This window comes from Streptomyces sp. NBC_00996 (assembly GCF_045162675.1).
GTDB lineage: Bacteria > Actinomycetota > Actinomycetes > Streptomycetales > Streptomycetaceae > Streptomyces.
Genome location: NZ_CP108723.1, coordinates 7,442,646 through 7,557,988, shown reverse-complemented (window position 1 = coordinate 7,557,988; position 115,343 = coordinate 7,442,646). Strand labels below are relative to the sequence as shown.

Here is a 115,343-nt window from a genome sequence, read left to right as displayed (position 1 = left end):
CTCCGAGGGCAGGCCGCCCATCGACGGCTCCCGGTCGAACTGCAGACTGCCGTCGATGTTGTAGTGGCTCTCGTAGGCCAGCGTGGACGGGGCGCCCGCCTTCACGAACGGGTCGCCGGCCGGGAGTTCGAGCTGGGTGCCGGTCGCACGGCTCAGGCTGTCGTAGGCCGTGACGGTCTGCGTGTACGCCTGCCCGGCCTTGCCGCCCACATAGCGGGTGGAGGAGGTGGGCAGGCCCTTGAGCAGGGTGTCGTAGGTGGCGGCGGTGAGCTGGTTGGCGTCCGTCTTCGAGCCGGTCCAGGTGCCGGTGGCGCGGCCCAGTTCGTCGTACGCGGTCAGGATGGACTTGCCGCGGGAGTCGGTGGACTTGATGACCTGGTCGAGGGTGTTGTACTCGGTGGTCGACTGGCCCTTGTCGGGGTCGGTTGTGCTGGTCTGGCGGCCGAACAGGTCGTAGGTGTAGGTCCACTTGGCGCCGTCGGGACCGGTGATCGACGACTGCTGGCCGTCCTTGGCGTAGGCGAACTTCGTGGACGTGTAGGAGGCGCCGGGTCCGGTGCCGAAGCCGCTGTCCGCCGGACTCACGTCCGCGTACTCGCGACTCTCCGTCGTCCGTCCGCGTACGTCGGTGATGGTGCGCTGTGCCGAGCCGCCCTGCACGGCCGTGGTGGCGACGGAATCGCCGGTGTAGCCGGTGGTCGTGGCCCACTTCTTGACGCCGCCGACGTACAGGGTGCTGGTGGTGGGCCGGCCGGCTCCGTCGAAGACCGTCTCGGTCTGGGCGGGCGCCTCTCCGTACTCGGCGCGGGTGTAGGTGCCGTTGGGGGTGCTGGTGGTGTCGAAGATGTCGGCGTACGTCTCGTAGGCCAGGCCGCGGGTGTCGTAGCGGGTGTCGGTCAGCAGCCGGCCGCCCTGCGGGGTCGGTGACTGGGTCTGCAGCGGTCGCAGCAGGGAGTCGTAGAGGGTGTAGCTGGTGTTGTAGGTGTCGCCGTCCTTCTTCAGGGCCGAGGTGGACACCCAGGAGGGTTTGGCGGAGTCGAGGTGGTAGGCGTACGTGGTGTTGGGGGCCTGGCTGCCGCGGATCCGGTTGGGCAGCCACACCTCGGTCAGACGGCCGAGCGCGTCGTAGTTCAGCTCGGTCTTCTTCAGGTTGATGTCGTAGCTGCGCAGCGCCTGGCCGCGGCGCGGGTCGTAGTACGTGGCCGAACGGTTGCCCTTGGGGTCGGTGCTGATCGTCCTGGTCAGCGGGCCCGCGTCGGCCGGGGTGTAGGCGGTCGAGGTGGTATGCCCTGCCGTGTCGGTGACGCTCAGCGGCCGGCCGAGGCCGTCGTACGTGCTCGTGGCGACGGTCTGCCAGCCCGTGGGCGTGCGCTCGCCGTTCGAGTCGGCGGTGGTGGCGTAACCCGTCGCGCGGCCGGTCCAGGTCGCCTCGCCCTTGGTGGGCTTCTGCGTGGCGAGCCAGCCGGTCGCATTGGGCGTGTCGTAGACGACGGCGGTGTCGGAGAGCACCTCGCCGCGGGTGGCCGAGGTCGCCGGGAGGCTCAGACTCGTGTCCGTGATCGAGCAGACCCGGCCGACCGTGCGGGTGCGCGAGGTCAGAGCGGTGATGCCCACGCTGTCGTTGCGGGCGTACCAGGTGAGGGTGCAGGCCTCGTCACCGCCGAGGCCCAGCTCGCCGGAGTCGCTGACGGAGACGGGCATGCCGTAGTCGTCGTAGGTCGTGGAGATCGAGCGGGTGCGCCATGTCTTCGGGACGGTCAGGTAGGTGTACGTCCTCGCCCTGGCGGTGCGTACGTAGCGGGCCACATGGTCGCCCGCGCCGGGCGCACTCTGGCGCGCGGTCTCCTTCGACCATGGATCGTTCGTCGTCGCCGAGATCGGCGTGGCACCGTCGTGGGTGACCTGCTCGCGCAGTCGCCCTGCGTACGCGTCACTGTCGGTGAGGGTGGCGGCGCCGAGGTCGGGTGTGCTCAGCGGGGCGACGGTCACGGATTTGGTGGTGCCGTCCTTCTTCTTGTCGCCGTCCATGCCCTGCAGATAGAGCGAGACCGTCTTGGAACGCGTGCCGCTGGTCGCGCCGGTCTGGACGGTGACCTGGCGGTAGCCGCGCCAGTCCGACCAGGTCCGCTCGTCCGTGGGCGTGAACGGGTCGTCGGCGTAGTGCCAGGCCGCACCGCTGTAGGAGTAGGCGGACTCGACGGCGTCATTGTTCGCGGCCGGGTCGGAGACGACCACGGCCAGTACCCGGTACTTGTGGAACCAGTCCACCGAGGCGTCCTGGGCGCCGTTGATGTGCCAGAACTGCGGATAGCAGGAACGCGTGTTGGTGTCCTGCGCCGCACCCAGCACCTGACTGCGCACACACTCCGGCGACGACAGCGTCACCGTGGTGATCGCCCCGGTCTCCGACGTGACCGTCGAGATACGGGGACGGGTCAGCGGCAGGATGTCGTCCGTCGCGTCCACCCGGTTGGGCCGCATCTGGTACGTGAACGAGACCGGGTTCACCGCGATGTCAGCGTCGCCCGCCTTGCCGGTCCGCTTGAGCGACTTGAGGGTCAGCACCTGATCGGAGCTGTCGCCGATGTCGCCGCCGTCCAGGTACTGCTGGGTCAGCGCCCAGGAGTCCACCGGATCGTAGGCACTGGTGGTGGCGTTGTAGGAGGAGGTGCTGATGCCGGTCAGCCGCTTGCGGGAGAAGAAGGACGGGCCGGCCGCGTTGCAATCGGTGTCGTCCTTGGAGCAGATCGCGTCGAACGGCACATCCGGCCAGTTGTCGGCCGTGTCCTTGGTCAGGCTGGAGCAGTCCGAGGCCGTACACCGCTCCGCATGGGAGAAGGTGACCTTCGCGTCGGCCTGGTCGGTGAACAGGGCCCCGGCGCGCAGGCCGTACTCGATCCGGGTGAGATAGCCGCCGCGGGTGTAGGAGGCGTTGGCCGTGGTCGCCTTGTTCTTCTTGTAGTAGTTCGACTCCTTCGTGTACCAGTAGGTGGCAGCGTTGCCCCGGGTGCCCTCGACGTAGTCGAGGTTCCAGCGCCAGGCCTGGGTGAGCGACCGGTCGGCGAAGGTGCCGCCGTTTCCGTAGCCGGGCTCGCCGGAGTCGTCGCCGAATACGGGAACGGTCCAGGTGGAGTTGGTGCGCTGGGTGTCCGCACCGTCCAGCTTGTTCAGGCCGAAGACGTACTTGGTGCCGTCGCCGGTGGTGACGGTCCAGTACTCGCCGTTGTCGTCGCCGTTGGCCGCGCCCGTGGAGCGCGTCACCTTCGAGGCGTCGTCGTCGGCCAGCCGCCACTCGCCGCTGTCCTTGTCCTTGACCAGGCGCGTCGACTTGCCGTTCAACACCAGGCGGGCGTTGTCGTACTTCCAGCACTGGTCGAAGACGTCCGTGTGACCGTCGTCGTCACAGGAACCGTAGGTGCGCTCGATATAGGAGTCAGTGAGCGTGAAACCCTCACCGACAGAGGTGCCCTGATTGTTGGTGGTCGCGGTACGGCCGTCGATGCTGCCCGAGTCGTAGGACAGGGACAGCGACGGCGCGGGGCCCGCCGCAGCGGGCGGCATCGTGAAGCCGTACGACCAGGTGAAGGAACCGGAGCTGCCGCCCGCCTGCCAGGCGGAGGACGCCGACAGCGGTGTCGCGGAGTAGTCCCCGGTGCCGGCCGGGGACTGGCCGGAGCCGGTGCTGGTCGCGGTGACCGCGAGGACAGTCGCCCCGGAGGAGGTACTGGTGGCGGCGCTGTTGGCGGCGTGTACGAGCTGCGAGGACATGCCGTCCTGCGCCTCGGGCAGTTGCACCATCGCCGAGACGGACTGGCGGGCGATGTCGTTGTCCGACGTCAGCGGGGTCTGCTTACGGCACTCCGCCTTCTGCGGCGTCGTCAGCGCGCAGGAGGGCAGCTGCACCAGGCGCAGTCGCTGGGACCAGCCGCCGCCCACCGCGGAGGCAAAACCGCCGTAGTCGACGCTCACGTCGGCGGTGCCCGCCGTCTCCGCCTCGGCGGTCAGCAGGACGCCCGTGATGCCCGCCTTCCGGGCCGCCTTCTGGTCCAGCACGGTGATCCGCGCCTCGCCGCCTGCTGCGGCCTGCTTCGCGGACGAAGGGCTCACCGCAACGGGGAGGCCCGCGGGCGAGGCCGTGCCCGCCTTGCCCCGGCTCACCTTCACCACTGCCTCGCCCGCCTTGGGCCAGGCCGCCTTCTGCTGCGCCCGGGCCCGGGTGGCCTGCACGGCGTTGGCCTTCCGGTCCTTGGCGGCCTTCGCCCGGGCCTTCTTCGCACCGGGCCCGCCGAACGCCTTGACCTTGCTCACCCGCTGCTTCGGCAGGTCGGGCCGCCCCAGACCGCCGCCCGGCCGGGCCTCGGCCACCTGCGCAAGCCCCAGCGGCACCACCAACGCCAAAGCCAGCGACTGCACCAGCAGCCGTCCGCGCCGGTGCCGCATGACACCACGGCGTCTTCTTGAGGTGCCTATGCCAAAAGCCATCGTTTCCGCCCCACCCGGTCCAGAAGAGAGAAGTCCAGCAAGTCATGCGCGCGCTCACGTCGAGCCGCACCCAGTGCGTCACGGTGCGGACAGCCGCGTCGCCAGCCGCCCGCACCCACCGCCGGTCAGTCGCCCACGCGTTCCTCGATCTGCTCCCAGCCGGCCATCGCGCCGGTCCACACGCGTATCTCCGCGACCCGGCCCGGCAGACAGTGCTGCCAGGCACCGCCGGTGAAGCCCTTGCCGACCGCGAAGTCGCCCGAGCCCACCTTCGCGGTGAAGGTCTTGACGTCGTCGTTCTGCGTGTGCCCCAGATAGAGGCTGATCGTGCCCGCCTGCGCATCGAAGACGCCCGTCAGCCGCACCATGCCGTCCAGCAGTGCGGACTCGTCGGACGCCACCGCGCTGAACGTGCCATCAGCATTGAGCCGACCGAAGCGCCAGAACCCAACGGGCACGGTCTTCTCCTCGAAGGTGTCCGGGTCCGTGATGGTCTGCTTGCCCGTCAGCTCGTACCAGAGCCCCCACGCGGACCCGTCCGCCGTCCGCTGCCCCAGCACCTGCCCGCTGTACCCGACGTCCTTGGCCGCGAGCTTGTCCCCGTCCAAAGACGCCAGCGCGGTCACCGTGAACGACCCCGTGCCGTCCACCAGCGGCCCGGCCGCCGTGGCCGCGTCGTCCACCCCGTCCAGCACGATCGACTCACCGTCCAGCGACGCCCCGCCCGCAAGCGTCAGCGACCTGCCGTAACCCGACACGGTGTCCGTGATGGTGGTGCCACTGCCCCGCTCGCCCCACCAGTCGCCGACCAGCTCCACCGCCGCATCCTGCTCCGAGACCATCAGACGGGCCTCGTCGGAGACCTCGCGACCGCTCAGTGTCCGCTGCCATACAGACACTTCGTCCGCGGAGCCCTGCAGATAGTCCGTGTAGGCGTCCGCGTACATCCCCCGGCCGATCTGCAGCGGGCCCTTCGCCTCCCAGGCGGTCCCGGCGTCCACCGTGGCCTGCAACTTCCCGTTGAGGTAAAGGCTGATCTTCTTGCTCTCCGCGTCGTGCACCCCGACCACATGGGTCCACACCCCGCGAGGAGTCGCCTGTTTGGCCTTGGCCTCGCGGAAGGCCCCGTCACCGGCCAGCACACGCATGCTCCAAGTGTTGTCCCCTCCGCCCCCGTACGACAGCAGCAACGGGCTGTACTTCTTCGCGAACGGACCGGCGGACGCCGGTGTCTGGCTCAGCACCGTCAGCGTGTGCGCCGCACTGGGATCAACACGCACCCACGCCGACACCGTGTACGAGGCGGAAGTGTCGAGCACCTGATCAGCGGTCGCCGCATACCCGGACGTGCCGTTGAGACCGAGCCCCTCGTCGGTGACCGGTGTAGCCAGCAGCTGACCCTGCGCGTCACGGGTCAGCCAGCCGCGGCGACCTCGCTTGTCCCGGACGGCACCCCCGGCAAGCGTCGCATCATGCCCTGTCGTGCCGACGGCCGCGGAGGAGTCGATCGCGGCGCCGTCGGATTCGGCGAAGTGCCACCGCCCCACCGGGCCGGCACCGTCATGCACCGCGAAATCCACATAAGCCCAGGCACCGGCACGGCCCGAACCGACATTGTCCCGGCCACGGACGGAAAGATGGTAGGTAGCCGCGTGATCAGGAGTGATGACAGCCTGCCAGCCGACGAAGTACGGGCTCCTCTCGTCAAGGTTGACACAGACCCACTCAGCAACCCCCGCTTTGCACACCTTCTTCGCATTCGCCCAGGGCCCCGAATTCAGGCTGTACTCATAGGCCACGTTGTTCGTGTCACCTTCAGCGGCCTTGAACGTGAAGGTCGCGCTCTGACCGGGACCGCCGCCCGCCACACAGTCGTTGGTCGTGCACTCCGAGTACGGGGAGCCGACCGTCACCTGTGGCGCCTTCGGCCGGGTCGGGTCGACCTCGAAGTAACACCAGCCCGTCGTGGACGCGTTCGAGGGCCCGGACAGGTAACTGCTGCCGCCGTTGGACCGACCGAGCCGTCCGCACGCTTCTCCAACGTCGCGTCGGGCGCCTGCCAGCCACCGCCGGACTTGGCGACCCGCACCGGGACCGCCGACTCCTCGAGCGTGAAGGTGTAACCGTCGGGGTTGGCGTACACCGTCGTCCGCTCGGAACGCTCCCCCGTCACCTCCACCCGCTGCCCCGACGACTGGGCCTCCGCCAGGGCCTGTTGTCCCTCCGTCAGTGGCGCGGGATCCGACTCCGCAGCGGCGGCGTGCGCCTCCGGCACCGGGAGTGCCAATGTCGCGACCAGCATGGCGAACGCGGCCGCCGCAACGCTGGACGCCCTGCGCCCTCCCTTATGTCTCCGGCGCCCTAACGCGCCCCGCCCGCCCCACCCCACCGACACAGAACCCCGCCCCCACAGTCACAAGATCTTCATAGGTCGCCAGGATTCAAACTTCCTTTTCACCTTCCGTCAAGGATGCAACTTGAGCCACAGCAGCACCTCTTGGCGCTCCAGCAAGTCAACTTTGCGCTCTTCGCGGCGACTTGACCTGGCCATGATCGATCAGACACGTCATCGTGCGAACAGGGGGCATACGCGGGAGGGAACTTTGCTCCTGGATCGGGGGAATCCAGGCGAACGCAGGCGAACCCACCAGATCACACCATCAGCACCCGAGTCACACCTCAAGCGGACTTTCGGCAGATGCCCCCGTCAGGGCCGGGGACTGGAAGCGGGGGGTCGGCCGACCCCCCGCTTCCAGTCCCCGGCCCTGTTCAGCGCAAGCTCATGACGTCAGAGCAAGCCCCTGACGACCGTCACCGCATCAGAACCCCCGCCCCCTCCCCCATCTCCTCCGACGGCACCGCCACCAGACCCACCTCCGCGCTCGACGCGAGCAAGCGGTGCGTGGGCAGGATCCGCACCGTGTAGCCGAAGGGGCCGGTGCGGTCCAGGGAGAGCGGGCCCTCGTACGCCCAACGCCCCTCCAGGTCCGGGCCGCCCGCCGGTTTCAGCGGCACGCACACCGCGTCCGCGATGCGGTCGTCGGAGTCGACGCGGCCCGCGACGGCCTGCACCTCGACGTCGTCCGGGGCAAGCTCGCCGAGGCCGACGCGGACGCGCAGGGACAGGGTGGTGCCGAGTTCGGCGGTGGTCGTGGCGGAGGAGGCCTCGACGTGGTCGACCGTGACCTGCGGCCAGGCGGAGCGGACGCGGGACTTCCACGCGGCCAGCTCGCGGGCCGTGTCCGCGGTGAGCGAGCGGTGGGCGCGGGCCGCCGGGGTGTACAGGCGCTCCACGTATTCGCGGACCATCCGGCCCGCGAGCACCTTCGGGCCGAGATGGGTCAGCGTCCGGCGAACCATCTCGATCCAGCGGTCGGGCAGGCCACCCTGGCCCCGCTCGTAGAAGCGCGGGGCCACGCGCTGTTCGAGCAGGTCGTACAGCGCCGCCGCCTCCAGGTCGTCGCGGCGGTCGTCGTCGGTCGCCGTGCCGTCCGCCGTCGGGATCGCCCAGCCGAAGTCGGGCTGGAACCACTCGTCCCACCAGCCGTCCAGGACGGACAGGTTCAGGCAGCCGTTGAGCGCCGCCTTCATGCCACTCGTTCCGCAGGCCTCCAGCGGGCGGAGGGGATTGTTCAGCCAGATGTCGCACCCCGGGTACAGCTTCTGTGCCATCGCCATGCCGTAGTCCGGCAGGAACACGATCCGGTGGCGTACCCGTGGGTCGTCCGCGAACCGGACCAGCTCCTGGACCAGCCGCTTCCCGCCGTCGTCCGCGGGATGGGCCTTGCCCGCGACCACGATCTGGATCGGGCGTTCGGCATGCAGCAGAAGGTCCATCAGACGGTCGCGGTCGCGCAGCATCAGGGTCAGTCGTTTGTACGAGGGCACGCGGCGCGCGAAGCCGATGGTCAGGACGTCAGGGTCCAACACCCCGTCGATCCACCCCAGTTCGGCCGTTCCCGCGCCGCGCTGGCGCCAGGACGCGTACAGACGCTCCCTCACCTCCAGCACCAACTGCTCGCGCAGCACCCGCCGCAGATCCCAGATCTCCTGGTCCGCGATGTCGGCCACCGCGTCCCAGCGGTCCGAGCCGCCGACCGTCAAGGCGTCCTCGGTACGCTGCGCGCCGATCTGCCGGGCGCCGAGCCGGAAGACTTCCGGAGCCACCCAGGTGGGCGCGTGCACACCGTTGGTCACCGAGGTGATCGGGATCTCCTCCGGGTCGAATCCCGGCCACAGGCCCGAGAACATCTCCCGGCTGACGTGACCGTGGAGCAGCGAGACCCCGTTCGCCCGCTGGCCGAGGCGCAGCCCCATCACCGCCATGTTGAAGAGGTTCGGCTCGCCTCCGGGGTAGGTCTCCATGCCGAGGCCCAGGATCCGTTCCACGTCGATGCGCGGGAGTTCGGCGTCCGTACCGAAGTGGCGGGCCACCAGCTCTCGGTCGAAGCGGTCGATGCCGGCCGGGACAGGGGTGTGGGTGGTGAAGACCGTGCCGGCCCTGACCGCCTCCAGGGAGGACTCGAAGTCCATCCCCTGGTCGGCGAGTTCGGCGATGCGCTCCAGGCCGAGGAAGCCCGCGTGGCCCTCGTTCGTGTGGAACACCTCGGGCTGCGGGTGGCCGGTGAGCCGGCAGTACGTCCGTACCGCGCGCACTCCTCCGATGCCGAGGAGCATCTCCTGCAGCAGCCGGTGTTCGCTGCCGCCGCCGTAGAGCCGGTCGGTCACCCCGCGCTCGCCGAGGTCGTTCTCCTCGACATCGGAGTCGAGCATGAGGAGCGGGACGCGGCCGACCTGGGCCAGCCAGATCCGGGCACGCAGCGCACGGCCGCCGGGGAGGGCCAGCGAGACCTGGGCGACGGTGCCGTCAGAATCGCGCAAGGGCATCAGGGGCAGCTCGTTCGGGTCCAGGACCGGGTAGTGCTCCTGCTGCCAGCCGTCGCGCGACAGGGTCTGCCGGAAGTAGCCGTGCCGGTAGAGCAGACCCACGCCGATCAGCGGAACACCCAGGTCGCTGGCGGCCTTCAGATGATCGCCCGCGAGGATGCCGAGGCCCCCGGAGTACTGCGGCAGCGCGGCCGTGATGCCGAACTCGGGCGAGAAGTAGGCGATGGCGGCGGGCAGTTCGGAGGACTGGGACTGGTACCAGCGGTCGCCGGTCACATAGTCGCGCAGATCGTCGGCGACCGCGGAAAGGCGGCGCAGGAAGCGGCGGTCCTCGGCGAGCTCCGCGAGCCGCCCGGTCGACACGCTGCCCAGCAGGCGTACGGGGTCGCCGTCCGAGGCGGCCCAGCGCTCCGGGTCGACGGACTGGAAGAGGTCGCGGGTCTCGGCATGCCAGGACCAGCGGAGGTTGCGCGCCAGGTCACTGAGCGGGTGAAGGGCTTCGGGGAGTACGGGTCGAACGGTGAATCTGCGGATTGCCTTCACGAGTTCCACCTTCACGGAGGACGTAACGGAGGACGTAGGCGGCAGGAGGGCGTACGTGGCAGGACGCGCGCCGAAGAGGGACACACGCCCTTGTGCGTCCTTCGTCACCCACGACGGTAGCGGCGAGGGTGCCTTCGCGACACGGCGCATCGAGGCCCGGACAGTCGATCGGGCGGACTGCGCGACTTCGGCGAGAATTCGCCGCAACCTTCACGTGTACGTCACGGGCGATATGGCCGATTCCGCCCTCCTGGGCGACCTTGTGGCGCTTCACACCGCACGAGAGGCTCGCCAGGTGGCGTACGGCCGGACTCGGCCCACACCGGTCTGCTCCGATGGCCGTACGCCGAGTTGAGGAGGGGAACTCAAGTCATGGCACAGACGAGAGAGAGGCGTCTGCGCTGGGCGGGAGGCCTCACCGCGGTCACGACGGCCGCGGTGCTTTCGGCCATCACCCTGCCCGCGCACGCCGCCCCGGAGGGGCAGATACTCGGCGCCGGCGATCCCGGTTCCGTCAGCGGGAGTTACATCGTGACACTCAAGGGGGGAACACAGGCTCCGTCGTCGACGGGAAAGAGCATCGCCGAGAAATACGGGGCGAGAATCAGCCACACCTACGGAACGGCCCTCAACGGCTACGCCGTGAAGGTCAACGAGAAGCAGGCCCGGCGGCTCGCGGCGGACTCCCGCGTGGCCTCGGTCGTGCAGGACACCCGGGTGGCGCTCGACCACTACCAGAAGAACCCGCCCTCCTGTGGCCTTGACCGGATCGACCAGCCGAACCTGCCGCTGGACAAGGGCTACACCTGGCCCGAATCGGCGGGCGCCGGCGTGACCACGTACGTCATCGACACCGGCATCCGCATCACGCACAAGGACTTCGGCGGCCGGGCGAGCTACGGCTGGGACTTCGTCGACAACGACAGGTCGGCCAAGGACGGCAACGGGCACGGCACGCATGTCGCCGGGACCATCGTGGGCACCAAGTACGGCGTGGCCAAGAAGGCCGAGGTCGTCGCCGTCCGCGTCCTGGACAACGCAGGCTCCGGCACCACCGCCCAGGTCATCGCGGGCATCGACTGGGTGACCAAGCACGCGAAGAAACCCGCCGTGGCGAACCTGAGCCTGGGTGGGTACGCCAACGCACAGTTGGACGCCGCCGTACGCAACTCCATCGCATCCGGCGTGACCTACGCGGTGGCGGCGGGCAACGACGGACTTCCGGCCATTCTCTACTCCCCGGCCCGGGTCTCGCAGGCCCTCACGGTCGGTGCGAGCGACAAGTCGGACGCACGGGCGAGCTTCTCGAACACCGGTTCAGCGCTCGACCTGTTCGCGCCGGGTGTGGCGATCACCTCGGCGTCGTACGCGAGTGACACGGGGAAGGCGACCTTCTCCGGTACGTCGATGGCGAGCCCGCACGTGGCGGGCGCGGCCGCGCTCTATCTGGCCGACCATCCCAGGTCCACGCCCGCCCAAGTGGCCAAAGCGCTGGTGAAACAGGCCGTCTCGGGGAAGATTTCGGCCGCCGGGCTCGGCTCACCGAACAAGCTCCTGCAGGTCGACAACCCCTAGCGGGCCCGGGGACACCGACCGGCCTCGACCTCTCAGGACGAGGCCGGTCTTGTGTGTAGACATACGCGTGAGTAGTTAACAAAGTGCCGGATTGCCCACCCGAATAGGGTGGGAAGGCTCCTCCGGTACGCCCCGCAGGCCCCACCTCCCCACACCGTCATCCGCCCACCCAAGTTGACGCGGACAGGAGCGGTCATGCCCGCAACGCACCACACGTCGCCACCCCCGACGACCACCCCCGACGCACCGCCCGTACGCACGACCGAAGCCGATTCCCGCACCACGGAGAAACCCTCCGCCGAGACCGGGGCCGAGACCCGCGCCGGCACCACCGGCACCACCGGCACCACCAGCACCATCAGCATCACCGGCACGACCGTGGGGCGCATCCCCGTCCTCGACGTCCGCCCGATCGTCCTCGGCGGCCGTCGGCCCGCGAAGGCGGTGGTCGGCGAGTCCTTCGAGATCTCGGCCACGGTCTTCCGCGAGGGCCATGACGCGGTCGCCGCGAACGTCGTCCTGCGTGATCCGGACGGCCGCACCGGCCCCTGGAGCCCGATGCGTGAACTGGCTCCGGGCACCGACCGCTGGGGCACCACGGTGTCCGCGGAGAAGGCGGGCCGCTGGACGTACACGGTGGAGGCGTGGGGCGATCCGATCACCACCTGGCGGCACCACGCGGGCATCAAGATCCCTGCCGGGATGGACACGGAGCTCGTCCTGGAGGAGGGCGCCCGGCTGTATGAGCGGGCGGCCACCGCAGTGCCGAAGAGCAAGGGCCGCCGGGACACGATCCTGCGGGCCGTCGACGCGCTGCGCGACCTCGCGCGCCCCGCCTCGGCCCGGCTCGCCGCCGCCCTCACCCCCGAGGTCGACAAGATCCTCGCCCGCCATCCGCTGCGTGAACTCGTCACGTCTTCACAGCCGTTGCCCCTGCTCGTGGAGCGGGAGCGGGCGCTGTACGGCTCCTGGTACGAGTTCTTCCCTCGCTCGGAGGGCACCCCGCAGCGGCCTCACGGCACATTCCGTACGGCCGCCGAACGCCTGCCCGCGATCGCGGAGATGGGCTTCGACGTCGTCTACCTGCCCCCGATCCATCCCATCGGCACGACCTTCCGCAAGGGCCCCGACAACACCCTGTCCGCGGGCCCGGACGACGTCGGTGTGCCCTGGGCGATCGGTTCCCCGGAGGGCGGCCACGACGCGGTCCACCCGGACCTGGGCACGATCGACGACTTCGACGCGTTCGTACGCCGGGCCGCGGATGTCGGCCTGGAGGTCGCCCTCGACTTCGCGCTCCAGTGCTCCCCCGACCACCCGTGGGTGGACAAGCACCCCGAGTGGTTCCACCACCGTTCGGACGGCACGATCGCCTACGCCGAGAACCCGCCGAAGAAGTACCAGGACATCTACCCGATCGCCTTCGACAAGGACATGCCGGGCCTGGTCCAGGAGACGCTGCGCGTGCTGCGGCACTGGATGAGCCATGGCGTACGGATCTTCCGCGTCGACAATCCGCACACGAAGCCGGTGGTGTTCTGGGAGCAGGTGATCGCGGAGGTCAATCGCACCGACCCCGACGTGATCTTCCTGGCGGAGGCCTTCACCCGCCCCGCGATGATGCACACGCTCGCGGCGGTCGGCTTCCAGCAGTCGTACACCTACTTCACCTGGCGCAACACCAAGGAGGAGCTGACCGACTACCTCACCGAGCTGTCGGGCGAGACGGCCGCGTACATGCGGCCCAACTTCCTCGTCAACACCCCCGACATCCTGCACGAGTTCCTGCAGCGCGGCGGTCGGCCGGCCTTCGAGGTGCGGGCGGTTCTCGCCGCGACGCTGTCGCCGACCTGGGGGATCTACAGCGGGTACGAACTCTGTGAGAACACCCCGCTGCGCGACGGCAGCGAGGAGTATCTGAACTCGGAGAAGTACCAACTGCGGCCGCGCGACTGGGAGTCGGCGGAGCGTGACGGACGTGGCATCGCGCCATTGGTGGGCGCGCTCAACGCGATCAGGCGGCGCAGCCCCGCGCTGCGTCAGTTGCGCGACCTCCATTTCCATCACACGGACAAGGAGGCGGTGATCGCCTACTCGAAGTCCGTTGCGGACGCACGCGGTTCGAACACGGTTGTGGTGGTGGCCAACCTCGACCCCCACCACACCCAGGAGGCCACGGTCTCGTTGGACATGCCGCAACTCGGCCTGGACTGGCACGAGTCCGTGCCGGTGCGCGACGAGCTCACCGGCGAGACCTACAACTGGGGCAGGGCCAACTATGTGCGTCTCGAGCCGGGGCATAGGCCCGCGCACATCCTCACCGTCCTGCGACCGTCCTCACCGCAGATCGGAGGGTCACCCACAACATGATCGTCAACGAGCCCGTCCCGGACACGTTCGAGGACACACCGGCCAGGGACCGCGATCCCGATTGGTTCAAACGCGCCGTCTTCTACGAGGTCCTGGTCCGCTCCTTCCAGGACAGCAACGGCGACGGCGTCGGCGACCTCAAGGGCCTGACCGCGAAGCTTGACTACCTCCAGTGGCTGGGCATCGACTGCCTGTGGCTGCCCCCGTTCTTCAAGTCCCCGCTCAGGGACGGCGGGTACGACGTCTCCGACTACACCGCCGTCCTGCCCGAATTCGGTGACCTCGCCGACTTCGTCGAGTTCGTCGACGCCGCCCACCAGCGCGGCATGCGCGTGATCATCGACTTCGTCATGAACCACACCAGCGACCAGCACCCGTGGTTCCAGGAATCGCGCACCAACCCCGACGGCCCCTACGGGGACTACTACGTCTGGGCCGACGACGACAAGCAGTACCAGGACGCCCGCATCATCTTCGTCGACACCGAGGCCTCCAACTGGACCTTCGACCCCGTCCGCAAGCAGTACTTCTGGCACCGCTTCTTCTCCCACCAACCGGACCTCAACTACGAGAACCCGGCCGTGCAGGAGGAGATGATCTCCGCGCTGCGGTTCTGGCTGGACCTCGGGATCGACGGCTTCCGGCTCGACGCGGTGCCGTACCTCTACCAGGTCGAGGGAACCAACTGCGAAAACCTTCCGGCGACCCACGAGTTCCTCAAGCACGTGCGCAAGGAGATCGACACGCACTATCCGGACACGGTGCTGCTGGCGGAGGCGAACCAGTGGCCGGAGGACGTGGTCGACTACTTCGGCGACTTCCCCTCCGGCGGCGACGAGTGCCACATGGCCTTCCACTTCCCCGTCATGCCACGCATCTTCATGGCCGTGCGCCGCGAGTCCCGCTACCCGGTGTCGGAAGTCCTCGCCAAGACCCCCGCCATCCCCTCCGGCTGCCAATGGGGCATCTTCCTGCGCAACCACGACGAGCTGACCCTGGAAATGGTCACCGACGAGGAACGCGACTACATGTACGCGGAGTACGCCAAGGACCCGCGCATGCGCGCCAACATCGGCATCCGCCGCCGGCTCGCCCCCCTGCTGGACAACGACCGCAACCAGATCGAACTCTTCACCGCCCTGCTGCTGTCCCTGCCCGGCTCACCGATCCTCTACTACGGCGACGAGATCGGCATGGGCGACAACATCTGGCTCGGCGACCGCGACGCCGTGCGCACCCCGATGCAGTGGACCCCCGACCGCAACGCCGGCTTCTCCTCCTGCGACCCCGGCCGCCTGTTCCTGCCCACCATCATGGACCCGGTCTACGGCTACCAGGTCACCAACGTCGAGGCGTCCATGTCATCGCCCTCCTCGCTGCTGCACTGGACCCGCCGCATGATCGAGATCCGCAAACAGAACAAGGCGTTCGGCCTCGGCTCCTACACCGAACTCCAGTCGTCGAACCCGGCGGTGATCGCCTTCCTGCGCGAGTACAAGGACGACCTGGTCCTGTGCGTCCACAACTTCTCCCGCTTCGCCCAGCCCACCGAACTGGACCTGCGGGCGTTCAACGGGAGGCACCCGGTCGAGCTGATCGGCGGGGTGCGATTCCCGGCCATCGGTGAGCTGCCCTACCTGCTCACCCTCGCAGGCCACGGCTTCTACTGGTTCCGGCTGCGTCGCGACCACGGTGAGTAGTGATACCGTTACGACGTTCTGTTCATCAGAACCCGAGACCGCCGGGCGGGTGGCTCGGTCATCAACTGCGCGCGCTCGTCGCGCGAAACCTCACCGAGTGATCGGACAGGACACGCCACCGACTCGGGTGGCGTGAACGCCAATGGTTCCGGCTCCGCAACTCGCTCGCCGGTCGTGGCTCGCGGCCACAATTGAGGGCGGGACGGTTTTCCCCGTCCCGCCCTGGGCACCCTTCACGAAACCCGACGCTCCTCCGCCGCACGACGTGGAAGGGACGCACGCCATGTCGGAAGCCGCAACCCACTCCTCCACGGCCGCCGTCGCGCGCCCCGAACTGCTCGCGTCCCTCGATCCACTGCTGCGGGAGTGGCTGCCGCGGCAGCGGTGGTTCGCGGGCAAGGGGCGTCCGGTGACTGGATTCTCACTGGTGGGAGGGGTGGAACTCCTACCGCCCACGGCCAACTTGGGCCTGCTCCACCTGCTCGTCTGCGCACATCAGCCGCTCACCCCCGCCCAGGGTGCCGCCCCGCACCCCGGGGACTGCTACCAGTTGCTGATAGGCGTGCGCGAGGCGCTGCCGCCACGGCTGGCGCCCGCGCTCATCGGGCATCTGGAGGAGGGTCCGCTGGCCGGCCGGACCGTGTACGAGGCGCTGTACGACGCCCGGCCCGCCGACGTGCTCCTCGAAGCGATCCGCACGCGGGCCCGCATCGGCGATCTGCGCTTCGAATGCGCCCTGCGCCAAGAGATCAGGGGCGGTTTGGTGCCGCGGCTGGTCACCTCGGAGCAGTCCAACTCCTCGATCATCTACGGAGATACGTTCATCCTAAAGCTGTTGCGGAGGATCGTGCCGGGCAACAATCCGGACCTGGAACTTCCGCTGGTACTGGCCCGCGAGGGCTGTGCGCGCGTGCCGGCCCCGGCGGGCTGGCTGCTGGCCGACCTGGCCTCCGACCACGACTCCTACGTATTGGGCGTACTCCAGCCCTTCGTGCAGGGCGCCACGGACGGCTGGGAACTGGCGCTGCGCGAGCTGGCCAAGGGTGAGGACATCGGCGACGTCAGTGGCTTCGGTGACGAGGCGCGGGCACTGGGCCGTGCCACCGCCGAGGTGCACACGGCGCTGGCCCGCGCGCTGCCCACGGTCACGCTGGGCCACGCGCAGATGGGGTTGCTGGCCGACGGCATGACCGAGCGCCTGGAGGCGGCCGCACGGGCGGTGCCCGCGCTGCGTTCCTACGCTCCCGGGTTACGGACCGCCTTCGAGGCGCTGGCCGACCTCGCCGCCGAGGGCCGTACCTGGACCGCGCAGCGCATCCACGGCGATCTGCACCTCGGCCAGTGCCTGCGCGCGCCGTCCGGGGAGTGGTCCCTCATCGACTTCGAGGGCGAGCCGTCGAAACCCCTCGCCGAACGCCGCATGCCGCAGCCTCCGGCGCGGGACATCGCGGGAATGCTCCGCTCCTTCGACTACGCGGCCCACTCGCACCGTCCTGTGGCGGCCGGCTGGGCCGACGCCTGTCGGGCCGCGTACTGCACCGGCTACGCCGAGGTCTCCGGCGCCGACCCGCGCACCGACCCCGTACTCCTGCGCGCCTACGAAACGGACAAGGCCGTCTACGAAGTCCTGTACGAGGCCCGGCACCGGCCCGACTGGCTGCCGGTGCCGATGGCGGCGATACGCCGACTCGCCGCATCCCCCTGACCTGCCCCGCTTCCCCACCTCATCCTGCCGAGGAGGCCCTGCCCGTGACGCCCCGCCCTCCGTCCGACGACAGTCCGAAGAAGAACGGTACGAAGAAGTCGGCTGCCGCGAAGAAGACGGCGGTGAAGAAGGCCGCTGAGGGGAAAACGACGGCCGAGAAAGCCACCGCCGACAAGAAGGTCGCCGCCGCGAAGAAGGCTGCCGTGGGTAAGAAGGCTGCCGCCAAGAAGGTCGCCGGGAGCGCGGCTGCCGTCGAGAAGGCCATCGCGAACACGGCCGCGAAGGTTGCGAAGAAGGCGCCGGAGCCTGCCGCCGACAGCGCTCCCGTCTTCGCCGGCCTCAGCCTCGGTGACCGGGAGCGGCTGCTCGACGGCACACATCACGATCCGCACGGGGTGCTGGGAGCCCATCCGGTGCCGGGTGGGGTGGCCTTCCGCGCCTTCCGCCCGTACGCGCTGGCGGTGACCGTGGTGACGGACGACCTGCGCGCCGAGTTGCACGACGACGGGGACGGCTTCTTCTCGGGGCTGCTGCCACTGCGCGCGGTCCCGGCGTCGTACCGGCTGGTCGTGGGCTACGAGGGGACGGTTCTGGAGACCGAGGACGCGTACCGTTTCCTGCCCGCGCTCGGCGAGTTCGATCTGCATCTGCTCGGCGAGGGCCGGCACGAGCAGTTGTGGCGGGCGCTCGGCGCGGAGCCGATGGTGCACCAGGGCGTGACCGGCACCCGCTTCACGGTGTGGGCCCCGAACGCGCGCGGCGTGCGCCTGGCCGGCACCTTCAACTTCTGGGACGGCACGGGATACCCGATGCGGTCGCTGGGCTCCTCCGGGGTGTGGGAGCTGTTCGTGCCCTCGATCGGCGAGGGCGAGCTGTACAAGTTCGAGATCACCCGCCCCGACGGAACGCGCACGCTGCGCGCCGACCCGATGGCCCGCCGCACCGAGGCTCCGCCGAACACCTCGTCGATCGTCCACGCGTCCCATCACGTGTGGCGGGATGCGGAGTGGATGTCCGGGAGGGGGCTGCGGCCGGCGCACGAGGCCCCGTTCTCTGTCTACGAGGTACATCTGCCGTCCTGGCGGCCCGGGTTGACGTACCGGCAACTGGCCGACCAACTCCCCTCCTACGTCTGCGACCTGGGCTTCACCCATGTGGAGCTGATGCCGGTGGCCGAGCATCCCTTCGGCGGGTCCTGGGGTTACCAGGTCACCGGGTTCTACGCGCCCACGGCCCGGCTGGGCACCCCGGACGACTTCAAGTACCTGGTGGACGCGCTGCACCGGGCCGGCATCGGCGTGCTCATGGACTGGGTACCCGCGCACTTCCCGCGCGACGACTGGGCGCTGGCCGAATTCGACGGGCGCCCGCTGTACGAGCACGAGGACCCGCTACGGGCCGCCCACCCCGACTGGGGCACCCTGGAGTTCGACTACGGACGCCGCGAGGTACGCAACTTCCTGGTCGCCAACGCGGTGTACTGGTGCGAGGAGTTCCACATCGACGGGCTCCGCGTCGATGCCGTCGCGTCCATGCTCTACCTCGACTACTCCCGCGAGCCGGGCCAATGGGTCCCCAACGAGCACGGCGGCCGGGAGAACCTCGACGCGGTCGCCTTCCTGCAGGAGATGAACGCCACCGTCTACCGCCGAAATCCCGGGATCGTCACGATCGCCGAGGAGTCCACGGCGTGGGACGGCGTCACCCGGGCCACCCACCACATCGGCCCCGGTGGCTTCGGAGGGCTCGGCTTCGGGCTGAAGTGGAACATGGGCTGGATGCACGACTCGCTGGACTACGTGGCCCATGAGCCCATCCATCGCAAGTACCACCACAACGAGATGACGTTCTCGATGGTGTACGCCTACAGCGAGAACTACGTCCTGCCCATCTCCCACGACGAAGTCGTGCACGGCAAACGCTCACTCGTGTCGAAGATGCCGGGCGACTGGTGGCAGCAACGCGCCACCACACGCGCCTACCTCGGCTTCATGTGGGCCCACCCCGGCAAACAACTCCTCTTCATGGGACAGGAATTCGCCCAGGGCGCCGAATGGTCCCAGACACACGGCCCCGACTGGTGGCTGCTCGACCCCGCCTACGGAGCCGAACCCGACCACCGCGGGGTACGCGACCTGGTCCGCGACCTCAACGACCGCTACCGCCACACCCCCGCCCTGTGGCAACGCGACACCGAACCCGCCGGCTTCGCCTGGATCACCGGCGACGCCGCCGACGACAACGTCTTCGCCTTCCTGCGCCACGCCACCGACGGCACCCCCCTGCTCGCCGTCTCCCACTTCTCCCCCGTCGTCCGCCACGGCTACCGCCTCGGCGTCCCCGAGGACATCCCCGCCTGGCACGAAATCCTCAACACCGACGCCACCCGCTACGGCGGCAGCGACATCCTCAACCCCGACCCCGTCAAACCCGAACCCACCGGCGCCCACGGCCGCCCCGCCAGCATCCAACTCACCCTGCCGCCCCTGGCCACCATCTGGCTGCGACCCGCCTAGGCGCTTTTCGCCCCCTCCGCCCCTGGCCATTCCCGTCCCTGGGGGCTGCGCCCCCAGACCCCCGCCAAAAGATTGCGCAGTTCCCCGCGCCCCTGAAGGGGCGCGGGGACCTGCGCGTACGGGACGGGCAGGGGCGGAGGGGGCGAGAACCCGCCTTTACCTCAGCCCGACCCCACGCAACGACTCCGGCAACTCCCCTGTATGAAGCACCCCCAGCGCCTGCGTGGCCCGAGTCAGCGCGACATACAGGTCGCTCGTCCCGTACAGCGCGGGCTCGACCACCAGCACGGAGTCGAACTCCAACCCCTTGGCCTGCCGAGGATCGAGAAGGACGACGGCGCGAGTCAGATCGGGCTCGGCGCCCGCCGTCACCCCGTCCAGCCGCCCGGCGAGCGAGGCATGCAGGGAACGCGGGGCGATGACAGCGACCCGCCCTTCCACGGGAGTCAGCTCGGCCGCCGCCTTGGCGACGGCGCCGGGAAGATCGTCCCCAGCGGGGCGCACCCACGGCCGCACCCCCGTGGACCGTACGGACCGAGGCGGCTCGAACCCAGGACGCTCCGCCCGTACCACCTCCGCCGCGACATCCATGATCTCGGACGGAGTCCGGTAGTTGACGGCAAGACGCGTGTGCTCCCACCGGTCCTCGACATACGGCGCGAGGATCTCGGACCAGGAGCCGACCCCCGCCGCCTCGGCGGTCTGCGCGGGATCGCCGACGAGCGTCATGGACCGCGTGGGACTCCGCCGCATCAGCAGGCGCCACGCCATCGGCGACAGTTCCTGCGCCTCGTCGACGATGATGTGGCCGAAGGCCCAGGTCCGGTCGGCCGCCGCCCGCTCGGCGGCGCTGCGGTGGTCGTCCTCCTCGTGCCGCTCGGCCATCCGCTCGGCGTCGATGATGTTGTGCGCGGACAGGACCTCGGAGTCCTCCTCGTCCTTGTCCTCGAACTCGTAGGTCCGAGAGGCGTAGGAGACGTCCAGGACGCCCTGCGCGTACGCGACCTGGGTACGACGCTCCTGGTCGGCCATCGCCCGCGTCACCCGGTCGTCCTCACCGAGCAGCTCGGCGGCTTCGTCGAGAAGGGGGACGTCCGCGGTGCTCCACTCGCGCGTGAGCGGCCGCCGAATCGCCACCGCCTCCCCCTGCGAGACGTATCCCTCCGGCTCGGCAAGGAAGTCCGCGACCAACCGCTGCGGGGTCAGCCGCGGCCACAGCTGGTCGATCGCGCCCCACACCTCGGGGTTCTCGGCCAGCTCGTCCCGGATCTGCGTGATGTCGCTCGCATCGAGGAGGTTCGAGCCGTCGAACGGATCCGTGCCGATACGTTCGGCCAGCATGTCGGTGAGGGTGTTGAGGATGTGGCCCTCGAAGTGCTCGCGCGCGACGTTGTGGGGCAGTTCTGTCTCGCGGGTGCGTTCGCGGGCGACCTGCACGAGCCCGGCGTCGAGCATCAGGATGTCCCGGTCGTGCTCGATCGCGATCACCGGGTCGGGAAGGGCCTGGCGGTCGCGGACCACGGCGGCCAGCACCTCGGCCATGTCGGCGCGGCCCTTCACGGCGGCCGCCTCGGGGGTGTCGATCGCCGTGGCCTTCACGCCGGGGAACAGTTCGCCGACCGTCGCGAGCAGGACGCCCGTCTCGCCGAGCGAGGGCAGCACCTCGCCGATGTAGCCGAGGAAGGCCGGGTTGGGGCCGACGATGAGGACGGCACGCTTGGCGAGCAGTTCCCGGTACTCGTAGAGCAGATACGCGGCGCGGTGCAGCGCCACGGCCGTTTTGCCCGTGCCGGGACCGCCTTCCACCACCAGCACGCCCCGGTACGGCGCGCGGATGATCTGGTCCTGCTCGGCCTGGATGGTCTGCACGATGTCGCTCATGCGTCCGGTGCGCGCGGAGTTGAGCGCGGCCAGGAGCACCGCGTCGCCGGTCGGGTCCTCGTGCCCGGTCCGCTCATGGTCCCCGAGATCGAGGATCTCGTCGTGCAGGTCGGTGACGTGCCGGCCGTCGGTGGTGATGTGCCGTCGCCGCCGCAGGCCCATGGGCGTGTGGCCGGTGGCCAGGTAGAAGGGACGGGCGACCGGGGCCCGCCAGTCGATGAGCATCGGGGTGTGCTCGGTGTCGTCGGCGCGGATGCCGATCCGGCCGATGTGGTGGCTGACGCCGCTGGTGAGGTCGATGCGGCCGAAGCAGAGCGAACCGTCCACGGCATTCAGTGCGGCGAGCAGGCCCGAGCGCTCGGCGACCAGGACGTCCCGTTCGAGCCTGGCCTGCATGGGCGTGCTGCCCTGGGCGAGCGCGTCCCCCACGGATGCCTCCGTGACCCCGCGCAGGGCGTCCACGCGCGCGTACAACCCGTCGATGAATTCTTGCTCATGCCGCAATTCATCGTCGGGAAATTCTGTGTGTGAGCCCCTGTTTGACAATTCCACTCCCGCCCGGATATACTCTGCCCAGTGAAATTCTCCGCGACCCGACACCCGTGAAGTCGCGAATCATTGAATATACGCAAAGAAATCCCCCGAGCGCAATCGCTCAGGAGATTTTTCGTATGGCCGGTAAGGTCCGGGGAAGGTCAGAGCACGTCGGACAGCTCCTCCAGCAGCCGTCGCTTGGGCCGTGCGCCCACCATCGACTTCACGGGCTCGCCTCCCTGGAACACCATGAACGTCGGCATCGACAGCACTCCGTAAGCGAGTGTCGTCTGCGGATTGGTGTCCACATCCAGCTGGACGACCTTGAGCCGGTCGCCCTCCTCGAAGGCGAGGGCGCTGAGCACCGGCCCCATCTGCCGGCACGGCGGGCACCAGTCGGCCGTGAACTCCACCAGCACGGGCAGATCCGCCCCGATCACCTCCGCCCCGAAGTCCGCGTCCGTCACCTCGGCCACGCCTGCCGCCTTGATCATCGCGTCCGCCCTCCCAGTTCGCATACGGGTTCCGGGCCGCCCGGAACCTCCGCGTCGGCCGCCAGCTCGTCACGCGCGCGCTCCGCCCGCGCCAACTGCTCACCGACCATCGCGCGCACCGACTGCAACTCGTCGATCAGCGCGTCGAGTTCGCCGAGCTTGCGGCGGTAGACCGCGAGCGACGCGGGGCACGAGTCGCCCTCCGGATGCCCGGCCCGCAGACACTCCACGAAGGGCCGCGTCTCCTCCAGGTCGAACCCGAAGTCCTGCAACGTCCTGATCTGCCGCAGCAGCCGCAGGTCGTGCTCGTCGTACGTCCGGTACCCGTTCTCGCCCCGCCGCGCGGGCAGCAGCCCCCGTGACTCGTAGTACCGCAGGGTCCGCGTGGTCGTCCCGGCCCGCGCCGCCAGCTCGCCGATTCGCATGCGTTGACGGTAATCCTTGACGCCGACGTCAACGCAAACAGTGCGGACCCGATCCTGTGACCGGCCCGATGAGGCGTACGACCCCGCCACGCCCGCTCGACGCGGAGGCACTCTTTCCCGGCCTGGACGCCCACCGACGTACGACCACACGTCTGCACCCGCGACCGGGGAAGCCCTCCGTCACGGACAGCTCGGTCGGCGGGCCGCTGCTGTGGCCCGCCGACGAACCCTGGCCGGTATGCACGGAGCCGCACCGGCGGAGCAGCGGGGAGCGGCCCGCGGACATCAGGCGCCGCCGACGCATCCTGGCGCAGGCGTGGGCGCGTACGCCGCGGCCCGGTGAAAGGCCCGGACCGACCGACGAGGAGCGCGAGATCCTCGACTCGCTCCGTCGCGGACGCCACGCGCCGTGGCTGACGGACACCGACCCGATCCCGATGATCGGTCTGACCCCGCTGTATCGTCACGACATACCCGATCTGACCGCGGGGCCCGCCGACCGCGACCTCCTCCAGGTGTTCTGGTGCCCCTTCGACCGGCACGGCCCGACGGGTTACGGCATGTCGCTGCAGCTGCGCCGGCGTGATGCGGGCACCGTCACACACGTGTTGGACCCACAGCCCGAGCCGGAAGTCGTCGGGTCGGACGTCTATGTACCCGAGCCATGCGTCCTGCATCCGGAACAGGTGGTGGAGCACCAGTACTCCGATCTGCTCCCGGAACCACTGCGGGACGCGATCGACGAGTGGGACACGGAGGACTTCGTCTACCAGACCGATCTGTCGATCGCCCCGGGGTGGAAAGTCGGCGGATACGCCTCGTGGCACGTCACCGATCCGGCTCGGACGGACTGTGGCGAGTGCCGGCAGCCGATGGAGATGCTGCTCGCCATCGCGAGCTACGAGTGGGACGGGGCCGAGTCCAGCTGGACACCACTGGAGGATCTTCCCCTCGTCGGTACGGATGGCATCAAGACGCCGACGGAGATCGCCGTCGGCCGTTGGGGCACCGGCTATCTCTTCGTGTGCCCCGCCGACCCCGCCCATCCCCATCGCATCAGCGTCCAATAGGCGGCAGCAGCGGCTTCCGCACCACCGGCGAGGACAGCACGATCGAGGTCGTCGTACGCCCCAGCGCGGAGGTCTGCTCCAGGACGTCCTCCAGGTGGATCGTGTCCTCGACGGCGACCTTGAGAATCCAGCAGTCCTCGCCGACGACGTGGTGGACCTCGGCGACCTCGGGGCGGGACAGGAGCTCAAGGGTCCTGGGGTGCTTCAGGGTGTAGCCGCCGTGCGGGTTGACGCGGATGAAGGCCTGGATGCCGTAGCCGAGGCGGGCCGGTGAGACATGGGCGCCGTAGCCGGTGATGGCGCCCGCGGACTCCAGGCGCCGGACGCGTTCGGCGACGGCCGCCGGGCTCAACCGGACGCGGCGGCCCAGCTCGCTGAGCTTGATCCGGCCGTCGGTCTGCAACAGCTCCAGGATCTGACGGTCGAGCGCGTCGAAGGTCACCGACGTTTCGTTGGTGGCGGCACGCAGCTGCCGTGGTTCCTTCGGTGCCGCGGCCGAATCTCCCATGACTCCCCCTTCAGACCTCACCCCTATGTCGGGAGAATTATGACCACAGGGCAGGGGAACACGGAATGAGAAGCGGGGAGGGCGTCGTGCGCGAGATATGCGTCATCGGCGGGAATCGGTATTTCGGAAAGCGTCTGATAGCGCGGCTGATGGCCGCCGGTGACCGGGTCACCGTCATCAATCGTGGTTCGTCGGCACCGCCCGCAGGGGCAATACATCTGGTCGCCGACCGCAATGACGAGAATTCCCTGGAGAAGGCGCTGGGTTCGCGGACTTTCGACGTCGTCATCGACCAGGTCTGCTATACGCCCCGGCAGGCGGAGATCGCCCGAAGGGTGTTCGCGGGGCGCACGCGGCGGTACGTCATGACGTCCACCGTCGAGGTGTACGAGTACGAGGACTCGGCGACCCTTGTGCGCGAGGACGCCGTGGACCCTCGCACGGTCGCCGTCGACCTGGAACTCCCCTGGGACGACCCGGAGTTCCTCGACTCGCATTACGGCGAGGGCAAGCGGCAGGCCGAGGCGGTCTTCGCCGGCACCCGAGCGGCCGAGCCCGCGTTCCCGTACGTGGCCGTCCGTGTCGCCCATGTCCTGGGCGGGGACGACGACTTCACCGGCCGCCTCGACCACTACACCGACCGTATCCGCACGGGCGAACCGATCGCCGTGCCCGTCGTGAACCACCCGGCGACCTACATCCATGTCGAGGAGATCGCGGACTTTCTCGCCTGGGCGGCGGGCGCGGACTTCACCGGGCCGGTGAACGCCGCCTCCCACGGGGTGCTCACCACCGAGGAGTTGTGCGAGGCGGTGGCCGCGCACGTCCCGGAGGGCAGGACTGTCTTGCGGAGTGTCGAGGTCGGAGAGGTCTCGCCGTTCTCGTTCGCCCGCTCGTACGGGATGGACAACTCCCGGGCCACGCGGCTCGGTTTCACGTTCGGCCAGTCCAGGCAGTGGCTGCCGGGCGCGGTCGCCGAGACGCTCGGAAAGGGCAACTGACATGCTGGCCAGGCCTCTTGGAGATCTTCGCGTCGGCGCGATCGGCCTCGGCGCGATGCCCCTGTCCCTCGAGGGCCGCCCGGACGAGGCGCGGGCCCTCGCCACGGTGCACGCCGCCCTCGACGCGGGCGTGACCCTCCTCGACACGGCGGACTCGTACCACCTGCCCGGCGCCGAGCCCGGCCACAACGAACGGCTCCTGGCCCGCGCCCTGGCGACGTACGGCACCGACACCAGCGATGTGCTGGTGACCACGAAGGGCGGCCGCGGCAGACCGGCCGACGGCAGCTGGACGGTGACGGGGTCCCCACGGCACCTGAAGTCGGCCGCGGAGGCCTCCCTGAAACGACTCGGCGTCGAGGCGATCGGCCTCTACCAGCTCCACAAACCCGACCCCGCCGTCCCCTTCGAGGACTCGGTCGGCGCCCTGCGCGAACTCCTCGACGAGGGCAAGATCCGCCTGGCCGGCATCTCCAACACGGCCACTGACCAGATCCACCAGGCCCACGCGATCCTCGGCGACCGCCTCGCCTCGGTCCAGAACCAGTACTCCCCCGCGGTACGACACAGCGAGCCGGAGCTCCGCCTGTGCGCCGCACTCGGCATCGCCTTCCTGCCCTGGAGCCCGCTCGGCGGCATCTCGCGCAGTTCCCTGGACGGCCCGTCGAAGGTGGCGTCCGACGACACCTTCGGCGCCTTCCACACGGTGGCCCGCGAGCACGGCGTGAGCCCCCAACAGGTGTGCCTGGCCTGGCTGTTGGCGACCTCTCCCCACGTGATCCCGATCCCGGGCGCCAGCCGCCCGGAGACGATTCGGGACTCGGCGGGGGCGACGGACCTGGTACTGGGCACGGAGGAACTGGCACGCCTTGACGCGGCCGCGGGCCGAGAGTGAGCTACTGGTCCTGATCGTCATCCAGGACGATGCGGGGTGCCTCCTCCTGGAGGAACGGCCCGTCCGTCTGAACTCCCAGCAGCCTGCGCGTCAGACGGTCCCGGTCCGAGAGCAACTCGTCCACCGCCGCCCGCAGATCCTCCGGCTCCGTCCGCTCCGCCTCCCGCTCGGCCGCGATCAGTACGGCTCGTCGTACGAGTTCCTTGGTGAAGGAGGCCGTCGTGCCCTCCGTACGGGTGACGATCTCGTCCGTGAGGTCCTTGCCGAGGTCGAGGGAGGAACCGTACGGGGCGAGCAGGCGGGCGCGGCCCTCGGCGTCGGGCACGGGGATCTCGACGGCGAGGTCGACGCGGCCGGGGCGTTGGACGAGGGCGGGTTCCAGCAGGTCCGCGCGGTTGGTGGTGAGCAGAAAGGCGACGTCGGCGTCATCGCCGAGGCCGTCCATCTCGTTCAGCACCTGGAAGAGCAGGGGCTGTCCGCCACCGCCGTAGTCGCGAGCCTCGGCGATCAGGTCGCAGTCCTCCAGGACGACGAGCGCGGGCTGCAGCATGCGCGCCGGCGCGCATGCGGGGCCGATGGCGTCGATACTCGTTCCGGCCAGCACCACGACCGTGAACTCCGGGAGGTGGGAGAGGAGATAGCGAATCGTGTGGGTCTTGCCGGTGCCGGGCGGGCCGTAGAGAAGGAGGCCGCGGCGCAGGTGCTGGCCTGCGGCGCGGAGGCGCTCGCGGCGGCGCGCCACCCCGACCACCTGCCGCTCCACCCTGTCCAGCAGCCCTTCCGGCAGCACGATCTCCTCGCGGGTGAGCCCGGGGCGGCGGTGGAAGCGGAACGGGCCCAGGCCGTGGCCGAAGTCGGAACCCTCGAAGGAGAGGACCTGCCCGCGGAAGATGTTGTGCTCGCGGACCAGTGCGTCGATCTCGGCGAGCAACCGGTCCGCGAACTCCTTCTCCTGGGCGAGGACTTCGATCTCGACCTTGTTGCGTCCGTACTCGTCCGCCGGACCCCGCAGCAGCACCGCGAACCGCTCGTCACCCTCCTGGCCCAGGTAGAACCCGAAGGAGACACAGGCGAGTTCCCCGTCGGGCGAGATCGGCAGATGCGCGTAGTCGACCGCGCCGATCACGAACCGGTTGTAACGGTCGGCAAATTCGAGGATCTCGCCCAGCGTCAGATCCCCGTGGTGCGAGGACCCCCGCATGCCGATCAGCTCGTACGAACGCCCCTCGGCCGCGAACCAGCGCTCCACCGCCAGATGCACATTGGGCAGGTCGTACGGGGCGTACGCGGCCTTGACCACCGGCTGGTCCCCGGGCGCCGAGCCAAGGTGCGCGCGCATGCGCTCGGCGAGATTGCGGCCGTCCCCGACCGGGGGTTCGGGCCGGGCGACCGCTTCGAGGAACTGGTTGAACAGCTCGCCGACCTGCTCCAACGACAGCGGCGCGATCTCCCCCTGCGCGGCGAGCCGGGCCTTGTACTCCGAACCACTACGCGTAAGCAGGTTCGAGGCCTGCCGCCCCCTGCGCATGAGGCGGCTCCGGGCCCACCGACCCCCTGCGCATGAGGCGGCTCCGGGCCCACCGACCCCCTGCGCATGAGGCGGCTCCGGGCCCACCGACCCGCTACGCATGAGGCGGCTCCGGGCCCACCGACCCGCTACGCATGAGGCGGCTCCGGGCCCGCCGACTTCCTACGCGGGAGACGGCTCCAGGCCCGCCGACTCCTCCACCTCCAGCAGCGACGCGCTGTGCCGCTCCTCCTCGAAGGCCTTGCGGCCGCCGCGCAGCCCGAACAGGCGCTTGGCCAGGGCGATGTAGAGCACGGCGATGATGTTGAGGACGAGCGTGGCGATCTTCAGATAGCTGACGTGCTCGGTGAGTTCGTAGATCTCCAGCGGAAGGAAGGCGGCGGTGGCGACGACCGTGAGGTACTCGGCCCAGCGCTTGGCGTACCAGAGCCCGCCCGCCTCGACGAGTTCGATCAGGGCGTACGCGAGGAGCAGCACGGCCACCAGCACCAGCGTGGAGTGCTTGTAGCCGAAGGTCTTCTGGATGGTGCCGACCACGGGTGAGTGGTCGAGGTCGTAGTGGAAGTGCTTGAAGACCGGGCGGAAGACGTCCAGGTACTCGTCGAAGAGCCGGCGCACCGCGTTCTGGCTGTTGCTGAACTTCCACACGGCGGCCGCGACCAGCACGATGAACACGCCGCGCACGGCCCGTTCGATGGCCAGGAAGCGCAGGATGAACAGATCGCGCAGCACCTTGCCGCGCGGCACGAGCGGGGCTTCGTCCGCGGGACCCGAGCCGTGCGGGTCGCCGAGCGCGAAGTCACCGCAGCGCAGACAGCGCCAGGCCTCGCCGAGGCTCGTCTCGGCACGCAGTCGCGTGCGCAGCGCCGACTCGTCGGGCGCGTACGTCACGTGGCCGCGCCGCGCGCACGTGCGCCGGTCCCAGTCGATCTTCATGCTCCGTGCCCTCCGCAGAACGTGCCGTGCCGTGCCGGTCAGTCCGGCACGGCACGGTAGTGCATGTTCTACGAGACGGCCGCCCGAGGGTCACGGTTCCGGGGGCGAACAGCGCGTCGCGCCGCCTGCCGTGGGTCCGGAGGCGGTCAACGCGTCGCGCTGCTCGCGGGCTCGGAGTCGAGCTCGGGCTCGGGTTCGTCCGACGCCGCCTCGGCCGCGGCATCAGGCGTCGCCGCGAGACCGGAATCCACCTCGGACTCCGCCTCGCCTTCGGCCTCGATCTCCGCCGCACGCCCGTTCCGCGGCAGCAGCACCGCCACCAGCACCGTTCCCAGCCCCAGAATCACCGCGCCGACAAGGCTGGTGTGCGCGACCGCGTCCGCGAAGGACGAACCGACCGCGTCCGCCATCTGCCGTGCGCCGTGGGCGAGTTGGTCGGCCTGGGCCTTGAGCTGCGCGGCCTGCTGGGCGCTGCTCGCGTGGGCGGCCTGCTCGCCGACCTGGCGGGCCTTGTCGCCGATGCCCTGGGCGACGGCGTACCCGGCGCCCACCGAGTCCTGGGCCGTGGCGAGGGCACCCGCGGGAAGCCTGCTGCCCGCCGTCGCGTCCGCGAGGTGCGAGGAGTACGAACTCGCCAGCACCGATCCGAGGATGGCGATGCCGAGCGAGCCGCCGAGCTCCAGGGAGGTGTCGTTCACCGCGCCGCCGACGCCCAGTTCGGACTCGGGGAAGGCGCCCATGATGGCGTCCGTGCAGGGCGAGAGCGCAAGTCCGATCGCGAGGCCCAGGATGACGAGGGGCAGGACGAGATCGCCGTACGAGGATGTCGCGTCCACCTGGGTGAGCAGCGCGAGCGCCGCCGTGCCACCGACCATGCCGGCGGTGACCGTGATCTTCATGCCGATGCGCGGGGTGAGGTAGCCGGTGAGGGCCGAGCCGACGAAGACGGCGCCGGCGAGCGGCAGCATGCGCACCCCGGTGTCCAACGCGTCGTATCCGAGGACGAATTGGAGGTGCTGGGTGAGGTAGTAGAAGGCGCCGAAGACGGCCAGGAAGAAGAGCGCGACGGCGAGGTTCGAGCCGGCGAAGCGGCGGTTCGCGAAGCGGCGTACGTCGATCACCGGGCGGGGGTGGCGCAGTTCCCACACCACGAAGAGCACCAGGCCGACGCCCGCCACGACCGCGGCGGTCACGGCCTTCACGCCCCAGCCGAAGTGCGGACCCTCGATGATCATGTAGACCAGCGAGCCGATCCAGACCACGGACAGCAGGCCGCCCACGTAGTCGATGCGGTTGTGGTGCGCGGCTTTGGAAGGCGGTACGAGGACGAAGGTGCCGACGATCGCGAGCGCGGCGACGGGCACGTTGATCAGGAACGTGGACGACCAGCCGTGCTGCTGCAGCAGCGCACCCGCGACCAGCGGACCGGCGGCGATCGCGAGTCCGGCCGTGGCGGTCCACAGGGTGATCGCCTTCGCCCGCTCCGCACGGGGGAAGGTCGCGGCGAGCAGGGAGAGCGTGGCGGGCATGATCATCGCCGCACCGACCCCCATGACCGCACGGGCCGCGATGACCCCCGTGGAACTGCCGACGAGGGATCCCGCGACGGCGCCCGCCCCGAACACAACGAGCCCCAGCACGAGTGCGCCGCGGCGGCTGTACTTGTCGCCGATCGCGCCGAGCAGCAGCATCAGCGCGGCGTACGGGACGGTGTAGCCGTCGATGACCCACTGCAGGTCGGCGCTGGACAGGCCCAGATCCTGGGTCATGTCGGGGGCCGCGACCGTGAGGGCGGTGTTCGCCATCACGATGATCAGCAGACTCAGGCAGAGCACCAGCAGCGCCCACCAGCGCCGGGCGTAGGGCCGGTCCATCCTCTCGACCGGTTCGTTCATGACGAGACGCATGGGTACGGTCGCCCTTTCCTCGCTCGATTTGCACAGTGGCGTGCAATTGCACGGTCATGTGCAATGTACGACGCTGCACAGCACTGTGCAAATCAATGAGGTGGAGGCCCTGTGGACGCAGGCCAGGACCTCGGCCAAGGGCATGCACAATGGCAGCCATGACCACGGGTAACGTCAGCCGCGCCGATGCGAACCGCCGCCGCATCCTCGACGTGGCGCTCGCCGAGCTGCTTCGCGACCCCGACGCGTCCATGGACCAGATCGCACGGGCCGCGGGCGTCGTACGGCGCACGGTGTACGGGCACTTCCCGAGCCGGGAGGCGTTGATCGGGACGCTCTTCGACGGAGCCGCGGAGGCGGTCGAGACGGCGCATGCCCAGGGCCGGGAGGGCGTCGAGGACCCCGCGGAGTCGCTGGTCCGTTCGACCCTCGCCGTGTGGGAGGTCGCCGACCGGTACCGGCTGCTGGTCGCGCTCGCCCAGCGCAGCGTCACGGTCCAGGGCATCCGCGAGCGGCTCACGCCCGTGCGAGAGGCCTGCGCGGAGGTGCTCCGACGCGGCCTGGATCAGGGCGTGTTCGAGTCACCGCTACCGGCGCCGGCACTGGCGTACGTGCACGAACAGATGCTCTTCGCCCTCATGGAGGCCGTGAACGACGGCCTCCTGGCACCCGAAGAGGCGGGCCGCTCAGCCGCGGTCACCATGCTGACCACGGCGGGGGTACCCGCCTCCCGCGCCGCCGAGCTGGTGGCGAAACTGAGCGACTGAAGCAACGGAGAAGCGACCGAGGCGACGGAAACAAAAGGGCCGAGCGGCCAGGTCCACGGGGGGAGGACCCAGCCACTCGGCGCCTTGGGGGGCGCGCCCCGTTCAGGAGGGCACGCCCGGTTCGGGAGAGGCGCCCCGCGAGGGGAGGGAAAACCGTGCGACCGGCGTGGTCGCCGGACGGCGCCTCTTGGACCGCGGTCCCGGTAGCCGTTTACGCCTTGGCGAGCTCCTTCTCGCCGCCCTGCTCGGGCACGTCCACGTGGGCGCCGGCCGGCTCCTCGTCCAGCAGGGTCTTCTCGTCGAACGGCAGCTCACCGGCGAGAACCTGGTTCACGCGCTCCTTGTCGACCTCACCCGTCCAGGTACCGATCAGCAGAGTCGCGACCGCGTTCCCCGCGAAGTTGGTAACGGCACGCGCCTCGCTCATGAACCGGTCGATGCCGATGATCAGGCCGACCCCGTCGACCAGGGCGGGCTTGTGCGACTGCAGACCGCTGGCGAGGACCGCGATACCGGAACCGGAGACACCGGCGGCACCCTTCGAGGCGACCATCATGAAGAGCAGCAGCGCGATCTGCTGGCCGATGCTCATCGGCTGATCCATCGCGTCGGCGATGAACAGCGAGGCCATCGTCAGGTAGATCATCGTGCCGTCGAGGTTGAACGAGTAGCCGGTCGGCACGGTGATGCCGACGACGGGGCGGCTGACGCCCAGGTGCTCCATCTTGGCGATGAGCCGCGGCAGCGCGGACTCCGACGACGAGGTGGAGACGATCAGCAGGAACTCCCGGCCCAGGTACTTCAGCAGCTGGAAGAGGCTGACCTTGGCCACCAGCTTCGTCAGCGTGCCGAGCACGATCACGATGAACAGGAAGCAGGTGATGTAGAAGCCGAGCATGATCGTGCCCAGCGCCTTCAGGGCGTCCATGCCGGTCTCGCCGATGACGGCGGCCATGGCGCCGAAGGCACCGACGGGCGCGGCCCACATGATCATGCCGAGCACCCGGAAGACCAGCTTCTGGATGTGCTCCACCCCGCGCAGCACCGGCTCACCGGCACGCCCCATGGCCTGCAGCGCGAAGCCCGTGAGCAACGCGACGAGCAGGGTCTGCAGCACCTGGCCCTCGGTGAAGGCCGACACGAAGGTGGTCGGGATGATCCCGAGGACGAAGTCGACGGGCCCCTCAGCTGCGGCCTCGGCCTGCGTGTGTCCGACGCCCTTCACGGCCTCGGTCAGGTGCATCCCGCTGCCCGGGTGGATGATGTTGCCGACGACCAGGCCGATGGCGAGTGCCACGAAGGACATGGCGATGAAGTAGCCGAGCGCGAGCCCGCCGACCTTGCCGACCTTGGCGGCCTTCCGTACGGAGCCGACGCCGAGCACGATCGTGCAGAAGATGATCGGCGAGATCATCATCTTGATCAGGCTCACGAAGCCCGTGCCGATCGGCTTGAGCTCCTTGGCGAAGTCCGGCGCGGCGAATCCCACGGCGATGCCGAGGGCGACCGCGATGATCACCGCGATGTAGAGATAGTGGGTGCGGTCCCGCTTGGCTGCGGGTGCGGCAGGTGCGGTGAGCGGTGTGCTGGCCACGGCTGCCCTCCTTGACGACGTCGTCGGCATCATCCGGCGTGCGGCTCACGACCGGGGGAACCCGGCGTGCGGCTCACGTCCGGGGATCCGGGAGGCGTGGACTCCCGGGGGGATGCGGTGACTATCTCCCGGCCTGTGAGGGCGGTCACCCTTCCGTTCATTGAGTACATCGAAACGATGAGCGGGAACCTGCTTACACACTGGAGTGCTAGAAGAAACACAGCACAGGAGGGTGACGGGTAGGGGCGAGGCACACTGATTCCATGCGTTTCCCCCGCGTCCCGAGACCCCGCAGCCTGGCCGGCCAGCTCTTCGCCATGCAGGCCGTACTGATCGCGGTCCTCGTCGCCGGGTACGCGCTGTTCACCTACGTCAGCGACCGCAGCCAGGCCGAGGAGGCGGCGGGGCGGCAGGCCATGGCCGTCGCGCGTTCGATCGCCGACGCCCCGTCCGTGCGCGAGGCCATCCGCACCAGCAACCCCACCAAGGACCTTCAGCCGTACGCCCTCCAGGTGCAGCGGGACACCGGGGTCGACTTCGTGACGATCATGAACCCGCGGGGCATCCGCTGGACCCACCCCGACGAGAACCTGATCGGCAAGCACTTCCTCGGGCACATCGGCCCCGCCTTGGCGGGCAAATCCTTCACGGAGACGTACACAGGCAGCCTCGGGGCGTCCGTGCGTGCCGTCACCCCGATCTACGACAACGGCCGCATCGTCGGTCTGGTCAGCTCCGGCATCAAGGTCGAGGCGATCACCAAGCGCGTCCAGGACCAGGTCACAGCCCTCGTCGGGGTCGCGGGGGGCGCCCTGATCCTGGGCGGCATCGGCACCTACGTCATCAACGCCCGGCTGCGCCGCTCCACTCACGGCCTGAACGCGGCCGAGCTCAGCCGTATGCACGACTACCACCAGGCCGCGCTGCACGCCGTACGCGAGGGGCTGCTGATGCTGGACGGGCAGTTCCGGGTGGCGCTGATGAACGACGGCGGACGGGAGCTGCTCGGCGTGACGGACGAGGCGGTCGGCCGCTCGGTGGCCGAACTCGGCCTGCCCGCGCCGCTGACGGGCGCGTTGCTGTCGGCCGAGCCGAGGGTGGACGAGGTGCACCTCACCGCCTCACGCGTCCTGGTCGTGAACACCTCCCCGGTCTCGGGGGGCGAGCGCCGGGGCACGGTGGTGACGTTGCGCGATGTGACCGAACTCCAGTCGCTGATGGGTGAGTTGGACTCGGAGCGCGGCTTCTCCCAGGCGCTGCGTTCACAGGCGCACGAGGCCGCGAACCGTCTGCACACGGTGGTGTCCCTCATCGAGCTGGGCCGCGCCGAGGAGGCCGTCGACTTCGCCACGGCCGAGCTGGAGCTGGCGCAGGCACTCACCGACCAGGTGGTCGCGGCGGTCAGCGAACCGGTCCTCGCCGCACTCCTGCTGGGCAAGGCGGCGCAGGCGAACGAGCGGGGCGTGGAGCTGATGGTGTCCGACGACAGCGCCATCGACGACGGGCTGCTCCCGGCCTCCCTGCCCGCCCGCGACCTGGTCACCGTCCTCGGCAACCTGATCGACAACGCGGTGGACGCGGCGCAGGGGACGATCGGCGCGCGGGTCACGGTGACGGCGTTCACGGACGAGTCCGTGCTGGTGCTGCGGGTCGCCGACACCGGCGCCGGGGTGCACCCGGCCCACGCCGAGCAGGTCTTCCAGCGCGGCTGGTCCACGAAACCGGCCGGACCCGGCGGCCGGGGTCTCGGCCTGGCACTCGTACGACAGGCCGTGACCCGTCACAAGGGCACGCTGACAGTGCGGGAGGCGGCCGGGGGCGGGGCGGAGTTCGAGGTGCGGCTGCCGTTGCCTACGGTGTCCTCGGCCTCGGGCGCCACGGGAGCAGCTGCTGCCGAGCCCAAGCCCACCCCGTCCGAGCCTGCCCAGCCCGCCTTGCCTGGAGGCGACGTATGACCGACCCCGAGCCCATCCGCGTACTCGTCGTCGAGGACGACCCGGTCGCCGCCGACGCGCACGTCATGTACGTCGGCCGGGTGCCCGGGTTCACTGCGGTCGGCAAGGCGCACACCGGTGCGGAGGCGCGCCGCGCGCTGGACCGTACGCCCGTGGACCTGCTCCTGTTGGACCTGCACCTGCCCGACGTGCACGGACTGCAGCTCGCCCGCTCCCTGCGGGCCGCCGGCTACCACGCGGACGTGATAGCGGTGACGTCCGCGCGGGACCTCGCGGTCGTACGGGAGGGGGTCTCGCTCGGGGTCGTCCAGTACGTCCTGAAACCCTTCACCTTCGCGACCCTGCGGGACCGGCTGATCCGGTACGCCGAGTTCCACGCGGCGGTGGGCGAGGCGAGTGGCCAGGACGAGGTGGACCGCGCCCTGGCCACTCTGCGCGCCCCGGGCCCGGCCGCCCTGCCGAAGGGCCTGAGCGCACCGACCCTCGAACGCGTCACCGTCGTCCTCCGGGACTGCGCCGACGGCCTGACGGCAGCCGGGGTCGCGGAGGCCGTCGGCATCTCCCGGATCACGGCCCGGCGGTACCTGGAGCATCTGGTGGACGCGGGACGGGCGGCGCGCGCTCCGCAGTACGGGCAGGTGGGACGGCCGGAGTTGCAGTATCGGTGGGTGAAGGGATGACCGGGGTCGGTCAGCCGTCGAGCAGGATGACCGCCCGGCCGTTCACCTTCCCGGCGTGCAGGCGCTCGTACGCGAGGGGCGCCTCATCGAGCGAGTACGTCGCGCTGTGGCGCGCGAGCGCCGACTTCTCCCCCCTCACGTCGAGGGCCACCACGCGGGCCGCGGTCATCGCCGGCAGCAACTGGATCGCGGGACACGTTCAGCGAAGTGCTGCGCCCTGGCGACCCGGCAGGCGGGTGATCGCCGCGAAGGCGACGAGAGCGGCCAGGCTCCCGGTGGCGAGGGCGGGATAGTCGGCCCAGTCGGGATCGGCAGGCGCGGAGGTCACGGCCCGCACGAGCCGGTCGGCGCCCCAGGCGGCCGCCAGACCGACGACGAAAGCCGGCCACCGGTACCGCACCCGATCCGCGTCTTCTGCTCATCCTTCACACTCTGATACTCGGCGAGCAGCAACTGCCCCACGGTGACATCCCGCTCCGTCACTCGCTCCCCCGTCTCCGGCGCCCAACGCACCTTCTGCACCAGCAGCTTGGCGGTACCTTACGAGTGTGCCGGAGACAAAACCCACCGTCGTGGCCCTTACCGCACTTCCTTGCGTGCGGCGGTGACGCGGTGACACGGGCAGAGCACGGTCGCGGAGGCACGCGCGGCCCCGTGCCTATCGCCGCCGCCTCCCTCCTCGCAGCACCCGCCACCGAAGCCGGTGCAACCTCCAGGCCGCCCAAACCCGAGCCGCTGCAAGGTCATTGACCCGACATCCGCACACCTCTTAGGTTCACCAGGCAGACAACTCGGCTCGGTCGACAACGATGTCGGCCAGTAGGAGGTCGTGCCCGTGCGCCCCACCGCCGCCCCACTGCTCCTCGCGACGCTGCTCGCCGCCACCACGCTCACCGCCTGTGGATCAGGGTCCGGGAGTGATCCGGACACCGTGGAGATCTCCTTCAAACAGTCCACGGACAACTCGATCCGCGTCATGGACACCTACTTGGGCCAGATGAAGAGGGAGTTCGAGAAGGCGCACCCGGGGAAGAAGGTCGAGCTCGTCCCGATCAAGGCCCCGGACTCCGAGTACTACACGAAGCTCCAGCAGATGCTGAGGTCGCCCAAGACGGCGCCCGATCTGGTCTACGAGGACACGTTCCTCATCAACTCGGACATCACGAGCGGGTACTTGAAGCCGCTCGACCCGTACCTCGACAAGTGGCAGGACTGGGGCCAGTTCATCGACACGGCCAAGGCGGCGGCCAAGGCCCAGGACGGGAAGACGTACGGCGTCCCGGACGGGACGGACACCCGGGGGCTCTGGTTCGACAAGGACATCTTCAAAAAGGCCGGTCTGCCCGGTGACTGGCAGCCGAAGACGTGGGACGACGTGCTGAGCGCCGCACGCGCCATCAAGGCGAAAGTCCCTGGCGTCACCCCGCTGAACGTCTACACGGGCAAACCTGCCGGCGAGGCCGCCACCATGCAGGGCTTCGAGATGCTGCTGTACGGGACGGGCGACGGGAAGACGGACCCCCTGTACGACACCGCCACGAAGAAGTGGATCGCCGGAAGCCAGGGTTTCAAGGACGCCCTGACGTTCGTGGAGACGGTCTACAAGGAGAAGCTCGGCCTCGACGTCGCCGACGCCCTCGACCCCAACATCCAGACGAGGATCCGCGGTGAGCTGCTCCCCAAGGGCAAGCTCGGCATCAACCTCGATGGCAGCTGGCTCCCGCAGGACTGGCTGAAGGGTGCGGGCCACGAGTGGCCGCAGTGGTCACAGAAACTCGGCCTCGCCTACATGCCGACCCAGCACGGCCAGGCCCCCGGCAAGGTGAGCATGTCCGGCGGCTGGACCTGGTCGATCCCGTCCAAGGCGGCCAACCCCGACCTGGCGTTCAAGTTCATCGAGACGATGCAGACCAAGGCGAACGCCCAGAAGTGGTACATCGCCAACTCCGGTATCTCGGTGCGCAAGGACGTCGCCGCCGACCCCGCGTACGTGCAGGCGCAGCCCGGCATCAAGTTCTTCACGGACCTGGTCGCGAGCACGCACTACCGGCCCGCGTACCCGGCGTACCCGAAGGTCTCGACCGCCGTCCAGGAGGCGATGGAGGGCGTGACGACGGGCGACAACTCGGTCGAGAAGGCGGCGAGCGGCTACGACGAGGAGCTCAAGACGGCCACCGACAACCAAGTGATCAAGAAGTGAGTGTGGGTACGGGGGCGGCGGCGCCCCCGGTCCGCTCCGCGGTGACGAAGGGCGCCCCCCGGCGCCGCGGAGGGGTCCGCCGCACCCTGGCCCGCGCGCTGCCCCTCACCCCGGCCGTGGTCCTGCTGCTCCTCTTCCTCGCGGGCCCGATCGCCTACTGCGCGTACATCGCTTTCACGGACCTGCAGTTGACGGGTCAGGCCCATGCGTCCTTCGTCGGCTTCGACAATTTCCGGGCGGCGTTCAAGGACGACGCCTTCCTCAACGCCGTATGGCTGACGCTGGTGTTCACTCTGCTGTCGTCACTGGTCGGTCAGAACACGTTGGGTCTCGCGCTGGCTTCGCTGATGCAGCGGGCGTCGAAGCCGGTCCGCACGCTGGTCGGCGGGATCGTCATCACGGCGTGGGTCCTGCCGGAAGTGGTGGCGGGCTTCCTGCTGTACGCCTTCTTCCGCCGCGAAGGGACGTTGAACGCCATCCTCGACTGGCTCCGTCTTCCCTCCCAGAACTGGATGTTCACGCTGCCGATCCTGGCCGTGTCGTTCGCGAACGTCTGGCGCGGCACGGCCTTCTCGATGCTGGTCTATTCGGCGGCGCTGAACGAAATCCCGAAAGAGATCACGGAGGCGGCGGAGGTGGATGGGGCGGGGGGCTGGCGACGGATGTGGCACATCACCCTGCCGATGATTCGCAGATCGATCGGTACGAATCTGATGCTCAACACGCTGCAGACGCTGTCGGTGTTCGGACTGATCTGGGTGATGACGCGGGGCGGACCGGGGAACAGAAGTCAGACGCTTCCCTTGTTCATGTACGAGCAGGCCTTCCAGAAGAGCATGATCGGGTACGGGACGGCTGTGGCGCTTTTGCTCCTGGTGGTCGGCTCGCTGTTCTCGGTGGTGTACATGCGGCTGCTGCGGACGGAGGTGTGAGATGGCCGTGTCGACGCGGAGTACGGGCACGACTCTCAAGTCCCGCCGCACGGGGCGGCGCCTGGCGGCGGACGCCGGTCTCCTTGCCGTGGCCGCCGCGTTCGCGCTGCCGCTCGCCTGGGTGGTCCTGTCGTCGCTGGACGCGCACGCCGACCTGACGGTGAAGGTGCCGGACGGGGTCACTCTGTCCAACTTCGACGCTGTACTGAAGCCGGACATCACGTTCACCCCGCTGCTCAACAGCCTGATTCTGTGCGGGGGCGGAACGTTGCTGACGGTAGCGTGCGCGGCGCTGGCGGCGTACCCGCTGTCGCGTTTCCGCTCGCGCCTCAACCGGCCGTTCCTGCTGACGATTCTCTTCGCGACGAGTCTGCCGATCACCGCGATCATGGTTCCGGTGTACGCGTTGTTCGTGCAGGTGAATCTGATCGACACCATGCAGGGGACGATCTTCTTCTTCGCGGCCTCTCAGCTTCCCTTTGCCATTTGGCTGATGAAGAACTTCATGGACGGTGTGCCGAAGGAGCTGGAGGAGGCGGCATGGACGGACGGGGCCTCGTCCTTTCAGTCGCTGGTTCGCATTGTGCTGCCACTGATGGGGCCCGGCGTGGCCGTCGTGACGGTTTTCTCGTTCGTGATGATGTGGGGGAACTTCTTCGTTCCGTTCATGTTGCTGCTCACGCCGGATCAGATGCCGGCGTCGGTGAGCATCAATGAGTTCTTCGGGAATCGGGGGATGGTGGTGTACGGGCAGCTGGCGGCGTTTTCGGTGATTTATTCGACGCCGGTGTTGGTGCTGTATGTGTTGGTTGCCCGGCGGTTGGGCGGGGGGTTTGCTTTGGGCGGGGCGGTCAAAGGGTGAGGTCGGGAGGAGGCTGTGGGGTGGCGTCCACCTGTTCGGCGTCGGCGCGGGCTCGGGCCGCTTCGGCAGGCCGGCTCGGGCACAGGAATCGGCGGCCCGGAGCCAGCAGGTGCGGGCTTCGGCAGGGCGGTGGACGGTGACGTGGGCTGGGGCGAGGTTGTGTTCCGGCTCCGTACCCAGCGCCCGCAACAGCGCCTCCGGAGCCTGTTCGGCGGTGACGGGTTCCTCGTCGTACCCATACAGGTCCACGAAAAGCACCCCCGGGAACCACCCCTTCCCGCACGCCTCGTACCCCGCCTCCGCCGCGAGCGCGGTCCTGCCGATGCCACCGAGCCCCGAGACTGCCGCGACCACGACCGCGGACAAGTCACTTGCGGACGCGGAGGGTTCGCAGCCCCGGGCCGCGGCGAATGCGGCAACGGCCGCGGTCGCCGTACTCCACGAGCTGCAGCCGAAGCAGAGCCAGGCGCACTCCGACCCTCGGGAGGGCCCCTTTCGCGACGACTCCACGTACGGCGGAGACCATCTCGACTTCCGGGGCAGCACGTTCAACGGCCCCTTCACCGCCAAGTCGGTCGGCCAACGCCCGGTCGACGACCTCGTACCGTCGGCTGCCGCCGGACCAGGCCCGCCTGCTGCGGCTGCTCGCCCTGGCACCAGGCGTGGAGACCGGCACGGAGGCCATGGCCGCCCTGACCGGCAGTAGCTTTCGGCCAGCTGGACCCGACGGCCGAAACCGTATGTTCCTACAATCCGTAATTGTGGCCGAACAGACCGTAGTCACCGCTGCCTCGGACCCATACTTTGTGCGCGTGCACCCACCGCAAGCCCATCAGCCCACCCCGCCCTTCAACGCTCCGGCCGCCCGCAGACTGCGGGCGGCACTCGGCATGGGGCCCGAGCATGTCGCGTACGGGATGAGGGCCTCGTACGGGCTGCCGTACGTCACCCCCGACCTCGTCGCCGCCTGGGAGCGCGGGATCACCTCGCCGAGCGCACCCGAGCTCACCGCGCTCGCGGGCGTGTTGTGGTGCTCGCCGGGCGAGCTCATCGGCGCGCCCCGCACCCTGCGCGAACACCGCGTCGCCCGCGGCCTGGCCCAGGAGGACGTCGCACGCGCCGTCGGCTTCGAACTCCTCGCGTACCAGCGGATGGAGGAGTCCGGCGAGTGGCGCGGCAACGAACGGCAGTCGGCCGCGCTCGCCGACGCCCTCGACCTCTCGCTGCCCGACTTCGTCACGGTGACCGGGCGCGACGACAAGCTCGCGGAGCTGCTGCGCAGCGCGATGACGACGCGCTGGCAGGCGTATGTGCGCCCGGTCGGGAAGATGGTGCCCCTGGACCGGCGTCTCCTGGAGAACGTGATGGAGGAGATGCACACCGACTACCAGGGGCAGATGGTCGCCACGCTCAGCTGGGGTGGCGGCTCGGCCGCCGCCGACTCCAGCGACTCGGGCCGGGACTTCCTCGACCGGATCGTCGACCATTTTTGGTCGACGGTCCAAGGGAGCACGTACTGACCGGGCCCTGGAGGGCCGGGGCCTTGGAGGCCCGGGGGCCCTGGAGGGCCGGGGCCTTGGAGGCCCGGGGGCCCTGGAGGGCCGGGGCCTTGGAGGCCCGGGGGCCCTGGAGGGCCGGGGCCTTGGAGGCCCGGGGGCCCTGGAGGGCCGGGGCCTTGGAGGCCCGGGGGCCCTGGAGGCCCCGGAGGCCCTGGAGGGGACCCGTCCCTAGAACACCGACTCCGCCTCGTCCATCCGGTCCTTCGGCACCGTCTTCAACTCGGTGACCGCCTCCGCGAGCGGCACCATCATGACGTCCGTGCCGCGCAGCGCCGTCATCCTGCCGTAGTCGCCCCGGTGGGCGGCCTCCACCGCATGCCAGCCGAAGCGGGTGGCGAGCACCCGGTCGTACGCCGTAGGCGTGCCCCCGCGCTGGATGTGGCCGAGGATGACCGGCTTGGCCTCCTTGCCGAGGCGGCGCTCCAGCTCGTACGCGAGGGCCGCGCCGATGCCCTGGAAGCGCTCGTGGCCGAACTGGTCGATCTCGCCGTGGCCGTAGTCCATGGTGCCCTCGGCGGGGTGGGCGCCCTCGGCGACGCAGACGACGGCGAACTTCTTGCCGCGGGCGAAGCGCTCCTCGACCATCTTGACCAGGTCGGCCGGGTCGAAGGGACGCTCGGGCAGGCAGATGCCGTGGGCGCCGGCGGCCATGCCGGACTCCAGGGCGATCCAGCCGGCGTGGCGGCCCATGACCTCGACGACCATCACACGCTGGTGGGACTCGGCCGTGGTCTTGAGGCGGTCCATGGCCTCCGTGGCCACGCCGACCGCGGTGTCGAAGCCGAAGGTGCGGTCTGTCGAGGAGATGTCGTTGTCGATCGTCTTCGGGACGCCGACCACCGGCAGGCCCGCGTCCGACAGCATCCGCGCCGCCGTCAGCGTGCCCTCGCCACCGATCGGGATCAGCACGTCGATGCCGAACTCGCGCGCCATGTCCTGCGCGTTCTCGCAGGCCTCACGGAGCCGGTCGCGCTGCAGGCGCGAGGAGCCGAGTATGGTGCCGCCGCGGGCGAGGATGCCGCTCACCGCGTCGAGGTCGAGGTTGCGGTAGCGGCCTTCGAGCAGGCCGGCGTAGCCGTCCTCGAAGCCGACGACCTCGTCCCCGAAGTTGGTGACCGCTCGGTGCACGACCGAGCGGATCACTGCGTTCAGGCCCGGGCAGTCGCCGCCTGCGGTGAGAACTCCGATGCGCATCGTGCTGTGTCTCCTGCTCGCTGTTGGTACCGGTGAGCCAGTCCGATTGTTTCACGGCCCACGGGGCACCGCCGCGCCCCTCCGGTCCACCAGGACGTTTGCCCTGGCGGGCGCCTTAGCTACCCGCAGAGGTATTGTCAAGAGGGTTCTGCTCACCCCAGTGGGCCATGTCGTCGCGCCGCCGAGAGCGCGGAAGCGATCCCGCGATGCCCCAGAGCACAGCACCGAAGCCACCCCAGCGACGCAACGGATGGAGAGCACGCGTGACGCGCAGCGTGTACGTGACCGGGATCGACCGCGGCGACGGCCGCCAGGTCGTCGAGCTGGGGGTCATGGAGCTCCTGACCCGCCAGGTCGACCGGGTGGGGGTGTTCCGTCCGCTCGTGCACGACGGCCCGGACCGGCTCTTCGAGCTGCTGCGCTCCCGCTACCGGCTGGCGCAGGACCCGGCGACGGCGTACGGCATGGACTACCACGAGGCGTCCGCGCTCCAGGCCGAGCAGGGCGCGGACGAGCTGGTCTCCTCCCTGGTGAACCGTTTCCACGCGGTGGCGCGGGACTATGACGTCGTCCTCGTCCTCGGCACCGACTACGCCGACACCCAGTTTCCCGACGAGCTGGCGCTCAACGCCCGTCTCGCGAACGAGTTCGGCGCGTCGGTCATCCCGGTCATCGGCGGCCGCGGCCAGACCGCGGAGTCCGTCCGCGCCGAGACGCGCAACGCCTACCGCGCGTACGACGGCCTCGGCTGCGATGTCCTCGCGATGGTCGTGAACCGGGTGGCTCGCGAGGACCGCGCCGAGATCCACGAGCGGCTCGACTCCCGTCTGCCCGTGCCCTGTTACGTCCTGCCCGACGAGCCCGCGCTCTCCGCACCCACCGTCGCCCAGATCACCCACGCCCTCGGCGGCAAGGTGGTCCTCGGCGACGACGCGGGACTGGCCCGGGACGCGCTCGACTTCGTCTTCGGCGGTGCGATGCTGCCGAACTTCCTCAACGCCCTGACCCCGGGGTGTCTCGTGGTCACCCCGGGCGACCGCGCCGACCTCGTCGTCGGGTCGCTCGCCGCGCACAGCGCGGGCACCCCGCCGATAGCCGGCGTACTGCTCACCCTGAACGAGACCCCCAGCGACGAGATCCTCACCCTCGCCGCCCGGCTGGCCCCTGGCACCCCGGTCATCTCGGTGGCGGGCAACTCCTTCCCCACCGCCACCGAACTCTTCGGTCTGGAGGGGAAGTTGAACGCGGCCACGCCGCGCAAGGCGGAGACCGCGCTCGGCCTGTTCGAGCGGTACGTCGACACCAGCGACCTGCTCAAGCGGGTCTCCGCGCCGAGCAGCGACCGGCTCACGCCGATGATGTTCGAGCACAAGCTCCTCGAGCAGGCCCGCTCCGACAAGCGCCGCGTCGTCCTGCCCGAGGGCACCGAGGAGCGCGTCCTGCACGCCGCCGAGGTGCTGCTGCGCCGGGGTGTCTGCGATCTGACGCTGCTCGGGCCCGTCGACCACATCCGCAAGAAGGCCGCCGACCTCGGCATCGACCTGGGCGGTACCCAGCTGATCGACCCGGTGACGTCCGAGCTGCGCGACTCCTTCGCCGAGAAGTACGCCGTGCTGCGCGCCCACAAGGGCGTCACGGTCGAGCTGGCGTACGACGTCGTGGCGGATGTGAACTACTTCGGGACGCTGATGGTGCAGGAGGGTCTCGCCGACGGCATGGTGTCGGGTTCGGTGCACTCCACGGCCGCCACCATCCGGCCGGCCTTCGAGATCATCAAGACCAGGCCGGACGCCAAGATCGTGTCGTCCGCCTTCTTCATGTGCCTCGCCGACAAGGTCCTCGTCTACGGCGACTGCGCCGTGAACCCCGACCCGAACGCCGAGCAGCTCTGCGACATCGCCATCCAGTCGGCCACCACCGCCGAGCAGTTCGGCGTCGAGCCGCGGATCGCGATGCTGTCGTACTCGACGGGTACGTCAGGTTCGGGCGCCGACGTCGACAAGGTGCGCGAGGCGACCGAGCTGGTACGGCTGCGCCGCAGCGATCTGAAGATCGAGGGGCCGATCCAGTACGACGCCGCCGTCGAGCCGACGGTCGCCGCGACCAAGCTGCCGGACTCGGAGGTCGCCGGACAGGCGTCCGTGCTGATCTTCCCGGACCTCAACACCGGCAACAACACCTACAAGGCCGTACAGCGCTCGGCCGGCGCGATCGCCGTCGGCCCTGTCCTGCAGGGCCTGCGCAAGCCCGTCAACGACCTGTCCCGGGGCGCGCTCGTCCAGGACATCGTCAACACCGTCGCCATCACGGCGATCCAGGCCCAGACCCCCGCCCAGAAGGCTTCCCAGCAGTGAGCTCCCACCCGTCGCCCACCACCGCCCTGTCCGACGAGCTGCGCTCGGCCCCCCTTGCCTCTCGCGTCCTCGTCCTCAACTCCGGCTCGTCGTCGGTGAAGTACCAGCTGCTCGACATGCGCGACAACGCGCGGCTCGCGGTCGGTCTGGTGGAGCGGATCGGCGAGGAGACCTCCCGGCTGAAGCACACGCCGCTGGCCGGCGGTCGGTCCCGCGAGCAGACCGGTCCCATCGCCGACCACGAGGCGGCTCTGAAGGCCGTCGCGACGGAACTGGCCGCGGACGGGCTCGGCCTGGACTCCCCCGAGCTGGCCGCGATAGGCCACCGGGTCGTGCACGGCGGGAAGTTCTTCACCGACCCCACCGTCATCGACGATGCCGTCCTCGCGGAGATCGAGCGGCTCATCCCGGTCGCCCCGCTGCACAACCCGGCGAACCTCACCGGCATCCGCACCGCCATGGCGCTGCGCCCGGACCTCCCTCAGGTCGCCGTCTTCGACACCGCCTTCCACACGACGATGCCGGAATCGGCCGCACGCTACGCGATCGACGTGAAGACCGCGGACGATCACCGCATCCGCCGGTACGGTTTCCACGGCACCTCGCACGCCTACGTGTCCCGTGCGACCGCGCGGCTCCTGGGCAGGGCGCCGGAGGACGTGAACGTCATCGTGCTGCACCTGGGCAACGGCGCCTCGGCCTCGGCGGTCAGGAACGGCCGCTGCGTGGACACCTCCATGGGGCTCACGCCGCTGGAGGGGCTGGTGATGGGTACGCGGTCCGGCGACATGGATCCCGCGGTCATCTTCCATTTGATGCGCGTTGGCGGAATGTCCACCGACGAGATCGACACTTTGCTCAACAAGCGAAGCGGCCTGATCGGCCTGTGCGGCGACAACGACATGCGCGAGATCCGCCGTCGTATCGACGAGGGTGACGAGCAGGCTCGGCTCGCCTTCGACATCTACATTCACCGCCTGAAGAAGTACATCGGCGCCTACTACGCGGTCCTCGGCCGGGTGGACGCCATCGCCTTCACCGCCGGAGTCGGTGAGAACGCCGCCCCGGTGCGCGAGGCCGCGATCGCCGGCCTGGAGGAGATGGGCCTCGCGGTCGACGGCGACCTGAACGCCGTACGCAGTGACGAGGCGCGGCTCATCTCGCCGCCGGACGCACGGGTCGCGGTCGCCGTGGTGCCGACGGACGAGGAACTGGAGATCGCCACACAGACGTATGCACTGGTCGGAAAGAACCACGCCTGAGCGCCCGGCCGCCCATTTGTATCTTCCACCAGACGGAATATTCCGTAGCGAAACAAACCGATAGGATCGCCCCATGCGCCGTTCGAAAATCGTCTGTACTCTCGGCCCCGCGGTCGACTCCCACGAGCAGCTCGTCGCGCTGATCGAAGCCGGCATGAATGTGGCCCGCTTCAACTTCAGCCACGGCACGCACGCCGAGCACCAGGGGCGGTACGACCGCGTCCGGGCCGCCTCGGCCGAGACCGGCAAGGCCATCGGTGTGCTCGCCGACCTGCAGGGTCCGAAGATCCGTCTGGAGACCTTCGCCGAGGGTCCCGTCGAGCTCGAGCGTGGTGACGAGTTCATCATCACCGTCGAGGACGTGCCCGGCGACAAGCACATCTGCGGCACGACCTACAAGGGTCTGCCCGGTGACGTCTCCAAGGGCGACCCGATCCTGATCAACGACGGCAACGTCGAGCTGAAGGTCGTCGAGGTCGACGGCACCCGGGTCAAGACGGTCGTCATCGAGGGCGGCGTGATCTCGGACCACAAGGGCATCAACCTGCCCGGCGCCGCCGTGAACGTGCCGGCGCTGTCCGAGAAGGACATCGAGGACCTGCGCTTCGCCCTGAAGATGGGCTGCGACATGGTCGCCCTGTCCTTCGTGCGCGACGCCGACGACGTGGCCGACGTCCACAAGGTGATGGACGAGGAGGGCCGCCGGGTCCCCGTCATCGCCAAGGTGGAGAAGCCGCAGGCGGTCGAGAACATGGAGGACGTCGTCGCGGCGTTCGACGCGGTCATGGTGGCCCGCGGCGACCTGGCCGTCGAGTACCCGCTGGAGAAGGTCCCGATGGTGCAGAAGCGCCTCGTGGAGCTGTGCCGCCGCAACGCCAAGCCGGTGATCGTCGCGACCCAGATGATGGAGTCGATGATCACCAACTCCCGCCCGACCCGCGCCGAGGCCTCCGACGTGGCCAACGCGATCCTGGACGGCGCCGACGCGGTCATGCTGTCCGCCGAGTCGAGCGTGGGCGCGTACCCGATCGAGACCGTGAAGACGATGTCGAAGATCGTCGTCGCGGCCGAGGAGGAGCTGCTCTCCAAGGGCCTGCAGCCGCTGGTGCCCGGCAAGAAGCCGCGTACGCAGGGCGGTTCGGTCGCCCGTGCCGCCTGCGAGATCGCCGACTTCCTCGGCGGCAAGGGCCTGATCGCCTTCACCAAGTCCGGTGACACCGCCCGCCGGCTGTCCCGCTACCGCGCGACCCAGCCGATCCTCGCCTTCACCACCGACGAGGGCACCCGCAACCAGCTGACGCTGAGCTGGGGCGTCGAGTCGCACGTCGTGCCGTTCGTGAACAGCACCGACGAGATGGTCGACCTGGTCGACCATGAGCTCCAGAAGCTCAAGCGCTTCAACGACGGCGACGTCGTCGTGATGACCGCCGGTTCGCCCCCCGGCGTCCCCGGCACCACCAACATGGTCCGGGTGCACCACCTGGGCGAGGGCAACCAGGCCCACGCCTGACCCGCGGTCCCCGTACGCCACTGAGGGCGCCCCCTGCGAACAGGGGGCGCCCTCAGTGTGTTGCGGCTCCCGGACGGGCTCTGGGGGCGCTCAGTCGGTCTGGTACGAGTGCAGCCCGGGCACGGTCAGCGTCCCGCCGAACTGGCCGGCCTGCACGACCTTCACCTTGGTGAAGTAGATCAGCGGGATGTTCAGCGGCGGGGGGTTGTCCGGGCTGAACGTGATCGGGATCAGGCCGAGCAGATTGCCGGAGATGCTCTCCGTGTACATGACCGTCTTGCCGTCACGGATGGTGGACGTCGAGCCTGCGGCCGCCTGTACGTGGTACGTCTTGCCGGACTGCTTGTCCTTCACCGTCTGGTGCAGGTCGCCGATGTCGGTGCCGTCGGAGATGACGTACTTCAGGACCTTCTTCGTCGACCCGTTGGCCGTCTTCACCTTGACGATGCCCTGGTAGTCGGCGCCCTTGAGCAGAAGCGAGCTGGCGTTCAGATACCAGGGGTCGTCGGGCAGCGGCGTGGTGTTGTCGACACCCCCCACCTCGTCCGTGGCGACCGGGCAGTTCGACGGGTCCGTGCTGGAGCTCGCGGACGGGCTCGGGGTCGCGGTGGCGGCGTCGGCCGCCTCCGTGACCTTCTCCGTGGTGTCCGAGGCCGCCTTGGACGCCGTGTCGGTGGCGTCCTTCACGGTGTCGTTGACCGTCTCGGTGACCTTGTCGGTCGTGTCCTTGACGGTGCCGGAGGCGCTGTCGGAGGTGTCCTTGCTCGCGGACGCGCTCGCGCTCGCCGTGGCGGACGGCGTGGGGCTGGAGCTCTCCGTGGAGTCGCCACCACCGGTGAGGACGTCGTTGATCGCGTTGCCGATGGTGTCCAGCACGTTTCCGCTGCTCGCGGACGCGGAGGGGGTCGGCGTGGACGCAGCGCTGTCCGACGACTTGTCCGACGTGCTCGACGAGGGCGAGGAGGCGGACGCGGACGGCGTGGGCTCGGCCTTGTCGTCGGAACCTGAATCCGACGAAGAGGTCTTGCCCGAGGACGCCGAGGCCGAAGGGGTCGGCTTCGCCGTGTCGCCGGACTTGTCGGCACTCGCCGAGGCGGTGGGCGACGGCGTGGCCGACGCACTGGCGCCGTCCTCGGAGCCGGTCACGGCCGCGACACAGTCCTTGTACTCGTCGGCCGTCAGGCTCTTCGACGACCCGTGGTCGTCGGCGAGGGCGAGTGTCGGGGTGAACCCCATCCCCATCAGGACCGCTGTCGGCATCGCCGCGATGGCGACGGCCTTCCCGGCAGGCATGTGGAACCTGGTGAACAGCGGCTTCCTGGGGGCCGCGTGGCGCGGCCCGGTTCTCACACGGGACTCCTCCACATCAGTCCCGTGGGTCACCTCGTCAGCCGGCACTGTGCCTCCCGTTCGCCCCGTTCGCCGGGCTCGTTCCTGACAGATCGTTCGGCTCGCTCAGCCCGCTCACGCTGTCCGCGGTGCCCACGGGCGCCCCCTCGGGGGTCTCGCCCTCACCCTTGGCCACCGTCTTGGCCGGCTCCGTCTCGGATTCGCCCGGAGCCCAGGAGACCGCCATCGCGCCGCCGATCATGGCGAACAGGAAGCCGATGAGGAAGCCGCCCAGGTTGGACACCGGGATGGACACCAGGGCCAGCAGAATCGCCGCGACTCCGGCGAAGGTCCGTACATGCTTCTGGAACCAGAGGCTGACGCCCAGCACGCCGAGCAGCACGCCGATGATCAGGGAGCCCGCACCCGCGGTGGTGGCCATCGCCAGCGTCAGATGGCCGATCTGGAGGTTCGCATACGGGAAGTAGGCGATGGGGAAACCGCCGAGCAGGACGAACAGGCCGGCCCAGAACGGGCGGTCGCCCCTCCAGGTACGGAAGTTCCGCCGGAGGACCCGGAGGTAGTGCTCGTTCTGGCCGGGCGCGGCAGGAGTCTCGGCGCTCATGGAAAACAGCTCCCTGGAACGGCTTTGCTGTGAGAAGTACGGGTGAGTGACCCGCGTACGGCGGTGAGGAGCGGGGCGGGTGAGGCGGCCGAGGCCCCCTCACCCGCCCCTGGAGTGCCTAGTAGCACTCCTTGACGCCCTTGGACAGCGACATCTTCAGGCCGCTGAGCTTGAACGTACCGGCAGTGGTCGCCCACGCCGTCTGCTTGACATCGGTCAGGTCGGCCGAGTCGGCCTGCTGCGCGAACCCGTACGGGTTGGCCGCGTCGCCCTTGCCGATGCCCGGACCCTTGCTGGCGTCCTTGGCCGCAACACCGATGTCGATGTTGTGGAACGTCGCGTTGGCCTCGAGGTCCTCGACGTCGATGTACAGGTTCTCGGCCTGGACCGGCGTGCCACCGCCGCCCGCCTTCAGGATCAGGCTGACCGATCCGAGCAGCGGGATGTCCGGGGTGACCACCGACTGGCACATGTTGGTGATCGACGCGGACTTGAACGCCGAGACCGCGACGGGGTGAGCCGTCTTCTTGCCGTCGAGGGTGTACCCCGAGTCGATGGCTCCGTACTGCTCGAAGCCTTCGCCGTGGAGCTGGTCCGCCGTCACCTTGAACGACTGCCCCGACACACTGAACGACGCGGCGAGAGCGCCCTGCGCGAGGGCGACACCTATCGCTGCCGTGGCGGCCACGCTGGGCACCATCACGACCGCGAACCGCTTCCATCTGGTCCCGCCACGCACCTGGGACTCCATATTTCCTCCTTCTCGGACGTACATCTCCTGGCCCTGACTGCCCCATGTCGGCGGCTCAGCCGGGCAGGGATGGGAGAAGTGCTACGTCCTCGGGAAGGAGAGCGCCCGATCTCGGAGGCGCGAACAGCGCCCGAATCACCGGCGATCACCCCCGAGCGACAACCACTGGTCGCGCCTGACACACATCACGCACAACCTGCTGGACAGGCTCTGCCGAACGGCAAAGACCCCCCTGCCCAAGAGCCGACGCCACTGCCGGCGGCTCTACCCGGTGGGGACCCAGAAAACCCCTTGACCCGATTGGTTGTCGGGGGAGGGGGAATGGACCGAGCGTCGCCGATCGTGGTGCATTCTCGCCGCCCGCACAAGGGGGTTCGTTACTCGCTAGTAACGGCCGGATAACCGAACAACGACCCGTCGGTATCGGTCGGCGACGCAGGGTGGCCTCAGGCCGGGGTGCACAACGGTTGATTGCCGGACGAAATCCGACAGATCAACGCCCCTGACTTACTCCCAGTAACAGCGGCCGCGTTTACCAAGATTTGGTAAAGCGCGGCCGCGTGTCGCTCCCTCGGCCAATCTTTCACCTGGGCATCACAAGCCCCGGCGTTTAGGGACAGGTCAGAACAGGGCCCTGGCCAGCGCCCGGCGCGCCGCGATCACCCGCGGATCGTCGACACCGACCACCTCGAAGAGCTCGAGCAGCCGCAGCCGTACGGCATCACGGTCATCGCCGGCCGTACGGCGCACCGTGTCGATGAGCCGCCCGAACGCGTCTTCGACATGCCCGCCCACCAGGTCCAGGTCGGCGGCGGTGATCTGCGCCTGGGCGTCACCGGGCTTCTCGGCGGCGTCCTTGCGCACCTGCTGCGGGTCGACGCTCTGCACGCGCTGGAGCAACTCGGCCTGGGCGAGGCCCAGTTTGGCCTCCATGTTGCCCGGGTCGTCGCTCAGGACGTTTTTGTACGCCTGGATCGCGCCGCCCAAGTCACCCGCGTCCAGGGCCTGTACGGCGGCCTCGAGGAGCGCGTCGTAGGGGCCGGCCGGCACCTCGGGCGCCGCCGGGGCGCTGCCGGGCTCGGCGTCCGGGTCGACGGTCAGGCCGGTGAGGCCGAAGCGCTGCTCGGCCACCTGGACGAGTTGGTCGAGGGTGCCGCGGATCTGCTCCTCGCCGGCCGCACCCTGGAAGAGCGGCAGCGCCTGCCCGGCGACCACCGCGAAGACGGCCGGGATCCCCTGGATCCCGAACTGCTGCATCAGCATCTGATTGGCGTCGACGTCGACCTTGGCAAGGAGGAAGCGCCCGTTGTACTCGACGGCCAGCCGCTCCAGCACCGGGCTCAGTTGCTTGCAGGGCTCGCACCACTCGGCCCAGAAGTCGATGACGACCGGGACCTCGGTGGAGCGCTGCAGGACGTCGCGCTCGAATCCCGCCTCGTCGACGTCGATGACGAGACTGGCGGGGGACACGGCCCCGCTCCCACCGCCGCCGCCCTGCCTGGCCGCTTCGGCGCGCGCCTGCTCCGCCTTCGCCTTGGCCTCCTGGGCCGCCTTCACCGCGGCGAGGTCGACGACTCCGCTCATGGACATGTTCCGTGGCTGCATGAGTACATCCTCCCCCTTCTGCGCGCGCGCGTGAAAAGCGTTCCGAAAGCCAGGCGTTTTACGACTCGATACGTGATGCTCGGCGCCGGGTCCCCACCTGGCGCCAGTGGTTGTCGCTCGCGCACGATCGCGGTGCACGAGCTTTCGCTACGAGTCGTAGCGTAACTGTCGAGAGATGCGCCCGTGTGCCATACCCCGGTGATCTCCCTCACGACTTCACAGAACGGCCGGATATGGTCACTGGCATGCAAAGTCGCACTTCCGCCTCGCGTACGGGGCGCCCGCGCAGCGCAGCCGCGGACGCCGCGATCCTGGAGGCGACGCGCGCGGCACTGGTCGAACTGGGCTGGTCCAAGCTCACGTTGGGAGACGTGGCGACCCGCGCCGGGGTCGCGAAGACCACGTTGTACCGCCGCTGGGCGGGCAAGAACGAACTCGTGGTGGACGCGGTGGCGGTCCTCTTCGACGAGCTGGAGCTCCCCGACCGGGGGAGCCTGGCGGCGGACATCGAAGGCGTCGTGCTCCAGTTCGCGGCGATCCTGGACCGCCCGGAGGCCAAGACGGCGCTGATGGCCGTCGTGGCGGAATCCACCCGTGACGAGCCCCTGCGCGACCGCATCCGTACGTCGATCGTCGACCGGCAGAAGCGCCTCGTCCTGGAGGGCCGCGCCCGCGCGAGCGCCCGCGGCGAGCTTCCCCCGGAATCCGACCCGGCCGCCGCCGCCCGCACCGCCGACCTGATCTTCGACGTGGTCGCGGGTGCGGTGGTCCATCGCACCCTCGTCAGCGCGGAGCCCGCGGACGAGGAGTGGGTCCGCAGCTTCACTCGCGTACTGCTGCTGGGCCTGAAGGGGGCGACGGGGCAGAACTAGGGGCAGAACCAGCCGACTACGCAGTCCCCGGCCCGTCAGGGGCGCGGGGAACTGCGCGACAAGCCCCCACGCACCCGCACCCAGAAGTCAGCCAAGGGGGGTCTGGGGGCGAAGCCCCCCAGGTACGGGACGGGTAGGGGCGGAGGGGGCGAAGAAACCCCTCAGAAGCCGGCCGGCTCCGTGTACACCCCCCACTCGTCCCGGAGGGCATCGCAGATCTCGCCGAGCGTGGCCTCGGCCCGCACCGCGTCCAGCATGGGCGCGATCATGTTGGACCCATCCCGCGCGGCCGCCAGCATGGCGTCCAGGGCGGCCCGGACAGCCGCGTCGTCCCGCCCGGCCCTGCGGCCACCGAGCACCCGCACCTGCTCCCGCTCCACCTCGTGGCTGACCCGCAGAATCTCCAGGTCACCTGTCACCGAGCCGTGGTGGACATTGACACCCACCACCCGCTTGTCGCCCTTCTCCAGCGCTCGCTGGTACTGGAACGCGGACTCGGCGATCTCGCCGGTGAACCACCCGTCCTCGATCCCCCGCAGGATCCCGGAGGTGATCGGTCCGATCGGGTGCTGCCCGTCGGGGTGCGCCCGCAGCCCCCGCTCCTTGATCTGCTCGAAGATCTTCTCCGCGTCGGCCTCGATCCGGTCGGTGAGCTGCTCGACGTACCAGGAACCGCCCAGCGGATCGGCCACGTTGGCGACCCCGGTCTCCTCCATCAGCACCTGCTGGGTGCGCAGGGCGATCTCCGCGGCCTGCTCGCTCGGCAGCGCCAGTGTCTCGTCCAGCGCGTTCGTGTGCAGCGAGTTCGTCCCGCCCAGCACCGCCGCCAGCGCCTCCACGGCCGTACGCACCACGTTGTTGTACGGCTGCTGAGCGGTGAGCGAGACGCCCGCAGTCTGGGTGTGGAACCGCAGCCACTGCGCCTTCTCGGACTTGGCCCCGTAGACATCGCGCATCCAGCGGGCCCAGATCCGCCGCGCCGCCCGGAACTTGGCGATCTCCTCGAAGAAGTCGACGTGCGCGTCGAAGAAGAAGGACAGACCGGGCGCGAAGACATCGACGTCCAGTCCGCGCGACAGGCCCAGCTCCACGTACCCGAAGCCGTCCGCCAGCGTGTACGCCAGCTCCTGGGCGGCCGTGGCCCCCGCTTCACGGATGTGGTAGCCGGAGACCGACAGCGGCTTGTACGCGGGGATCCTCGACGCGCAGTGCTCCATGAGGTCGCCGATGAGGCGCAGGTGCGGCTCGGGCTGGAAGAGCCACTCCTTCTGCGCGATGTACTCCTTGAAGATGTCGGTCTGGAGGGTGCCGTTGAGCACGGACGGATCGACACCCTGACGCTCGGCGGCCACCAGGTACATGCAGAAGACGGGAACGGCCGGACCGCTGATGGTCATCGACGTCGTCACGTCGCCCAGCGGAATGTCCTTGAACAGGACCTCCATGTCGGCCGCCGAGTCGATCGCGACCCCGCAGTGCCCGACCTCGCCGAGCGAGCGCGGATCGTCGGAGTCGCGCCCCATGAGTGTGGGCATGTCGAAGGCCACGGACAGTCCCCCGCCGCCGTTGGCGAGGATCATCTTGTAGCGCTCGTTGGTCTGCTCGGCGTTGCCGAACCCGGCGAACTGCCGGATGGTCCACGTACGCCCTCGGTAGCCGGTCGGATAGAGACCGCGGGTGAAGGGGTACTCGCCCGGCCAGCCGATCCGCTCGAAGCCCTCGTACTCGTCCCCGGGCCGCGGCCCGTACACGGGCTCCACGGGGTCGCCGGAGAGCGTGGTGAAATCGGCCTCGCGCCTGCGCGAAGCGTCGTAGCGGGCCTGCCAGCGTCGGCGGCCTTCCTCGATGGCGTCAGCGTCCATACCATCGAATTTACTAGGACGTCCTAGTAAATGTCGATGGGGAACCGCCGCACGTTGCCCGTACGGCGGTGGAAGTTACGCCTTCGCGACCGCGGGAGAGTCGTCCGCGACCTTGGACTCCAGCTCGCGGGAGACCTTGCGCTCCACGAAGAAGGCGGCCGTGGGGATCGTCCCGGCGAGCAGCACCCACAGCTGCCTGCCGACCGGCCACTTCGCCTTGGAGCCCAGGTCGAAGGCGAAGACCAGGTAGACGACGTACAGCCAGCCGTGCGCGATACCGACAACGCGGGTGAAGTCCGCGGCACCGTTCATGTCGAGCACGTACTTGGCGATCACGCCGAGGGTCAGCAGGACCAGCAGCACACCGGTGACGTAGGCCATCACGCGGTACCTGGTCAGCACGCTCTTCTTCATGGGTACGAGCGTAACGACCCCTTTTGCGCGATCTTCGCGCGCCCCCACTCGTCCTCGGAGCGAGGCTCTACTCGTCCTCGAAGTCCCGCGCGGCGACCCGCAGCGGCCGCAGCATCGCGAAGATCTCCGCGCACTCCTCGGCGTCGTACGCCCCGAGCCCGAAGTCCATGGCCATCAGGTCGCGGGTGGCAGCGTCGCAGACCTCGCGGCCCTTCTCGGTGATGGAGGCGAGTGTGCCGCGCCCGTCGTTGGGGTTGGGCCGCTTGTCGACGAGTCCGGACCTCACCAGCCGGTCCACGGTGTTCGTGACGGACGTGGGATGCACCATGAGCCGCTCGCCGATCTTGGACATCGGGAGCTCGCCGGCCTTGGAGAAGGTGAGCAGCACCAGTGCCTCGTAGCGCGCGAAGGTCAGTCCGTACGGCTTGACGACCGCGTCCACCTCGGCGAGCAGGATCTGGTGCGCGCGCATGATCGATGTGATCGCGGCCATGGACGGCACGGATCCCCAGCGCTGCTTCCAGTGTTCGTCGGCGCGGGCGATGGGATCGAAGGCAAGGCTGAGCGGCTTCGGCACGCCAAAGACCTTACCGGCCGGTCACATCGTGGTCAGCCCCGTCTCGCCCTTCGGTCGGGCGCAGGCGGCTCACTTTCGCAGCCGGGTCCGCGCCACCTCCCGCACGAGCAGGGCGCAGCACACCGTGCCGAGCACCCCGACCCCGCCGACGACCGTGCCGATCGGCGCGAACTCGGCGGCCACTCCCGCGAGCGCCATGCCCACGCCCTGGATCGTCATCAGCCCGGCGGTGTGCACGGTCATGGCCCGGCCGCGCAGCTCCTCGGGGACGGCGTCCACGAACCAGCGGTCCAGGCCCAGGGTGTACGCCCCCGTGAGCCCGGTGACGAGGAGGGCGAGCAGGATCCAGCCGAGGCCGGGGGCCGCCGGGTAGACCAGCAGCGGCAGCAGCCCGCAGGCCGCGAGCGGCAGGACGATCCGGGACCGGCCGGCGGGCGTGAGGACGGAGCCGGCGTACAGCTCGCCCGCGATCGTCCCGACGGGCATCGCGCACATCAGCAGACCGACGCCGGCCGTGCCGACCCCGATCTCGTCCGCGTACGCCGCCGCCAGCGCCTCGGGCGCGACCACGAACATCGGCGGCGCGCACAGCAGGAGCAGCACCCGGATCCTGCGGTCGCCGAGCACCTGCCGGGCGCCGGCGAGCGAGTACCGCAGCAGCGAGCCGCCCCCGGCTCGGGCGGGCCTGCGCCGGGTGCCGAAGCGCAGCAGCAGCGCGGAGCTCGCGAACGTGCACATTGTGATGACCAGCGCGCCGCGCGGCGATACGACGGTGAGCAGGACGCCGCCGAGCCCGAACCCGACGAGGACGGCACTCCGCGAGACGATCCGCAGCAGCGAGCGTCCGAGCACGAAGAGGTCGCCCTCACCGAGGACGTCGACGAGCGTGGCCGCCCGGGTGCCGGTGAACACGGGCGACACGGCGGCGATCACGCACCGCAGCGCGAGCAGCGCGGCGACGGGAGTCACGGGCAGCGCCATCCCGGCCGCGCACCCGGCGCACACCAGGTCGCACACCACGAGCACGCGCCGGGCACCGCTCAGGTCAACGGCGACTTGACCGCCGTAGATGCAACCGCACCGCCCGCTGCCCCACGGGCCCAAGCTCCTCCAACGCACCGACCAGGAACCCGAGTTGCTCCAGCGCATCCAGCGCCGCAGTCGCCCCCGCCCCGTCCACTCCCTCGTACAACTCGATCCCCACGAACGACGCCGCGACCGCCCGCGCCAGCCCCGCCGGATCCGCGAACTCCCCGAACGGCGTCCCCCCGAGGACCCTCCTCAGGACCTTCTCGATCTCGGCGATCCACAGGTCGAGACCGGCCGCCGTGGCGGGTGCGATACGGGGATGCGTCTGCGCCCCGGCGAGCAGCTGCCCCAGGACAGCGACATACCCCTCCGCACGCTCGGCCTCATGCATCTCCCGCCCGAGCGCGAGCAGTTCGGCAAGGCTGGAGACCTCCGCGAGCCGGTCACGGTAGCGAGCGACCCGCCGCTCCGCCCCCTGCCGGCAGGCCGCCGACAGCAACTCGTCCACGGACCCGAAGTGGTAGAAGACCAGCGCCTGATTGACCCCGGCGGTCGCCGCGATCGAACGGGCCGAGGTCTTCGCGATCCCCTGCTCGGTGAGCGTCCGCAGCGCGCCCTCCAGGAGCTTCGCCCTGGTCGCCTCGCTCACGCCCGTGCCTCCTCGCGCACGGGGCGCAGTCCGGGGCGTACACCGCAGGTACGGATGTCGGTGTACGTCGCCCGGAAGGAGCCCTCGTAGCCGAAGAGCGGCCCGAAGTGGCGGTTCACGACGCGGACTTGGATGCGGAAGCGTCCCGTGGAGTCCTCGAAGGACTCCCGCACCTCGGCCTCACCACCGATGAGTCCGGGGACGCGGACGTCCACGGGGCCCTCCCGGAAGCGGTGTTCGCCGGACCGGATCAGCAGCGAGCCGTCGGGCTCGGCACGGAAGAACAGGTCGCTGGCGAGGTGCTGATGGGTGCCGAGGTAGTCCAGGACGCGGTCACCCTTGGGGCTCAGCACCATCTGGGCGTCGAAGCGGCGGGCGCGGCCGGGCAGGTCGAAGGTGCGCACGAACGTCACCGTCTCACGTCCGAAGCCATCGGCGTACGGCACGTTCTCGATGGTGAAGGGGACGTTGCGGCCCGTGCGCGGGACCAGGATGTTGCGGGTGGAGCCCAGCGCCAGGAACGGCTTCAGCAAGCCACTCCCGTGCCAGATCCGGTCCATGACGCCGCGCCCGGTACACGCTTCTCCGCCGGCCAGGCCGACGGAGAAGCGCCGTTGCAGCTCGGGGTGGAGGCGTTCGAAATCGGCGCCCATCACGGTGCGGAAGATCGATGTCATCGCTGGTGCTCCAGGGTGGTGAGGAGACGCGGTGCCCGGAGGCGGGCGGGTGGCGTGCGCAGGCAGCGGCGGGCCGCCGGGGTGCCGGCCGACGGCGGCGCGAAGAGAGCGGCCAGGGCGGCCAGTACGGCGAGCACCGGGGTCGCGAACAGTGCGAGCGGTGCCGACGGTCCGGCGGCGTCCACCAGCGCTCCGCTCACCAGCCCCGAGCAGGCGGTCAGCAGGACGAGGGCGCGTACGGCCTGCTCGGCGAGCCAGTTCCGCAGCGCCCGCTCCGGGGTGATCCCCCGCTCCAGCCACAGCCGCAGCCGGTCGAAGGACCAGGCGGTGGCCCAACCCATGAGGGGGCGGAAGAGCAGCCGGTCGGCCACGGCTCCGAGGCGGCCCCAGCGCGGGCGGTAGTCGTACCCGGTGAGGAACCGGACGCCGTCGCCGTCGGGGACGTACCGCCAGTAGCCGCTGCCCTCGGCGAGCGGCGAGAGCGGATGCGGTGAGGCGAACCGCAGCGCCGAGGTGCGGGTGCCGTCCGCGCGTTCCTTCTCGCCCGCCGAGACACCCGTGCCGGCGACGGTCAGGAAGGGGAGCACCCGTGTGGCGTAACGGAAGCGCTGCGGTTCGCCGTCCGTGCGCGGGAGGTAGTCGATCTCGGTGAAGCGAAGGTCCCAGCGCCGGTGTTGCGCGGGGTCCTGCGTCCGCGCCCACAGATCGTCGAGGTCGCCGCGTATATGCGCCTCTATGTAGAGCCTCATCCCCGAACCCCCAGATCAGTGAGCCTTTTTGAGCGACCGCTCAATCGGCTGGCACGGAGACTACAGCGGTTTGAGCGATCGCTCAAACATCGGGGCGCGAAAAACCCCGGTCCTGAGGGCCGGGGTTTCGTTGCCGAGTGGGGGAGACCTAGGCGGACAGGTGCCGCTCCACCGTCTCCACCTTGGAGGTCAGACCGTCCGTCACACCGGGACGGATGTCCGCCTTCAGGACGACCGAGACGCGCGGTGCGCGCTCCTCGACGACGGCGACGGCACGCCTGACGACGTCCATCACCTGGTCCCACTCGCCCTCGATCGAGGTGAACATCGCGTCGGTGCGGTTCGGCAGACCCGACTCCCGGACCACGCGGACGGCGTCGGCGACGTACTCCCCCACGTCCTCGCCGACGCCCAGCGGCGTCACGGAGAAGGCGACGATCATGCGTTCACGATCCCTTCCTTGCGGGCGCGGGACGCGATGACCGCGTTCTCGGCCTCGCGCTTGAGCTTGCGCTCCGCGAAGAAGCCGCCGGTGGGCAGCACGGAGAGGACGAAGTAGAGGAGTCCGGTCCCGGCGCTCCACCTGGAGCGGTTCCAGGCGTCCGCCCAGAAGATCACGTACAGGATGAAGAGGACGCCGTGGATGGAGCCCATGACGGGCACCGCGTTGAAGTCCGTGGTCCGCTTCAGCACCGAGCAGAGGAGCAGCAGCAGAAAGGAGACGGCTTCGGGGGCCGAGACCAGGCGGAGGCGGCGGAGGGCGGTGGCGGTCTTTATGTCCACGGGTCACCTTCGGTGGGAGAGTCGTCAACGCTTTGTGAACGCAAGCACAAGCGCCCGCCCATTGTGGCACTCGGGCCTCGCGCGTCCCGGCAGGGGGTCTCGGGGTGTCTTCGGGGTCCGGATCATCCCGGAGGCTCTGTCGGCGGCCCCACCCGGCGGCTACCTTCACAGCGTGGCGATGTTTCGACTTCAAGGCAGCAAGGTGCTGGCCGTCGACATGACCGGGGACGCCGTGAAGGCGAAGAACGGCTCGATGGTCGCGTACGACGGCCAGATGGCCTTCAAGAAGCTGAGCGGGGGCGGTGAGGGCATACGGGGGATGGTGACCCGGCGCCTCACCGGTGAGCAGATGACGGTGATGGAGGTGAAGGGGCACGGGACCTGCTGGTTCGCGGACCGGGCCTCCGAGATCAACCTGGTCAGTCTCCAGGGGGACAAGCTGTACGTGGAGTCGAGCAATCTGCTCGCGACGGACGCGGGGCTGCGCACCGGCACGTCCTTCACGGGCCTGCGGGGTGCCTCGCAGGGCAACGGACTGTTCACAACCACCGTCGAGGGCCACGGGCAGGCGGCGATCATGTCCGACGGCCCGGCGGTGGTACTGCGGGTGAGCTCCCAGTACCCGCTGACGGTCGACCCGGGCGCGTACATCGCGCACCAGGGCAATGTGCGGCAGTCCTTCCAGGCCGGTGTGACGTTCCGCACATTGCTCGGCGAGGGCGGTGGCGAGGCGTTCCAGATCCGCTTCGAGGGTGACGGCCTGGTCTATGTGCAGCCCAGTGAGCGCAACACGATCGCGGGGGACGTGTGACATGCCCTTTCGCGAAGTGAACTCGAAGATGGTCGAGGCCACGGTGCTGCCCGGCCGGCGAGTGTTCAGCCAGCGCGGCGCGATGCTCGCCTACAAGGGCGAGGTCTCCTTCACCCCCAACATCCAGGGCGGCCAGGGCGGTGTGATGTCGATGCTCGGCCGCCGCCTGGCCAACGAAGCCACTCCACTGATGACCGTCGAGGGCTCCGGCACCGTCCTCTTCGGGCACGGCGGCCACCACGTCCAGGTGATCAACCTCGCCGGTGACACCTTGTACGTCGAGGCGGACCGGCTGCTCGCCTTCGACGGCACCCTCCAGCAGGGCACGATGTTCCTCGGCTCGCAGGGCGGGGTCATGGGCATGGTGCGCGGCCAGGTGACCGGCCAGGGCCTGTTCACCACGACTCTCCAGGGACACGGCGCGGTCGCCGTCATGGCGCACGGCGGCGTCTTCGAGATCCCGATCACCCCGCAGCGCCCGGTCCACGTCGACCCCCAGGCGTACGTCGCCCACCACGGCGACGTACGCAACAAGCTGTCCACCGCGCTCGGCTGGCGCGACATGGTGGGCCGCGGCTCGGGCGAGGCGTTCCAGCTGGAGCTGAGCGGCAATGGCGCGGTGTACGTCCAGGCCTCGGAGGAGAAGCTGTGAGCGCGTACGGGACTCCGGGCGGCCCGGTGATCTACGACCCGATGTCGCTGCCGGTCGACGACAACGTCAACAACTACACCTTCTGCGTCGAGCTCAAGGGGAGCCAGTGGTTCCTGCAGAAGGGCAAGATGATCGCCTACTACGGGTCGATGGAATTCAACGGCGTCGGACACGGTCGACTCGACCGTCTGGTCCGTACGTCGTTCCATTCGCCTCTGCACGCGAGCGACTGGGTCGTGGCGGAGGGCTCGGGCAAGATGCTGCTCGCCGACCGGGCCTTCGACGTCAATTCGTACGACCTGGACGACGGCAATCTGACCATTCGCTCGGGCAACTTGCTCGCTTTTCAGCCAAGTCTTGCCCTCAAGCAGTCGATCGTGCCGGGGTTTCTGACCCTGATCGGAACCGGCAAGTTCGTGGCCGCATCTAACGGTCCGGTGGTGTTCATGGAACCCCCGATCCGGGTGGACCCGCAGGCGCTGGTCGGCTGGGCCGACTGCCCGTCCCCGTGCCATCACTACGACCACGGGTACATGACAGGTGTAATGGGCGGTCTACGTGCGATGACGGGCCTCGGCGGGGCCTCCGGAGAGGAGCACCAGTTCGAGTTCGTAGGGGCCGGCACAGTGCTGCTCCAGTCCACCGAAACCCTCATGGCCGAGCAGGCCACGGGCGCGGTCCCGCACGAGCCCGGAGTACCGGGCGCGAGCGGGGTACCCGGTCACCAGGGACAGCAAGCCGGCGCACCGCGCCTTCCCGGACAGCTGGGGGACCTCCAGCGTCGCTTCGGGCTGTGAGCGGTAGTCTGCGGAGTGTGACATCGAACGCGTGCGCACAGTCACACCACCCTCACTAGTTCGCCTTTCAACATTTTAGGTAGACTTCATTCATGGAGACCGAGACGGCCACGCGCTGGCTGACCGATGCGGAGCAGTGCGCCTGGCGCACCCACCTGGAGGTCAACAGGCTGTTGACGTACCAGCTCGAGAGGGACCTGCAGCCGTTCGGGCTGACGATGAACGACTACGAGATCCTGGTGAACCTCTCAGAGTCGGAGGGCGTACGAATGCGGATGAGCGACCTCGCGTCCGCCACCCTCCAGTCCAAAAGCCGTCTCTCGCACCAGATCACGCGCATGGAGAACGCGGATCTGGTACGCCGTGAGAACTGCGAGTCGGACCGCCGGGGTCTGTACGCCGTCCTCACCGAGCACGGCATGGAGACGATGAAGAAGGTCGCGCCGTATCACGTGGCATCTGTTCGGAGGCACTTCATCGATCTGCTCTCCCCGGAGGCGCTGGAAGACCTCCACAAGTCATTGCGGCCGATCGCCGAGCATCTGCGGGGGCAGCGGGGCAAGCCCTAGCGGTTCTGAAGCGGCCGGCTGCCCTCAGGGTGCCGGCCGCCCCGGTCCGCCGGCCGTCCTCGGACTGCTGACCGTTCGTGGCTGATCGCGCCGGTCTCCGCGCCCTCGAAGGGGCGCGGAGAAGCGCGCACACCCCGCACGGAGATCAGGCCCGCAGCGACGGCCACGGCTCCCGAGAGCGCGAAGCACCGGCCCAGGGACAGATGGCCCACCAGGAGCCCGACCCCTGCGGCGCCGCCCGAATTGCCCGCGTTCACCGCAGTGTTGACCCAGGCGCCCGCCTGGGTGCGGAAGCCGGGCGGGGCCGCCTCGTCGGCGATCAGGTAGGACGTGGTCAGGGCCGGGGCGACGAAGAAGCCCGCGCAGGCCACGGCGACGGTCAGTGTGCCGAGGCCGGGAGCGAAACCCGCGGCGAGCAGGGCGAGGCCCAGGCCGCCGGCCTGCAGTGGCAGCCGCACCCGCGCGGACCTGCGCCAGTTGACGGCGCCGTTCAGCACGCCGCCCAGCGCGCTGCCCACCGACAGGGCGGCGAGCACCCAGGCGACCACGTCGTCCCCGTGATGGCGCTGCTGGGCGAAGGCCATCACGAGAAGGTCCAGGGATCCCAGGGACAGTCCTACGCCCGCCGCGACGACGACGGGCTGCGCGAGCGCGCGTCCGCCGCGGAACCGGCCCCCTGAGCGTGCGGGCGTCTTCTCCGCGGCCGGTCGTACGCCCGCCACAACCGGCGACAGGACGAACGCGAGGGTTCCGGCCCAGACCAGCAGGGCGCTGAGCGCGACCCCGGCGGCCGGCGGCGCGAACTGCACGACCGCGCCCACCAGCAACGGCCCCGAGACGAAGAGGATCTCCTCCGCCGCGCCGTCCAGGCTGTACGCGCGCTGCAACAGCCGTCTGTCCTCGACGACTTCGCCCCACACGGCACGCATCGTGGGGCCGAGGGGCGGCGTGCAGCCGCCCGCGGCGACGGCCAGCGCGCCGAGCGCCGCCGCCGGTGCTCCCGGCCGCCAGGCTGCCGCCGCCAAGGCCGTGAGCAGGCCCGCGTACAGCGAGGCCATCGGGACGAGGGCACGGCGGGGGCCGTGCCGGTCGATCAGGGCCGCCCTCGCGGGCGACAGGCACACGCTCATCGCGCCGAACAGCGCCATGACCGTGCCGGCCACGGCGTACGACCCGGTTGCCCGGGTCACCGTGAGCATCATGGCCAGCGAGACGATGCCGTACGAGAGCCTGCCGATCAGGGCGGCGGCGAAGGTGCGGCGGGTGTGGGGGATGCGGAAGAGCGCGGCGTACGAGGGCCGCGAGAGCGTCGCGGACATGCGAAGGGTTCCTCAACTTCGAGGCGGACGAGGGGACGCCTGAGTGCCGCGACGGCGCGGCGCCGAGTGGCTGCCTGTCCGTCGCGGGCCTGGGCGGGCCCTATGCCAAGAGGAGGAACATGCGGCCCAACTTAACAGCGGGCGGTGGGAGTTGGCCAGGAGGGTTTTTCGCCCCCGCCGCCCCTGCCCGTCCCGACCTGGGGCTGCGCCCCAGGCCCCGTTCGCGCAGTTCCCCGCGCCCCTTTTCAGGGGCGCGGGGAACTGCGCAATCTTTTGGCGGGGGTCTGGGGGCGCAGCCCCCAGGGGCCGGGAATGGGCAGGGGCGGCGGGGGCGAAAAACCCTCGGCTCAGCCCTCCGTCAGGCCCTCCACCAGCGTGTCCGCGGCCCTGTACGGGTCGAGTTCCCCCGCCACGATCCGCTCCGCGAGCGCGCTGAGGCGGCGGTCGCCGTGCAGGTCGCCGATGCGCTGGCGCAGGGCGGTGACGGCGATCGTCTCGACCTCCTGGGAGGCCCGGGCCAGGCGCCGCTCGCCGAGCACGCCGTGCTCCTCCATCCACGCCCGGTGCTTCTCCAGCGCCTCGACGACCTCGTCGATCCCCTCGCCGCGGGCGGCAACCGTCTTGACGATCGGTGGCCGCCAGTCGCCCGGACCGCGGGATTCGCCCAGCCCGAGCATGTGGTTCAGCTCACGCGCCGTCGCGTCGGCCCCGTCCCGGTCGGCCTTGTTGACCACATACACATCGCCGATCTCCAGGATTCCGGCCTTGGCCGCCTGGATCCCGTCGCCCATCCCGGGGGCGAGCAGCACGACCGAGGTGTCCGCCTGGGACGCGATCTCGACCTCGGACTGGCCGACACCCACCGTCTCCACCAGCACCACGTCGCAGCCCGCCGCGTCCAGTACGCGGATCGCCTGCGGCGCGGCCCACGCGAGGCCGCCCAGGTGGCCGCGTGTCGCCATCGAGCGGATGTACACCCCGGGGTCGGACGCGTGCTCGGACATGCGCACGCGGTCGCCGAGCAGCGCGCCTCCGGAGAACGGCGAGGAGGGGTCGACGGCCAGCACTCCGACGCGCTTGCCCTGCCGCCGGTACGCCGTCACCAGCGCCGAGGTCGACGTCGACTTGCCGACGCCCGGCGACCCCGTCAGCCCCACCACATACGCATTGCCGGCCAACGGCGCCAGCGCCGCCATGACCTCACGGAGCTGCGGTGCCGCCCCCTCCACCAGGGAGATCAGCCGGGCCACGGCCCGCGGCCGCCCTTCCCTGGCCTGGGCCACCAGCGAGGAGACGTCCTGCATCACAGCTCCGTTCAGTCGAGATTCCGCAAGTGGGGAACGCGTGTCAGGCCTTGGGTACCCGCACGATCAGCGCGTCACCCTGACCGCCGCCACCGCACAGCGCGGCCGCGCCCACACCGCCGCCGCGCCGCTTCAGCTCAAGGGCGAGGTGCAGCACCAGACGTGCGCCCGACATGCCGATCGGGTGACCCAGGGCAATGGCGCCACCGTTGACGTTCACCTTTTCCGTGGACACCCCGAGGTCCTTCATTGACTGCACGGCGACCGCCGCGAAGGCCTCGTTGATCTCGATCAGGTCGAGGTCCTCGACCTCCAGGCCCTCCTTCTTGAGGGCGTGCACGATCGCGTTCGAGGGCTGCGACTGCAGAGAGTTGTCCGGGCCCGCCACGTTCCCGTGCGCGCCGATCTCGGCGATCCACTCCAGGCCCAGTTCCAGCGCCTTGGCCTTGCTCATCACGACCACGGCGGCCGCGCCGTCCGAGATCTGCGAGGAGGTGCCGGCGGTGATCGTGCCGTCCCTGGTGAAGGCGGGGCGCAGCTTGCCGAGCGACTCGACCGTCGTCTCGGCGCGGATGCCCTCGTCCTTGCTGAAGACGACGGGCTCGCCCTTGCGCTGCGGAATCTCGATCGGCGTGATCTCCGCCTCGAAGATGCCGTTCTTCTGAGCGGCGGCCGCACGCTGGTGCGAGAGGGCCGCCACCTCGTCCTGCTCCGGACGGGCGAGGCCGAGCCGCACGTTGTGCTTCTCCGTCGACTCGCCCATGGCGATGTTCTCGAAAGCGTCCGTCAGACCGTCGTACGCCATGGCGTCGAGCATCTCGATCGCCCCGTACTTGTAGCCCTCACGGGACTTGGGGAGCAGGTGCGGCGCGTTCGTCATCGACTCCTGGCCACCCGCGACCACGACATCGAATTCGCCCGCTCGGATCAGCTGGTCGGCGAGCGCGATCGCGTCCAGACCAGACAGACACACCTTGTTGATGGTGAGCGCCGGGACGCTCATCGGGATGCCCGCCTTGACCGCGGCCTGGCGTGCCGGGATCTGCCCTGCCCCGGCTTGGAGCACCTGGCCCATGATCACGTACTGCACCTGGTCGCCACCGATCCCCGCACGGTCGAGGGCAGCCTTGATCGCGAAGCCTCCTAGGTCGGCTCCGGAGAAGGACTTCAGGGAGCCGAGCAACCGCCCCATCGGGGTGCGGGCACCCGCGACGATCACGGAAGTCGTGCTGTTCGTTCCAGACATGAGGTGCGATCCCCTTCCAGCTTGCACAGCTGAGGAGTGAACGAGGGTTTACTTGAATGTACTGAGCGGTAGGCCACCCGTCATCCGGCCGCGAGTGTGATCGCGCGCACGTTGCGTAACCACCTCCGGAGCGCTGCACTGAATCCATGCTGACGCGAATCGACCACATTGGGATCGCCTGTTTCGACCTCGACAAGACCGTCGAGTTCTACCGGGCCACGTACGGCTTCGAGATCTTCCACTCCGAGGTCAACGAGGAGCAGGGCGTACGCGAGGCCATGCTCAAGATCAACGAGACGTCCGACGGCGGCGCCTCCTACCTCCAGCTGCTCGAACCCACTCGCGAGGACTCCACCGTCGCGAAGTGGCTGGCCAAGAACGGTGAGGGCGTCCACCACATCGCCTTCGGCACGGCGGACGTCGACGCCGACGCCGCCGACATCAAGGACAAGGGCGTACGCGTGCTCTACGACGAGCCCCGGCGCGGGTCCATGGGCTCCCGAATCACCTTCCTGCATCCAAAGGATTGCCATGGAGTCCTGACAGAACTGGTCACTTCGGCTGCTGTTGAGTCACCTGAGCACTGACCTCCGTATATCTGGGCCGGTAGGGTTGGGGGCGGTCGTCTCCTTTTATCGGGGACGGCCGAGGTCCTGCCGCATTCCAACGAGCAGGACCGAGGGCCGGGGTCCAGGTTTCGGGGGACGAGCGTCGGGGCAGCAGCCCATGCTCCGCCGTTGATCTGACACCATTCCCCCGGGGGCCCCGTTCGGCGGATGGACGGAGCTCGTTTGGAGAGACTTGCGACCAGGGGACGGATGGGACCGCGCAGTGCGGGGCTACGAACGCCAGGAGCGAGAGCCGGCGGCTGACGTCGACCACCTCTCTCGGTTCGAGGCCGAGATGGAACGGCTGAAGACCGAGCGGGAGAAGGCCGTCCAGCACGCCGAGGACCTCGGCTATCAGGTCGAGGTGCTGCGCGCCAAGCTGCACGAGGCGCGGCGCAGTCTGGCGACCCGTCCTGCCTACGACGGCGGCGACATCGGGTACCAGGCCGAGCAGCTGCTCCGCAATGCCCAGATCCAGGCCGACCAGCTGCGCGCGGACGCCGAGCGCGAGCTGAGCCAGGCCCGCGCGCAGACACAGCGGATCCTGCAGGAGCACGCCGAGCAGGCCGCGCGCCTGCAGGCGGAGCTGCACCAGGAAGCGGTCACGCGCCGACAGCAGCTCGACCAGGAGCTGGCCGAGCGCCGGCAGACCGTCGAGTCGCACGTCAACGAGAACGTGGCCTGGGCGGAACAGCTGCGCGCCCGCACCGAGTCGCAGGCCCGCCGTCTCCTGGAGGAATCGCGCGCCGAGGCCGACCAGGCACTGGCCGCCGCCCGCGCGGAGGCCGAGCGGGTCGCCGCCGAGGCGCGGCAGCGGCTGACCACCGACGCCGAGTCGGCCCGCGCGGAGGCCGAGCAGCTGCTGCGCCGGGCCCGCACGGACGCCGAGCGGCTGCTGAACGCGGCGTCCACCCAGGCCCAGGAGGCCACCGACCACGCCGAGCAGCTGCGCAGCTCCACGGCGACCGAGTCGGACACCGCCCGCCGCCAGGCGACCGAACTGAGCCGGGCCGCCGAGCAGCGCATGACCGAGGCGGAGGCGGCGCTGCGCGAGGCGCGGACCGAGGCCGACAAGGTCGTCGCGGAGGCGAAGGAGACCGCGGCCAAGGTCCTCTCCAGCGCGGAGTCGGCGAACGAGCAGCGCACGCGTACGGCGAAGGAGCAGGTCGCCCGGCTGGTCAGCGAGGCCACCAAGGAGGCCGAGACCACCAAGTCCGAGGCCGAACAGGTCGTCGCGGAGGCGCGCACCAAGGCCGAGAAGATCATCGCGGAAGCCGAGGAGAACGCCCGCAGCCTCACCGCCGAGGAGACCGCGTCCCAGCTCTCCAAGGCGGCCCGTACCGCCGAGGACGTGCTCAACAAGGCGTCCGAGGAAGCCAAGACGACCACCAAGGCCGCCGCCGAGGAGGCCGAGCGGATCCGCACCGAGGCGGAGGCCGAGGCCGACCGGCTGCGCGCCGAGGCGCACGACATCGCCGAGCAGCTCAAGGGCACGGCGAAGGACGACACCAAGGAGTACCGCGCCAAGACGGTCGAGCTGCAGGAGGAGGCGCGCCGGCTGCGCGGCGAGGCCGAGCAGCTGCGGGCCGACGCGGTCTCCGAGGGCGAGCGCATTCGCGCCGAGGCCCGCCGCGAGGCCGTCCAGCAGATCGAAGAGGCGGCCAAGACCGCCGAGGACCTGCTCGCCAAGGCGAAGGCCGACGCGGACGAGCTGCGTACGGCGGCCACGACGGACAGCGAGAAGGTCCGCACCGAGGCCATCGAGCGCGCCACCACGCTGCGCCGACAGGCCGAGGAGACCCTGGAGCGCACCCGCGCCGAGGCCGAGCGGCATCGGGCGGAGGCGGTCGAGCAGTCCGAGGAGATCAAGGCGGACGCCGAGCGCGCGGCCGAGCTGCTGCGCGAGGAGACCGAGCGCGCCATAGCGGCTCGCCAGGCCGAGGCCGCCGAGGAACTGACCCGTCGCCACACGGAGGCCGAGGAGCGCCTGGCCGCCGCCGAGCAGGCGCTGACGGACGCGCGCGCGGAGGCCGAGCGGATCCGCCGCGAGGCCGTCGAGGAGACGGACCGGCTGCGCACGGAGGCCGCCGATCGGATCCGCACGCTCCAGGCACAGGCCGAGGCCGAGGCCGAGCGGCTGCGCAATGAAGCGGCCGCGGACGCGTCCACCTCACGCGCCGAGGGCGAGGCCATCGCCGTACGACTGCGTTCGGAGGCCGCGGCGGAGGCCGAGCGGCTGAAGTCGGAGGCTCAGGACAGCGCCGATCGCGTACGAGCGGAGGCGCAGGCCGCGGCCGAGCGGCTGGCGACCGAGGGGGCCGAGACGCTGGCCGCCGCGCAGGAGGAGGCCGCCCGGCGCCGCCGCGAGGCCGAGGAGCTTCTCGGCTCCGCGCGCCAGGAGGCCGACCAGGAGCGTGAGCGGGCCCGCGAACAGAGCGAGGAGCTGCTGGCTTCCGCGCGCAACCGCGTCGACGAGGCGCAGGCCGAGGCCGTACGCCTGGTCGAGGAGGCCGACCGGCGGGCGACCGAGATGGTCTCCAACGCCGAGCAGACCGCGCAGCAGGTGCGCGACTCCGTGGCCGGGCTGCACGAGCAGGCCCAGGAGGAGATCGCGGGTCTGCGCAGCGCCGCCGAGCACGTGGCGGACCGTACCCGGACCGAGGCGCAGGAGGAGGCGGACCGGGTCCGCGCCGACGCGTACGCGGAGCGGGAGCGGGCGTCCGAGGACGCGGGGCGCATCCGGCGGGAGGCGGCAGCGGAAACAGAGGCCGCCAAGTCGCTCGCGGAGCGCACGGTTTCCGAGGCCATCGCCGAGTCCGAGCGGCTGCGCTCGGACGCCGCCGAGCACGCCCAGCGCGTCCGCACCGAGGCGTCCGACACCATCGCGAACGCCGAGCAGGACGCCTCGCGGACCCGCGCGGACGCCCGGGAGGACGCCAACCGGATCCGTTCGGACGCGGCCACGCAGGCGGACACCCTCATCACCGAGACGGCGGCGGAGGCCGAGCGGCTCACGAACGAGACCGCCGCCGCGGCCGAGCGCGTACGGGCCGAATCCGTGGCCAAGGCCGAGCAGCTGATCTCGGACGCGACCGGAGACTCGGAGCGGCTGCGGGCCGAGGCCGCCGAGACGGTCGGTTCCGCGCAGCAGCACGCCGAGCGGATCCGCACCGAGGCGGAGCGCGTCAAGGCAGAGGCGGCGGCAGAGGCCGAGCGGCTCACCTCGTCGGCGCGCGAGGAGGCCGAGCGCACGCTGGACGAGGCACGCCAGGAGTCCAACAAGCGGCGCTCCGAGGCGGCCGAGCAGGTCGACACCCTCATCTCGGAGACCGCGTCCGAGGCGGACAAGCTGCTCTCCGAGGCGCAGCAGAGCGCGCAGAAGACGACGGCGGAAGCCGAGTCGCAGGCCGACACGATGGTCGGTGCGGCGCGCAACGAGGCCGAGCGGCTGGTCTCCGAGGCGACCGTGGAAGGCAATTCCCTGGTGGAGCGGGCCCGTACGGACGCGGACGAACTGCTGGTCGGCGCGCGCCGGGACGCGACGGCGATAAGGGAGCGCGCGGAGGAGCTGCGCGACCGCATCACCACGGAGATCGAGGAGCTGCACGACCGGGCCCGCCGCGAGTCGGCCGAGGCGATGAAGACGGCCGGCGAGCGCTGCGACGCGCTCGTGAAGGCGGCCGAGGACCAGCTCGCCGAGGCCGAGGCGAAGGCGAAGGACCTGGTGTCGGAGGCCAACTCCGAGGCGAGCAAGGTACGAATCGCCGCGGTCAAGAAGGCGGAGGGGCTCCTCAAGGAGGCCGAGCAGAAGAAGACCTCGCTCGTCGCCGAGGCCGAGAAGATCAGGTCCGAGGCGATCCAGGAGGCGAAGGCCGCGGTCGAGGAGGGCAAGCGCGACCTGGAGGTCCTGGTGCGCCGCCGCGAGGACATCAACGCGGAGATCTCCCGTGTCCAGGACGTCCTGGAGGCGTTGGAGTCGTTTGAGGCCCCGTCCGGCAACAAGGACGGTGGGGTCAAGGCGGGCGCCGCGGCGGGCGCAACTCGTTCGGGTGGCAAGTCGGCAGAGGGCTAGCCAGAAGCACCGATTCCATGCTTTGCAGGGACCTTTGGCACAGGCTCTGGCAAGCCCTCCGACAGTCAGCCACCCAAAAGGAGTCTCATTCTCCAGATCAAACACGTATCCGCTCGATGACACACCGCTTTGACCCCTAGGATTCCCCCTATCACCTCACCGGTCTCATTCGACAGGAACCCCATGAGCGACACTTCCCCCTACGGCTTCGAGCTTGTGCGGCGTGGGTACGACCGCGCTCAGGTGGACGAACGCATCTCGAAGCTCGTCTCCGACCGTGACAGCGCTCTGGCCCGTATCACTGCTCTGGAAAAGCGCATCGAGGAGCTCCATCTCGAGACGCAGAACGCCCAGGCCCAGGTCAGCGACGCCGAGCCGTCGTACGCGGGTCTCGGCGCGCGCGTCGAGAAAATCCTCCGCCTCGCCGAGGAGGAGGCGAAGGACCTGCGCGAGGAGGCCCGTCGCGCGGCCGAGCAGCACCGTGAGCTCGCCGAGTCGGCGGCCCAGCAGGTGCGCAACGACGCAGAATCGTTCGCTGCGGACCGCAAGGCCAAGGCGGAGGACGAGGGCGTCCGGATCGTCGAGAAGGCCAAGAGCGACGCCTCGCAGCTGCGCTCCGAGGCGCAGAAGGACGCGCAGTCCAAGCGCGAGGAGGCGGACGCCCTCTTCGAGGAGACCCGTGCCAAGGCCGCTCAGGCCGCCGCCGACTTCGAGACGAACCTCGCCAAGCGCCGTGAGCAGTCCGAGCGCGACCTGGCCTCGCGGCAGGCCAAGGCCGAGAAGCGCCTCGCGGAGATCGAGCACCGCGCGGAGCAGCTCCGCCTGGAGGCCGAGAAGCTGCGCACCGATGCCGAGCGCCGCGCCCGCCAGACGGTCGAGACGGCTCAGCGCCAGGCCGAGGACATCGTGGCCGACGCGAACGCCAAGGCCGACCGCATCCGTTCGGAATCCGAGCGCGAGCTCGCGGCCCTCACCAACCGCCGCGACTCGATCAACGCCCAGCTCACGAACGTCCGCGAGATGCTCGCGACGCTCACGGGCGCCGCGGTGGCCGCCGCCGGCACGCCGGCCGAGGACGAGCCGATCTCCCGTGGGGTTCCGGCCCAGCAGTCCCGGTAATCACCGAGCACCGTCAAAGGCCCGCACCCTCCGCCGGGGGCGCGGGCCTTTGTCGTGCCCTACAGGGCGCGCGGGGTTGTGACAGCGTGCGGCTCCGCCGCGTGGGTGCGACCGGCCACAGCGGCGCAGCAGCCGGCCCCGGCCGACGAGCGGCTCGACCCCCCTGCTCAAGTGGCACAGCCAAACCGCCCGACTTAGCGTGGCCGCATGATTGAGCTCGAGGGGCTGACCAAGCGGTATGGCGAGAAGGTGGCGGTGAACAACCTCACCTTCGCCGTCAGACCCGGCATCGTGACCGGCTTCCTCGGCCCCAACGGCGCCGGAAAGTCCACGACGATGCGGATGATGCTCGGGCTCGACCACCCGACCGCGGGCGATGTCCGGATCGACGGTCAGCACTACAACCATCTGAGGGAGCCGCTCAAATACATCGGCGCCCTGCTGGACGCCAAGGCCATGCACGGCGGCCGCAGCGCGTTCAACCACCTCCTCTGCCTCGCCCAGAGCAACGGCATCCCCAAGGCACGCGTCCACGAGGTCCTCGACACGGTGGGGCTCACCCCGGTGGCGAACAAGAAGGCCAAAGGGTTCTCACTCGGCATGGGCCAGCGGCTCGGCATCGCGGGCGCGCTGCTCGGCGACCCGCGGATCCTGATGTTCGACGAGCCGGTCAACGGTCTGGACCCCGAGGGCATTCACTGGATCCGCAACCTCATGAAGTCGCTCGCCGCGCAGGGCCGTACGGTCTTCGTCTCCTCCCACCTCATGAGCGAGATGGCGCTGACCGCCGACCACCTCGTCGTCATCGGCCAGGGCAGACTCCTCGCCGACACCTCGATGGCCGACTTCATCCAGCAGAACTCGCGGTCGTACGTCCGTATCCGCTCCCCCCAGCGCGAGCGGCTCCTCGATGTATTGCACGGCGCCGGGATCACCGTCGTCGAGACGGGCAGCGGCACCCTCGATGTGGACGGCGGCAAGCCGGAGCACATCGGTGAGCTTGCTGCCCAGCACCAGATCGTGCTGCACGAGCTCAGTCCGCAACAGGCCTCCCTCGAAGAGGCCTTCATGCAGCTGACCGCGGAGTCGGTGGAGTACCACGCGCACGCCGACACCCCGCACACACCGACCCCGCGGCCGGCCCCGCAATGGGGCGGCGACCGGAAGAGGGGCTGATCATGGCAGCCACCCAGGTTCTCAAGTCGGAGTGGACCAAGATCCGGTCCGTCGCATCCACCGTCTGGACGCTCAGTCTCGCGGCGGTCGTCACCATCGCCCTCGGCATCCTGATCTCGCTGCTGTCGAAGAACGAGTTCGACAGGATGCCCGTGCGGGAGCGGCTCTCCTTCGACCCGACATTCATCAGCTTCGCGGGCATGACCCTCGGTCAGCTCGCGATGATCGTGTTCGGGGTGCTGGTCGTGGGCAACGAGTACAGCACCGGCATGATCCGCACCTCGCTCGCCGCGGTCCCGCAGCGCGGCACGTTCCTGTTCAGCAAGATCGCGGTGGCGACGGGCCTCGCCCTCGTCGTCGGCATGATCACCAGCTTCGTCGCCTTCTTCCTGGGCCAGGCGGTGCTCGGCGCGCACAAGGCGTCCATCGGCGACCCGGGCGTGCTGCGCGCGGTGATCGGCGGCGGGCTCTACATGACGCTCATCGCCGTCTTCTCCATGGGCGTCGCGGCGATGCTGCGCAGTCCGATGCTCTCGCTGGGCATCCTGATGCCGTTCTTCTTCCTGATCTCCAACATCCTGGGAGCCGTCTCCGCGACCAAGAAGGTCGGCCGCTATCTGCCCGACCAGGCCGGCAGCAAGATCATGCGGGTCGTGACCCCGATCGGCGACGACACTCCGTACGGACCCTGGGGCGGCCTCGCGATCATGGTGCTGTGGGTGGCCGCGGCGCTCATCGGCGGTTATGCGCTGCTGAAGAAACGGGATGCCTGACCTCGCTCGAAAGGCGGAACGCATGACATCGCTCAAGACCCCGGACGTGTGGGCTCACCGTCGTCGGGCGGCAGCCGCTGGATCAGTCCGTCGAAGTCCGTCCAGCCCTCCCAGCGCCACACGTCCTTGTCCAGGTCCGGCTGGAGCGGCACGAAACGGCCGAGCTCGAAGTCGCCGCCCTCCAGGTCGAACCAGCGCTCGTCGGCGACCTCGGTGCCGAGACCCACGGTTCGCGCGGTCAGCCGCACGAGCAGCTTCACGCCGTACGACCCGGACAGGTCCTTGCCCTGGATGCGCCGGAACGGCAGCTCGGCCACCGGTGCCTCGACCGGTATCCACACCGTGAAGGGTGCCCCGCGCTCGACCGCGAGCCAGGACCGCTCGTCGGCCGGCTCGCCCTTCGCGTCCAGGACCTTCAGCCACTGCTTGTAGATGACGAGGCTGCCGTCATGCGGTGAGCGTTCCAGGTAGCGCAGATGGGCTCGGGCGCGCAGGTCCACGACCGACAGATTGTCGAAGCGGTTGTAGAAGCGAACGGCGATGATCGCGTCCTCGCTGTTCGCGTGCAGCCGGGAGTAGCCGGGGAAGTCCGCGGTCCAGGCCTGCGAGATGCTGGCCCGCTGCCGCCAGACGAAAGGCCGCAGCGCGAACATCTTGATCAGGACGATGCCCAGGAGCACCGCGGGCACCAGCGAGCCGGTGACCGAGGCGAGGGTGGCGAGCAGCTGGTGCGCAGTGCTGTCCGGTTCGGGTTCGAGGTTGTCCGTGCCGACGCAGGCGCGCAGCACGGTGAGGCTGAGGTCGAAAAGCCGCTCCTCGTTCGAGAACCGCTCGGCCATCGACCGCGGCGAGTGCTCGGTCAGCGTCCAGGCGGTCGCGATGACCAGCGAGAGTCCGGCCAGCGCGCCGAGCGTCATCAGGAGCAGGGCGTGGACGGTGCGTCCGGCGATCCACCAGCGAACGGACGTACGGAAGCGCGGATGCGCCCGGCCCCTCCCCGGCTGTCTCAGTAAATCCAACTCGCCACCCCCGTAACCGACTTCGCTCCCACTCGTACAATGGGACGGCATGATTCCCGGTGTCCGTTCCGGCCAACCCCGTCCAGACGGGGAGACCAGGCCCAGCCCCGGGTACATCTCGCGTGGAAGGCTCAGACACTCCCCAGCCCGTATCGCGCGACCACCCCCGAAGGGCGTCACCGTGACGACGAAGGACCGAAGCCTTGAGGCACTGGGCCTGGACGACGTGCCCGCCAAGAAACCGCTCACCTATCCCGGCCGTCCCACCACCGAGCCCTCCCTGCTGACCGGCGGCGAGCTGCTCCAGCTCGACGTACGGCCGCTCAGGCTCGGCGAGTGGTACGTGGAGGAGCAGGAGGCGCAGCAGCGGCTCGACGAAGCGCTCGCCGACCTCGGCCAGGTGGTCACGGGACGCCGTCACCCGGTCATCGCGGTCGGCTCGAACGCCTCCCCCGGGCAGGTCGCCCACAAGCTGACCCGGCTCGGCATCCCGGCGACGGTGCCGATGGTGCCGGTGCGCGTGCAGGGCATCGGGGTCGGCTGCTCGGGGCACATCAGCCCGGCGGGCTACGTGGCAGGGACGCCGTACGTCGACCGGGGCGCCGAGACCACGCTCGTGGTGACCTGGCTGGATTCGACGCAGTTGAAGGCGGTCGACGACACCGAGTTCCCCGACTACCGGCGGGCGATACTCCCGGGCGACACGTTCACGATGACCATGCCGTCCGGGGAGCGGCTCGGCGGCGCGTACATCTACTTCAGCGCGCACGGCGTGCTGGCCGACCCGGTCACGGGACAGCCCCGCCCCGGGGGCGGCGACCAGTCCGAGCTGCTCGCCTCGCTGCTCGCCGACTCCGCGCGGCTGCGCGAACTGCTCGGCCCCGACCCGGCCACCTGGGTGCGGCGCGCCGGGGGCGAGCGGTCGCTGCGCGAGCGGGGCACGCGGATCTTCGGCGAGGAGGGCTGGGTGCTGCCCCAGACCGACTTCCTGCCGTACGTCGACGAATCGGCGGAGCTGCGGCTGTACGACGACCTGCCGCCGCTGGACGACTCGTTGCCGTATCGGGTGTGAGCGTTCCGTTTCCGGCCTGACCAGGCGCGACGGGTACCTGACAAAGGTGGGAGTGCGGGTAAGAGTTCTTACCCGCACTCTCCCGCGTATGACCTGCGCTGTTTTACTTTCTCTTGAGTGGAACCGTCAGCGCCCCGATATCCTCCTAACCCTTACGGGGGCGTGCGCCCCGACGTCCTGAACCTTTCGATGGGTGCGGAGCATGATCGAGGCAGTCGGCCTGACGAAGCGCTACGGCGACAAGACGGCCGTGTACAACCTTTCCTTCCAGGTGCGGCCGGGCGCCGTCACCGGCTTCCTCGGGCCCAACGGCTCGGGCAAGTCGACCACGATGCGGATGATCCTCGGTCTGGACAACCCCACCTCGGGGCAAGTGACCATCGGCGGCTTCCCCTACCGCAAGCTGCCGAACGCGCCCCGCCAGGTCGGCGCGCTCCTCGACGCCAAGGCCGTGCACGGCGGCCGGCACGCCCGCAATCACCTGCTGTGCCTCGCCCAGCTGTCGGGCATCCCGGCCCGCCGCGTGGACGAGGTGCTCGGTGTCGTCGGGCTCCAGGACGTGGCCAGGAAGCGCTCGAAGGGTTTCTCGCTCGGCATGGGCCAGCGGCTCGGCATCGCCGCCGCGCTGCTCGGCGACCCGCAGGTGCTGCTCTTCGACGAGCCGGTCAACGGCCTCGACCCCGAGGGCATCCTCTGGGTCCGCAACCTGATGAAGTCGCTCGCGGCGGAGGGCCGTACGGTCTTCGTCTCCTCGCACCTGATGAGCGAGATGGCGCTGACCGCCGACCACCTGATCGTGATCGGCCGCGGCCAGCTGCTCGCCGACATGAACATCAAGGACTTCATTTCGCACAACTCGGCCGACTTCGCCCGGGTCCGCACCCCGGACACCGAGCCGCAGCAGCGCGAGAAGCTCACCGCAGCGCTGACCGAGGCGGGCGGCCAGGTGCTGCCCGAGCAGGACGGTGCGCTGCGCGTCACCGGTCTCCCGCTCCCCCGCATCAGCGACCTCGCGCACTCCGCCGACGTCCGCCTGTGGGAGCTGTCGCCGCACCAGGCCTCGCTGGAGGAGGCGTACATGCGGATGACGCAGGGCGCAGTCGACTACCGCTCGACCATCGACCAGAAGGCCGGGCTCCAGCAGGAGCTGCCGCCCGGTGCCGTGCCGCCGCAGCAGATGCCGGTGGCGGGTCAGGGCCAGCCGGGCTGGTACGCACCGCCGCCGCCCCAGCAGGGCGGGCAGCCGTTCGCGATGCCGCAGGCACAGCCGGGCCCGTACGGGTCTCCGGTCGCCCCGGCCGCTCCTGGTACCGCGGACGCCAACCCGTACGCCCAGGCGGCGCCCCAGGCCCCCGCGCAGCCCGCCCAGGCTCCGGCACAGCCGCCCGCCGCGCCCGCCGCCCCCGACCTGACCAAGCCCGAGGACGCCCGATGAGCACGCCCCAGCCCCCGATGCCGCAGCAGGCCGTCGCTGCCCCCAACTGGCAGGCGGCGCCCGGCACTGCGTACACCTCGCCGATCCCGATCACCCGCACCCACCTCGGTCACGCGCTCACCTCCGAGTGGACGAAGATCAAGTCGGTGCGCTCCACGATGTGGACGCTCGGCATCTTCCTGCTTCTGGTGATCGGCATCGGCTTCCTGGTCGCCGCGCAGACCACGAACGAAGACTTCAGCGACGTCCCGTACACGATCCCGGCCTTCTTCGGTCTGATGCTCGGGCAGATCTGCCTGATCACGCTGGGCGTCCTGGTGGTCTCCTCCGAGTACGGCACGGGCATGATCCGTACGACGTTCACCGCCTCACCGCAGCGGCATCGGGTGCTCGCCGCGAAGCTGATCATCTTCTTCGCGGTGGCGTTCGTCGTGTCGGCCTTCGCGATCGGCCTGGTCGGCCTGATGACCTCGGGGATGCACGGCGGCTCCTCGAACGTCTCGTGGGGCGGCACGGTGCTCATGGGCGCGCTGTACGTCTCGCTGCTCGGTGTCCTCGCGCTCGCGGTGGGCTCGATGCTGCGCCACTCGGCCGGTGCGATCACCACGATGCTCGGCGTCGTGCTGGTGCCCGCGATCATGCCCGCGTTCCTGATGATGTCCGACAGCATGCGCACGATCGGCGAGAAGATGCAGGAGTACAACGCTCCCAACGCCCTCGCGCGGATCTTCCGGCTGGACACGGAGAGCGGGCACGGGGGCGCGCAGCTCGGTCTGCTCGCCGGGGTGACGGCGGCGGCGATCGCCGGCGCCTTCGTGCTGCTGGAGCGCCGGGACGTCTGACCTCCCGGATCGATCTCCGAAGTCGCCCAGGACCTGGGTGCGTTGACCGCCTGAGCGGCCTCGGGGAAGTGGGGTGCGTTTCCGCGTCGTCCGGTGCGGTGCATCGGCGTGCTGCCGCGTCGCCCTCGTACTGGATGTACTTGGGTGATGTGGCAGTGCGGCGTGGGGGCGTGCCGGGCGGCGTGGGGGCGTGCCTCACTTCCCCGAGGCCGCTTAGAACCTGGGCGCGTTACGGGACCGCTGCACCCGCGAGGTGCGGCGGTCCTTCGCGTTCCAGCAGGCCTTGTGCCAGTGGCGGCGGTCGTCGACGCCCGAGTGCTCCGGCCAGGCCACCACGTGCGGGACACCGGAGGGGATCATCTGGTCGCAGCCGGGGCAGCGGTAGGTCTTGCCTTCGGCGCTCGCGCCCGCCACATGGCGCACGCTCCACTCCTCGCCCTGCCAGCTCTCCGTGGACTGCCAGCCGCCGTAACGGCCCGAACGGCCCTCGTCCGCGGTCGGACCGGACGAGCCGGCACCCTTCGGACGGTTGCGACGCGGGGACACAGGACACCTCACGGAGCTATACAGGGAGCAGGGGCCATCTCCAGCCTACGCGGCGCGCACAGGGGTACGCGTACTCCACCAACCCGCACAGAACCCCCACCGGGTGGCCCATTTCGCAGACAATCCGCAAATCTCTCCGCCAGGCCGTGACTTCGGCACGTGTCATGCGGTTATGCGGGGTGGGGGAGCTCCGTGTCGGAGCCGAGGAAGCAGGAAGTGCGATGCACGTAGGAAGTTTTGTACTGGCGGCCCAGTTCCCGGGACAGGGCCAGGGGGAGACGCTCCACCGGGCGGTGCGGTCCGCCGAGGTCGCCGAGGAGGCCGGGCTCGACTCGGTTTGGCTGGCCGAGCACCACTTCGTGCCGTACGGCACATGCCCGTCGGCCGTCACGCTCGCCGCGTTCCTGCTCGGCCGCACCAGCCGCATCCGGATCGGCACGGCGGTCAGCGTGCTGCCCACCGTCCACCCCGTGGCGCTCGGCGAGCAGGCCGCACTGCTGCATCTGACGTCCGGCGGACGGTTCTCGCTGGGCGTCGGGCGCGGTGGCCCGTGGGTCGACCTGGAGGTCTTCGGTTCAGGACTGGAGGCGTACGAGAAAGGGTTCACGGAATCACTCGATCTGCTGGTGCGCTGGCTGCGCGAGCCGTCCGTGCAGGGCACCTCGGAGCGGTTCAGCTTCCGTGAAGTCCCCGTCGTCCCCCGGCCGTCGGAGGCACTGAGCGGCGCCCCCGGGCCCGAGGTCGTCGTCGCCTGCACCTCACAAGCGAGCGTACGGCTAGCCGCCGAGCGCGGGCTGCCGATGCTCCTCGGGATGCATGTCGGGGACGAGGAGAAGGCCGAAATGGTCGCGCTGTGGCGGCAGTACGCGCGCGCGGCCGGGCATCCGGCGGACTCGATCTTCGCGGCGGCCCATGTGTCCGCCGGCGTCTGCCAGATCGCCGACCGTCGCACCGACGCCGTCGAGATGCTCCTCAAAGCGATGCCCGGTTGGCTCAAGCAGGGGCTGGACGCCCATGTGACGGTCGACGGCCGCGCCCGCTCGATGCGCGACCCACTGGAATACACCGAACTGCTCTGCGGGCTGCACCCGGTGGGCACCCCCCGGCTGTGCGCCGACCGACTCGCGGCGACCTCGGAGCGGACCGGCATCTCACGCTTCGCCCTGCTCGTCGAGGGATCGGGGGACCTGGCGGCGACGCAGGAGAACGTACGACGTCTCGGCTCCGAGGTGCTGCCGCACCTCAGGTGACCGGACGCCGTCGGCCCAACGGGCCGTACGGCCCGTTCAACAGGCTGTCCAGCCCCTCCCCCGGGCCGGACGCGCGGGGAGCTTGCCGCCCCGGTACAGATGCACCTCCCGCGTACGGAGCGGCAAGCAATGCGGCATCACGCGTCAGCAGTCCCGGAACTCCGGGGACTGGTTCAGCAGCTGACTGCGGACCGAGGTGAAGCGTGCCAGCGTGTCGTCCACTGAGGCGTCCAGCGGGAACACCGCCACCCGGTGGCAGTTCTGAAAGGCCAGCCGCACTCCGAAGTGCCGCTGCAGCGCGCCGCGTATCGCGTCACTCGCGAGCGCACGCAGCAGCTGGCCACGTGCCTGCTCGTCCGGCGGAGGCGTCTGGTTGTCGGCGAAGTTGCCGCCGTCCACCTTCAGCTGGGCCACCAGGGAGCTGATCATCTCCCACGCGTAGGGCAGGGAGGTCCGGACGCAGTCGACGAAGTCAGCTTCGTCGACCTCGCCTCGCTCGGCCTGTTCGAGTAGGGCCGGTGAGACGTCGAGCGACATGGGTTCTCCTCTCGCACCCCCAGACCTCGGGGGTTGCCGGACAGGGATAGGGAATTCGCGATATCGAACACGCTGAGTACACGCATCGCGACCTCCCGTTTATACGGTAAGCAACGGGCGGTGACGGCACCAGGAGAATGCGTACATAGCGAACTCCTGGTAGGCACACAATCAGCCACGACCGAACAGGCTTCTACCAGGAAGAAAGGGGCGGGACCAAAGGGCCCTCGGTTGCGCGTGGTGGTGGGAGACGAAGGAGTAAAAGGGGCGAACCGGAGGTTCTCGGTTGAGGGTGGTGGTGGGTGACGGGTGGGAGAATCGCGTGCACCACCGCCCGTCGAGTAGCGTTGCCGACCATGCGTCTCGTCATTGCCCGCTGTTCCGTGGACTACGCGGGCCGGCTCACCGCCCATCTCCCGTCGGCCCCCCGTCTCATCCTCGTGAAGGCGGACGGCAGCGTCTCGATCCACGCGGACGACCGGGCCTACAAGCCCCTCAACTGGATGTCGCCGCCCTGCACGCTGAAGGAGGGTTCCGGCGACGAGAAGGGCGTCTGGACCGTCATCAACAAGGCGGGCGAGAAGCTCATCATCACGATGGAGGAGATCCTCCACGATTCCTCGCACGAATTGGGCGTGGATCCCGGCCTGATCAAGGACGGCGTGGAAGCACACCTTCAGGAGCTCCTCGCGGACCGCATCGAGACGCTCGGCCAGGGCTACTCGCTCATCCGCCGGGAGTACATGACGGCCATCGGCCCGGTCGACATCCTGTGCCGGGACGGCGACGGGCAGACCGTCGCGGTGGAGATCAAGCGGCGCGGTGAGATCGACGGCGTGGAGCAACTCACGCGCTATCTGGAGCTGTTGAACCGCGATCCGCACCTCGCGCCCGTTCGCGGCATCTTCGCCGCCCAGGAGATCAAGCCCCAGGCCCGCGTCCTCGCCACCGACCGCGGCATCGGCTGCACGGTCCTGGACTACAACGCGATGCGCGGGATCGAGGACGACAAACTGCGGTTGTTCTGACGGTTGCGCACGGCCGGGGGCTCACCGCGTTGAGCGGGCGCGGCCCCCGGCCGTCGGCGTACGGAGCGATCAGGCGGCCGTCGGCGTACCGGCAGAGCCGGACTACGCCGGGGTCGTGCTGTCCGTGGCAGCGGCGCTGGACACCGGGGCGCTCGCCGAAACGCTGGTGCTGGGTGACGAAGAGCCGCCCGACGTCTCTCCGGTCGTCCCGCCATCGGTACCGCCGGTCGTCCCGCCATCGGTACCGCCGGTCGTCCCGCCATCGGTACCGCCGGTCGTCCCGCCATCGGTACCGCCGGTCGTCCCGCCGTCCGTGCCACCCGTGGTCCCGCCGGTGGAGCCTCCCGTGCTCCCTCCATCCGTCGTGCCGCCCGTGGTGCTCCCGGTAGTCCCGCCGGTGGAGCCTCCGGTGCTCCCACCTGTCGTGCCGCCGCCCGAAGAGCCGGACGCCCCGGACGGCTTGGGCGACGAGCCAGAGGACGTGCCGTCGCCGGACGGCTTGACGCTCTCGGAGGGCTGGGGCGTGTCCGACTTCGGCGTCGGGTCGTCGGAGGTGCCGAGGGTGCCGTCGGCCCCCGGATCCGTAGGCGTCGCCACGACCCCCGTGTCGGAGTCGCCGCCCTTCTTCGCCTTGTCCGCGCCCAGGCTGTCCTCGTCGCTGCCCTGACTGGCCGAGGGGTTGACGCCGACCTTCTCGGACGGGGGTTCGCTGTTGTGGTCCGACGTCGCGCCGAGCGTCACCACGGTGCCGAGCACGGCGGCGAGCAGCGCGCCCGCGCCCGCGGCCACCAGGTTGCGCCGGGTACCGCTCACCAAGCGGCCCGCGACGCCCAACCGCTTCGGCGCCGGGCCGCCGGGGTCGGCCCGATGGGTGACCAGCGTGGACGGCTCACCGGGCGGTTTGGCCATCGTGAAGGCGGCCGGTACGCCACCGGGCGGCGAAGCCGACTCCTCGTACCGGGCGTCGGGTACCTCCTCCCCCGCGGTGGACCCGAACCCGGGTGTGTCACCGGAGCGGTCGGCGACCAGCGCGAGGGCGCGGCGGCCCGCGACCGTGCCGCGCTTGTCGGCGAGGGCGCCGCGCAGCCCGATGGAGGCCTCCAGCTCGGCGCGGGCCCGGTCCAGCTGGCCGCCGCAGAGCGCGAGGATGCCCAACTCGTGGTGGAAGTACGCCTGTTCGCCGACCGCGCCGGAGAGCCGGGAGGCCTCGGCGCCGGAGCGCAGCGCACGCTCCCAGGCGCTCCAGTGCAGGCCCGCGGCGAACGCGGGCGCGGCCGTGCGGGCGAGCCGCACGGCGACGCTCTCGTCCTCGTCGCCGAGCGGTGCCGTGGTGAGCGGGACCAGCACGGTGAGCGCGGCGAGCAGCGCGTCGGCCTCGGCGCAGACGCGCTCCGGGGTGACCGAGGGGTGCCCGGCCCACCAGGTGTAGTGCTGGGCCGCGGCGCGGGCCTGCTCCTCGATGTCGTCCGCGTATCCGGCGGCTTCCAGCTGCGCCTGCACTCCGGCGGCGAGCCGGTAGCGCGAGCCGACCGGGGAGACCAGCGCGCAGCTCGCCAGTTCGGCGAGTGCGGCGTCGGCGTGGGTGTCGCCCACGAGGGCGGGCAGGTGCGCCTGGTGCGGCACCTCGCCGCCGAGCGCGACCGCGAACCGCAGCGTGGCGCGGGCCGAGTCGCTCAGCCGGGAGGCGAGCAGCGCGGCGGGCGCGGCCCCTTCGGCGAGCGAGGGCAGCGGTACCTCGTGGCCGTCCTCCGCGTCGAAGGGCGCGTCGACCGGCACTTGCTGGAAGACGCCGAACTCGTCGACGGCGCCTTCGCTGGCCCGCAGCTGGTCGCGCTGCCGCAGCAGCGCCCCGGCCTGCATGAAGCGCAGGGGCAGGCCCTCGGACTCGAACCAGAGGTCACCCGCCCAGTTCGACTCGTCCTCGGTCAGGACGCGTCCGACGGCACGCTCCAGGAGTTCGAGGCCCCCGCTGCGGTCGAGCCCGCCCAGGAACACCTCTTCGAGGAGGGAGTCGGCGGACGGCGCGGGGACGTCGGGCGTCGCGCTGATCAGGAAGGCGCACTCGGGGGTGGCGTCGAGCAGCTCGTCGAGCGCGTAGCCGCCGAACTCCACGTCGTCGAGGACGACGACCGCGCCGATCTCGTGGACGAGACGGTGCAGTTCGTCCCGTTCCGGGCGGTGCAGGGGTGCGTCGTAGACGGCGGCGAACAGGTCGTGCAGCAGATCGCTCGCCGTGCGCCGGTGGCCGGAGAGGCGTACGACGCCGTCGGGAGCGAGGTCCGCGCAGTCCTCGGCGACCGCGTCGAGCAGGCTGGTGCGGCCCGAGCCGGAGGGTCCGGTGAGGCGTACGGAGCGCCCGCGCGCGAGGAGGCGCACGAGCCGCTCACGCTCCTCCTGGCGCTCCAGGAGCGGCAGCCGGGGCTGTGCCGGACCCGGCGGGACGGGCGGCTGGGCCGCGCGGGCCAGCTCGACGCGCTCGGCGGCGCTGAACTTCGCCGGCGGTCGCGGCCGCTCGTGCGGCGGGCAGTTCTCGATCTCACTGCCGTCGACAGGGTTGACGGTGAGCAGGAAGTCGCCCGAGACGAGCTGAACCGTGCGGGCGAGCGTGGGCGAATGCTGGCCCAGGTCGGTGGTGAGCGGGTCGCGCGGCGGGCGCGAGCGAGGCGCCTGGCCGTCGTCGTCATGGCCGTACTCTTCGGGTCCCCGGTTGTTCGGGTCCATGTTCCAAGCCCCCCAAAAGCGTCGTGTGCCGAGCCCCTCCCGGCCTTGCTGCACACCGCGCTGTCGCTTCTGGTCCGGTGCCCGCTCGTAGGGTTTCGGGTGGCGGGCAGCCGAACCCTAAACCTTCGCACAGTATCTACGAACAGGCGGGGTCCCGCGCCGTCCGAGACGTCACAGCTTCGTGAGGATTGTGCGCGTGGTGCGTTTCGTACGCCGGTCAGGACGCGTGTACGAGGTCTCACTCCCGAGGCGGTGACACGCCCCGGTGACTTCAGACCCGGGGCAGGGAGTCCACCCCGATGCCGCCCTCGATCGCCAGGATCCGGTGCAGCCGGGTGGCGACCAGCAGGCGCTGCATCTGCGGTGGCACGCCGCGCAGCACGAGCCGTCGGCCGCACCGCCCGGCCCGTCGGTGGGCCCCCATGATGACACCGAGCCCGGTGGCGTCCCAGGAGTCCAGCTCGGACAGGTCCAGCACCAGGTCGCCGACTCCGTCGTCGACGGCCGAGTGCAGGACGGTACGGGCGTCCGCCGCGCTGCGTACGTCGAGGCGGCCCCCGACGACCAGCTCGGCGTGGTCGCCCCTGATGTACATATGCGCTCCCCGAGAGTGCGTTTCGTACTCCGCGTGTGTCTGTTCGCGTTCGCGTTTGTCTGTTGTGCACGGTCTGACTGCCCGAAGGCCGCAGAGGTTGCCGTCTGTAAGCGAACCGATACCGAATTCACCTAATGGAGTGACACTCCAGAGGCGCGTGCGGTTTCCGTGCCGGGTGCGGCGCCCTTACCCGGGCGCCGCAGAATCGTTCTCAGTGCTTGTAGAAGCCCTGCCCGCTCTTGCGCCCGATGTCACCGGCGTCAACCATCCGGCGCATCAGCTCCGGCGGGGCGAACTTCTCGTCCTGGGTCTCGGTGTAGATGTTGCTGGTGGCGTGCAGCAGGATGTCGACGCCCGTCAGGTCGGCGGTGGCCAGGGGGCCCATGGCGTGGCCGAAGCCCAGCTTGCAGGCGAGGTCGATGTCCTCGGCGGTGGCCACGCCCGACTCGTACAGCTTCGTCGCCTCGACGACGAGCGCCGAGATGAGACGGGTGGTCACAAAACCGGCGACGTCGCGGTTGACGACGATGCAGGTCTTGCCGACGGACTCGGCGAACGCCCGCGCGGTGGCGAGCGCTTCGTCGCTCGTCTTGTAGCCGCGCACCAGCTCGACGAGCTGCATCATCGGCACCGGCGAGAAGAAGTGCACGCCGACGACCCGCTCGGGGTGCTCGGTGGCCGCCGCGATCTTGGTGATCGGGATGGCGGAGGTGTTGGAGGCGAGCACGGCGTCGTCGCGGACGATCTTGTCGAGCGTCCGGAAGATCTCGTGCTTGACCTCGAGCTTCTCGAAGACGGCTTCGACGACGATGTCTGCGTCGGCGGCCGCGTCCAGGTCGGTGGTGGCGGTGATGCGCGCGAGCGCCGCGTCCGCGTCCGCGGCTTCCAGCCTGCCCTTGCTCACGAACTTGTCGTACGAAGCCCTGATGCCGTCGAGGCCCCGGGTCAGCGCCTCGTCGGTGACATCGCGCAGGACGACGTCCCAGCCCGCCTGGGCGGAGACCTGGGCGATACCGGACCCCATGAGTCCGGCTCCGATGACCGCGAGCTTCCGTGCCACTCCGACTCCCCTACTGCATCTTCCCGGGGGATAACCCCCGGACCCCCAGCCGGAAACAGGCCGGCTGGGGTGACCGGCGATGACTTTGCGAGACGAACCTGGGTCACCCCGAGTTGCCTCTCCGGCGGACCTTAGCGGTCATGAGGGGCGGTGTAAGCAGTTAGTAATGCGTGTCACGGTCTCACGGCGTGAGACGCCTATCACGCCTCAACTGACGGACTTGGCGATCCTCCCTGCGGCCGAGGCCTCCGGGATTCTGACCTCAACGGCCGAGCGCTAATTCCTCGCGGGTTCACGCTGGTTGGCGCTTCACGGACCGGCTGCTGCCGAGGTCTCCACGCCCTGTGACCCGCATGCCCGCGGGCCAGTGTGTTCTTCGCACCTACGGTATCGGCGTGCTCGCGGTGTCCACAGGCGGTGCACACGAACTTCGCTTGGCTCTCGCGGTTGTCCGGGTGCGCATGCCCGCAGGCGGGGCACGTCAGCGACGTGTAGGCGGGGTTCACGGTACGTACGGTGGCGCCCGTGCGGCGGGCACGGTTGCGGACCGCCAGCTCGAAGGCGTGCCAGCCCTTGTCGAGGATGGCGCGGTTGAGCCCGGCCTTCTGCCGGACTCGGGTGCCGGGTTCGGGCGCGGTTCCCCTACCGGTGGCGGTCATACCCCGGGTGTTGAGGTCTTCGAGGACCACGAGGCCCTTGCCGTGCACGATTTGGCAGGAGACCTGCGCATGGAAGTCCTGGCGACGGTCACGGACCCGGCGCATGATGGCCCGCATCCTCGCCGCGCACGCCTTCCGCCGCTTCGATCCCTTCTGGGTACGGGCAAGCTGCTGCTGAAGCCGTCGGTACCGCTCGGCCTCGCCAGGAGTGATGAAGTCTCGGTCGAAGAAATGACCGTCGCTGGTGGCAGCCAGAATGACCACGCCCCGGTCCACACCAACCCGACCCCGCTCCAGCGACACCCCAGGCTCCGCCTCCCCGGTCTCCACCAAGAAGCTGATGTACCAGTGCTTGCCGTCACGAGACATGGTGGCCGACTTCACCACGCCGCCTAGTGCACGGGACCATCGAAAGGCCACAGACCCCAACTTCGGGAGGCGCACCCGGGCCCGCCTGCGTCCCAGCCGCTCGACTGTTATGTGCCTCCGGTCGGGGAACCGGAACGACGGATGCCACCGCTGCTTGGACTTCCACCGCACACCGAACGTGCCGTGAGTGAGGCACGCCTTGTCCAGGTCGCGAAGGATCTGCTGGAGGATGTGGGCCGGTGCAGCCTTCAGCCACGGATGCTCAGCCTTGGCCTCCGCCAACTCCCGCGCCTGCTGCACATAGTCGATCCAAGCGCCCCGGCGTCGGTATTCGCGACGCTGTTCGAGCCCGGTGTTCCACACGGCCCGGCACAGGTTCCCGAACTCCTCCGCCATCTCCTCCTGCTCGGGCGTAAGCATGAGCCGGTACTTTCGGCCGACCAGCATGGTTCACGTCCTTCCGATCACCGGACCGTACGACTACACCCTCATAACGCCACTCACCCACCGCAGGACACGGGTACGAGACGAGAACACGTGCGCCAAGACGACAGGACCCGCCCCGCGTCCCGTACCGCGCAGTTGAGCACCGTTTCGCACCCCGCTACTCCTCTTAATCCCCTACTCACCGATATGCCCCATCAGTTCGCGGGGCAGCTCCTGGCAGATCCTCGTCCCGGGCCGCCGACCGGGTTCTCCGCGACGCAGCGCTCTTCGCCTCCATGCGGTCCTGCTCGTCCTGGCCCCGCTGCTCATGGGTCTGCGGGCACAGCTCTCGGGCATCGTGATCGGCTTCACGGTGTTGGCGCTGCTGACGGTCTCGCCGGCCTTTGCCTTCCTCTCGTAGCCGGTCGCCCTGCGGAACCGTTCACCACAGGAGTTCGGACCCGCGATCAACGCGACGACGATGCCGTCCATGCTGCTGTCGGGCCTGATGCTGCCGATGACCCTGGCGCCCGGCTGGCTGGACGTGCTCTCCCACTTCATGCCGTTCCGCTATCTGGTGGACGCGGTGCGCGACGCGTACGTGGGCTCCTACGCCACGGTTCACATGCTGTACGGCGTCCTGGTCGCCCTCGGGTTCGCGGCGCTCGCCGTGACGGTGGGCACACGAGTCTTCCGGAAGGCCGGAGCGTAACTACGCTGGCCTCATGGTCAATCTGACGCGCATCTACACCAGGACCGGCGACCAGGGCACCACCGCCCTCGGCGACATGAGCAGGGTCGCCAAGACCGACCTGCGGATCTCGGCGTACGCGGACGCCAACGAGGCGAACGCGGTGATCGGGACGGCGATCGCGCTCGGCGGCCTGGGCGAGGAGATCGTCAAGGTGCTCACCCGCGTCCAGAACGATCTGTTCGACGTGGGGGCGGACCTGTCGACGCCAGTGGTCGAGAACCCCCAGTTCCCTCCGTTGCGGGTGGAGCAGTTCTACATCGACAAGCTGGAGGCGGACTGCGACAGCTTCAACGAGCGGCTGGAGAAGCTGCGCTCCTTCATCCTGCCCGGCGGCACGCCCGGCGCGGCGCTGCTGCACCAGGCGTGCACGGTCGTCCGGCGGGCCGAGCGCTCCACCTGGGCGGCCTTGGAGGTGCACGGCGAGGTCATGAACCCGCTCACGGCGACCTACCTCAACCGGCTGTCGGACCTGCTGTTCATCCTGGCCCGTACGGCCAACGGTGAGGTCGGGGACGTGCTGTGGGTCCCGGGCGGGGAGCGCTGACGCCGGGGCCTTCTTCGGCCGGATCACGTAGGTGAGGGCGACGAGGCCGTGGATCGCGGCCGCGCGCAGCGCCACCCACTGGAAGGAACGCAGCGACTCCTGTTGCCGTCGCCCACGTACGCGATCGCGGCCTGCAGGAGGGCGCAGGCGACGGCGGCCGCCAGCACCGTACGCAGCCACAGCCTGCCCTCGTCCCCGGCTCGGGTCATCCCGTAACGGGGTGGCCCGAGCCGGGGGCGGGCCCCCGGCGAGCCGGTGCGCGGCGTGGCCGTCGAGCCAACGGATCGTGCAGTGGCCGTAGGCCACGGTGAAGCCGATGTACAGGGCGGCGAGGCCGTGCTCCCAGCCCGGCGTCGCGTGTAACAAGTAGCGACAAGCAGCCGCCTCACTGGTCTGGACCTATTGACCTATGGTCCAGACCTTTCTATTGTCCACCGCACCTCATCAACTCCCCCGGAGGAGACGCAGGATGCGTTTCAGACACAGAGCCGTCGCAGGGCTCACCACCCTGCTGCTTCCGCTCGCCGCCCTCGTCGGGCTCGCGAGCCCCGCCTCGGCAGCCACCACCGCCACCGCCACATACACCAAGACCCAGGACTGGGGTACCGGCTTCGAAGGCAAGTGGACCGTCAAGAACACCGGGACCACGGCCATCAGCTCCTGGACCATCGGGTGGGACTTCCCCTCCGGTACGTCCGTCACATCGGCCTGGGACGCCGACGTCACCAATTCCGGCACCCACTGGACCGCCAAGAACAAGTCCTACAACGGCACCCTCGCCGCGGGCGCCTCCGTCTCCTTCGGCTTCAACGGTGCCGGATCGGGATCACCTTCCAACTGCACGCTGAACGGCGGTAGTTGTGACGGCGGCGGCACCGTCCCCGGCGACAACGCGCCCTCCGCGCCCGGCACACCGACCGCGTCCTCCATCACCGACACCTCGGTGAAGCTCTCCTGGACGGCCGCCACCGACGACAAGGGCATCAAGAACTACGACGTCCTGCGCGACGGCGCCAAGGTGGCGACGGTGACGACGACCTCGTACTCGGACACCGGTCTGACCGCCGGCACCGACTACTCGTACACCGTCCAGGCTCGCGACACCGCCGACCAGACCGGCCCGGCGAGCGGCGCGGTCGCCGTGCACACCACGGGCGGCGGCACCACTCCCCCGCCCACCGGCAACGCCGTCAAGCTCGGCTACTTCACCGAGTGGGGCATCTACGGCCGCAACTACAACGTCAAGAACCTGGTGACGTCCGGCTCCGCGTCGAAGATCACGCACATCAACTACGCCTTCGGCAACGTCACCGGCGGCAAGTGCGCGATCGGCGACTCCTACGCCGACTACGACAAGGCCTTCACCGCCGACCAGTCGGTCAGCGGCGTCGCCGACACCTGGGACCAGCCGCTGCGCGGCAACTTCAACCAGCTGCGCGAGCTGAAGGCCAAGTACCCGAACATCAAGGTCCTCTGGTCCTTCGGCGGCTGGACCTGGTCCGGCGGCTTCGCGGAGGCCGCCGCCAACCCGGCCGCCTTCGCACAGTCGTGCTACGACCTGGTCGAGGACCCGCGCTGGGCGGACGTGTTCGACGGCATCGACATCGACTGGGAGTACCCGAACGCCTGCGGTCTGAGCTGTGACACCAGTGGTGCCGCGGCCTACAAGAACCTGATGTCCGCGCTGCGTTCGAAGTTCGGCAGCGGCAACCTGGTCACCTCGGCCGTCACCGCCGACGGCTCCTCCGGCGGCAAGATCGACGCCGCGGACTACGCGGGCGCGGCCCAGTACGTCGACTGGTACAACGTGATGACGTACGACTTCTTCGGCGCCTGGGCGGCCCAGGGTCCGACGGCCCCGCACTCCCCGCTCACCTCGTACAGCGGGATCCCGACGGCCGGCTTCACCACGGCCGACGCGATCGCCAAGTACAAGGCGAAGGGCGTACCCGCGAGCAAGCTGCTGATCGGCATCGGCTTCTACGGACGTGGCTGGACCGGCGTCACACAGGACGCGCCGGGCGGCACGGCGACCGGACCCGCGGCGGGCACGTACGAGCAGGGCATCGAGGACTACAAGGTCCTCAAGACGTCCTGCCCGGCCACCGGCACGATCGCCGGAACGGCTTACGCGCACTGCGGCAGCAACTGGTGGAGCTACGACACCCCGGCCACCATCGGTACGAAGATGACCTGGGCCAAGAACCAGGGCCTGGGTGGCGCGTTCTTCTGGGAGTTCAGCGGCGACACCAGCAATGGCGAGCTGGTGAGCGCCATCAACAGCGGGCTCTCGTAACCGGGATATCCCGACCGCGAGTTGGGCGACTACGAGTTGGGCGACATTGACGCTCCCCCAGACTTCGTCCGGGGGGACCCCCACCCAGCGAGTGAATGTGGCTACGCCACATTCACTCGCTGTCCGGGCGGGGCTGCTTCCAGCCACGCGAGGAATCCGGTCAGCGCGTCTTCGCTCATCGCCAGTTCGAGCCGTGTTCCACGATGGAGACACGCGAGAATGATCGCGTCGGAGAGCAGCGCCAGCTCCTCCTCGCCCTCGGGAGCCCGACGGCCCGCCACCTCGATCGCCGAGCGCTCCAGGACGCGGCGCGGGCGGGGGGCGTAGGAGAAGACGCGGTACCACTCGATGCGGTCGCCGTTGTAGCGGGCGACCCCATAGCTCCAGCCCTTGCCGCTGGGGTCGCTCTTCTCGGAGACGTCCCAGCGCAGGCTGCAGTCGAACGTGCCGCCGGAACGCTGGATCAGCCGGCGCCGGAGGCCGAAGACGAACAGCCCCACCACCACGAGCGCCACTACCAACCCGCACACAGTCAGAGCGAGGACCATCGACACCGACCTCCTCGTCTCCTAGGTAAAGCAGGTAATGAAACGGAAAAAAGCACCCGCATCGCCTCAGCCGCGGCCCGGTCTGGTTTTATCCAGTCCCGGCCGCGGCTGAGTCACGTCATTCCGTGCGCGCTGGGGTCAGCGCGTCGCCACCGCACGCAGTCGGACGTCCGCGCGACGCTCGGCGGTGGCGTCGCCCTCCGCCTTCGCACGCTCGAGCTCCCGCTCCGTGCGCTGGACGTCGATCTCGTCCGACAGCTCGGCGATCTCGGCCAGCAGCGACAGCTTGTCGTCGGCGAACGAGATGAAACCGCCGTGCACCGCAGCGACGACCGTTCCACCATCACTCGTACGGATGGTCACCGGGCCCGACTCCAGCACACCGAGCAGCGGCTGGTGACCGGGCATGACGCCGATGTCGCCGGACGTGGTACGCGCGACGACCAGGGTGGCCTCGCCGGACCAGACACTACGGTCCGCGGCGACGAGCTCGACGTGCAGCTCAGCAGCCAAGGTGGGCTCCTCGGGTCACCACCCGGCGTTGCTGCCGGGTGTTGGGTCAAAGTCTAGTAGGCGTACGAAGGGGGGCGGGACGCACCCCGCGAGGTGACACCCCGCCCCTCTTCATGAACACGAGGTTCAGGAGACGCCGAGCTCCTTGGCGTTGGCCTTGAGGTCCTCGAGGCCACCGCACATGAAGAACGCCTGCTCCGGGAAGTGGTCGTACTCGCCGTCGCAGATCGCGTTGAAGGCCGCGATCGACTCGTCCAGCGGAACGTCCGAACCGTCGACGCCGGTGAACTGCTTGGCGGCGTGGGTGTTCTGGGACAGGAAGCGCTCCACGCGACGGGCACGGTGGACGACGAGCTTGTCCTCCTCGCCGAGCTCGTCGATACCGAGGATCGCGATGATGTCCTGGAGGTCCTTGTACTTCTGCAGGATCGTCTTGACGCGCATGGCGGCGTCGTAGTGGTCCTGCGCGATGTAACGCGGGTCCAGGATGCGGGACGTGGAGTCCAGCGGGTCCACGGCCGGGTAGATGCCCTTCTCGGAGATCGGACGGGAGAGAACCGTCGTCGCGTCGAGGTGGGCGAAGGTGGTGGCCGGGGCCGGGTCGGTCAGGTCGTCCGCGGGGACGTAGATCGCCTGCATCGAGGTGATCGAGTGACCACGCGTCGAGGTGATGCGCTCCTGCAGCTGACCCATCTCGTCGGCCAGGTTCGGCTGGTAACCCACCGCGGACGGCATACGGCCGAGCAGGGTGGACACCTCGGAACCGGCCTGGGTGAAGCGGAAGATGTTGTCGATGAAGAACAGCACGTCCTGCTTCTGCACATCGCGGAAGTACTCCGCCATGGTCAGACCGGCCAGGGCGACCCGCAGACGGGTGCCCGGGGGCTCGTCCATCTGGCCGAAGACCAGGGCGGTCTTGTCCAGAACGCCGGACTCTTCCATCTCCGCGATGAGGTCGTTGCCCTCACGGGTGCGCTCACCGACGCCCGCGAAGACGGAGACGCCCTCGTGGAGGTTGGCGACACGCATGATCATTTCCTGGATCAGCACGGTCTTGCCGACACCGGCACCACCGAACAGACCGATCTTGCCGCCCTTGACGTACGGGGTGAGAAGGTCGACGACCTTCAGGCCCGTCTCGAACATCTCGGTCTTGGACTCGAGCTGGTCGAAGGCCGGGGCCTTGCGGTGGATGGACCAGCGCTCACCGTCGTAGGACTCGTCGACGTTCAGCACCTCACCGAGGGTGTTGAACACCTTGCCCTTGGTGAAGTCGCCGACCGGGACGCTGATGCCCGCGCCGGTGTTGGTCACCGTGGCCTGGCGGACCAGACCGTCGGTGGGCTGCATCGAGATGGTGCGGACCAGGCCGTCACCCAGGTGCTGGGCGACCTCCAGGGTCAGCGTCTTCTTCTCGCCCGCCTTCGCCGGGTCGGCGACCTCGACGTGCAGGGCGTTGTAGATCTCCGGCATCGCGTCGACGGGGAACTCCACGTCGACGACCGGGCCGATGACCCGGGCGACGCGGCCCGTGGCAACGGCCGTCTCAACAGTGGTCGTCATTACTTGTCACTCCCCGCGGTCGCGTCGGCCAGGGCGCTGGCGCCACCGACGATCTCGCTGATTTCCTGGGTGATTTCGGCCTGGCGGGCCGCGTTGGCAAGTCGGGAGAGCGTGTTGATCAGCTCGCCCGCGTTGTCGGTCGCCGACTTCATCGCGCGGCGCGTGGCGGCGTGCTTGGAAGCAGCCGACTGGAGCAGCGCGTTGTAGATACGGCTCTCGACGTAGCGCGGCAGCAGGGCGTCGAGGACGTCCTCCGCCGACGGCTCGAAGTCGTACAGCGGAAGGATCTCGCCCTTGGGCGCGACCTCTTCCGCCACTTCTTCGAGGCGAAGCGGCAGCAGGCGGCCGTCGACCGCCGTCTGCGTCATCATCGAGACGAACTCGGTGTAGACGATGTGGAGTTCGTCCACGCCGCCGTTCGCCGTCTCCTTCTCGATGGCCTCGATCAGCGGAACGGCGACCTTCTTCGCGTCCGCGTAGGTGGGCTCGTCGGTGAAGCCCGACCACGACTCCGTGACCTTGCGCTCACGGAAGTTGTAGTGGGCCAGACCGCGGCGGCCGACGATGTAGACGTCGACCTCCTTGCCCTCCGCCTCGAGACGTGCGGTCAGCTGCTCCGCGGCCTTGATGGCGTTGGAGTTGAAGGCGCCGGCCAGTCCGCGGTCGCTCGTGAGGAGCAGCACCGCGGAGCGGGTCGCCGACTCCGCCTCCGTGGTCAGCGGGTGCTTGGTGTTCGAGCCGGTGCCGACCGCCGTTACCGCGCGCGTGAGCTCGGTCGCGTACGGCGTGGAGGCCACCACCTTGCGCTGCGCCTTGACGACGCGCGAGGCGGCGATCATCTCCATCGCCTTGGTGATCTTCTTGGTCGCGGTGACGGATTTGATGCGACGCTTGTAGACCCGGAGCTGGGCTCCCATGAGTCAGGTCCCTTCCGTCGTCACTTACCGGCGGCGGCCGGAGCGTCCTCGCCGAGAAGCTTCCCGTCCGAGGTCTCGAACTGCTTCTTGAAGTCCGCGATGGCGTCGGCGATGGCCTGCAGCGTGTCGTCCGACATCTTGGCGCCCTCCTTGATGGAGGTCATGAGGCCCTGCTCCTTGCGGTGCAGGTACTCCAGGAGCTCCTTCTCGAAGCGGCGGATGTCCTTGACCGGTACGTCGTCCATCTTGCCGGTGGTACCGGCCCACACGGAGACGACCTGGTCCTCGGTCGGCATCGGCTGGTACTGCGGCTGCTTGAGCAGCTCGACCATGCGCTGACCGCGCTCCAGCTGGGCCTTCGACGCGGCGTCCAGGTCGGAACCGAAGGCGGCGAACGCCTCCAGCTCACGGAACTGGGCGAGGTCCACGCGGAGACGACCGGAGACCTGACGCATCGCCTTGTGCTGGGCGGAGCCACCGACACGGGAGACCGAGATACCGACGTTCAGGGCCGGACGCTGGCCGGCGTTGAACAGGTCGGACTCCAGGAAGCACTGGCCGTCGGTGATGGAGATGACGTTGGTCGGGATGAACGCCGACACGTCGTTCGCCTTGGTCTCGACGATCGGCAGACCCGTCATCGAACCGGCGCCCATGTCGTCGGAGAGCTTCGCGCAGCGCTCCAGCAGACGGGAGTGCAGGTAGAAGACGTCACCCGGGTAGGCCTCGCGGCCCGGCGGGCGGCGCAGCAGCAGGGACACGGCGCGGTAGGCGTCGGCCTGCTTCGAGAGGTCGTCGAAGATGATGAGGACGTGCTTGCCCTCGTACATCCACTGCTGGCCGATGGCCGAACCGGTGTACGGCGCAAGGTACTTGAAGCCGGCCGGGTCGGACGCCGGGGCGGCGACGATGGTCGTGTACTCGAGCGCGCCGGCCTCTTCCAGGGCACCACGCACGGAGGCGATGGTGGAACCCTTCTGACCGATGGCGACGTAGATGCAGCGGACCTGCTTCTTCGGGTCGCCGGTGCGCCAGTTGTCGCGCTGGTTGATGATCGTGTCGACGGCCAGGGCGGTCTTGCCGGTCTGACGGTCACCGATGATCAGCTGACGCTGGCCACGGCCGATCGGTGTCATCGCGTCGACGGCCTTGTAGCCGGTCTCCATCGGCTCGTGCACCGACTTCCGGACCATGACGCCCGGGGCCTGCAGCTCGAGGGCACGACGACCGCTGGTCTCGATCTCGCCGAGGCCGTCGATCGGGTTGCCGAGCGGGTCGACAACACGGCCGAGGTAGCCCTCGCCGACGGCGACGGACAGAACCTCACCGGTGCGCTGCACCGGCTGGCCCTCCTCGATACCGCTGAACTCGCCGAGGACGATGGCGCCGATCTCGCGCTCTTCCAGGTTGAGCGCGAGGCCGAGGGTGCCGTCCTCGAACTTCAGCAGTTCGTTGGCCATGGCCGAGGGCAGGCCCTCGACCTTCGCGATGCCGTCGCCGGCAAGGGTGACCGTACCGACCTCCTCGCGCGAGGCCGCGTCCGGCTTGTACGACTGGACAAAGTTCTCCAGCGCATCCCGGATCTCCTCCGGCCGGATCGTGAGCTCCGCCATCTGGGTTCCCTGCTCTCCTTGTTGGGCCCGAAGTTTCACTTTGGGGGTCTGGGGGCGACCCCCAGGAATCCTCTGCACGGCCCAACGAGGGCCGTAAGTACGTACTGCGTATTGAGTTGCTGCTAGCCGGCCATGCGGCGGCTGGCGTCCTCAAGCCGGTCCGCGATGGAGCCGTTGATGACCTCGTCGCCGACCTTCACCCGGATCCCGCCGACGACATCGGGGTCGACGTCGAGGTTGAGGTGCATCTGACGGCCGTAGAGCTTCGCCAGAGCGGCACCGAGGCGCTGCTTCTGTCCGTCGCTCAGCGCGACCGCCGAGGTGACCACGGCGACCATGCGGTTGCGGCGCTCGGCGGCGAGCTTGGACAGGGACTCGAGTCCCGCCTCCAGGCTACGTCCACGCGGCGCGGTCACAAGGCGTGTCACCAGACGCTCGGTCACCGCATCGGCCCGGCCGCCGAGCAGGCTGCGCAGCAGCTCGCTCTTGGCCGCCTTCGAGGCGGCGCGATCGGTCAGCGCGGCACGCAGCTCGGTGTTCGAAGAGACGATCCGGCCGAACCGGAACAGCTCGTCCTCCACGTCGTCGAGCACGTTCGTCCGCTGGGCGGCCGTGAGGTCGGCGGTGGCGGCCAGCTCCTCGAGGGAGTCCACCAGGTCGCGAGGCTGCGACCAGCGGGAGCGCACCATGCCGGCCACCAGGTCGGCGGTCGTACCGCTGACCTGACCGCCGAGCAGGCGCTGGGCCAGTTCGGCCTTGGCCTCGCCGGGCTGCGCCGGGTCGGTGAGGACCCGACGCAGGGACACCTCACGGTCGAGCAGCGCGGTGACGGCGGCCAGCTCGTCGGCGAGCTGCGCCGCGTCCACGGACGTCGAGTCCGTCAGCGCGTCGAGACGCTCACGTGCGGCTGCCAGGGCCTCGCGGCTCGCTCCGTTCATCGCGCCGCCTCGGCCTTCTCCTCGAGATCAGCGAGGAAGCGGTCGATGACGCGGCTCTGCCGGGCGTGGTCCTCGAGGGACTCGCCGACGAGCTTGCCGGCCAGGTCGGTGGCCAGGTGGCCGACGTCCTGACGCAGCGCCTGAGCGGCGGACTTGCGGTCGGCCTCGATCTGCGCGTGACCGGCGGCGATGATTTCCTCACGCTGCCGCTGGCCTTCCGCGCGCATCTCGGCGATGAGCGTGGCGCCCTGCTCCTGCGCTTCCTGGCGCAGGCGCGCGGCCTCGTGCCGGGCCTCGGCGAGCTGAGCCTTGTACTGCTCAAGAACGCTCTGCGCCTCGGTCTGAGCGGCCTCGGCCTTCTCGATACCGCCCTCGATGGCCTCGCGACGCTGCTCCAGAACCTTGTTGATGTTCGGGAGGAGCTTCTTGGCGAGGAAGCCGAAGACGATGACGAAGGCGATCAGGCCGATGACAAGCTCGGGGATCGGCGGGTAGAGAGGGTTCTCCTTCTCGGCCGCCAGAATGAGCAGCTGGCTCATGTCAGTGCCTTCCGTCTAGTGGGCTGTTGCTGATCGGTCGATCAGGTGCCGTAGACGAACGGCATGACCAGGCCGATGAGGGCGAGCGCCTCACAGAAGGCGAAGCCGAGGATCTGGTTGGCGCGGATCAGACCGGCGGCCTCAGGCTGGCGGGCAAGCGCCTGGGTGCCGTTACCGAAGATGATGCCGACGCCGACGCCGGGGCCGATGGCCGCGAGGCCGTAACCGATCGAGCCGAGCGAGCCGGAGACAGCGGCAAGGGTCTGGGACATGCCAGTTCTTCCTTTTCTTTACGGACCGGTGGGGGTTGGCCACCGGACGACTGCGGGGTGGAGACGGGGGCGCTCAGTGGTGCTCGGCCAGCGCGCCCTGAATGTAGGTGCAGGTCAGGAGCACGAAGACATACGCCTGCAGCGCCTGGATGAAGAGCTCGAAGGCCGTCATCACGATGGTCATCACGAAGCTGACGCCGGCGTAGGCGATGCCGATGCCGTTCAGCAGGTACCAGCTGGCGATCGTGAAGAGCAGCAGCAGCGTGTGCCCCGCGAACATGTTGGCGAACAGCCGGACGGCGTGCGTGAAGGGGCGGACGATCAGGTTCGAGAAGAACTCGATCGTCATAGCCAGCGGCAGCACCGCGCCCAGCGACTTGTCGTAGCCCGTGACGTTCTTGAAGAAGCCGACGAAGCCGTGCCGCTTGAAGGTCAGCGAGACCCACAGGACGTAGACGATGCCCGCCAGGGCGGCCGGGTAAGAGATGATCGCCGTGACCGGGAACTGGGCGAGCGGAACGATCGCCCAGACGTTCATCATCCAGATGAAGAAGAACAGCGAGACGACCAGTGGGACGTACTTCTCGCCTTCCTTCTTGCCGATCGTCTCGTAGACGACGCCGCGCCGGATGAAGTCGTAGCCCGACTCGGCGACCATCTGCAGCTTGCCGGGGACGACCTTCGGCTTGCGGAAGGCGGCCCAGAAGAAGCCGACAATGACAAGCGAGCCCAGCAGCGCCAGCAGCATCGTCTTGTTGAAGTACAAGTTGCTGTCCCCGTCGCCCAAGATGGGCTTGAACAGGAACGAGTGCAGGCCGGGTGCCGGGAAGCCACAGCCGTCGAAGATGTGGCAATCGGTCTCGAAGGCGAGCACCTGCGTCGGGTCAGCACTCACCGCGGGCTCCTTCAGCGTGGCGCATAGGTACGGCAACCTCGTTGTGTCGGCGCGGCGCGCAGCCGCGGTTCGGCACTGGACTGGTGTTACGGATGTGGGGGCGGCTGTGGGGCATCAAGCCTCGCGATTGAGCAGGCGTCAGCTCAGATGCCCGCGCCCGCGATGCCGCAGTTGGCACCGGACGATAGCAGGATCTCTTACGCGCCTTTATCCCGGCCCTACCCCTCACGACGAGTGCCCCGTCTTCTCGGGCTTGTCGCCGTTCGAGGAGTCGGGTTCGACGTAAAGGATCTTGGCCTTCATCTGGGCACGCGCCTGTGCGCCGATCCACACGAGCGTGGTGGCGACGAGCGTGAGCGCGAAGGCCTTGGGGTTGAACAGCGAGGTGTTCTTGAACGCGGCGACAAAGATGAACAGCAGAAGAATCTGTGCCGCGTAGAGCATGAGGCCCATCGCCTGGAACAGGTGCGGAAGCGATTTGGCGGTGCGCTGCAGAACGTAGAGCCCGATACCCATGAAGAGGATCACGACCAGCGTCGCGACGATCGCCCCGATGGCCCCCTTGCCGCCCGCGACCACACCACTGACGACGGCGGCAATCGCGCCGACGGCAGCTGTGGGCACAGCGGCCTGAAGGAGAATCCGGGCGTCATTGGACGGCATGGCGGCAACTCCGCTTGCTAAGGGGGGCGTGTCGTCATGGACGAGCGTAGTCCCGGGATGAGAGAGAACCTCACGCCAAGGGACCGTCGCACTACGGTCCTTCGGCTCTGTCCCGGGTTCTCGTGAACCGTATCACAAACTATTTGATGCGGTCTTTACCTAGAAGGTGTGCTTGCTGTCACACATGAGAGTGACGCCGCGCGTCTGTGCACTGAGCGGGCCAAGTTGTCTGGTATTAGGGCGCTTTGCACCCCCACGACTTGGCAACGCGTTAGTCAGATTCTTACCTTGCGTCAGCGTGACGATCCGGCATTTCGCCGATCCAGGAAGCGCGAACGGGCGCCAATTGCCGTCGCTCCGTTGACTCCTGAGACACCGGCCGCGACCGGCGCGCGGTGCTCGCGGGCCCCTTCCGGCTCCTCGGCCTCCGCCGTCCCGTGGGTGACGGACGGCTCGGCCTCGGCCGCGGAGGCGGCCCTGCGGCGACGGTAGCGCGGCGGCACCAGGTGCTCGGCCCAGCGCGGGGCACGCGGCGTGAAGCGCGGCAGCAGGAGCAGGACCAGGCCCACGGCGCTGAGCATCGCGATGCCGAGCACGATCCACATCGATGCCGAGTTCACCGAGAAGGCCAGGGCACCGAAGGCGATCAGCGCCGACCAGAAGTACATGATCAGCACCGCGCGGCTGTGCGAGTGGCCGACCTCCAGCAGACGGTGGTGCAGATGTCCGCGGTCGGCGGCGAAGGGGGACTGTCCGCGCCAGGTGCGCCGCACGATGGCCAGCACCAGGTCGGCGGCCGGCACCGCGATGATCGTCAGCGGCAGCAACAGCGGGATGTAGACGGGCACCATCTGGTGCACGGTGTTGCGCTCCGAACCGGAGAACAGGTTCATCGCGTCCGGGTCGACCTGTCCGGTGATGGAGATCGCACCGGCGGCGAGCACCAGGCCGATGAGCATCGAGCCGGAATCGCCCATGAAGATCCGCGCGGGGTGCATGTTGTGCGGCAGGAAGCCCAGGCACATGCCCATGAGGATCGCCGCGAACAGCGTCGCCGGGGCGGCGGCCTCGATGCCGTAGCTGTACCAGATGCGGTACGCGTACAGGAACGACGCGGCGGAGGCGATGCACACCATGCCGGCGGCGAGGCCGTCGAGACCGTCGACGAAGTTCACCGCGTTGATGCTGATCACGACGAGCGCGACGGTGAGCAGGGTGCCCTGCCACTGGGTGAGCGCGACCAGGCCGACGCCCGGAATCGGCAGCCACAGGATCGTCAGACCCTGCATGACCATGACGCCCGCGGCGATCATCTGGCCGCCCAGCTTGATCAGCGCGTCGATCTCGAACTTGTCGTCCAGGACACCGATCAGCCAGATCAGCGCCGCCCCGGAGAGCAGCGCGCGCGGTTCGTTCGAATTCGAGAACACCGCGTTGAGGTTCTTCAGGTGATCGGCGACCAGCAGGCCCGCGCACAGCCCGAAGAACATCGCGATGCCGCCGAGCCGTGGAGTCGGTTCCCGGTGCACGTCGCGCGCACGGATTTCCGGCATGGCTCCGGCCACGATCGCGAACTTCCGTACCGGCCCTGTCAGCAGATACGTCACCGCGGCCGTGATGCAGAGCGTCAGCAGGTATTCACGCACGGGCTTCCCCACAGGTCTCGCTGGCCATCTCAGCCCCACACCCTAGCGATGCGCGCATATGGTTGGGGACTTCCGGGTAGCGACGATGGTTGCACGAGTGGCTGTGTACAAGAGCGCGCCCACCCCTCTCTAGCCGGGATAGGGCGGAAATCTTCCGGTCAGCTCCCGTACTTCTTCACGCGCTTTCTTACCTTCGATGTCCTCCCGCAGCACCCCCGCGAAGAGTACGGCGATCCGCGCCATCTCCGCCTCGCCCATCCCCTGCGTGGTCAGGGCCGCCGTACCGAGCCGCAGGCCACGGGCGTCCCCGTGGGGCAGCACACAGCAGTCCAGCACCATCCCGGCGGCGGCGAGCCGGCCCCGGGCGGTCCGCCCGTCGACACGCAGCGGCGCGGGGTCGACGGTCAGCAGATGGGTGTCGGTACCCCCGGTGATGACCGCGAGCCCCTCGTCGGCCAGTTCCTCGGCCAGCACCCGGGCATTGGCGACCACCTGATGGGCGTACGCCGTGAAGGCCGGGGTCGCCGCCTCGCCGAACGCGACGGCCTTGGCGGCGATGGTGTGCATCTGTGCGCCGCCCTGGGTGAAGGGGAAGACGGCCCGGTCGACGCGCTCGGCCAGTTCGCTCCCGCACAGGATCATGCCGCCGCGCGGCCCGCGCAGCACCTTGTGCGTCGTCGCGCACACGACATCGGCGTACGGGACCGGATTGGGCGCCGCTCCGCCCGCGACCAGCCCGATGGGGTGGGCGGCGTCCGCGATGAGGTAGGCGCCCACCCTGTCGGCGATCTCCCGGAAGGCGGCGTAGTCGATGTGCCGGGGGTAGGAGATGGAACCGCAGACGATGGCTTTCGGCCGGTGCGTACGAGCGAGGGTGTGCACCTGCTCGTAGTCGATGAGCCCGGTCTCCGCGTCCACGCCGTAGCCGACGAAGTCGAACCAGCGGCCCGAGAAGTTCGCGGGCGACCCGTGCGTGAGGTGACCGCCGAAGGACAGCCCCATCGCCAGCACGGTGTCACCGGGGCGCAGCAGGGCGGCGTACGCGGCCAGGACGGCCGAAGACCCCGAGTGCGACTGCACGTTGGCGTGGTCGGCACCGAAGAGGGCCTTGGCCCGCTCCACCGCGAGCCGCTCCGCGACGTCGACGATCTCGCAGCCGCCGTGATGACGGGCGCCCGGATACCCCTCGGCGTACTTGTTCGCCAGCGGCGACCCGAGCGCGGCCAGCACGGCCGGCGAGGTGAAGTTCTCGGCCGCGATCAACTGCAACGTCGTCGACTGCCGGTCCAGCTCCCCGAGGAGAATCTCGGCGAGCTCCGGGTCCTGACGCCGCAGGACATCCGCTTCCAGCGTTTGTGTGACCGGCATGGTGAACTCCGGACCTCGGCGGGGGTGCGCTACGTCCAATGTAGAACCGAGACCGTTGAGACGCCCGGTGTTACGCGCTGCCGGGGGACTGAACCGAGCCGCACCGCTACTGCCGTGAAAGGAAACCCTGACGGGGTCTACGTACGCGCAGGCACCCCGGTCAGCGCAGTCACCACCGGGTCCAACGCCTCGTTGATCTCGTCCCCGATCGACCGGAAGAACGGCAGCGGCGCCCCGTACGGGTCGTACACCTCGTCCGCCTCGGCGGTGGGCGCGAGAAGCCACCCGCGTAGAGCCGCGGCAGCCTGTACCAGCGCGCGGGCGCGTTCGATCACGCCCTCGTCCAGGGGCGGAAGCGTCGCCGGGTCTATGGCCCGTACGAGCCGCGTGAACTCCTTCAGGGTGAAGGTGCGCAGCCCCGCCGAGTGCCCCATGGAGATGACCTGGGCCCGGTGGTCGCGGGTGGCCGTCAGGACGAGATCGGCGCGGATGACATGGTCGTCGAGGAGCTCGCGGCCGACGAAGCCGGACGGGTCCGCGCCGAAGTCCGTGAGGACCGTCGCGGCGTTGGCCTCCATGGGCGCCCCCTCGTGCCCCCAGGTGCCCGCGCTCTCCACGATGAGGCCGCCCCACAGAGGGTCGCCGAGCCGGTCCGCCAGGGCGTGCCGGGTCAGCCGCTCGGTGATCGGCGAGCGGCACACGTTGCCGGTGCTGACGTGGAGGATGCGGAAGGACCCCCTGGAGGACCCATTGGCCCCCGTGATCCCCGTGCCTATGCCACGCCCCGCGTCAGGGGCTGTCAATTCGCCACCTCGAGGTCGGGTACGACCTTCCGGAGCTCCTCCGCCGACAGTGCCCCCTCGCGCAGCAGCACGGGCACCTTGCCGGTCACGTCGACGATCGAGGACGGGACGATGCCCGGGGTCGGGCCGCCGTCCAGGTAGACCGAGATGGAGTCGCCGAGCATCTCCTGCGCGGCGTCACAGTCCTCGGGAGCCGGGTGTCCCGTGAGGTTCGCGGAGGAGACGGCCATCGGGCCGACCTCGGTGAGCAGTTCGATGGCCACCGGGTGCAGCGGCATGCGCACGGCGACGGTGCCACGGGTGTCCCCCAGGTCCCACTGCAGGGACGGCTGGTGCTTGGCGACGAGCGTGAGCGCGCCCGGCCAGAAGGCGTCGACGAGCTCCCAGGCCATCTCGGAGAAGTCCGTGACGAGGCCGTGCAGCGTGTTCGGGGAGCCGATGAGGACGGGGGTGGGCATGTTGCGGCCCCGTCCCTTGGCCTCCAGCAGATCGGCGACGGCCTCCGAGGAGAACGCGTCGGCGCCGACGCCGTACACGGTGTCGGTCGGGAGGACCACCAGCTCGCCACGGCGGACGGCGGACGCGGCCTCACGCAGACCGGTGATGCGGTCGGTCGCGTCGTTGGTGTCGTATCGCCGTGCCATTTAGCGGGCCTCCTCGTACACGTACTGCTGGCTGGGGGTCGCGATGCGCGTACTCACGGCATCGCCTTGCGGGCGGTCGCGAACCGCGGCCGGTTGTTGAGGTCCGGGTGGTCGGCCGCGTCGGCCCAGCCCCGCTCCTCGGTGAAGATCCACGGCACCTGCCCGCCCTGGGTGTCGGCGTGCTCGATGACGACGACGCCACCGGGGCGCAGCAGCCGGTGCGCGGTGCGCTCTATGCCGCGGATGAGGTCGAGTCCGTCCTCCCCCGAGAACAGGGCGAGTTGAGGATCGTAGTCCCGGGCCTCCGGCGCCACGTACTCCCATTCCGTGAGCGGGATGTACGGCGGGTTGGAGATGACCAGGTCCACCTGGCCGTCGAGGTCCGGGAAGGCCTCCAGGGCGTCTCCCTGGCGCAGGTCGACCCTGGACCCCTCGACGTTCTTGCGCGTCCACTGGAGGGCGTCCTCGGACAGCTCCACCGCGTGCACACGGGAGCGCGGGACCTCCTGCGCGAGGGCGAGCGCGATGGCGCCCGAGCCGGTGCAGAGGTCGACGATCAGCGGCTCGACGACGTCCATCGCGCGTACGGCGTCTATGGCCCAGCCGACCACGGACTCGGTCTCCGGCCGGGGCACGAACACCCCTGGCCCGACCTGGAGTTCCAGATAGCGGAAGTAGGCCCGCCCGGTGATGTGCTGGAGCGGCTCGCGGGCCTCGCGGCGCGCGATCACCTCCCAGTAGCGGGCGTCGAAGTCCGCGTCCTTGACACTGTGCAGCTCGCCCCGCTTCACGCCGTGCACGAAGGCGGCGAGCTCCTCCGCGTCGTTGCGCGGCGAGGGCACGCCGGCGTCGGCCAGCCGCTGGGTGGCCTGGGCCACTTCCGCGAGCAGCAGGTTCACGCTGGTCCTCCGGGGCTGAGCTGTTGTCGTTGCTGGGTACCGTTGTTACGCGGCCTGCTCTCAGGCGGCCGCGAGCTTGGCCGCCGAGTCCGCGTCGACGCAGGCCTGGATGACCGCGTCGAGCTCCCCGTCGAGCACCTGGTCCAAGTTGTACGCCTTGAAGCCGACTCGGTGGTCCGAGATGCGATTCTCCGGGAAGTTGTACGTGCGGATCTTCTCGGAGCGATCGACGGTACGGACCTGGCTGCGACGGGCGTCAGCGGCTTCCCGCTCCGCTTCCTCCTGTGCCGCCGCGAGGAGCCTGGAGCGCAGGATACGCATCGCCTGCTCCTTGTTCTGCAGCTGGCTCTTCTCGTTCTGGCACGAGGCGACGACTCCGGTGGGAATGTGCGTGATGCGCACCGCGGAGTCGGTGGTGTTGACGGACTGGCCGCCGGGGCCCGACGAGCGGTAGACGTCGATGCGCAGATCGTTCGCGTGGATCTCGACGTCGACCTCCTCGGCCTCGGGCGTGACAAGGACACCGGCCGCCGACGTGTGAATCCGGCCCTGCGACTCGGTCGACGGCACGCGCTGCACGCGGTGCACACCGCCCTCGTACTTCAGGCGCGCCCAGACACCCTGACCGGGCTCGGTGGCACCCTGGCCGCCCTTGGTCTTCACGGCGACCTGGACGTCCTTGTAGCCGCCGAGCTCGGACTCGGTGGAGTCGATGATCTCGGTCTTCCAGCCGACGCGCTCGGCGTAGCGCAGGTACATGCGCAGCAGGTCGCCCGCGAAGAGGGCGGACTCGTCGCCACCGGCGCCCGCCTTGATCTCGAGGATGACGTCCTTGTCGTCGCTGGGGTCGCGCGGGACCAGCAGCAGACGGAGCTTCTCGGTGAGCTCCTCGCGCTGCTTCTCCAGGTCCTTGACCTCGGCGGCGAAGTCCGGGTCGTCGGCGGCGAACTCCTTCGCCGTCTCGATGTCGTCCCCGGTCTGCTTCCAGGAGCGGTACGTCGCGACGATCGGGGTCAGCTCGGCGTAGCGCTTGTTCAGCTTGCGCGCGTTGGCCTGGTCGGCGTGGACCGACGGGTCAGCGAGCTTCTTCTCCAGATCGGCGTGCTCGCCGATGAGTTCCTCGACCGCCTCGAACATCTCCGGCTCCAATGGGCTGTCCCCCGCTCCAGTGTGGGCTCGGGGACGTGGGTAAGACGAATGGGGGCTGCACCGCAAAGCGCCGGTCCCGGCGCCCCCGGCATGGGGGCACCGGAGACCGGCGCTGTGGGCTCGCTACTTCTTGGCAGCGGCAGCCTTGCCGAAGCGGGCCTCGAAGCGGGCCACACGGCCACCGGTGTCGAGGATCTTCTGCTTGCCCGTGTAGAACGGGTGGCACTCGGAGCAGACCTCGGCGCGGATGGCACCGCTGGAGATCGTGCTACGGGTGGTGAACGACGCGCCACAGGTGCAGCTGACCTGCGTCTCGACGTACTCGGGGTGGATGTCGCGCTTCAAGGTGTCTCCTAGATTCGGGAGGGCGCCGGGTCGCCGCCGCGGATTGCGGGAGCGTGAACCGGAGCCGACGTACCAGTCTGCCAGGACTGACCGCATCCCCCAAAACCGGGGGGCGCGGTGATCTATTCCCGGCGCCCCCGGCAGAGGGTGTACGGCTGCGTACGCGTGCCTACGACGCGGTCACGACGCCCTTGGCGTCACCGGTCGCCGTGCCCTTCGTGGCGCTCGCCGGAATCGGCTGGTCGCTCTTGAGGGCGTCCCAGACCAGCCGGGCCTTGGCCTTCTCGACGATGACACGGTTCGCGTTCGCGGGGTCGTACCGGACCGGCATCGTCACCATGTTCATGTGGGACGCACTGATGGTCTTGAGGCCGCCTGCGAAGGACGCGAGGTCGGTGACCGAACCGATGTCGGAGTCGGTGGTGACGGCCTTGGTCGCGGTGTCGGCGAGGTCGTACAGCTTCTTCGGGTTGGACAGGACGCCGACATGCTTGACCTGGTTGACCAGAGCCTTGATGAATGCCTGCTGGAGCTGGATGCGGCCGAGGTCGGAGCCGTCGCCGACGCCGTGCCGGGTGCGCACCAGTCCGAGGGCCTGTTGCCCGCCGAGCGTGTGGGTGCCGGCCTTCAGGTTCAGATGGCTGTCGGAGTCCTTGATGTCCTTGGTGGTGGTGACCTGGACACCGCCGAGCTCGTTGATGAGCTTCTCGAAGCCGGCGAAGTCGACTTCGAGGTAGTGGTCCATGCGCAGACCCGTCAGGGACTCGACGGTCTTCACGGTGCAGGCGGCGCCGCCGGTGGAGTACGCCTCGTTGAACATGACGCCGCGCGCGGCGTCGTGTGTGACACCCTTGGTGTCAGTGCACTCGGGGCGGTCGATGAGGGTGTCGCGCGGCACGGAGACGACGCCGGCCTTCTTGTGGCCCTTGTAGACGTGCACGATCATCGCCGTGTCGGAGCGGGCGCTGCCGTCGTCGGTACCGCCGCCCAGCTTCTTGTTGCTGCCGGAGCGCGAATCGGAGCCCAGGACCAGGATGTTCTCGGAGCCGTTGTCGACCTTCGTCGGCCGGTCGGTGCCGAGCGCCTGGTTGATGTCGACGTTCTTGAGGTTGCTGTTGAGCTTGAAGTACAGATACCCGGCGCCCGTGCCACCCAGCACCACGATGCCCGCGGCGGTCCAGGCAGTGACGAGGAGTGCCTTGCGGCGCGTACTGCGCGTCTTGCGGCGGCGGCCCTTCGCGCGGCGGCGCGGGGCGCTCGTGCCGGACTCCCCCGGTATGACAGGTTCCGACGTGCTCTCGGCAGACATCTGCTCCTCAGTCCCTCTGCGGTCGGTTACCCCCTGCTTTCAGGGCCAAGCCCGTCTGGCCGTGACGATGGGTGTCGCTCCATGGTCAGTCCGTACGGTCAGACGGGGAAACTCGGCAAAGGGTTGCACAACGCAGCGTGCCCACCGCGTGAAGCGGTGGGCACGCTGCGTCATCGGTGAATCCGGGGTAACCCCGCTCACCTGCGATTTCAGCCGAAGATGCCGTACTGCTGGAAACCGGTACCGACCGAGATTCTTGTGGCAAAGATCTCGCTGGTCGCCTTGCCGGTGCCCTTGTACAGGTAGAGCGTGCCGCCGGGCGTACGGGCCAGGAAGTCGGCCTTGCCGTCTCCGGTGATGTCACCGACGGCGTCGAAGGCGTTGTACGTTGTGCCGCTCCAGGTACGCACCTTGATACGGCTGGAGAACGCCCCCGTGCCGGCCTTGCCGGTGCCCTTGTACAGGTACACGTAGCCGTTGCTCCGGCTGCGGGTGATCAGGTCCGCCTTGCCGTCGCCGTTGAAGTCGCCGTGGCCGCGCACCGAGTTGTACTGGTTCCAGCCGGAGCCGACCTTCACGCGAGTCGAGAAACTGCCGTCGCCCTTGCCGGGGTAGATCCACAGATAGCCGCTGGAGTCCACCGAGAGCAGGTCGGGCAGGTAATCGCCGGTGACGTCACCGGGGGCGACGGTACGGGTGCGGGTCTTCCAGTTGCCGAAGATCTGCTTGGTGGCCCAGGAGCCGCTGGACTGCACATAGTGCGTCCAGAAGACAGCCCCGTCGGAGCTGCGCCGGTAGACCAGGTCCTGGTAGCCGTCACGGTTGAGGTCGGTCTGCAGGACGAGGTTGACGCCCTTCCAGTTGCCCCAGGACTGGCGTGCGCCGAAGGAGGTGCCCTTGGAGTCCTTCTCGTAACCCACGTAGGTGGAGCTGCTTCGCACCCACAGGTCGGCCTTGTGGTCACCGCTGAGGTTGGTGTCGTCTACGCGCGGGTACGCCGCGCCGACGTAGGTGCGGACCTTGGTGAAGACGCTGTACGCGCCCTTCTCCACGCAGTCCCGCACACCCCAGGAGACGACGCCGATGATGCGGTTGTTGACGACGAGCGGGCCGCCGGAGTCGCCGTTGCAGGCGGAGGTGGTGCCGGTGTCACTGCCGGTCGCCGGGTTGCCCGCGCAGACCATGTGGCCCTTGACGAAGTCGGCACCGTAGTAGCCGGAGCAGGTGGTGTCCGACTGGACGGGCAGCGTGGCCGTCTTGAGCGTCTCGGAGATGTCCTGGCTGGTGGAGCTGGTACGGCCCCAGCCGTAGACCTTGGCGTTGGTGCCGGCGGCGTACGAGGCCGTGTCGGTGGACGTCGTCATGCGGATCGGCGTGGCCTTGATGGCGACCGGCAGCGTGAGCACCGCGATGTCGTTGTCGATGGTCGTCGAGCTGTACGACGGGTGGTTCCACTGCCGCCAGACACCGGTGACAGTGCCGCCGTGCAGGTCGGTGTTGCCGGAGCTGTCGGTGGTGGGCAGCTGGGCGGTGCCGGTGACGACCGCGCCGTACTTGTACCAGTTGTAGCCCTTGACGCAGTGCGCGGCGGTGAGGATCTTCGTCGGCGACACGACGGAGCCGCCGCAGAAGAAGCCGAGGTCGTCGCTCTCGTCGGTGGTGCCCTTGTCGTCGTAGTACCAGAGCTGGGCCATCCACGGGGCCGTGCTGATGGTGGTCTCGGTGCCGCCGATGATCTTCGGATCGACGGTTGCGGTGTCCGTACTGGCGCTCAGCGACGACTTCGTGGTCGTCCGACCCGCCGTGTCGTCACCCGCGAGGCCGCCCGCGACGCGCCTCTCCAGCTCGGCCAGGGAGGGCGAGGAGGTGCTGGGCTTGACGGTCGGCGTCGGCGGCGCGGTGGCCGCGTTCGCGGACGACATCAACAGCGCGCCGGCGACGGCGGCCGCCAGGCCTGCCGCCGCGACAGGCACGGCGATGCGTATCCGGCGTCTGTGACGACCACGGCCGGACATGGATGTATCCACTCAAGTCCCCCCTGAGACAGGCGAATTCAATGAACGCTGAAAGAAGCGCGATCGTACACCTGTCTCCGGCAGCGCAAAGGGCCGCCCCCGTCACCTGCGTGACGGGGGCGGCCCTTGTCCTGCTTGCGCTGCGGACTCAGTCGTTGCCGTTGCCCGGCATCGGCGTCGTCTTCTGGATCTGGAGCAGGAACTCGGCGTTCGACTTCGTCTGCTTCATCTTGTCGAGCAGCAGCTCGATCGCCTGCTGCTGGTCGAGCGCGTGCAGCACGCGGCGCAGCTTCCAGGTGATGGCGAGCTCGTCGCTGCCGAGCAGGATCTCTTCCTTACGGGTGCCGGACGCGTCGACGTCCACCGCCGGGAAGATGCGCTTGTCGGCGAGCTTCCGGTCGAGCTTGAGCTCGGCGTTGCCGGTGCCCTTGAACTCCTCGAAGATGACCTCGTCCATGCGGGACCCGGTGTCGACGAGCGCGGTGGCGAGGATGGTCAGCGAGCCGCCGTCCTCGATGTTGCGCGCGGCACCGAAGAAGCGCTTCGGCGGGTACAGCGCGGTCGAGTCGACACCACCGGACAGGATGCGGCCGGAGGCCGGGGCGGCGAGGTTGTACGCACGACCCAGACGCGTGATCGAGTCGAGCAGCACGACGACGTCGTGACCCAGCTCCACCAGACGCTTGGCGCGCTCGATGGCGAGCTCCGCGACCGTGGTGTGGTCCTCGGCCGGGCGGTCGAAGGTCGAGGAGATGACCTCGCCCTTGACCGACCGCTGCATGTCGGTGACCTCTTCCGGACGCTCGTCGACCAGGACGACCATCAGGTGGCACTCGGGGTTGTTGTGCGTGATCGCGTTGGCGATCGCCTGCATGATCATGGTCTTGCCGGTCTTCGGCGGGGCCACGATCAGACCGCGCTGGCCCTTACCGATCGGCGCGACGAGGTCGATGATGCGGGTCGTCAGCACGCCCGGGTCGGTCTCCAGACGGAGCCGGTCCTGCGGGTACAGCGGCGTCAGCTTGTTGAACTCCGGCCGCCCGCGCCCGGATTCGGGTGCCATGCCGTTGACGGAGTCCAGGCGGACGAGAGCGTTGAACTTCTCGCGGCGCTCGCCCTCCTTCGGCTGCCGGACCGCGCCGGTGACGTGGTCACCCTTGCGCAGGCCGTTCTTGCGGACCTGGGCGAGGGAGACGTACACGTCGTTGGGACCCGGCAGGTAGCCCGACGTACGGATGAACGCGTAGTTGTCGAGGATGTCCAGGATGCCCGCGACGGGGATCAGGACGTCGTCCTCGGCCAGCTGCGGCTCGGCGATCTCGTCGCGGCCACGACGGCCACGGCGGTCACGGTAGCGCCCGCGACGGCCGCGACGGCCACCCTCGAAGTCGTCCCCGTCCTCGTCGGCCCGCGGACCGTTGTCGCGCTGCTGCTGACGGTCCTGGCGGCCGCCGCCCTGCTGCTGACGGTCCTGACGCTCTTGGCGGTCCTGGCGCTGCTGGCCACCACCCTGGCCGCCCTGCTGCTCGTCGCCCTTGCCGCGGCGGTCGCGGTCCCGGCCACCGCGGTCACCGCGGTCACGGTCGCGACGGTCACGGCGGCCCTGACGGCCGTCGGCGCCGTCGGCGGTGTCGCCCTTGGACTCGCCCTGCGTCTGGACCGGCGTCTCGGCCTTCGGCTCGCTCTTCGCCTCGGCGGCGACCGTCTCCGGGCTGCCGGCCTCGGCGGTGGCACGGCGACGACGGCGCTCAGCGGGGGCGTCGTCTCCCCCACGCTCGGCTTCGCTCGCGCGGGAGGGGCCCCCATCGCGGGAGGGGCCCCCAGCGGGCTGGCCGGGGATCTCGATCTGCTGCTGGGCCACGGCCTTCTCGGCGGCGACCTTCTCGGCCTTCTTCTCGGCCGAAGCGGCGGTCTCGTCGCCCGTACGGGCCTTCGAGGTGGCCCGGCGCTTCGGCTTGGTCTCGGTGGCGGCCTCGGCAGTCTTCGCCGGGGCTCCCCCTCCCCCAGTGCCTGAAAGGGCCTGGGCGGTGCCCCCAGCCTGCGCCTCCTTGATGACCTCGATCAGCTGGCTCTTGCGCATGCGCGCGGTGCCCCTGATGCCGAGGCCGGATGCGACCTGCTGCAGCTCGGCCAGCACCATGCCCTCGAGGCCGGTACCGCGGCGCCGCCGGGAGCCGGCACCGGTGGCAGGCGCGGAGGCGTCCGTGGCGGGCGCGGCAGCGGTCTCCTCGACACGTGCGCCCATCAGATCGGTGGTGTCGCTCACGAAGGGTCCTTCCCTGGAGCGGACGTCGGCCTGTCTGGCTCGGCGACCGGTTGTGCTGTCCGGCTTTGGTCCTTGCTGTGTGGACCGTGCCGGGGCGGTGGTCCGCCAAAGAGGCGGAAGAAATATCTGGTGATGACGATTCCGGAGCCGTGGCACTGATTTGCGGTGTCATCGGCACGGTCACGCCGGTTCCGGAGCGTGCTCAGTACTGCTCAGCGCATAGCACCCAATGCATGGCACAAAGCAGTTTGGGAGGCTCCCGGAAGAATGGTTGTCCCGGACGGGGACACGAAGCACCTCGACATGGTGGGTTCGGGTGCAGACTTGAGGTTAACACTACCGGATCCAACAAACATTCCCCCTCTCCAAATCCGGCAACCGTGCGCCGCTAATTGACCCCGAGGGGTGCGAGCGGCAGCACGCTCGCCCCTTGGGCATCTAGGTCCAGCCGGTTGGCGGCCCAGCCCTGACCTGCGAGATCGGCCACCTTGTCGGCCGACGCCCGGTCCGCAAGGGCGAGGACGGTGGGGCCCGCGCCGGAGATCACCGCGGGAATGCCGTCGGCGCGCAGCCGCTCCACGAGAGCCGCGCTCTCCGGCATGGCCGGGGCGCGGTACTCCTGGTGCAGCCGGTCCTCGGTGGCGGGCAGCAACAGCTCGGGGCGCCGGGTCAGGGCCTCGACGAGCAGTGCGGCGCGGCCCGCGTTGGCGGCGGCGTCGACATGCGGCACGGTGCGCGGCAGCAGTCCACGCGCGGTCTCGGTGAGCACCGGCTTTCCCGGTACGAAAACCACCGGAACGATGGAATCGGCGGGCTCCATCCTGATCGCCCGCGCCGCGCCGGCCTCCATCCAGGAGAGCGTGAAGCCGCCGAGCAGACAGGCCGCGACATTGTCGGGGTGTCCCTCGATCTCGGTGGCGAGCTCCAGGAGTGCGGTGTCGTCGAGCTTGGTGTCCCCGCCTATGGTCACGGCGCGCGCGGCGACGATGCCGGCGCAGATGGCGGCGGAGGAGGAGCCGAGGCCCCGCCCGTGCGGGATGCGGTTGGCGCAGACGATCTCGAGGCCGCGCGGCTGTCCGCCCAGCAGATCGAAGGCGGTGCGCAGGGAGCGTACGAGCAGGTGACTCTCGTCGCGCGGGAGCGTCTCGCTGCCCTCACCTGCGATGTCGATGTGCAACCCGGAGTCGGCCACCCGGACGACCACGTCGTCGTACAACCCCAGTGACAGGCCGAGGGCGTCGAAGCCCGGGCCGAGATTGGCACTGGTGGCGGGGACGCGCACCCGGACGGCGGCGGCGCGGAACGCTGGACCGGCCATCGCTCGATGACTCTCCTTGAGCTGCGTGATGTACGAGATCTTCGATGAATTGAGATGAACTGCGATGAGTTGCGATACGTGCGGAAGCCCCGGAGGCCGTAATGACGGCGCGGCACCGCGGCATATGCGGCGGGCGGGTTCGGTACAGCCTATCGAAGGAAGGTTCTGTGGCGACATAGGGCGCACAGGAGGCGCACGATGCGTGTCGTAAGCCCCCTGTGCACCCCCCGTCGGGTTGCCGTAGGGGTGACCCCCGGAGTCGGGCGGTTTTCGTCGCCTTCTGGCGATTTTCCGCCCGCTCCCGACGAGGTTTTGCCCTGCCTGCGACAAGGTCGGCCTGTCGTCGGCCGACTCTGGCGGGTTTACGCCAGGCGGCTTTACGCCAGGCCGAGCCGCTCGGCTCTGCGTCAGGCCGCCCCGTTCCGCCTCAGGCCAGGCCGAGCCGCTCCGCCGCCGTCACCGCGTCCACCGGGACCGTGACCGGCTGCGGGGCGCCCGCGACGGCCCAGTCGGGGTCCTTGAGGCCGTTGCCGGTGACCGTGCAGACGATCGTCTGGCCCGGGTCGACCTTGCCCTGCTCGGCGGCCTTCAGCAGACCGGCGACGGACGCGGCGGAGGCGGGCTCGACGAAGACGCCCTCCTGCGCGGCCAACAGCCGGTAGGCGCGCAGAATCTCACGGTCCGTCACCTCGTCGATGAGCCCGCCCGATTCGTCCCGCGCGGCCAGTGCGAACTGCCACGAGGCCGGGTTGCCGATACGGATCGCGGTGGCGATGGTCGAGGGGTCCTTGACGACCTCGCCGCGCACGATGGGAGCGGACCCGGAGGCCTGGAAGCCCCACATGCGGGGCGTCCGCCTGGCGATGCCGTCGGCGGCGTACTCGGTGTATCCCTTCCAGTACGCGGTGATGTTGCCCGCGTTGCCCACCGGCAGGACGTGGATGTCGGGCGCGTCGCCGAGCATGTCCACGATCTCGAAGGCGGCGGTCTTCTGGCCCTCGATGCGCACCGGGTTGACCGAATTGACCAGCGCCACCGGGTAGTTGTCGGACAGCGCGCGCGCCAGCGTCAGACAGTCGTCGAAGTTGCCGTCGACCTGGAGGATCTTCGCGCCGTGCACGAGGGCCTGACCCATCTTGCCCAGCGCGATCTTGCCCTGCGGGACGAGGACGGCGGAGACCATCCCGGCCCGTACGGCATAGGCGGCCGCGGAGGCCGACGTGTTGCCGGTGGAGGCGCAGATGACGGCCTTCGCGCCCTCCTCCTTGGCCTTCGTGATGGCCATGGTCATACCGCGGTCCTTGAAGGACCCGGTCGGGTTGGCACCCTCGACCTTCAGGTGGACCTCGCAGCCCGTGCGCTCGGAGAGCACCTGCGCGGGCACGAGCGGCGTACCGCCCTCACGGAGCGTCACGATCGGAGTGCTGTCGGATACCGGCAGCCGGTCCCGGTACTCCTCGATGATTCCGCGCCACTGGTGGGTCATTGCTGGTTACTCTCCTTCAACCCGCATGATGCTGGCGACACCCCGCACGGTGTCGAGGCTGCGCAGCGCCTCGACGGTCCCGTTCAGGGACGCGTCGGACGCACGGTGGGTGACGACGACGAGGGAGGCCTCGCCGCCTCCGTCTTGTCGTCCTTGCTGGCGCACCGTATCGATGGACACGCCGTGCTCGGCGAAGACGGTGGCCACCTGGGCGAGAACACCCGGTTTGTCTGCCACGTCGAGGCTGATGTGGTAGCGCGTCACGACGTCACCCATGGGCGATACGG

Annotated in this window: 94 protein-coding genes and 3 pseudogenes (2 of these 97 cut by a window edge); 36 read left to right on the top strand and 61 right to left on the bottom strand. The window is 69.5% G+C overall.

The window, feature by feature from the left end; all coding sequences use genetic code 11:
• The 3 genes and pseudogenes from OG390_RS35500 to OG390_RS35490 form a co-directional block, all read right to left on the bottom strand.
• Positions 1 to 4,440: the 5' portion of an RHS repeat-associated core domain-containing protein gene (locus OG390_RS35500; RefSeq protein WP_406173567.1), read on the bottom strand. 2,532 nt of this gene lie to the left of the window's left edge; 4,440 of the gene's 6,972 nt are visible here — the first part of the coding sequence; it begins with the start codon at positions 4,438 to 4,440; the stop codon falls past the left edge of the window.
• A gap of 170 nt (positions 4,441 to 4,610) precedes the next feature.
• Positions 4,611 to 6,784 (bottom strand): annotated as a pseudogene (locus OG390_RS35495) (hypothetical protein); the annotation flags it as partial.
• 509 nt (positions 6,785 to 7,293) lie between these two features.
• A complete protein-coding gene (locus OG390_RS35490) occupies positions 7,294 to 9,912 on the bottom strand; it encodes a glycosyltransferase family 1 protein (RefSeq protein WP_406173565.1) in 2,619 nt (872 codons plus the stop codon).
• A 372-nt stretch (positions 9,913 to 10,284) separates the two neighbouring features.
• On the opposite strand from OG390_RS35490, the gene OG390_RS35485 reads away from it, so the two are divergent.
• From OG390_RS35485 to glgB, 5 genes are all read left to right on the top strand, one after another.
• Positions 10,285 to 11,487: a S8 family peptidase gene (locus OG390_RS35485; protein WP_406173563.1), complete on the top strand. Its 1,203-nt coding sequence runs from the start codon at positions 10,285 to 10,287 to the stop codon at positions 11,485 to 11,487.
• A 195-nt stretch (positions 11,488 to 11,682) separates the two neighbouring features.
• Positions 11,683 to 13,857: a maltotransferase domain-containing protein gene (locus OG390_RS35480; protein ID WP_406173561.1), complete on the top strand. Its 2,175-nt coding sequence runs from the start codon at positions 11,683 to 11,685 to the stop codon at positions 13,855 to 13,857.
• Complete coding sequence (treS, locus tag OG390_RS35475) at positions 13,854 to 15,557, top strand: maltose alpha-D-glucosyltransferase (protein WP_406173559.1); 1,704 nt, start codon at positions 13,854 to 13,856, stop codon at positions 15,555 to 15,557. The genes OG390_RS35480 and treS overlap by 4 nt, the downstream gene beginning before the upstream one ends.
• Before the next feature lie 283 nt (positions 15,558 to 15,840).
• The gene (locus OG390_RS35470; RefSeq protein ID WP_406173557.1) at positions 15,841 to 17,262 is read left to right on the top strand and encodes a maltokinase N-terminal cap-like domain-containing protein; all 1,422 of its coding nucleotides are present in this window, start codon (positions 15,841 to 15,843) and stop codon (positions 17,260 to 17,262) included.
• A gap of 44 nt (positions 17,263 to 17,306) precedes the next feature.
• Positions 17,307 to 19,778, top strand: coding sequence for a 1,4-alpha-glucan branching enzyme (gene glgB, locus OG390_RS35465; protein ID WP_406173555.1), 2,472 nt, complete (start codon positions 17,307 to 17,309; stop codon positions 19,776 to 19,778).
• 156 nt (positions 19,779 to 19,934) lie between these two features.
• Here the strand turns inward: glgB and OG390_RS35460 are convergent, their stop codons facing one another.
• From OG390_RS35460 to OG390_RS35450, 3 genes are all read right to left on the bottom strand, one after another.
• The gene (locus OG390_RS35460; protein ID WP_406178041.1) at positions 19,935 to 22,223 is read right to left on the bottom strand and encodes a HelD family protein; all 2,289 of its coding nucleotides are present in this window, start codon (positions 22,221 to 22,223) and stop codon (positions 19,935 to 19,937) included.
• Between the two features lie 131 nt (positions 22,224 to 22,354).
• On the bottom strand, positions 22,355 to 22,687 hold the full coding sequence (locus tag OG390_RS35455) for a thioredoxin family protein (protein ID WP_406173553.1): 333 nt from the start codon (positions 22,685 to 22,687) through the stop codon (positions 22,355 to 22,357).
• Positions 22,684 to 23,112, bottom strand: coding sequence for a MerR family transcriptional regulator (locus OG390_RS35450; protein WP_406173551.1), 429 nt, complete (start codon positions 23,110 to 23,112; stop codon positions 22,684 to 22,686). The genes OG390_RS35455 and OG390_RS35450 overlap by 4 nt, the downstream gene beginning before the upstream one ends.
• Before the next feature lie 68 nt (positions 23,113 to 23,180).
• Between OG390_RS35450 and OG390_RS35445 the strand changes: the two genes are divergently transcribed.
• Positions 23,181 to 24,182 carry a hypothetical protein gene (locus OG390_RS35445; protein ID WP_406173549.1) on the top strand — a complete coding sequence of 334 codons (1,002 nt, stop codon included), beginning with the start codon at positions 23,181 to 23,183 and terminating at the stop codon, positions 24,180 to 24,182.
• On the opposite strand, the gene OG390_RS35440 is transcribed toward OG390_RS35445, so the two are convergent.
• Positions 24,169 to 24,690: an Lrp/AsnC family transcriptional regulator gene (locus tag OG390_RS35440; RefSeq protein WP_406173548.1), complete on the bottom strand. Its 522-nt coding sequence runs from the start codon at positions 24,688 to 24,690 to the stop codon at positions 24,169 to 24,171. The two genes, OG390_RS35445 and OG390_RS35440, sit on opposite strands and share 14 nt — an antisense overlap.
• Before the next feature lie 65 nt (positions 24,691 to 24,755).
• Here OG390_RS35440 and OG390_RS35435 point away from each other — a divergent pair, with 65 nt between their 5' ends.
• Both OG390_RS35435 and OG390_RS35430 read left to right on the top strand, forming a co-directional pair.
• Complete coding sequence (locus OG390_RS35435) at positions 24,756 to 25,691, top strand: NAD-dependent epimerase/dehydratase family protein (protein WP_406173547.1); 936 nt, start codon at positions 24,756 to 24,758, stop codon at positions 25,689 to 25,691.
• Between the two features lies 1 nt (position 25,692).
• Entirely contained in the window at positions 25,693 to 26,586 is an 894-nt protein-coding gene (locus tag OG390_RS35430) for an aldo/keto reductase (RefSeq protein WP_406173545.1), read from the top strand.
• Between the two features lies 1 nt (position 26,587).
• Here the strand turns inward: OG390_RS35430 and OG390_RS35425 are convergent, their stop codons facing one another.
• From OG390_RS35425 to OG390_RS35415, 3 genes are all read right to left on the bottom strand, one after another.
• The gene (locus OG390_RS35425; RefSeq protein ID WP_406173543.1) at positions 26,588 to 28,114 is read right to left on the bottom strand and encodes an AAA family ATPase; all 1,527 of its coding nucleotides are present in this window, start codon (positions 28,112 to 28,114) and stop codon (positions 26,588 to 26,590) included.
• A 162-nt stretch (positions 28,115 to 28,276) separates the two neighbouring features.
• The gene (locus OG390_RS35420) at positions 28,277 to 29,050 is read right to left on the bottom strand and encodes a DUF2127 domain-containing protein (RefSeq protein WP_406173541.1); all 774 of its coding nucleotides are present in this window, start codon (positions 29,048 to 29,050) and stop codon (positions 28,277 to 28,279) included.
• Between the two features lie 146 nt (positions 29,051 to 29,196).
• Positions 29,197 to 30,957 carry an MFS transporter gene (locus OG390_RS35415; RefSeq protein ID WP_406173540.1) on the bottom strand — a complete coding sequence of 587 codons (1,761 nt, stop codon included), beginning with the start codon at positions 30,955 to 30,957 and terminating at the stop codon, positions 29,197 to 29,199.
• A gap of 149 nt (positions 30,958 to 31,106) precedes the next feature.
• On the opposite strand from OG390_RS35415, the gene OG390_RS35410 reads away from it, so the two are divergent.
• Complete coding sequence (locus OG390_RS35410) at positions 31,107 to 31,724, top strand: TetR/AcrR family transcriptional regulator (RefSeq protein ID WP_406173539.1); 618 nt, start codon at positions 31,107 to 31,109, stop codon at positions 31,722 to 31,724.
• Positions 31,725 to 31,935: 211 nt separating this feature from the next.
• Here the strand turns inward: OG390_RS35410 and OG390_RS35405 are convergent, their stop codons facing one another.
• Positions 31,936 to 33,351 (bottom strand): cation:dicarboxylate symporter family transporter, encoded by a 1,416-nt coding sequence (locus OG390_RS35405; RefSeq protein ID WP_406173537.1) that lies wholly within the window; start codon positions 33,349 to 33,351, stop codon positions 31,936 to 31,938.
• Between the two features lie 230 nt (positions 33,352 to 33,581).
• On the opposite strand from OG390_RS35405, the gene OG390_RS35400 reads away from it, so the two are divergent.
• Together OG390_RS35400 and OG390_RS35395 are read left to right on the top strand one after the other, a co-directional pair.
• On the top strand, positions 33,582 to 35,273 hold the full coding sequence (locus OG390_RS35400) for an ATP-binding protein (RefSeq protein ID WP_406173536.1): 1,692 nt from the start codon (positions 33,582 to 33,584) through the stop codon (positions 35,271 to 35,273).
• On the top strand, positions 35,270 to 35,953 hold the full coding sequence (locus OG390_RS35395; protein WP_399081460.1) for a response regulator: 684 nt from the start codon (positions 35,270 to 35,272) through the stop codon (positions 35,951 to 35,953). The genes OG390_RS35400 and OG390_RS35395 overlap by 4 nt, the downstream gene beginning before the upstream one ends.
• Before the next feature lie 10 nt (positions 35,954 to 35,963).
• Here OG390_RS35395 and OG390_RS35390 read toward each other — a convergent pair whose 3' ends face one another.
• Both OG390_RS35390 and OG390_RS35385 read right to left on the bottom strand, forming a co-directional pair.
• Positions 35,964 to 36,122, bottom strand: a complete 159-nt coding sequence (locus tag OG390_RS35390; RefSeq protein WP_406178393.1) for a hypothetical protein — start codon at positions 36,120 to 36,122, stop codon at positions 35,964 to 35,966.
• A 30-nt stretch (positions 36,123 to 36,152) separates the two neighbouring features.
• Positions 36,153 to 36,353 carry a hypothetical protein gene (locus tag OG390_RS35385; RefSeq protein ID WP_406178392.1) on the bottom strand — a complete coding sequence of 67 codons (201 nt, stop codon included), beginning with the start codon at positions 36,351 to 36,353 and terminating at the stop codon, positions 36,153 to 36,155.
• 429 nt (positions 36,354 to 36,782) lie between these two features.
• Here OG390_RS35385 and OG390_RS35380 point away from each other — a divergent pair, with 429 nt between their 5' ends.
• From OG390_RS35380 to OG390_RS35365, 4 genes are all read left to right on the top strand, one after another.
• Positions 36,783 to 38,153 carry an extracellular solute-binding protein gene (locus OG390_RS35380; protein WP_406173534.1) on the top strand — a complete coding sequence of 457 codons (1,371 nt, stop codon included), beginning with the start codon at positions 36,783 to 36,785 and terminating at the stop codon, positions 38,151 to 38,153.
• 41 nt (positions 38,154 to 38,194) lie between these two features.
• The gene (locus OG390_RS35375) at positions 38,195 to 39,085 is read left to right on the top strand and encodes a carbohydrate ABC transporter permease (RefSeq protein ID WP_406178039.1); all 891 of its coding nucleotides are present in this window, start codon (positions 38,195 to 38,197) and stop codon (positions 39,083 to 39,085) included.
• Position 39,086: 1 nt separating this feature from the next.
• Positions 39,087 to 39,947 (top strand): carbohydrate ABC transporter permease, encoded by an 861-nt coding sequence (locus OG390_RS35370; RefSeq protein WP_406173532.1) that lies wholly within the window; start codon positions 39,087 to 39,089, stop codon positions 39,945 to 39,947.
• Positions 39,948 to 40,837: 890 nt separating this feature from the next.
• A complete protein-coding gene (locus OG390_RS35365) occupies positions 40,838 to 41,467 on the top strand; it encodes a helix-turn-helix domain-containing protein (RefSeq protein WP_406178037.1) in 630 nt (209 codons plus the stop codon).
• A gap of 207 nt (positions 41,468 to 41,674) precedes the next feature.
• On the opposite strand, the gene OG390_RS35360 is transcribed toward OG390_RS35365, so the two are convergent.
• Positions 41,675 to 42,700 (bottom strand): ATP-dependent 6-phosphofructokinase, encoded by a 1,026-nt coding sequence (locus OG390_RS35360; protein WP_406173530.1) that lies wholly within the window; start codon positions 42,698 to 42,700, stop codon positions 41,675 to 41,677.
• Between the two features lie 263 nt (positions 42,701 to 42,963).
• Here OG390_RS35360 and pta point away from each other — a divergent pair, with 263 nt between their 5' ends.
• From pta to pyk, 3 genes are all read left to right on the top strand, one after another.
• Complete coding sequence (gene pta, locus OG390_RS35355) at positions 42,964 to 45,054, top strand: phosphate acetyltransferase (protein WP_406173528.1); 2,091 nt, start codon at positions 42,964 to 42,966, stop codon at positions 45,052 to 45,054.
• Positions 45,055 to 45,092: 38 nt separating this feature from the next.
• Positions 45,093 to 46,316 carry an acetate kinase gene (locus OG390_RS35350; protein ID WP_406178035.1) on the top strand — a complete coding sequence of 408 codons (1,224 nt, stop codon included), beginning with the start codon at positions 45,093 to 45,095 and terminating at the stop codon, positions 46,314 to 46,316.
• 73 nt (positions 46,317 to 46,389) lie between these two features.
• On the top strand, positions 46,390 to 47,826 hold the full coding sequence (pyk, locus tag OG390_RS35345; RefSeq protein WP_406173526.1) for a pyruvate kinase: 1,437 nt from the start codon (positions 46,390 to 46,392) through the stop codon (positions 47,824 to 47,826).
• Between the two features lie 90 nt (positions 47,827 to 47,916).
• On the opposite strand, the gene OG390_RS35340 is transcribed toward pyk, so the two are convergent.
• From OG390_RS35340 to OG390_RS35325, 4 genes are all read right to left on the bottom strand, one after another.
• Positions 47,917 to 49,224: a hypothetical protein gene (locus tag OG390_RS35340; RefSeq protein WP_406173525.1), complete on the bottom strand. Its 1,308-nt coding sequence runs from the start codon at positions 49,222 to 49,224 to the stop codon at positions 47,917 to 47,919.
• Positions 49,214 to 49,780, bottom strand: a complete 567-nt coding sequence (locus tag OG390_RS35335) for a DUF6114 domain-containing protein (RefSeq protein ID WP_406173523.1) — start codon at positions 49,778 to 49,780, stop codon at positions 49,214 to 49,216. The genes OG390_RS35340 and OG390_RS35335 overlap by 11 nt, the downstream gene beginning before the upstream one ends.
• Positions 49,781 to 49,898: 118 nt before the next feature.
• Complete coding sequence (locus OG390_RS35330; protein ID WP_406173521.1) at positions 49,899 to 50,531, bottom strand: DUF6230 family protein; 633 nt, start codon at positions 50,529 to 50,531, stop codon at positions 49,899 to 49,901.
• Positions 50,532 to 51,152: 621 nt separating this feature from the next.
• On the bottom strand, positions 51,153 to 52,136 hold the full coding sequence (locus tag OG390_RS35325; protein WP_406173519.1) for a tetratricopeptide repeat protein: 984 nt from the start codon (positions 52,134 to 52,136) through the stop codon (positions 51,153 to 51,155).
• A 245-nt stretch (positions 52,137 to 52,381) separates the two neighbouring features.
• On the opposite strand from OG390_RS35325, the gene OG390_RS35320 reads away from it, so the two are divergent.
• Positions 52,382 to 53,008 carry a TetR/AcrR family transcriptional regulator gene (locus OG390_RS35320; RefSeq protein WP_406173517.1) on the top strand — a complete coding sequence of 209 codons (627 nt, stop codon included), beginning with the start codon at positions 52,382 to 52,384 and terminating at the stop codon, positions 53,006 to 53,008.
• Between the two features lie 161 nt (positions 53,009 to 53,169).
• Here the strand turns inward: OG390_RS35320 and OG390_RS35315 are convergent, their stop codons facing one another.
• From OG390_RS35315 to OG390_RS35275, 9 genes are all read right to left on the bottom strand, one after another.
• Positions 53,170 to 54,870: a methylmalonyl-CoA mutase gene (locus OG390_RS35315; RefSeq protein WP_406173515.1), complete on the bottom strand. Its 1,701-nt coding sequence runs from the start codon at positions 54,868 to 54,870 to the stop codon at positions 53,170 to 53,172.
• Positions 54,871 to 54,945: 75 nt separating this feature from the next.
• Positions 54,946 to 55,284 carry a DUF3817 domain-containing protein gene (locus OG390_RS35310; RefSeq protein WP_406173513.1) on the bottom strand — a complete coding sequence of 113 codons (339 nt, stop codon included), beginning with the start codon at positions 55,282 to 55,284 and terminating at the stop codon, positions 54,946 to 54,948.
• A 67-nt stretch (positions 55,285 to 55,351) separates the two neighbouring features.
• On the bottom strand, positions 55,352 to 55,861 hold the full coding sequence (locus tag OG390_RS35305; RefSeq protein ID WP_399081494.1) for a MarR family winged helix-turn-helix transcriptional regulator: 510 nt from the start codon (positions 55,859 to 55,861) through the stop codon (positions 55,352 to 55,354).
• Positions 55,862 to 55,930: 69 nt separating this feature from the next.
• Entirely contained in the window at positions 55,931 to 57,010 is a 1,080-nt protein-coding gene (locus OG390_RS35300; protein WP_406173509.1) for an MFS transporter, read from the bottom strand.
• Positions 56,907 to 57,539, bottom strand: a complete 633-nt coding sequence (locus OG390_RS35295; RefSeq protein WP_406173507.1) for a TetR/AcrR family transcriptional regulator — start codon at positions 57,537 to 57,539, stop codon at positions 56,907 to 56,909. The genes OG390_RS35300 and OG390_RS35295 overlap by 104 nt, the downstream gene beginning before the upstream one ends.
• Positions 57,536 to 58,216: a DUF4166 domain-containing protein gene (locus OG390_RS35290; RefSeq protein WP_406173505.1), complete on the bottom strand. Its 681-nt coding sequence runs from the start codon at positions 58,214 to 58,216 to the stop codon at positions 57,536 to 57,538. Before OG390_RS35290 ends, OG390_RS35295 begins: the two co-directional genes overlap by 4 nt.
• Positions 58,213 to 58,965, bottom strand: a complete 753-nt coding sequence (locus tag OG390_RS35285) for a hypothetical protein (RefSeq protein WP_406173503.1) — start codon at positions 58,963 to 58,965, stop codon at positions 58,213 to 58,215. The genes OG390_RS35290 and OG390_RS35285 overlap by 4 nt, the downstream gene beginning before the upstream one ends.
• Positions 58,966 to 59,113: 148 nt before the next feature.
• Complete coding sequence (locus OG390_RS35280) at positions 59,114 to 59,407, bottom strand: MTH1187 family thiamine-binding protein (RefSeq protein ID WP_406173501.1); 294 nt, start codon at positions 59,405 to 59,407, stop codon at positions 59,114 to 59,116.
• Positions 59,404 to 59,748 carry a DUF3817 domain-containing protein gene (locus OG390_RS35275; protein WP_399081508.1) on the bottom strand — a complete coding sequence of 115 codons (345 nt, stop codon included), beginning with the start codon at positions 59,746 to 59,748 and terminating at the stop codon, positions 59,404 to 59,406. The genes OG390_RS35280 and OG390_RS35275 overlap by 4 nt, the downstream gene beginning before the upstream one ends.
• 178 nt (positions 59,749 to 59,926) lie before the next feature.
• Here OG390_RS35275 and OG390_RS35270 point away from each other — a divergent pair, with 178 nt between their 5' ends.
• From OG390_RS35270 to OG390_RS35255, 4 genes are all read left to right on the top strand, one after another.
• On the top strand, positions 59,927 to 60,559 hold the full coding sequence (locus tag OG390_RS35270) for an AIM24 family protein (RefSeq protein ID WP_406178033.1): 633 nt from the start codon (positions 59,927 to 59,929) through the stop codon (positions 60,557 to 60,559).
• Between the two features lies 1 nt (position 60,560).
• The gene (locus tag OG390_RS35265) at positions 60,561 to 61,211 is read left to right on the top strand and encodes an AIM24 family protein (RefSeq protein WP_406173499.1); all 651 of its coding nucleotides are present in this window, start codon (positions 60,561 to 60,563) and stop codon (positions 61,209 to 61,211) included.
• Positions 61,208 to 62,008 carry an AIM24 family protein gene (locus tag OG390_RS35260; protein WP_406173498.1) on the top strand — a complete coding sequence of 267 codons (801 nt, stop codon included), beginning with the start codon at positions 61,208 to 61,210 and terminating at the stop codon, positions 62,006 to 62,008. Before OG390_RS35265 ends, OG390_RS35260 begins: the two co-directional genes overlap by 4 nt.
• A gap of 92 nt (positions 62,009 to 62,100) precedes the next feature.
• Entirely contained in the window at positions 62,101 to 62,577 is a 477-nt protein-coding gene (locus OG390_RS35255) for a MarR family winged helix-turn-helix transcriptional regulator (protein WP_369249246.1), read from the top strand.
• On the opposite strand, the gene OG390_RS35250 is transcribed toward OG390_RS35255, so the two are convergent.
• From OG390_RS35250 to OG390_RS35240, 3 genes are all read right to left on the bottom strand, one after another.
• Positions 62,574 to 63,896 carry an MFS transporter gene (locus tag OG390_RS35250; RefSeq protein ID WP_406173496.1) on the bottom strand — a complete coding sequence of 441 codons (1,323 nt, stop codon included), beginning with the start codon at positions 63,894 to 63,896 and terminating at the stop codon, positions 62,574 to 62,576. The genes OG390_RS35255 and OG390_RS35250 overlap by 4 nt on opposite strands.
• A gap of 347 nt (positions 63,897 to 64,243) precedes the next feature.
• The gene (meaB, locus tag OG390_RS35245) at positions 64,244 to 65,200 is read right to left on the bottom strand and encodes a methylmalonyl Co-A mutase-associated GTPase MeaB (RefSeq protein WP_399081516.1); all 957 of its coding nucleotides are present in this window, start codon (positions 65,198 to 65,200) and stop codon (positions 64,244 to 64,246) included.
• 43 nt (positions 65,201 to 65,243) lie between these two features.
• Positions 65,244 to 66,446, bottom strand: coding sequence for an acetyl-CoA C-acetyltransferase (locus tag OG390_RS35240; protein WP_399081519.1), 1,203 nt, complete (start codon positions 66,444 to 66,446; stop codon positions 65,244 to 65,246).
• Positions 66,447 to 66,592: 146 nt separating this feature from the next.
• On the opposite strand from OG390_RS35240, the gene mce reads away from it, so the two are divergent.
• The 5 genes from mce (at position 66,593) to OG390_RS35215 (ending at position 74,194) form a co-directional block, all read left to right on the top strand.
• Complete coding sequence (mce, locus tag OG390_RS35235; protein WP_399081521.1) at positions 66,593 to 67,033, top strand: methylmalonyl-CoA epimerase; 441 nt, start codon at positions 66,593 to 66,595, stop codon at positions 67,031 to 67,033.
• A 244-nt stretch (positions 67,034 to 67,277) separates the two neighbouring features.
• Positions 67,278 to 71,126, top strand: a complete 3,849-nt coding sequence (scy, locus tag OG390_RS35230; protein ID WP_406173493.1) for a polarized growth protein Scy — start codon at positions 67,278 to 67,280, stop codon at positions 71,124 to 71,126.
• 183 nt (positions 71,127 to 71,309) lie between these two features.
• On the top strand, positions 71,310 to 72,245 hold the full coding sequence (locus OG390_RS35225) for a cellulose-binding protein (protein WP_399081525.1): 936 nt from the start codon (positions 71,310 to 71,312) through the stop codon (positions 72,243 to 72,245).
• 207 nt (positions 72,246 to 72,452) lie between these two features.
• Positions 72,453 to 73,421: an ABC transporter ATP-binding protein gene (locus OG390_RS35220; protein ID WP_406173491.1), complete on the top strand. Its 969-nt coding sequence runs from the start codon at positions 72,453 to 72,455 to the stop codon at positions 73,419 to 73,421.
• A gap of 2 nt (positions 73,422 to 73,423) precedes the next feature.
• The gene (locus OG390_RS35215) at positions 73,424 to 74,194 is read left to right on the top strand and encodes an ABC transporter permease (protein WP_406173489.1); all 771 of its coding nucleotides are present in this window, start codon (positions 73,424 to 73,426) and stop codon (positions 74,192 to 74,194) included.
• A 32-nt stretch (positions 74,195 to 74,226) separates the two neighbouring features.
• Here the strand turns inward: OG390_RS35215 and OG390_RS35210 are convergent, their stop codons facing one another.
• Positions 74,227 to 75,213 carry a hypothetical protein gene (locus tag OG390_RS35210; RefSeq protein ID WP_406173487.1) on the bottom strand — a complete coding sequence of 329 codons (987 nt, stop codon included), beginning with the start codon at positions 75,211 to 75,213 and terminating at the stop codon, positions 74,227 to 74,229.
• Positions 75,214 to 75,394: 181 nt separating this feature from the next.
• Between OG390_RS35210 and OG390_RS35205 the strand changes: the two genes are divergently transcribed.
• The 3 genes from OG390_RS35205 to OG390_RS35195 all read left to right on the top strand — a co-directional run bounded on the left by OG390_RS35205 (position 75,395) and on the right by OG390_RS35195 (position 78,562).
• A complete protein-coding gene (locus OG390_RS35205) occupies positions 75,395 to 76,285 on the top strand; it encodes a hypothetical protein (protein WP_406173485.1) in 891 nt (296 codons plus the stop codon).
• A 202-nt stretch (positions 76,286 to 76,487) separates the two neighbouring features.
• Positions 76,488 to 77,720 carry an ABC transporter ATP-binding protein gene (locus OG390_RS35200; RefSeq protein ID WP_406173483.1) on the top strand — a complete coding sequence of 411 codons (1,233 nt, stop codon included), beginning with the start codon at positions 76,488 to 76,490 and terminating at the stop codon, positions 77,718 to 77,720.
• Positions 77,717 to 78,562 carry an ABC transporter permease gene (locus tag OG390_RS35195; protein ID WP_406173481.1) on the top strand — a complete coding sequence of 282 codons (846 nt, stop codon included), beginning with the start codon at positions 77,717 to 77,719 and terminating at the stop codon, positions 78,560 to 78,562. The genes OG390_RS35200 and OG390_RS35195 overlap by 4 nt, the downstream gene beginning before the upstream one ends.
• A gap of 213 nt (positions 78,563 to 78,775) precedes the next feature.
• On the opposite strand, the gene OG390_RS35190 is transcribed toward OG390_RS35195, so the two are convergent.
• Positions 78,776 to 79,108, bottom strand: coding sequence for an ATP/GTP-binding protein (locus OG390_RS35190; RefSeq protein ID WP_406173479.1), 333 nt, complete (start codon positions 79,106 to 79,108; stop codon positions 78,776 to 78,778).
• Between the two features lie 221 nt (positions 79,109 to 79,329).
• Here OG390_RS35190 and OG390_RS35185 point away from each other — a divergent pair, with 221 nt between their 5' ends.
• Complete coding sequence (locus OG390_RS35185; RefSeq protein WP_406173477.1) at positions 79,330 to 80,358, top strand: LLM class flavin-dependent oxidoreductase; 1,029 nt, start codon at positions 79,330 to 79,332, stop codon at positions 80,356 to 80,358.
• A 144-nt stretch (positions 80,359 to 80,502) separates the two neighbouring features.
• Here the strand turns inward: OG390_RS35185 and OG390_RS35180 are convergent, their stop codons facing one another.
• The gene (locus tag OG390_RS35180; protein WP_362024148.1) at positions 80,503 to 80,895 is read right to left on the bottom strand and encodes an SCO5389 family protein; all 393 of its coding nucleotides are present in this window, start codon (positions 80,893 to 80,895) and stop codon (positions 80,503 to 80,505) included.
• A gap of 356 nt (positions 80,896 to 81,251) precedes the next feature.
• On the opposite strand from OG390_RS35180, the gene nucS reads away from it, so the two are divergent.
• Positions 81,252 to 81,923 carry an endonuclease NucS gene (nucS, locus tag OG390_RS35175; protein ID WP_406173475.1) on the top strand — a complete coding sequence of 224 codons (672 nt, stop codon included), beginning with the start codon at positions 81,252 to 81,254 and terminating at the stop codon, positions 81,921 to 81,923.
• Positions 81,924 to 82,025: 102 nt separating this feature from the next.
• Here nucS and OG390_RS35170 read toward each other — a convergent pair whose 3' ends face one another.
• The 4 genes from OG390_RS35170 to OG390_RS35155 all read right to left on the bottom strand — a co-directional run bounded on the left by OG390_RS35170 (position 82,026) and on the right by OG390_RS35155 (position 87,774).
• Positions 82,026 to 84,644, bottom strand: coding sequence for an ATP-binding protein (locus OG390_RS35170; RefSeq protein WP_406173473.1), 2,619 nt, complete (start codon positions 84,642 to 84,644; stop codon positions 82,026 to 82,028).
• Positions 84,645 to 84,915: 271 nt separating this feature from the next.
• The gene (locus OG390_RS35165; protein ID WP_189189161.1) at positions 84,916 to 85,239 is read right to left on the bottom strand and encodes an STAS domain-containing protein; all 324 of its coding nucleotides are present in this window, start codon (positions 85,237 to 85,239) and stop codon (positions 84,916 to 84,918) included.
• Positions 85,240 to 85,450: 211 nt separating this feature from the next.
• On the bottom strand, positions 85,451 to 86,299 hold the full coding sequence (locus tag OG390_RS35160) for a 3-hydroxyacyl-CoA dehydrogenase family protein (RefSeq protein ID WP_406173471.1): 849 nt from the start codon (positions 86,297 to 86,299) through the stop codon (positions 85,451 to 85,453).
• 200 nt (positions 86,300 to 86,499) lie between these two features.
• Positions 86,500 to 87,774, bottom strand: a complete 1,275-nt coding sequence (locus tag OG390_RS35155; RefSeq protein ID WP_406173469.1) for an RNA-guided endonuclease InsQ/TnpB family protein — start codon at positions 87,772 to 87,774, stop codon at positions 86,500 to 86,502.
• 274 nt (positions 87,775 to 88,048) lie between these two features.
• Here OG390_RS35155 and OG390_RS35150 point away from each other — a divergent pair.
• Positions 88,049 to 88,465 (top strand): annotated as a pseudogene (locus OG390_RS35150) (ABC transporter permease); the annotation flags it as partial.
• 13 nt (positions 88,466 to 88,478) lie between these two features.
• Complete coding sequence (locus OG390_RS35145; RefSeq protein WP_406173467.1) at positions 88,479 to 89,051, top strand: cob(I)yrinic acid a,c-diamide adenosyltransferase; 573 nt, start codon at positions 88,479 to 88,481, stop codon at positions 89,049 to 89,051.
• Here OG390_RS35145 and OG390_RS35140 read toward each other — a convergent pair.
• A pseudogene (locus OG390_RS35140) lies at positions 89,052 to 89,408 on the bottom strand (hypothetical protein); the annotation flags it as partial. It lies immediately after the preceding gene.
• 112 nt (positions 89,409 to 89,520) lie between these two features.
• Between OG390_RS35140 and OG390_RS35135 the strand changes: the two are divergent.
• Positions 89,521 to 91,347, top strand: a complete 1,827-nt coding sequence (locus OG390_RS35135; protein ID WP_406173465.1) for a glycosyl hydrolase family 18 protein — start codon at positions 89,521 to 89,523, stop codon at positions 91,345 to 91,347.
• Between the two features lie 101 nt (positions 91,348 to 91,448).
• On the opposite strand, the gene OG390_RS35130 is transcribed toward OG390_RS35135, so the two are convergent.
• The 23 genes from OG390_RS35130 to OG390_RS35020 all read right to left on the bottom strand — a co-directional run.
• Entirely contained in the window at positions 91,449 to 91,895 is a 447-nt protein-coding gene (locus tag OG390_RS35130; RefSeq protein WP_399081567.1) for a DUF2550 domain-containing protein, read from the bottom strand.
• 138 nt (positions 91,896 to 92,033) lie between these two features.
• The gene (locus OG390_RS35125) at positions 92,034 to 92,408 is read right to left on the bottom strand and encodes a F0F1 ATP synthase subunit epsilon (protein ID WP_399081569.1); all 375 of its coding nucleotides are present in this window, start codon (positions 92,406 to 92,408) and stop codon (positions 92,034 to 92,036) included.
• Positions 92,409 to 92,534: 126 nt separating this feature from the next.
• Entirely contained in the window at positions 92,535 to 93,971 is a 1,437-nt protein-coding gene (gene atpD, locus OG390_RS35120) for a F0F1 ATP synthase subunit beta (RefSeq protein ID WP_406173463.1), read from the bottom strand.
• A complete protein-coding gene (locus tag OG390_RS35115) occupies positions 93,971 to 94,888 on the bottom strand; it encodes a F0F1 ATP synthase subunit gamma (protein ID WP_406173461.1) in 918 nt (305 codons plus the stop codon). Before OG390_RS35115 ends, atpD begins: the two co-directional genes overlap by 1 nt.
• Positions 94,889 to 94,908: 20 nt before the next feature.
• Entirely contained in the window at positions 94,909 to 96,501 is a 1,593-nt protein-coding gene (atpA, locus tag OG390_RS35110) for a F0F1 ATP synthase subunit alpha (protein WP_406173459.1), read from the bottom strand.
• Positions 96,502 to 96,623: 122 nt separating this feature from the next.
• Entirely contained in the window at positions 96,624 to 97,439 is an 816-nt protein-coding gene (locus OG390_RS35105) for a F0F1 ATP synthase subunit delta (protein ID WP_406173457.1), read from the bottom strand.
• A complete protein-coding gene (locus OG390_RS35100) occupies positions 97,436 to 97,978 on the bottom strand; it encodes a F0F1 ATP synthase subunit B (protein ID WP_406173455.1) in 543 nt (180 codons plus the stop codon). The genes OG390_RS35105 and OG390_RS35100 overlap by 4 nt, the downstream gene beginning before the upstream one ends.
• 41 nt (positions 97,979 to 98,019) lie before the next feature.
• Positions 98,020 to 98,250, bottom strand: a complete 231-nt coding sequence (atpE, locus tag OG390_RS35095) for an ATP synthase F0 subunit C (RefSeq protein WP_028804225.1) — start codon at positions 98,248 to 98,250, stop codon at positions 98,020 to 98,022.
• Between the two features lie 73 nt (positions 98,251 to 98,323).
• Entirely contained in the window at positions 98,324 to 99,145 is an 822-nt protein-coding gene (atpB, locus tag OG390_RS35090; RefSeq protein WP_406173452.1) for a F0F1 ATP synthase subunit A, read from the bottom strand.
• A gap of 225 nt (positions 99,146 to 99,370) precedes the next feature.
• The gene (locus tag OG390_RS35085; protein ID WP_406173451.1) at positions 99,371 to 99,808 is read right to left on the bottom strand and encodes a hypothetical protein; all 438 of its coding nucleotides are present in this window, start codon (positions 99,806 to 99,808) and stop codon (positions 99,371 to 99,373) included.
• A gap of 293 nt (positions 99,809 to 100,101) precedes the next feature.
• Entirely contained in the window at positions 100,102 to 101,454 is a 1,353-nt protein-coding gene (locus OG390_RS35080) for an MraY family glycosyltransferase (protein WP_406173449.1), read from the bottom strand.
• Positions 101,455 to 101,583: 129 nt separating this feature from the next.
• The gene (glyA, locus tag OG390_RS35075) at positions 101,584 to 102,822 is read right to left on the bottom strand and encodes a serine hydroxymethyltransferase (RefSeq protein WP_406173447.1); all 1,239 of its coding nucleotides are present in this window, start codon (positions 102,820 to 102,822) and stop codon (positions 101,584 to 101,586) included.
• A 137-nt stretch (positions 102,823 to 102,959) separates the two neighbouring features.
• Positions 102,960 to 103,625: a protein-tyrosine-phosphatase gene (locus tag OG390_RS35070; protein WP_406173445.1), complete on the bottom strand. Its 666-nt coding sequence runs from the start codon at positions 103,623 to 103,625 to the stop codon at positions 102,960 to 102,962.
• Positions 103,622 to 104,269, bottom strand: coding sequence for an L-threonylcarbamoyladenylate synthase (locus tag OG390_RS35065; protein ID WP_399081590.1), 648 nt, complete (start codon positions 104,267 to 104,269; stop codon positions 103,622 to 103,624). Before OG390_RS35065 ends, OG390_RS35070 begins: the two co-directional genes overlap by 4 nt.
• A gap of 53 nt (positions 104,270 to 104,322) precedes the next feature.
• Complete coding sequence (prmC, locus tag OG390_RS35060; RefSeq protein WP_406173443.1) at positions 104,323 to 105,168, bottom strand: peptide chain release factor N(5)-glutamine methyltransferase; 846 nt, start codon at positions 105,166 to 105,168, stop codon at positions 104,323 to 104,325.
• A gap of 60 nt (positions 105,169 to 105,228) precedes the next feature.
• Positions 105,229 to 106,305: a peptide chain release factor 1 gene (gene prfA / locus OG390_RS35055; RefSeq protein ID WP_399081593.1), complete on the bottom strand. Its 1,077-nt coding sequence runs from the start codon at positions 106,303 to 106,305 to the stop codon at positions 105,229 to 105,231.
• Positions 106,306 to 106,440: 135 nt separating this feature from the next.
• Positions 106,441 to 106,662, bottom strand: a complete 222-nt coding sequence (gene rpmE, locus OG390_RS35050; protein ID WP_352052736.1) for a 50S ribosomal protein L31 — start codon at positions 106,660 to 106,662, stop codon at positions 106,441 to 106,443.
• 169 nt (positions 106,663 to 106,831) lie between these two features.
• A complete protein-coding gene (locus OG390_RS35045; RefSeq protein WP_406173440.1) occupies positions 106,832 to 107,971 on the bottom strand; it encodes an LCP family protein in 1,140 nt (379 codons plus the stop codon).
• Positions 107,972 to 108,180: 209 nt separating this feature from the next.
• On the bottom strand, positions 108,181 to 109,986 hold the full coding sequence (locus OG390_RS35040; protein WP_406173439.1) for a trypsin-like serine protease: 1,806 nt from the start codon (positions 109,984 to 109,986) through the stop codon (positions 108,181 to 108,183).
• Between the two features lie 148 nt (positions 109,987 to 110,134).
• Positions 110,135 to 112,252 (bottom strand): transcription termination factor Rho, encoded by a 2,118-nt coding sequence (gene rho, locus OG390_RS35035; protein ID WP_406173437.1) that lies wholly within the window; start codon positions 112,250 to 112,252, stop codon positions 110,135 to 110,137.
• 388 nt (positions 112,253 to 112,640) lie between these two features.
• Positions 112,641 to 113,570 carry a homoserine kinase gene (gene thrB / locus OG390_RS35030; protein ID WP_369249203.1) on the bottom strand — a complete coding sequence of 310 codons (930 nt, stop codon included), beginning with the start codon at positions 113,568 to 113,570 and terminating at the stop codon, positions 112,641 to 112,643.
• Between the two features lie 427 nt (positions 113,571 to 113,997).
• Positions 113,998 to 115,056 (bottom strand): threonine synthase, encoded by a 1,059-nt coding sequence (gene thrC, locus OG390_RS35025; RefSeq protein ID WP_406173435.1) that lies wholly within the window; start codon positions 115,054 to 115,056, stop codon positions 113,998 to 114,000.
• 6 nt (positions 115,057 to 115,062) lie between these two features.
• A protein-coding gene (locus tag OG390_RS35020; protein WP_406178031.1) for a homoserine dehydrogenase crosses the window boundary here: on the bottom strand, positions 115,063 to 115,343 show its end. It continues 1,018 nt past the right edge of the window; 281 of the gene's 1,299 nt are visible here — the last part of the coding sequence; its start codon lies beyond the right edge, outside the window; its stop codon occupies positions 115,063 to 115,065.

Coding starts and splice junctions, on each gene's coding strand:
- OG390_RS35100 (WP_406173455.1), bottom strand. CDS start 97,978: ATGAGCCAGCTGCTCATTCTGGCGGCCGAGAAGGAGAACCCTCTCTAC.
- OG390_RS35040 (WP_406173439.1), bottom strand. CDS start 109,986: ATGTCCGGCCGTGGTCGTCACAGACGCCGGATACGCATCGCCGTGCCT.
- thrC (WP_406173435.1), bottom strand. CDS start 115,056: ATGACCCACCAGTGGCGCGGAATCATCGAGGAGTACCGGGACCGGCTG.
- OG390_RS35445 (WP_406173549.1), top strand. CDS start 23,181: ATGAGGCGTACGACCCCGCCACGCCCGCTCGACGCGGAGGCACTCTTT.
- OG390_RS35065 (WP_399081590.1), bottom strand. CDS start 104,269: ATGGCACGGCGATACGACACCAACGACGCGACCGACCGCATCACCGGT.
- OG390_RS35165 (WP_189189161.1), bottom strand. CDS start 85,239: ATGTACATCAGGGGCGACCACGCCGAGCTGGTCGTCGGGGGCCGCCTC.
- OG390_RS35480 (WP_406173561.1), top strand. CDS start 11,683: ATGCCCGCAACGCACCACACGTCGCCACCCCCGACGACCACCCCCGAC.
- OG390_RS35430 (WP_406173545.1), top strand. CDS start 25,693: ATGCTGGCCAGGCCTCTTGGAGATCTTCGCGTCGGCGCGATCGGCCTC.
- OG390_RS35405 (WP_406173537.1), bottom strand. CDS start 33,351: ATGATGCCGACGACGTCGTCAAGGAGGGCAGCCGTGGCCAGCACACCG.
- OG390_RS35185 (WP_406173477.1), top strand. CDS start 79,330: ATGCACGTAGGAAGTTTTGTACTGGCGGCCCAGTTCCCGGGACAGGGC.
- OG390_RS35395 (WP_399081460.1), top strand. CDS start 35,270: ATGACCGACCCCGAGCCCATCCGCGTACTCGTCGTCGAGGACGACCCG.
- OG390_RS35455 (WP_406173553.1), bottom strand. CDS start 22,687: ATGATCAAGGCGGCAGGCGTGGCCGAGGTGACGGACGCGGACTTCGGG.
- thrB (WP_369249203.1), bottom strand. CDS start 113,570: ATGGCCGGTCCAGCGTTCCGCGCCGCCGCCGTCCGGGTGCGCGTCCCC.
- OG390_RS35155 (WP_406173469.1), bottom strand. CDS start 87,774: ATGCTGGTCGGCCGAAAGTACCGGCTCATGCTTACGCCCGAGCAGGAG.
- OG390_RS35085 (WP_406173451.1), bottom strand. CDS start 99,808: ATGCCGTCCAATGACGCCCGGATTCTCCTTCAGGCCGCTGTGCCCACA.
- OG390_RS35135 (WP_406173465.1), top strand. CDS start 89,521: ATGCGTTTCAGACACAGAGCCGTCGCAGGGCTCACCACCCTGCTGCTT.
- OG390_RS35320 (WP_406173517.1), top strand. CDS start 52,382: ATGCAAAGTCGCACTTCCGCCTCGCGTACGGGGCGCCCGCGCAGCGCA.
- OG390_RS35315 (WP_406173515.1), bottom strand. CDS start 54,870: ATGGACGCTGACGCCATCGAGGAAGGCCGCCGACGCTGGCAGGCCCGC.
- OG390_RS35300 (WP_406173509.1), bottom strand. CDS start 57,010: ATGCGCTGGAGCAACTCGGGTTCCTGGTCGGTGCGTTGGAGGAGCTTG.
- OG390_RS35370 (WP_406173532.1), top strand. CDS start 39,087: ATGGCCGTGTCGACGCGGAGTACGGGCACGACTCTCAAGTCCCGCCGC.
- OG390_RS35145 (WP_406173467.1), top strand. CDS start 88,479: ATGGTCAATCTGACGCGCATCTACACCAGGACCGGCGACCAGGGCACC.
- OG390_RS35440 (WP_406173548.1), bottom strand. CDS start 24,690: ATGGGAGATTCGGCCGCGGCACCGAAGGAACCACGGCAGCTGCGTGCC.
- OG390_RS35425 (WP_406173543.1), bottom strand. CDS start 28,114: ATGCGCAGGGGGCGGCAGGCCTCGAACCTGCTTACGCGTAGTGGTTCG.
- treS (WP_406173559.1), top strand. CDS start 13,854: ATGATCGTCAACGAGCCCGTCCCGGACACGTTCGAGGACACACCGGCC.
- OG390_RS35360 (WP_406173530.1), bottom strand. CDS start 42,700: ATGCGCATCGGAGTTCTCACCGCAGGCGGCGACTGCCCGGGCCTGAAC.
- meaB (WP_399081516.1), bottom strand. CDS start 65,200: ATGCAGGACGTCTCCTCGCTGGTGGCCCAGGCCAGGGAAGGGCGGCCG.
- OG390_RS35330 (WP_406173521.1), bottom strand. CDS start 50,531: ATGGAGTCCCAGGTGCGTGGCGGGACCAGATGGAAGCGGTTCGCGGTC.
- OG390_RS35420 (WP_406173541.1), bottom strand. CDS start 29,050: ATGAAGATCGACTGGGACCGGCGCACGTGCGCGCGGCGCGGCCACGTG.
- OG390_RS35390 (WP_406178393.1), bottom strand. CDS start 36,122: ATGACCGCGGCCCGCGTGGTGGCCCTCGACGTGAGGGGGGAGAAGTCG.
- OG390_RS35365 (WP_406178037.1), top strand. CDS start 40,838: ATGGGGCCCGAGCATGTCGCGTACGGGATGAGGGCCTCGTACGGGCTG.
- OG390_RS35400 (WP_406173536.1), top strand. CDS start 33,582: ATGCGTTTCCCCCGCGTCCCGAGACCCCGCAGCCTGGCCGGCCAGCTC.
- OG390_RS35215 (WP_406173489.1), top strand. CDS start 73,424: ATGGCAGCCACCCAGGTTCTCAAGTCGGAGTGGACCAAGATCCGGTCC.
- mce (WP_399081521.1), top strand. CDS start 66,593: ATGCTGACGCGAATCGACCACATTGGGATCGCCTGTTTCGACCTCGAC.
- OG390_RS35270 (WP_406178033.1), top strand. CDS start 59,927: ATGTTTCGACTTCAAGGCAGCAAGGTGCTGGCCGTCGACATGACCGGG.
- OG390_RS35485 (WP_406173563.1), top strand. CDS start 10,285: ATGGCACAGACGAGAGAGAGGCGTCTGCGCTGGGCGGGAGGCCTCACC.
- pyk (WP_406173526.1), top strand. CDS start 46,390: ATGCGCCGTTCGAAAATCGTCTGTACTCTCGGCCCCGCGGTCGACTCC.
- OG390_RS35325 (WP_406173519.1), bottom strand. CDS start 52,136: ATGCAGCCACGGAACATGTCCATGAGCGGAGTCGTCGACCTCGCCGCG.
- OG390_RS35220 (WP_406173491.1), top strand. CDS start 72,453: ATGATTGAGCTCGAGGGGCTGACCAAGCGGTATGGCGAGAAGGTGGCG.
- OG390_RS35250 (WP_406173496.1), bottom strand. CDS start 63,896: ATGTCCGCGACGCTCTCGCGGCCCTCGTACGCCGCGCTCTTCCGCATC.
- OG390_RS35195 (WP_406173481.1), top strand. CDS start 77,717: ATGAGCACGCCCCAGCCCCCGATGCCGCAGCAGGCCGTCGCTGCCCCC.
- OG390_RS35450 (WP_406173551.1), bottom strand. CDS start 23,112: ATGCGAATCGGCGAGCTGGCGGCGCGGGCCGGGACGACCACGCGGACC.
- OG390_RS35200 (WP_406173483.1), top strand. CDS start 76,488: ATGATCGAGGCAGTCGGCCTGACGAAGCGCTACGGCGACAAGACGGCC.
- glyA (WP_406173447.1), bottom strand. CDS start 102,822: ATGCCGGTCACACAAACGCTGGAAGCGGATGTCCTGCGGCGTCAGGAC.
- OG390_RS35435 (WP_406173547.1), top strand. CDS start 24,756: ATGAGAAGCGGGGAGGGCGTCGTGCGCGAGATATGCGTCATCGGCGGG.
- OG390_RS35310 (WP_406173513.1), bottom strand. CDS start 55,284: ATGAAGAAGAGCGTGCTGACCAGGTACCGCGTGATGGCCTACGTCACC.
- OG390_RS35115 (WP_406173461.1), bottom strand. CDS start 94,888: ATGGGAGCCCAGCTCCGGGTCTACAAGCGTCGCATCAAATCCGTCACC.
- atpE (WP_028804225.1), bottom strand. CDS start 98,250: ATGTCCCAGACCCTTGCCGCTGTCTCCGGCTCGCTCGGCTCGATCGGT.
- OG390_RS35180 (WP_362024148.1), bottom strand. CDS start 80,895: ATGTCGCTCGACGTCTCACCGGCCCTACTCGAACAGGCCGAGCGAGGC.
- OG390_RS35335 (WP_406173523.1), bottom strand. CDS start 49,780: ATGAGCGCCGAGACTCCTGCCGCGCCCGGCCAGAACGAGCACTACCTC.
- nucS (WP_406173475.1), top strand. CDS start 81,252: ATGCGTCTCGTCATTGCCCGCTGTTCCGTGGACTACGCGGGCCGGCTC.
- OG390_RS35415 (WP_406173540.1), bottom strand. CDS start 30,957: ATGCGTCTCGTCATGAACGAACCGGTCGAGAGGATGGACCGGCCCTAC.
- OG390_RS35290 (WP_406173505.1), bottom strand. CDS start 58,216: ATGACATCGATCTTCCGCACCGTGATGGGCGCCGATTTCGAACGCCTC.
- atpA (WP_406173459.1), bottom strand. CDS start 96,501: ATGGCGGAGCTCACGATCCGGCCGGAGGAGATCCGGGATGCGCTGGAG.
- prfA (WP_399081593.1), bottom strand. CDS start 106,305: ATGTTCGAGGCGGTCGAGGAACTCATCGGCGAGCACGCCGATCTGGAG.
- OG390_RS35410 (WP_406173539.1), top strand. CDS start 31,107: ATGGCAGCCATGACCACGGGTAACGTCAGCCGCGCCGATGCGAACCGC.
- OG390_RS35105 (WP_406173457.1), bottom strand. CDS start 97,439: ATGAACGGAGCGAGCCGCGAGGCCCTGGCAGCCGCACGTGAGCGTCTC.
- OG390_RS35285 (WP_406173503.1), bottom strand. CDS start 58,965: ATGAGGCTCTACATAGAGGCGCATATACGCGGCGACCTCGACGATCTG.
- OG390_RS35470 (WP_406173557.1), top strand. CDS start 15,841: ATGTCGGAAGCCGCAACCCACTCCTCCACGGCCGCCGTCGCGCGCCCC.
- OG390_RS35045 (WP_406173440.1), bottom strand. CDS start 107,971: ATGTCTGCCGAGAGCACGTCGGAACCTGTCATACCGGGGGAGTCCGGC.
- OG390_RS35130 (WP_399081567.1), bottom strand. CDS start 91,895: ATGGTCCTCGCTCTGACTGTGTGCGGGTTGGTAGTGGCGCTCGTGGTG.
- OG390_RS35255 (WP_369249246.1), top strand. CDS start 62,101: ATGGAGACCGAGACGGCCACGCGCTGGCTGACCGATGCGGAGCAGTGC.
- OG390_RS35170 (WP_406173473.1), bottom strand. CDS start 84,644: ATGGACCCGAACAACCGGGGACCCGAAGAGTACGGCCATGACGACGAC.
- OG390_RS35265 (WP_406173499.1), top strand. CDS start 60,561: ATGCCCTTTCGCGAAGTGAACTCGAAGATGGTCGAGGCCACGGTGCTG.
- OG390_RS35240 (WP_399081519.1), bottom strand. CDS start 66,446: ATGTCTGGAACGAACAGCACGACTTCCGTGATCGTCGCGGGTGCCCGC.
- OG390_RS35225 (WP_399081525.1), top strand. CDS start 71,310: ATGAGCGACACTTCCCCCTACGGCTTCGAGCTTGTGCGGCGTGGGTAC.
- atpD (WP_406173463.1), bottom strand. CDS start 93,971: ATGACGACCACTGTTGAGACGGCCGTTGCCACGGGCCGCGTCGCCCGG.
- OG390_RS35280 (WP_406173501.1), bottom strand. CDS start 59,407: ATGATCGTCGCCTTCTCCGTGACGCCGCTGGGCGTCGGCGAGGACGTG.